The 115,343-nt window shown below is 51.2% G+C and carries 119 protein-coding genes, 1 tRNA gene, 1 other RNA gene, 1 pseudogene and 2 other annotated features (2 of these 124 running past the window's edge); of the genes and pseudogenes, 97 read left to right on the plus strand and 25 right to left on the minus strand.

The window, feature by feature from the left end; translation table 11 throughout:
• From JNE38_RS09875 to JNE38_RS09950, 16 genes are all read left to right on the plus strand, one after another.
• A protein-coding gene (locus JNE38_RS09875) for a peptidoglycan D,D-transpeptidase FtsI family protein (protein ID WP_203356395.1) crosses the window boundary here: on the plus strand, positions 1-529 show its end. It extends 1,904 nt beyond the left edge of the window; 529 of the gene's 2,433 nt are visible here — the last part of the coding sequence; its start codon lies off the left edge, out of view; the stop codon is at positions 527-529.
• Between the two features lie 77 nt (positions 530-606).
• Positions 607-1,302 (plus strand): septum site-determining protein MinC, encoded by a 696-nt coding sequence (gene minC, locus JNE38_RS09880; RefSeq protein ID WP_203357491.1) that lies wholly within the window; start codon positions 607-609, stop codon positions 1,300-1,302.
• A gap of 25 nt (positions 1,303-1,327) precedes the next feature.
• Complete coding sequence (gene minD, locus JNE38_RS09885; protein ID WP_203356396.1) at positions 1,328-2,122, plus strand: septum site-determining protein MinD; 795 nt, start codon at positions 1,328-1,330, stop codon at positions 2,120-2,122.
• A 56-nt stretch (positions 2,123-2,178) separates the two neighbouring features.
• On the plus strand, positions 2,179-3,309 hold the full coding sequence (locus JNE38_RS09890; RefSeq protein WP_203356397.1) for an FtsW/RodA/SpoVE family cell cycle protein: 1,131 nt from the start codon (positions 2,179-2,181) through the stop codon (positions 3,307-3,309).
• Between the two features lie 233 nt (positions 3,310-3,542).
• Positions 3,543-3,743 (plus strand): cold-shock protein, encoded by a 201-nt coding sequence (locus tag JNE38_RS09895; RefSeq protein ID WP_005832370.1) that lies wholly within the window; start codon positions 3,543-3,545, stop codon positions 3,741-3,743.
• 151 nt (positions 3,744-3,894) lie between these two features.
• Positions 3,895-4,683: a M23 family metallopeptidase gene (locus tag JNE38_RS09900; RefSeq protein WP_203356398.1), complete on the plus strand. Its 789-nt coding sequence runs from the start codon at positions 3,895-3,897 to the stop codon at positions 4,681-4,683.
• Positions 4,676-5,509, plus strand: coding sequence for a M50 family metallopeptidase (locus tag JNE38_RS09905; protein WP_203356399.1), 834 nt, complete (start codon positions 4,676-4,678; stop codon positions 5,507-5,509). Before JNE38_RS09900 ends, JNE38_RS09905 begins: the two co-directional genes overlap by 8 nt.
• Positions 5,510-5,645: 136 nt before the next feature.
• The gene (locus JNE38_RS09910) at positions 5,646-7,124 is read left to right on the plus strand and encodes an Rne/Rng family ribonuclease (protein WP_203356400.1); all 1,479 of its coding nucleotides are present in this window, start codon (positions 5,646-5,648) and stop codon (positions 7,122-7,124) included.
• A gap of 61 nt (positions 7,125-7,185) precedes the next feature.
• Positions 7,186-7,263: a sequence feature (ribosomal protein L21 leader region), on the plus strand.
• Positions 7,264-7,273: 10 nt separating this feature from the next.
• Complete coding sequence (gene rplU / locus JNE38_RS09915; protein ID WP_203356401.1) at positions 7,274-7,585, plus strand: 50S ribosomal protein L21; 312 nt, start codon at positions 7,274-7,276, stop codon at positions 7,583-7,585.
• Positions 7,586-7,600: 15 nt separating this feature from the next.
• Positions 7,601-7,954, plus strand: a complete 354-nt coding sequence (locus JNE38_RS09920; RefSeq protein ID WP_203356402.1) for a ribosomal-processing cysteine protease Prp — start codon at positions 7,601-7,603, stop codon at positions 7,952-7,954.
• A 1-nt stretch (position 7,955) separates the two neighbouring features.
• Complete coding sequence (rpmA, locus tag JNE38_RS09925) at positions 7,956-8,255, plus strand: 50S ribosomal protein L27 (protein WP_055743112.1); 300 nt, start codon at positions 7,956-7,958, stop codon at positions 8,253-8,255.
• A gap of 212 nt (positions 8,256-8,467) precedes the next feature.
• Positions 8,468-9,049, plus strand: a complete 582-nt coding sequence (locus JNE38_RS09930) for a Spo0B C-terminal domain-containing protein (RefSeq protein WP_203356403.1) — start codon at positions 8,468-8,470, stop codon at positions 9,047-9,049.
• Between the two features lie 17 nt (positions 9,050-9,066).
• Positions 9,067-10,344: a GTPase ObgE gene (obgE, locus tag JNE38_RS09935; RefSeq protein ID WP_203356404.1), complete on the plus strand. Its 1,278-nt coding sequence runs from the start codon at positions 9,067-9,069 to the stop codon at positions 10,342-10,344.
• A gap of 9 nt (positions 10,345-10,353) precedes the next feature.
• On the plus strand, positions 10,354-11,019 hold the full coding sequence (locus JNE38_RS09940; RefSeq protein ID WP_203356405.1) for a PilZ domain-containing protein: 666 nt from the start codon (positions 10,354-10,356) through the stop codon (positions 11,017-11,019).
• Positions 11,020-11,304: 285 nt separating this feature from the next.
• Positions 11,305-11,745: a helical membrane plugin domain-containing protein gene (locus tag JNE38_RS09945; protein WP_203356406.1), complete on the plus strand. Its 441-nt coding sequence runs from the start codon at positions 11,305-11,307 to the stop codon at positions 11,743-11,745.
• A 38-nt stretch (positions 11,746-11,783) separates the two neighbouring features.
• A complete protein-coding gene (locus JNE38_RS09950; protein ID WP_203356407.1) occupies positions 11,784-12,962 on the plus strand; it encodes an NAD(P)/FAD-dependent oxidoreductase in 1,179 nt (392 codons plus the stop codon).
• 46 nt (positions 12,963-13,008) lie between these two features.
• Here the strand turns inward: JNE38_RS09950 and JNE38_RS09955 are convergent, their stop codons facing one another.
• Positions 13,009-13,161, minus strand: coding sequence for a hypothetical protein (locus tag JNE38_RS09955; RefSeq protein WP_203356408.1), 153 nt, complete (start codon positions 13,159-13,161; stop codon positions 13,009-13,011).
• Positions 13,162-13,346: 185 nt separating this feature from the next.
• Here JNE38_RS09955 and JNE38_RS09960 point away from each other — a divergent pair, with 185 nt between their 5' ends.
• The 7 genes from JNE38_RS09960 to JNE38_RS09990 all read left to right on the plus strand — a co-directional run bounded on the left by JNE38_RS09960 (position 13,347) and on the right by JNE38_RS09990 (position 20,840).
• Entirely contained in the window at positions 13,347-13,790 is a 444-nt protein-coding gene (locus JNE38_RS09960; RefSeq protein WP_203356409.1) for an ACT domain-containing protein, read from the plus strand.
• Positions 13,791-13,817: 27 nt separating this feature from the next.
• Positions 13,818-15,122, plus strand: coding sequence for a homoserine dehydrogenase (locus tag JNE38_RS09965; RefSeq protein ID WP_203356410.1), 1,305 nt, complete (start codon positions 13,818-13,820; stop codon positions 15,120-15,122).
• Positions 15,119-16,201, plus strand: coding sequence for a threonine synthase (thrC, locus tag JNE38_RS09970; protein ID WP_203356411.1), 1,083 nt, complete (start codon positions 15,119-15,121; stop codon positions 16,199-16,201). Before JNE38_RS09965 ends, thrC begins: the two co-directional genes overlap by 4 nt.
• Positions 16,198-17,127, plus strand: a complete 930-nt coding sequence (gene thrB, locus JNE38_RS09975; protein ID WP_203356412.1) for a homoserine kinase — start codon at positions 16,198-16,200, stop codon at positions 17,125-17,127. Before thrC ends, thrB begins: the two co-directional genes overlap by 4 nt.
• A 24-nt stretch (positions 17,128-17,151) precedes the next feature.
• Positions 17,152-18,015 (plus strand): prephenate dehydratase, encoded by an 864-nt coding sequence (pheA, locus tag JNE38_RS09980; RefSeq protein ID WP_203356413.1) that lies wholly within the window; start codon positions 17,152-17,154, stop codon positions 18,013-18,015.
• A 102-nt stretch (positions 18,016-18,117) separates the two neighbouring features.
• Positions 18,118-19,800, plus strand: a complete 1,683-nt coding sequence (gene safA / locus JNE38_RS09985) for a SafA/ExsA family spore coat assembly protein (RefSeq protein ID WP_203356414.1) — start codon at positions 18,118-18,120, stop codon at positions 19,798-19,800.
• Positions 19,801-19,811: 11 nt separating this feature from the next.
• Positions 19,812-20,840: a protein kinase family protein gene (locus tag JNE38_RS09990; RefSeq protein WP_203356415.1), complete on the plus strand. Its 1,029-nt coding sequence runs from the start codon at positions 19,812-19,814 to the stop codon at positions 20,838-20,840.
• A gap of 83 nt (positions 20,841-20,923) precedes the next feature.
• On the opposite strand, the gene JNE38_RS09995 is transcribed toward JNE38_RS09990, so the two are convergent.
• The gene (locus JNE38_RS09995) at positions 20,924-22,912 is read right to left on the minus strand and encodes a bifunctional 2',3'-cyclic-nucleotide 2'-phosphodiesterase/3'-nucleotidase (RefSeq protein ID WP_203356416.1); all 1,989 of its coding nucleotides are present in this window, start codon (positions 22,910-22,912) and stop codon (positions 20,924-20,926) included.
• A gap of 190 nt (positions 22,913-23,102) precedes the next feature.
• On the opposite strand from JNE38_RS09995, the gene JNE38_RS10000 reads away from it, so the two are divergent.
• The 3 genes from JNE38_RS10000 to JNE38_RS10010 all read left to right on the plus strand — a co-directional run bounded on the left by JNE38_RS10000 (position 23,103) and on the right by JNE38_RS10010 (position 25,308).
• Positions 23,103-23,672: a BofC C-terminal domain-containing protein gene (locus tag JNE38_RS10000; RefSeq protein ID WP_203356417.1), complete on the plus strand. Its 570-nt coding sequence runs from the start codon at positions 23,103-23,105 to the stop codon at positions 23,670-23,672.
• 81 nt (positions 23,673-23,753) lie between these two features.
• Complete coding sequence (locus JNE38_RS10005; protein ID WP_203356418.1) at positions 23,754-24,431, plus strand: helix-turn-helix domain-containing protein; 678 nt, start codon at positions 23,754-23,756, stop codon at positions 24,429-24,431.
• Positions 24,432-24,633: 202 nt separating this feature from the next.
• Positions 24,634-25,308: an IS3 family transposase gene (locus tag JNE38_RS10010; protein ID WP_275296716.1), complete on the plus strand. Its 675-nt coding sequence runs from the start codon at positions 24,634-24,636 to the stop codon at positions 25,306-25,308.
• A 61-nt stretch (positions 25,309-25,369) separates the two neighbouring features.
• Here the strand turns inward: JNE38_RS10010 and JNE38_RS10015 are convergent, their stop codons facing one another.
• Complete coding sequence (locus JNE38_RS10015) at positions 25,370-26,449, minus strand: hypothetical protein (protein WP_203357492.1); 1,080 nt, start codon at positions 26,447-26,449, stop codon at positions 25,370-25,372.
• Between the two features lie 138 nt (positions 26,450-26,587).
• Here JNE38_RS10015 and JNE38_RS10020 point away from each other — a divergent pair, with 138 nt between their 5' ends.
• The 9 genes from JNE38_RS10020 (at position 26,588) to yajC (ending at position 34,300) form a co-directional block, all read left to right on the plus strand.
• The gene (locus tag JNE38_RS10020) at positions 26,588-26,779 is read left to right on the plus strand and encodes a hypothetical protein (RefSeq protein ID WP_203356420.1); all 192 of its coding nucleotides are present in this window, start codon (positions 26,588-26,590) and stop codon (positions 26,777-26,779) included.
• A 196-nt stretch (positions 26,780-26,975) separates the two neighbouring features.
• The gene (gene ruvC, locus JNE38_RS10025; protein ID WP_203356421.1) at positions 26,976-27,476 is read left to right on the plus strand and encodes a crossover junction endodeoxyribonuclease RuvC; all 501 of its coding nucleotides are present in this window, start codon (positions 26,976-26,978) and stop codon (positions 27,474-27,476) included.
• Positions 27,473-28,090 (plus strand): Holliday junction branch migration protein RuvA, encoded by a 618-nt coding sequence (gene ruvA, locus JNE38_RS10030; RefSeq protein WP_203356422.1) that lies wholly within the window; start codon positions 27,473-27,475, stop codon positions 28,088-28,090. Before ruvC ends, ruvA begins: the two co-directional genes overlap by 4 nt.
• A 4-nt stretch (positions 28,091-28,094) precedes the next feature.
• A complete protein-coding gene (ruvB, locus tag JNE38_RS10035; protein WP_203356423.1) occupies positions 28,095-29,093 on the plus strand; it encodes a Holliday junction branch migration DNA helicase RuvB in 999 nt (332 codons plus the stop codon).
• A complete protein-coding gene (locus JNE38_RS10040) occupies positions 29,090-29,308 on the plus strand; it encodes a DUF2905 domain-containing protein (RefSeq protein WP_203356424.1) in 219 nt (72 codons plus the stop codon). Before ruvB ends, JNE38_RS10040 begins: the two co-directional genes overlap by 4 nt.
• Positions 29,309-29,528: 220 nt before the next feature.
• Positions 29,529-31,628, plus strand: a complete 2,100-nt coding sequence (locus JNE38_RS10045; protein ID WP_203356425.1) for a SpoIID/LytB domain-containing protein — start codon at positions 29,529-29,531, stop codon at positions 31,626-31,628.
• A 43-nt stretch (positions 31,629-31,671) separates the two neighbouring features.
• Positions 31,672-32,700 carry a tRNA preQ1(34) S-adenosylmethionine ribosyltransferase-isomerase QueA gene (queA, locus tag JNE38_RS10050; RefSeq protein ID WP_203356426.1) on the plus strand — a complete coding sequence of 343 codons (1,029 nt, stop codon included), beginning with the start codon at positions 31,672-31,674 and terminating at the stop codon, positions 32,698-32,700.
• Between the two features lie 118 nt (positions 32,701-32,818).
• Positions 32,819-33,949 carry a tRNA guanosine(34) transglycosylase Tgt gene (tgt, locus tag JNE38_RS10055; protein WP_203356427.1) on the plus strand — a complete coding sequence of 377 codons (1,131 nt, stop codon included), beginning with the start codon at positions 32,819-32,821 and terminating at the stop codon, positions 33,947-33,949.
• A gap of 15 nt (positions 33,950-33,964) precedes the next feature.
• Complete coding sequence (gene yajC / locus JNE38_RS10060) at positions 33,965-34,300, plus strand: preprotein translocase subunit YajC (protein ID WP_203356428.1); 336 nt, start codon at positions 33,965-33,967, stop codon at positions 34,298-34,300.
• A gap of 63 nt (positions 34,301-34,363) precedes the next feature.
• Here the strand turns inward: yajC and JNE38_RS10065 are convergent, their stop codons facing one another.
• A complete protein-coding gene (locus JNE38_RS10065; RefSeq protein WP_203356429.1) occupies positions 34,364-34,765 on the minus strand; it encodes a TIGR04086 family membrane protein in 402 nt (133 codons plus the stop codon).
• Positions 34,766-34,898: 133 nt separating this feature from the next.
• Here JNE38_RS10065 and corA point away from each other — a divergent pair, with 133 nt between their 5' ends.
• Positions 34,899-35,876: a magnesium/cobalt transporter CorA gene (gene corA / locus JNE38_RS10070; RefSeq protein ID WP_203356430.1), complete on the plus strand. Its 978-nt coding sequence runs from the start codon at positions 34,899-34,901 to the stop codon at positions 35,874-35,876.
• Positions 35,877-35,952: 76 nt separating this feature from the next.
• Positions 35,953-36,660: a DUF421 domain-containing protein gene (locus JNE38_RS10075; protein ID WP_428993718.1), complete on the plus strand. Its 708-nt coding sequence runs from the start codon at positions 35,953-35,955 to the stop codon at positions 36,658-36,660.
• Between the two features lie 3 nt (positions 36,661-36,663).
• Here JNE38_RS10075 and spoVB read toward each other — a convergent pair whose 3' ends face one another.
• Positions 36,664-38,250: a stage V sporulation protein B gene (gene spoVB / locus JNE38_RS10080; RefSeq protein ID WP_203356432.1), complete on the minus strand. Its 1,587-nt coding sequence runs from the start codon at positions 38,248-38,250 to the stop codon at positions 36,664-36,666.
• Between the two features lie 87 nt (positions 38,251-38,337).
• On the opposite strand from spoVB, the gene JNE38_RS10085 reads away from it, so the two are divergent.
• From JNE38_RS10085 to JNE38_RS10120, 8 genes are all read left to right on the plus strand, one after another.
• Positions 38,338-38,574, plus strand: a complete 237-nt coding sequence (locus JNE38_RS10085; RefSeq protein ID WP_203356433.1) for a post-transcriptional regulator — start codon at positions 38,338-38,340, stop codon at positions 38,572-38,574.
• Positions 38,575-38,753: 179 nt separating this feature from the next.
• A complete protein-coding gene (secD, locus tag JNE38_RS10090) occupies positions 38,754-39,992 on the plus strand; it encodes a protein translocase subunit SecD (protein ID WP_203356434.1) in 1,239 nt (412 codons plus the stop codon).
• Positions 39,982-40,893 carry a protein translocase subunit SecF gene (secF, locus tag JNE38_RS10095; RefSeq protein ID WP_203356435.1) on the plus strand — a complete coding sequence of 304 codons (912 nt, stop codon included), beginning with the start codon at positions 39,982-39,984 and terminating at the stop codon, positions 40,891-40,893. Before secD ends, secF begins: the two co-directional genes overlap by 11 nt.
• 158 nt (positions 40,894-41,051) lie before the next feature.
• Complete coding sequence (gene recJ / locus JNE38_RS10100; protein WP_203356436.1) at positions 41,052-43,406, plus strand: single-stranded-DNA-specific exonuclease RecJ; 2,355 nt, start codon at positions 41,052-41,054, stop codon at positions 43,404-43,406.
• Between the two features lie 12 nt (positions 43,407-43,418).
• A complete protein-coding gene (locus JNE38_RS10105) occupies positions 43,419-43,931 on the plus strand; it encodes an adenine phosphoribosyltransferase (protein WP_203356437.1) in 513 nt (170 codons plus the stop codon).
• 524 nt (positions 43,932-44,455) lie between these two features.
• Positions 44,456-46,627: a RelA/SpoT family protein gene (locus JNE38_RS10110; RefSeq protein ID WP_203356438.1), complete on the plus strand. Its 2,172-nt coding sequence runs from the start codon at positions 44,456-44,458 to the stop codon at positions 46,625-46,627.
• Between the two features lie 69 nt (positions 46,628-46,696).
• Positions 46,697-47,134 (plus strand): D-aminoacyl-tRNA deacylase, encoded by a 438-nt coding sequence (gene dtd / locus JNE38_RS10115; RefSeq protein ID WP_203356439.1) that lies wholly within the window; start codon positions 46,697-46,699, stop codon positions 47,132-47,134.
• Between the two features lie 21 nt (positions 47,135-47,155).
• Positions 47,156-47,707 (plus strand): short-chain dehydrogenase, encoded by a 552-nt coding sequence (locus JNE38_RS10120; protein WP_203356440.1) that lies wholly within the window; start codon positions 47,156-47,158, stop codon positions 47,705-47,707.
• 68 nt (positions 47,708-47,775) lie between these two features.
• Here JNE38_RS10120 and JNE38_RS10125 read toward each other — a convergent pair whose 3' ends face one another.
• Entirely contained in the window at positions 47,776-49,608 is a 1,833-nt protein-coding gene (locus JNE38_RS10125) for an N-acetylmuramoyl-L-alanine amidase family protein (RefSeq protein ID WP_203357493.1), read from the minus strand.
• Positions 49,609-49,840: 232 nt separating this feature from the next.
• Here JNE38_RS10125 and JNE38_RS10130 point away from each other — a divergent pair, with 232 nt between their 5' ends.
• From JNE38_RS10130 to JNE38_RS10160, 7 genes are all read left to right on the plus strand, one after another.
• Complete coding sequence (locus tag JNE38_RS10130; RefSeq protein ID WP_203356441.1) at positions 49,841-50,011, plus strand: hypothetical protein; 171 nt, start codon at positions 49,841-49,843, stop codon at positions 50,009-50,011.
• Between the two features lie 99 nt (positions 50,012-50,110).
• Positions 50,111-51,625, plus strand: a complete 1,515-nt coding sequence (locus tag JNE38_RS10135; RefSeq protein ID WP_203356442.1) for a coproporphyrinogen III oxidase — start codon at positions 50,111-50,113, stop codon at positions 51,623-51,625.
• Between the two features lie 90 nt (positions 51,626-51,715).
• Positions 51,716-51,967, plus strand: a binding site (T-box leader).
• A gap of 72 nt (positions 51,968-52,039) precedes the next feature.
• Positions 52,040-53,320, plus strand: coding sequence for a histidine--tRNA ligase (gene hisS, locus JNE38_RS10140; protein WP_203356443.1), 1,281 nt, complete (start codon positions 52,040-52,042; stop codon positions 53,318-53,320).
• Between the two features lie 22 nt (positions 53,321-53,342).
• Positions 53,343-55,133, plus strand: a complete 1,791-nt coding sequence (gene aspS / locus JNE38_RS10145) for an aspartate--tRNA ligase (RefSeq protein ID WP_203356444.1) — start codon at positions 53,343-53,345, stop codon at positions 55,131-55,133.
• 49 nt (positions 55,134-55,182) lie between these two features.
• A non-coding RNA gene (gene ssrS / locus JNE38_RS10150) (6S RNA) lies at positions 55,183-55,365 on the plus strand.
• Positions 55,366-55,433: 68 nt separating this feature from the next.
• Complete coding sequence (locus JNE38_RS10155) at positions 55,434-56,189, plus strand: tRNA threonylcarbamoyladenosine dehydratase (RefSeq protein ID WP_203356445.1); 756 nt, start codon at positions 55,434-55,436, stop codon at positions 56,187-56,189.
• Positions 56,190-56,195: 6 nt separating this feature from the next.
• Positions 56,196-57,557, plus strand: a complete 1,362-nt coding sequence (locus tag JNE38_RS10160) for an AAA family ATPase (RefSeq protein WP_203356446.1) — start codon at positions 56,196-56,198, stop codon at positions 57,555-57,557.
• Positions 57,558-57,572: 15 nt separating this feature from the next.
• Here JNE38_RS10160 and JNE38_RS10165 read toward each other — a convergent pair whose 3' ends face one another.
• Complete coding sequence (locus JNE38_RS10165) at positions 57,573-57,746, minus strand: hypothetical protein (protein WP_203356447.1); 174 nt, start codon at positions 57,744-57,746, stop codon at positions 57,573-57,575.
• A gap of 119 nt (positions 57,747-57,865) precedes the next feature.
• On the opposite strand from JNE38_RS10165, the gene cymR reads away from it, so the two are divergent.
• The 7 genes and pseudogenes from cymR (at position 57,866) to JNE38_RS10200 (ending at position 64,867) form a co-directional block, all read left to right on the plus strand.
• Complete coding sequence (gene cymR, locus JNE38_RS10170) at positions 57,866-58,285, plus strand: cysteine metabolism transcriptional regulator CymR (protein WP_203356448.1); 420 nt, start codon at positions 57,866-57,868, stop codon at positions 58,283-58,285.
• A gap of 81 nt (positions 58,286-58,366) precedes the next feature.
• Positions 58,367-59,509 carry a cysteine desulfurase family protein gene (locus JNE38_RS10175; RefSeq protein ID WP_203356449.1) on the plus strand — a complete coding sequence of 381 codons (1,143 nt, stop codon included), beginning with the start codon at positions 58,367-58,369 and terminating at the stop codon, positions 59,507-59,509.
• Between the two features lie 313 nt (positions 59,510-59,822).
• Positions 59,823-61,487, plus strand: coding sequence for a methyl-accepting chemotaxis protein (locus JNE38_RS10180; RefSeq protein WP_203356450.1), 1,665 nt, complete (start codon positions 59,823-59,825; stop codon positions 61,485-61,487).
• A gap of 97 nt (positions 61,488-61,584) precedes the next feature.
• A pseudogene (recD2, locus tag JNE38_RS10185) lies at positions 61,585-63,844 on the plus strand (SF1B family DNA helicase RecD2).
• A 74-nt stretch (positions 63,845-63,918) separates the two neighbouring features.
• Positions 63,919-64,407, plus strand: a complete 489-nt coding sequence (locus tag JNE38_RS10190) for a PRC-barrel domain-containing protein (RefSeq protein WP_203356451.1) — start codon at positions 63,919-63,921, stop codon at positions 64,405-64,407.
• 27 nt (positions 64,408-64,434) lie between these two features.
• Positions 64,435-64,641 (plus strand): hypothetical protein, encoded by a 207-nt coding sequence (locus tag JNE38_RS10195; protein ID WP_203357494.1) that lies wholly within the window; start codon positions 64,435-64,437, stop codon positions 64,639-64,641.
• 28 nt (positions 64,642-64,669) lie between these two features.
• Positions 64,670-64,867: a hypothetical protein gene (locus JNE38_RS10200; protein WP_238933607.1), complete on the plus strand. Its 198-nt coding sequence runs from the start codon at positions 64,670-64,672 to the stop codon at positions 64,865-64,867.
• Between the two features lie 134 nt (positions 64,868-65,001).
• On the opposite strand, the gene JNE38_RS10205 is transcribed toward JNE38_RS10200, so the two are convergent.
• Positions 65,002-65,688: a TerC family protein gene (locus JNE38_RS10205; RefSeq protein WP_203356452.1), complete on the minus strand. Its 687-nt coding sequence runs from the start codon at positions 65,686-65,688 to the stop codon at positions 65,002-65,004.
• A 370-nt stretch (positions 65,689-66,058) separates the two neighbouring features.
• Between JNE38_RS10205 and JNE38_RS10210 the strand changes: the two genes are divergently transcribed.
• From JNE38_RS10210 to JNE38_RS10275, 14 genes are all read left to right on the plus strand, one after another.
• A complete protein-coding gene (locus JNE38_RS10210; protein WP_203356453.1) occupies positions 66,059-67,123 on the plus strand; it encodes an AI-2E family transporter in 1,065 nt (354 codons plus the stop codon).
• A gap of 317 nt (positions 67,124-67,440) precedes the next feature.
• Positions 67,441-70,089 carry an alanine--tRNA ligase gene (gene alaS, locus JNE38_RS10215; protein WP_203356454.1) on the plus strand — a complete coding sequence of 883 codons (2,649 nt, stop codon included), beginning with the start codon at positions 67,441-67,443 and terminating at the stop codon, positions 70,087-70,089.
• 113 nt (positions 70,090-70,202) lie between these two features.
• Positions 70,203-70,463 (plus strand): IreB family regulatory phosphoprotein, encoded by a 261-nt coding sequence (locus JNE38_RS10220; protein WP_007727936.1) that lies wholly within the window; start codon positions 70,203-70,205, stop codon positions 70,461-70,463.
• A gap of 10 nt (positions 70,464-70,473) precedes the next feature.
• Complete coding sequence (gene ruvX / locus JNE38_RS10225; RefSeq protein ID WP_203356455.1) at positions 70,474-70,890, plus strand: Holliday junction resolvase RuvX; 417 nt, start codon at positions 70,474-70,476, stop codon at positions 70,888-70,890.
• 5 nt (positions 70,891-70,895) lie between these two features.
• Positions 70,896-71,186, plus strand: a complete 291-nt coding sequence (locus tag JNE38_RS10230) for a DUF1292 domain-containing protein (RefSeq protein ID WP_203356456.1) — start codon at positions 70,896-70,898, stop codon at positions 71,184-71,186.
• Between the two features lie 280 nt (positions 71,187-71,466).
• Entirely contained in the window at positions 71,467-73,035 is a 1,569-nt protein-coding gene (gene nikA, locus JNE38_RS10235) for a nickel ABC transporter substrate-binding protein (RefSeq protein ID WP_238933608.1), read from the plus strand.
• A 2-nt stretch (positions 73,036-73,037) separates the two neighbouring features.
• Complete coding sequence (gene nikB, locus JNE38_RS10240; protein WP_238933609.1) at positions 73,038-73,982, plus strand: nickel ABC transporter permease; 945 nt, start codon at positions 73,038-73,040, stop codon at positions 73,980-73,982.
• On the plus strand, positions 73,979-74,800 hold the full coding sequence (gene nikC, locus JNE38_RS10245) for a nickel transporter permease (RefSeq protein WP_203356457.1): 822 nt from the start codon (positions 73,979-73,981) through the stop codon (positions 74,798-74,800). Before nikB ends, nikC begins: the two co-directional genes overlap by 4 nt.
• Before the next feature lie 18 nt (positions 74,801-74,818).
• Positions 74,819-75,736, plus strand: a complete 918-nt coding sequence (locus JNE38_RS10250) for an ATP-binding cassette domain-containing protein (protein WP_203356458.1) — start codon at positions 74,819-74,821, stop codon at positions 75,734-75,736.
• Positions 75,714-76,493, plus strand: a complete 780-nt coding sequence (locus tag JNE38_RS10255) for an ABC transporter ATP-binding protein (protein ID WP_203356459.1) — start codon at positions 75,714-75,716, stop codon at positions 76,491-76,493. Before JNE38_RS10250 ends, JNE38_RS10255 begins: the two co-directional genes overlap by 23 nt.
• A 115-nt stretch (positions 76,494-76,608) precedes the next feature.
• Entirely contained in the window at positions 76,609-77,709 is a 1,101-nt protein-coding gene (mltG, locus tag JNE38_RS10260; protein ID WP_238933610.1) for an endolytic transglycosylase MltG, read from the plus strand.
• A gap of 149 nt (positions 77,710-77,858) precedes the next feature.
• The gene (locus JNE38_RS10265; RefSeq protein WP_203356460.1) at positions 77,859-78,509 is read left to right on the plus strand and encodes an O-methyltransferase; all 651 of its coding nucleotides are present in this window, start codon (positions 77,859-77,861) and stop codon (positions 78,507-78,509) included.
• 55 nt (positions 78,510-78,564) lie between these two features.
• On the plus strand, positions 78,565-79,206 hold the full coding sequence (gene udk / locus JNE38_RS10270; protein ID WP_203356461.1) for a uridine kinase: 642 nt from the start codon (positions 78,565-78,567) through the stop codon (positions 79,204-79,206).
• 102 nt (positions 79,207-79,308) lie between these two features.
• Positions 79,309-81,138: a peptidoglycan D,D-transpeptidase FtsI family protein gene (locus JNE38_RS10275; RefSeq protein WP_203356462.1), complete on the plus strand. Its 1,830-nt coding sequence runs from the start codon at positions 79,309-79,311 to the stop codon at positions 81,136-81,138.
• Here JNE38_RS10275 and JNE38_RS10280 read toward each other — a convergent pair.
• Positions 81,050-81,541 carry a Mov34/MPN/PAD-1 family protein gene (locus tag JNE38_RS10280; protein WP_203356463.1) on the minus strand — a complete coding sequence of 164 codons (492 nt, stop codon included), beginning with the start codon at positions 81,539-81,541 and terminating at the stop codon, positions 81,050-81,052. The genes JNE38_RS10275 and JNE38_RS10280 overlap by 89 nt on opposite strands.
• Before the next feature lie 169 nt (positions 81,542-81,710).
• On the opposite strand from JNE38_RS10280, the gene JNE38_RS10285 reads away from it, so the two are divergent.
• Together JNE38_RS10285 and JNE38_RS10290 are read left to right on the plus strand one after the other, a co-directional pair.
• Positions 81,711-82,775 carry an HD-GYP domain-containing protein gene (locus JNE38_RS10285; RefSeq protein ID WP_203356464.1) on the plus strand — a complete coding sequence of 355 codons (1,065 nt, stop codon included), beginning with the start codon at positions 81,711-81,713 and terminating at the stop codon, positions 82,773-82,775.
• Positions 82,776-82,922: 147 nt separating this feature from the next.
• Positions 82,923-83,489: a GNAT family N-acetyltransferase gene (locus tag JNE38_RS10290; protein WP_203356465.1), complete on the plus strand. Its 567-nt coding sequence runs from the start codon at positions 82,923-82,925 to the stop codon at positions 83,487-83,489.
• Positions 83,490-83,533: 44 nt separating this feature from the next.
• Here the strand turns inward: JNE38_RS10290 and JNE38_RS30590 are convergent, their stop codons facing one another.
• The 3 genes from JNE38_RS30590 to JNE38_RS10305 form a co-directional block, all read right to left on the minus strand.
• Positions 83,534-83,749, minus strand: a complete 216-nt coding sequence (locus tag JNE38_RS30590; protein WP_238933611.1) for a hypothetical protein — start codon at positions 83,747-83,749, stop codon at positions 83,534-83,536.
• Between the two features lie 122 nt (positions 83,750-83,871).
• Positions 83,872-84,615, minus strand: a complete 744-nt coding sequence (locus JNE38_RS10300) for a PRC-barrel domain-containing protein (RefSeq protein WP_203356466.1) — start codon at positions 84,613-84,615, stop codon at positions 83,872-83,874.
• 12 nt (positions 84,616-84,627) lie between these two features.
• Positions 84,628-85,671 carry a tetratricopeptide repeat protein gene (locus JNE38_RS10305; protein WP_203356467.1) on the minus strand — a complete coding sequence of 348 codons (1,044 nt, stop codon included), beginning with the start codon at positions 85,669-85,671 and terminating at the stop codon, positions 84,628-84,630.
• A 453-nt stretch (positions 85,672-86,124) separates the two neighbouring features.
• On the opposite strand from JNE38_RS10305, the gene JNE38_RS10310 reads away from it, so the two are divergent.
• From JNE38_RS10310 to JNE38_RS10340, 7 genes are all read left to right on the plus strand, one after another.
• Positions 86,125-86,820 carry an SDR family oxidoreductase gene (locus JNE38_RS10310; RefSeq protein WP_238933612.1) on the plus strand — a complete coding sequence of 232 codons (696 nt, stop codon included), beginning with the start codon at positions 86,125-86,127 and terminating at the stop codon, positions 86,818-86,820.
• Between the two features lie 11 nt (positions 86,821-86,831).
• Positions 86,832-87,596, plus strand: a complete 765-nt coding sequence (locus JNE38_RS10315) for an SDR family NAD(P)-dependent oxidoreductase (protein WP_203356469.1) — start codon at positions 86,832-86,834, stop codon at positions 87,594-87,596.
• Positions 87,597-87,623: 27 nt separating this feature from the next.
• Positions 87,624-88,418, plus strand: coding sequence for a sugar phosphate isomerase/epimerase family protein (locus JNE38_RS10320; protein ID WP_203356470.1), 795 nt, complete (start codon positions 87,624-87,626; stop codon positions 88,416-88,418).
• Positions 88,419-88,615: 197 nt separating this feature from the next.
• Positions 88,616-89,326 carry an RNA polymerase sporulation sigma factor SigK gene (gene sigK, locus JNE38_RS10325; RefSeq protein ID WP_203356471.1) on the plus strand — a complete coding sequence of 237 codons (711 nt, stop codon included), beginning with the start codon at positions 88,616-88,618 and terminating at the stop codon, positions 89,324-89,326.
• A 159-nt stretch (positions 89,327-89,485) separates the two neighbouring features.
• Positions 89,486-89,911: a DMT family transporter gene (locus JNE38_RS10330; protein ID WP_203356472.1), complete on the plus strand. Its 426-nt coding sequence runs from the start codon at positions 89,486-89,488 to the stop codon at positions 89,909-89,911.
• Between the two features lie 43 nt (positions 89,912-89,954).
• Positions 89,955-90,683, plus strand: a complete 729-nt coding sequence (locus tag JNE38_RS10335) for a Crp/Fnr family transcriptional regulator (RefSeq protein ID WP_203356473.1) — start codon at positions 89,955-89,957, stop codon at positions 90,681-90,683.
• A 7-nt stretch (positions 90,684-90,690) separates the two neighbouring features.
• Positions 90,691-91,152, plus strand: a complete 462-nt coding sequence (locus tag JNE38_RS10340; RefSeq protein ID WP_203356474.1) for a DMT family transporter — start codon at positions 90,691-90,693, stop codon at positions 91,150-91,152.
• Between the two features lie 62 nt (positions 91,153-91,214).
• Here the strand turns inward: JNE38_RS10340 and JNE38_RS10345 are convergent, their stop codons facing one another.
• Positions 91,215-91,892: an MBL fold metallo-hydrolase gene (locus JNE38_RS10345; protein WP_203356475.1), complete on the minus strand. Its 678-nt coding sequence runs from the start codon at positions 91,890-91,892 to the stop codon at positions 91,215-91,217.
• Between the two features lie 167 nt (positions 91,893-92,059).
• On the opposite strand from JNE38_RS10345, the gene JNE38_RS10350 reads away from it, so the two are divergent.
• Together JNE38_RS10350 and JNE38_RS10355 are read left to right on the plus strand one after the other, a co-directional pair.
• On the plus strand, positions 92,060-92,824 hold the full coding sequence (locus JNE38_RS10350) for an SDR family oxidoreductase (protein ID WP_203356476.1): 765 nt from the start codon (positions 92,060-92,062) through the stop codon (positions 92,822-92,824).
• Between the two features lie 246 nt (positions 92,825-93,070).
• The gene (locus tag JNE38_RS10355; RefSeq protein WP_203356477.1) at positions 93,071-93,571 is read left to right on the plus strand and encodes a CarD family transcriptional regulator; all 501 of its coding nucleotides are present in this window, start codon (positions 93,071-93,073) and stop codon (positions 93,569-93,571) included.
• Between the two features lie 99 nt (positions 93,572-93,670).
• Here JNE38_RS10355 and JNE38_RS10360 read toward each other — a convergent pair whose 3' ends face one another.
• A complete protein-coding gene (locus tag JNE38_RS10360; RefSeq protein ID WP_203356478.1) occupies positions 93,671-94,633 on the minus strand; it encodes a GNAT family N-acetyltransferase in 963 nt (320 codons plus the stop codon).
• Positions 94,634-94,860: 227 nt separating this feature from the next.
• On the opposite strand from JNE38_RS10360, the gene ybaK reads away from it, so the two are divergent.
• Entirely contained in the window at positions 94,861-95,340 is a 480-nt protein-coding gene (ybaK, locus tag JNE38_RS10365; protein ID WP_203356479.1) for a Cys-tRNA(Pro) deacylase, read from the plus strand.
• Between the two features lie 257 nt (positions 95,341-95,597).
• On the opposite strand, the gene JNE38_RS10370 is transcribed toward ybaK, so the two are convergent.
• Entirely contained in the window at positions 95,598-96,653 is a 1,056-nt protein-coding gene (locus JNE38_RS10370) for a CapA family protein (protein ID WP_203356480.1), read from the minus strand.
• A gap of 157 nt (positions 96,654-96,810) precedes the next feature.
• On the opposite strand from JNE38_RS10370, the gene JNE38_RS10375 reads away from it, so the two are divergent.
• From JNE38_RS10375 to JNE38_RS10385, 3 genes are all read left to right on the plus strand, one after another.
• Complete coding sequence (locus JNE38_RS10375) at positions 96,811-97,995, plus strand: UDP-N-acetylmuramoyl-tripeptide--D-alanyl-D-alanine ligase (protein WP_203356481.1); 1,185 nt, start codon at positions 96,811-96,813, stop codon at positions 97,993-97,995.
• Positions 97,996-98,215: 220 nt separating this feature from the next.
• Positions 98,216-99,190, plus strand: a complete 975-nt coding sequence (locus tag JNE38_RS10380; RefSeq protein WP_203356482.1) for a C40 family peptidase — start codon at positions 98,216-98,218, stop codon at positions 99,188-99,190.
• 188 nt (positions 99,191-99,378) lie between these two features.
• Positions 99,379-99,714: a transporter gene (locus tag JNE38_RS10385; protein WP_203356483.1), complete on the plus strand. Its 336-nt coding sequence runs from the start codon at positions 99,379-99,381 to the stop codon at positions 99,712-99,714.
• Positions 99,715-99,786: 72 nt separating this feature from the next.
• Here JNE38_RS10385 and JNE38_RS10390 read toward each other — a convergent pair whose 3' ends face one another.
• The 6 genes from JNE38_RS10390 to JNE38_RS10415 form a co-directional block, all read right to left on the minus strand.
• Entirely contained in the window at positions 99,787-100,584 is a 798-nt protein-coding gene (locus tag JNE38_RS10390; protein WP_203356484.1) for a FixH family protein, read from the minus strand.
• A 2-nt stretch (positions 100,585-100,586) separates the two neighbouring features.
• Entirely contained in the window at positions 100,587-101,204 is a 618-nt protein-coding gene (locus JNE38_RS10395; RefSeq protein ID WP_238933613.1) for an SCO family protein, read from the minus strand.
• Positions 101,205-101,225: 21 nt separating this feature from the next.
• Positions 101,226-102,092 (minus strand): cytochrome c oxidase assembly factor CtaG, encoded by an 867-nt coding sequence (gene ctaG, locus JNE38_RS10400; protein ID WP_203357500.1) that lies wholly within the window; start codon positions 102,090-102,092, stop codon positions 101,226-101,228.
• Between the two features lie 176 nt (positions 102,093-102,268).
• A complete protein-coding gene (locus tag JNE38_RS10405) occupies positions 102,269-102,739 on the minus strand; it encodes a thioredoxin family protein (protein ID WP_203356485.1) in 471 nt (156 codons plus the stop codon).
• Positions 102,740-102,742: 3 nt separating this feature from the next.
• Positions 102,743-103,171, minus strand: a complete 429-nt coding sequence (locus JNE38_RS10410; RefSeq protein WP_203356486.1) for a disulfide oxidoreductase — start codon at positions 103,169-103,171, stop codon at positions 102,743-102,745.
• Positions 103,172-103,332: 161 nt separating this feature from the next.
• Positions 103,333-104,121 carry a metallophosphoesterase family protein gene (locus JNE38_RS10415; RefSeq protein ID WP_203356487.1) on the minus strand — a complete coding sequence of 263 codons (789 nt, stop codon included), beginning with the start codon at positions 104,119-104,121 and terminating at the stop codon, positions 103,333-103,335.
• Positions 104,122-104,208: 87 nt separating this feature from the next.
• Here JNE38_RS10415 and JNE38_RS10420 point away from each other — a divergent pair, with 87 nt between their 5' ends.
• Together JNE38_RS10420 and JNE38_RS10425 are read left to right on the plus strand one after the other, a co-directional pair.
• A complete protein-coding gene (locus tag JNE38_RS10420; RefSeq protein ID WP_203356488.1) occupies positions 104,209-104,940 on the plus strand; it encodes an NAD-dependent deacylase in 732 nt (243 codons plus the stop codon).
• A 50-nt stretch (positions 104,941-104,990) separates the two neighbouring features.
• Positions 104,991-105,065: transfer RNA gene (locus tag JNE38_RS10425), tRNA-Thr, on the plus strand.
• A 57-nt stretch (positions 105,066-105,122) separates the two neighbouring features.
• Here the strand turns inward: JNE38_RS10425 and JNE38_RS10430 are convergent.
• Positions 105,123-106,595, minus strand: a complete 1,473-nt coding sequence (locus JNE38_RS10430) for a hypothetical protein (protein WP_203356489.1) — start codon at positions 106,593-106,595, stop codon at positions 105,123-105,125.
• A 222-nt stretch (positions 106,596-106,817) separates the two neighbouring features.
• On the opposite strand from JNE38_RS10430, the gene JNE38_RS10435 reads away from it, so the two are divergent.
• The 3 genes from JNE38_RS10435 to JNE38_RS10445 all read left to right on the plus strand — a co-directional run bounded on the left by JNE38_RS10435 (position 106,818) and on the right by JNE38_RS10445 (position 109,697).
• Positions 106,818-108,731: an ABC-F family ATP-binding cassette domain-containing protein gene (locus tag JNE38_RS10435; protein ID WP_203356490.1), complete on the plus strand. Its 1,914-nt coding sequence runs from the start codon at positions 106,818-106,820 to the stop codon at positions 108,729-108,731.
• Positions 108,732-108,843: 112 nt separating this feature from the next.
• On the plus strand, positions 108,844-109,365 hold the full coding sequence (locus JNE38_RS10440) for a hypothetical protein (RefSeq protein WP_203356491.1): 522 nt from the start codon (positions 108,844-108,846) through the stop codon (positions 109,363-109,365).
• Positions 109,366-109,475: 110 nt separating this feature from the next.
• Entirely contained in the window at positions 109,476-109,697 is a 222-nt protein-coding gene (locus tag JNE38_RS10445; protein WP_203356492.1) for a hypothetical protein, read from the plus strand.
• Between the two features lie 59 nt (positions 109,698-109,756).
• Here JNE38_RS10445 and JNE38_RS10450 read toward each other — a convergent pair whose 3' ends face one another.
• The 3 genes from JNE38_RS10450 to JNE38_RS10460 all read right to left on the minus strand — a co-directional run bounded on the left by JNE38_RS10450 (position 109,757) and on the right by JNE38_RS10460 (position 111,341).
• Positions 109,757-110,119, minus strand: coding sequence for a L,D-transpeptidase (locus JNE38_RS10450; protein ID WP_428993698.1), 363 nt, complete (start codon positions 110,117-110,119; stop codon positions 109,757-109,759).
• An 85-nt stretch (positions 110,120-110,204) separates the two neighbouring features.
• Positions 110,205-110,450, minus strand: a complete 246-nt coding sequence (locus JNE38_RS10455) for a hypothetical protein (protein WP_203356494.1) — start codon at positions 110,448-110,450, stop codon at positions 110,205-110,207.
• Between the two features lie 189 nt (positions 110,451-110,639).
• Positions 110,640-111,341: a pirin family protein gene (locus JNE38_RS10460; RefSeq protein WP_203356495.1), complete on the minus strand. Its 702-nt coding sequence runs from the start codon at positions 111,339-111,341 to the stop codon at positions 110,640-110,642.
• A gap of 159 nt (positions 111,342-111,500) precedes the next feature.
• Here JNE38_RS10460 and JNE38_RS10465 point away from each other — a divergent pair, with 159 nt between their 5' ends.
• From JNE38_RS10465 to JNE38_RS10480, 4 genes are all read left to right on the plus strand, one after another.
• The gene (locus tag JNE38_RS10465; protein WP_203356496.1) at positions 111,501-112,259 is read left to right on the plus strand and encodes a DUF4931 domain-containing protein; all 759 of its coding nucleotides are present in this window, start codon (positions 111,501-111,503) and stop codon (positions 112,257-112,259) included.
• A gap of 14 nt (positions 112,260-112,273) precedes the next feature.
• Positions 112,274-113,134, plus strand: a complete 861-nt coding sequence (locus JNE38_RS10470) for a GNAT family N-acetyltransferase (protein WP_203356497.1) — start codon at positions 112,274-112,276, stop codon at positions 113,132-113,134.
• Positions 113,135-113,239: 105 nt separating this feature from the next.
• Positions 113,240-114,376: a virulence factor gene (locus JNE38_RS10475; protein ID WP_203356498.1), complete on the plus strand. Its 1,137-nt coding sequence runs from the start codon at positions 113,240-113,242 to the stop codon at positions 114,374-114,376.
• Positions 114,377-114,654: 278 nt separating this feature from the next.
• Positions 114,655-115,343 carry the 5' portion of a phytoene desaturase family protein gene (locus tag JNE38_RS10480; protein WP_203356499.1) on the plus strand. Its footprint extends 604 nt past the window's final position, so only the first 689 of its 1,293 coding nucleotides appear in the window; it begins with the start codon at positions 114,655-114,657; its stop codon lies off the right edge, out of view.

Here is a 115,343-nt window from a genome sequence, read left to right on the forward strand (position 1 = left end):
TGCGATGATCGGGCAGTACGACCTGTTCACTCCAATGCAGATCGGGCAGTACGTCTCGACGATTGCCAATGGAGGCTACCGGATTCGCCCGCATCTCGTCAAAGAAATTCGCCGTGGAACGACTGATCCGAAAAATCCAGGCCAGACATTGACGATTATTGAGCCGCAAGTTTTGAATCGGGTAAACATCGATCCGAAATACATCCAGGTCGTAAGAGAAGGGATGTTCTTGGTTACCCAGCCTGGGGGTACCGTCTCCCGCGCATTCAACGGCTTGCCGTATAAAGTGGCAGCCAAATCTGGTACGGCTCAGACCGGTCGCCGCGCAGAGAACGCGCTGGTCGTTGGATTTGCACCGTATGAGAATCCGCAAATCGTATTCGTCGTTGTAGCGCCGAACAGTTTGCGGGACGGAACCTCCAGTTCGGATGCCACCGGTCCGATCTCGAGACGTTTGCTGGAAGCGTATGACGAATTGAATCCAGGTGTCCTGCATCCAGCGTCTGTTTCTTCATCCACACCTAAGTAATCATGGTTTAACGGCGTTATGTGACCCGTTTCGGCAATTTTTTCAAGCAGAGCAGGAAAAAAGTTTCTGTGTGGCGAATGGTATCGGTCGAGGTGAAACAGGTGACGACTGTGAAAAGCAAGGTCACAATCAAAGGAACAAAAGAGGGGCTCGTCTTCTTCATGGATGATACCTGTTCCTTCGACGAACTGCTGGCCGATGTGCGTGAAAAAATAGAGCATAGCCATCAACAGATTTTGTCGGGGCCGCTGATTCGGGTATCGATTAAATTGGGAAAACGTTACTGCTCACCCGAGCAACAGGAGCAGTTGACTCAAATTATCCGGCAAAAGGGGAATCTGGTTATTCATACCGTTGAGGCGGATGTGATTACCCGTGAGGAAGCTTTTGCTGAACGCCTAAAGAGCCATTTTTCCGTCGTTGTGAACACGGTGCGCTCCGGACAAGTACTAGAGTACGATGGAGACTTGCTCCTTTTGGGGGATGTAAACCCGGGAGGAATCGTTCGCAGCACGGGTAATATCTACGTTTTGGGACACCTGCGAGGCTATGTTCATGCAGGTATTTCCGGAGATAGTCAGGTCATTATTGCCGCTGCCGTCATGAGTCCTACCCAGCTGCGGATTGCAGACGTGATCAGCAAGCCGGGGGAAGAATGGACCAATCATTCAGGTGGAACAGAGTTTGCCTACCTGGATGAAGGGACGATGCTGGTAGCCAAAATGAACTACTTGTCGCGGATTCGACCGGAACTGGGAGACAAGAAGGCTTAGGGTGGATTGAAGAGGAGGAACGGACGTGGGGATTGGAATTGTCGTAACTTCTGGTAAAGGCGGCGTGGGTAAGACGACCACTTCCGCGAATTTAGGAACGGCTCTTGCGCTATTAGGCCAAAAGGTGTGCATGGTAGACACTGACATCGGACTACGCAATCTTGATGTGGTCATGGGGCTGGAGAACCGGATCATTTATGATCTGGTCGATGTAGCTGAAGGTGCCTGCCGTCTGCCGCAAGCGCTAATCAAGGACAAGCGCTTTGAAAATCTGTCGCTGTTGCCGGCTGCCCAGACAAAGGACAAGTCTGCGGTGACCCCTGAGCAAATGGATGAGATCATCACGCAACTGAAGCGGGAATTTGATTACGTCATCATTGACTGCCCGGCGGGGATCGAGCAAGGCTTCCGGAACGCAGTGGCAGGGGCCGATCAGGCTATCGTCGTTACGACACCTGAAAAAGCAGCGGTCCGTGACGCGGACAGAATCATCGGACTTTTGGAGCGCGAAAAGGTGGGAATGCCCAAGCTGGTCATCAACCGCGTGCGCTCGCATATGGTGAAAAATGGTGATATGCTGGATGTCGAGGACATTCTGGATCTGCTTGCCATTGACCTGATTGGTGTTGTGCCTGATGATGATCATGTGATCAAATCAGCGAATCTAGGGGAGCCAGCCGTGATGAATCACGAGTCCCGCGCTTCCATTGCGTATCGCAATATTGCCCGTAGACTACTGGGCGAAGCAGTTCCCCTGCAGCCATTGGAAGAAAAGGCAGGGATGTTCCAAAAAATGCGCAAGTTTTTTGGCTTGAAATAGGTTAGGCATGGCTCCCGTCTGCAAAGGTGGGAGCCACGTTTTCTAGGAGGACGAGCATGGACCTGGAAAAACGACATTTGAAAACTGTCGACTGGACCATCATCATGATTCTGGTAGGTCTGGGGATATTCAGCTATCTGGGCATCTCCGGCTCTGCCGCAGGCGCGGATAAGGCACATCAGCAGGTCGTCTGGTATATCGTAGGGTTCATCGTGCTAGGCGGGACGCTGCTGTTTGATTATCGCCTGTTTTACAACATGTCGTATGTTTTGTATGTGATTGGTCTGATCCTGTTGATTGGGGTTTTCCAAACCAAGCCGATCAACAATACGACGAGCTGGTATGACCTCGGGCCGATTTTGCTGCAGCCGTCAGAACCGATGAAGCTGTTTACGATCTTGACCGTAGCACGGTTCATGGCAAAGCGGGCGGACGATCCGGATCGATTCTATTACTTTTATAAATTGATTCCGGTCGGCATGCTGGTAGGTGTGCCGTTGCTGTTGATTCTCATCCAGCCTGACTTGGGGACTGCGCTTGTATACACCGGGATGCTTGCGACGATGCTCATTGTCGGGGGGATTCGTCTGAAGCACGTGGTGTATGTAGCGGGAATGGTAGGCAGCTTTTTTGCCGGCATGACGCTCTTGTATCAGTACAAGCAGGACATTTTCTTCAAGATCATCAAGCCGTATCAATGGGACCGCGTCATTTTCTGGATGGACCCAGACCTCGAGGCGATGGGCCGGGGCTTTCAGCTCAAGCAAGCGCTTATCGCGATTGGGTCGGGCCAACTCTTTGGAAAAGGGATCGATACACCTACACAAGCGAGCTTTGGCTGGGTACCGGTCGGGGAGAGTGACTTTATTTTCACTGTCATTGCGGAAAAGCTAGGCTTTGTCGGTGCTGGACTGTTGATGATCCTGTTCTTCTTCTTGATTTACCGCATGATCCGCATCGCGATGGAAGCAAAAGATCCATTCGGCTCCTATGTCGTAGCGGGTGTTGTCGGGATGCTGACGTTCCAGATTTTCGAGAACATCGGCATGACGATCCAGCTGATGCCGATTACGGGGATTCCGCTTCCGTTCATCAGCTATGGCGGCAGCTCGCTTATCACCAACTTCCTCATCATAGGTGTGGTGCTGAATGTGGGCATGCGAAAGGACAAACTGCGATTTGACTAAAAGCGTGACAAATGAATAGCGGTGTGATAAAATCATCCTAAGTTAACCATTTTTACAAGTTATAGTGTTTGATGGATTGGTTATGGAGTCGTACCGGTTGAGTGTGACGAACCATTTGTCAATCTCAACAGTGTACGACTTTTTTCCTTGACGCAAAAAGCTTTTCTGTAAAAAACGGTTGACGCAACACTTTTTCGCCTCGTGGGGCGTAATGTTCAGGGAGGTTTTGTTTCATGCAACAAGGTATCGTAAAATGGTTCAATGCAGAAAAAGGATACGGTTTCATCCAAGTTGAGGGTGGAGACGACGTATTCGTACACTACAGCGCGATCCAGTCAGAAGGTTTCAAATCTCTGGACGAAGGTCAAAAAGTTGAGTTTGAAATCGTTCAAGGTAGCCGTGGACCACAAGCTGCTAGCGTAACTAAACTGTAAAATAATCTTCGGCAGATTCAAAGGCAGTCTCTCAATGGGGAGACTGTCTTTTTTGCGTTTCGATCGGGAGACGACCTGATGGGACTTGCGTCATAAAGCAGGTAGACAAGTCATAGGATGTTACAAAGGCTTGGCCTGCGGAGGGATGAGGATGTTTCGTGAATTGGATCGAGTAAAGGAAAGAAGACGGGAGCGACTGGAGCGGATTCGCATGCAGCCGCGCGATAGTTTTTCACCTTTTGTGGATGACTGGAAAGACCCCATCGAACCTACAGCAGAGCCATTTGGCATCTCTTCGCTCAGGGATGAGGATCCCGTCAATCCGCGCCACACGCATGAAACATGGGGAATCCAGATCCTTGTGTCGATCCTGTTGGTTGGCGTATCGTACTTGCTGTTCCAGACCTCTTTGATTCCCGTAACATGGAAGGACTCGGCGCGCGAGGTGATGACTCGGGATTTCAATTTTGCAGGTGTGGCCGATTGGTACGAAGCCCGATTTGGTTCATTACCGACTCTATTGCCGTCTCTTCACGGTCCTAATGCTGTTCCTGCTGCAGGGACGACAACCAAGGAAGCCGCAGTCTGGAAGCTGCCTGCTAGCTGGAAGGTAGTCAAGACGTTTGAACCAGAAAGGAGCGCCAAAGTCGTGCTAAATACCGGTATGGAGGACCCGGTGACGATCGGGGAGACGGGGTGGGTCACTTACATAGGTGACAAACCTGGGTATGGCACGACTGTGGTTGTTCGGTTGACAAAAGGACGTGAAGTCTGGTTCGGGAATATGGAGCGGGTTACGGTGGTCAAGGACGACGTCGTACAAGCGGGACAGGAGATCGGCATTGCGCGTGCGGTGAACAATTCATCCCGACACCTTTACCTGGGGGTTAAGTCGGGGGATCAATTTGTGAATCCGCTGGATGTGATTCCGTTTGAGTAGGGGATGGTTCGGCTTTCGCATTCGGATTCACCTGCTGTTCTGGGCGGTGATTGGCCTGTCTGTGATGACAGGCCATTTTTTGGAGGTTCTGACCCTGTTCATCATTGTCCTGATCCACGAGATGGGGCATGTGGCAATGGCCAGAGAGCTGGGGTGGACGGTGACCGAGGTGCAGCTTCTGCCGTTTGGGGGAGTGGCCACCATGGAGGATGCGTATGCGACAGACCCGCTGGATGAAATCGTTGTTGCCCTGGCAGGTCCCTTTTTAAATGTCGTGATGATGGCCGTCTCTTATTTGTTCTGGTACACCGGAATATGGACGGAGGAGTGGGCGTACTTTTTCCTGATCAGCAACTTGACGATCGCCTTGTTCAATTTGCTGCCCATTTGGCCTCTCGATGGCGGCAGAATTGTACAAGCGATCCTGTGCTGGTTTTTGCCGTACCGCCAAGCAGCGATGCTCTCTCTCACTGGCAGTACCCTCTTGGCAGGCCTCATGGTCGGTTTGTCCGCTTGGGAGCTGAAGATCAACGTGCTGGTGATCGGCGTGTACCTCCTGTCTGTAAACATTCAGGCGTTTCTGCGCTTTCCGTATCAGTTCTTTCGCTTTTTGATGGAAAAATATGTTCGGCAGCCTGACGAATATTCGGTTCAGGCAGTTAGCGTCGGGCCGCAAGAGACGGTTTTGGAGGTCTCGCACAAGCTGCGGCGTGGCTGTTCGCACCTGTTTTACGTCCAGGGATCCGGACTGCTTGCGGAGGAACAGCTATTGCATGCCTTGCTGTTTGAACAAAAACACGATGCACAGGTAGGCCAGCTGGTCTGAGCCGTGCAGCTTCCATCACGATTCCCTCCTTCCTGTGGTTCTCTTTTCTTTTCCGGGTACGTGTGATAGGATTACTTCTTATGAGTCCGGAAATCCTTATTTCGGAGAACTTGTACGGGTATTGGGGAGTGATCGAGTGAGACAGGTAGCGATCAGTGGGAGCGGAGGAAAGCTGCGCGCAGCATGGCTCCAGGAAGGACGCTTGCGCGAGTACCGAACCGAAAGCGAGGGAACGGAAGTACACGCGGGAGATTTCTTCTCCGGCAGAGTTGCGGACGTCCTGCCTGGGATTCAGTCTGCTTTCGTAGACATTGGCAGCGGTCAGAATGCGTACCTGTATGTGGATGACGCGGTGCCGAGAAGCGGCGCTGCGGGAAAGCCGAACATCAGCGAGCGGGTTCAGGTCGGGGAAAAAGTCATTGTACAAGTAAGCAAAGAAGCAACGGAGATGAAAGCGCCAAAAGTGACCACACGCGTCAGTCTGCAGGGCAGATACCTTGTCTATCTCCCGCTGGAAGCTGGGGTGTCTGTCTCGCGAAAGATCACGGACGGAACCGTCAGGCAGCACCTCATCGAGACGCTCACGGCTTGGCTTTCACCAGGGGAGGGTGCGATCGTCAGGACGGAAGCGGCGGATGCAGCACAGGGCAGACTCTCTGAGGAGCTCGCTTATTTGAAAAAGCGGTGGAAAGATACTCAGGCCCGGGCAGAGAAGCTTCCTCATCCGGGCTTTGTCAGTCGTGACCTGACGATGCTGGAATCCGTCATCCGGGACTTGCTAGCGCAGGGTGTAGAGGAAGTGCTGGTGGAGCATGGCCCTACCTTTCAAGCGGCAAAGGAAGTCATGCAGATCTTCGCTGGCGAAGGTATGGACAAGCTTCGGTTGTATCAGGGAACGGAGCCTTTGTTTGCCCATCTGGGGATCGAGGCCCAGCTTCAGTACGCGCTGCAGCGGCAAGTCCCGTTAAAGAGCGGCGGACACTTGGTCATCGATCGCACAGAAGCCATGACAGTGATTGACGTCAACACCGGCGCTTTCACAGGGAAGGGCGGTCAGCAAAGGGAGCAGGCGATCACACAGGCGAATCTGGAAGCGGCGGCGGAGATTGCCCTGCAGCTTAGGCTGCGAGATATCGGCGGCATCATCATCATCGATTTCATTGATATGAAGGAAGCGGCAAACAAAGAGCGGGTTTTGGCTGCGTTGAAGCGAGAGCTCGCACGTGACCCAGTGCCGTCCACCGTGCTCGGGATTACGGCTCTCGGTCTCGTCGAAATGACACGCAAACGGGTGCGGGCAAGCCTGGCAGAGAGACTGACAGAACCGTGCGATGCGTGTGATGGCTGCGGCAGAGTGTGGTCAGTGGACGAGCTGCAGCATCAGCTATGGCAGGAGGTATCATCCCTGGCAAAAGGGCAGGAGGCAGAAGCCGTGCTGCTGGAGCTGCCAGAGCGACTCTATCGCGTCATGAGCGAGATGGACGGCGATCAGCTCAAAAAGTGGCCCGCGAGACTGTTCCTGCGTTCCTCATCGGAGCGAGGAGCGGATCAATACCGGATATTGTATGCCGGTCGCCAGGAAGAGGCGGCGCGCTTGTACGGAAAACAATCGTAAATAACTTGACTGGGCGAACGATGCTGTGTTAATCTATGCTTTGTCATGCAGATATGCCTCGTGCATACTGTAACCGCACGAAACAGGTACATAAGTCGCCGTTCGCGGCGCACCTGCAGGGGCGAGTCTGAGTATAGGAGGTGCACACAGTGTACGCAATTATCGAAACCGGTGGAAAGCAATACAAAGTTGAAGAGGGTTCTGTTCTCTTCATCGAGAAACTGGCTGGCAACGAAGGTGAAGCTGTTACTTTTGACCAAGTTCTGCTCGTGAGCAAGGACGGCAAAGTAACTGCAGGAGCTCCTACAGTTGCTGGTGCTACGGTAACTGGTAAAGTAGAAAAACACGGTAAACAAGCTAAAATTATCGTGTACAAATACAAAGCCAAGAAAAACTACCGTCGCAAACAAGGTCATCGTCAACCATTCACTAAAGTTGTGATTGAAAAAATCAACGCTTAATTTTGGTGGAATGCGATGATTTCCGTAAAAGTGCAAAGAAATGAGCAAAATGAGATTGAAGCCATTACCGTTTCGGGACATGCCAATGCAGGAAGGCATGGTTCAGACATCGTCTGCTCCGCCGTTTCCGCAGTCAGCATGGGGACGATTAATGCCGCAGATCTTTTGCTCAATAGTGATCCGGATGTTCAGCTCGCAGAAAAGGACGGAGGCTTCCTGAAATGGAATGTCCGACCTGTTGATGACCAGCTCGCTTCTGAAAAGCAGCAGCTTTTGGCTGAGAGCATGGTTGTCTCTCTGCTCATGATCGCTGAATCATACGGAAAATACGTTACGGTTCATGATACAAAATGGCAAGGAGGTGTCTGACATGAACTTTCGTTTTCCTGTAGACCTACAGTTCTTCGCTTCGAAGAAAGGGGTAGGTTCCACAAAGAACGGTCGCGATTCCATTTCCAAACGTCTGGGAGTGAAACGTGGTGACGGTCAATTCGTTACAGCTGGTAACATCCTCGTTCGCCAACGCGGTACGAAGATTTACCCAGGTGCTAACGTAATGAAGGGCGGAGACGACACTCTGTTTGCAACTGCAGACGGCGTTGTTCGTTTCAAACGTCTGGGCCGCGATCGCAAACAAGTTGTGATCGAACCAGTAGCTTCTGAAGCGTAAATAGCGGAATGAAGAAAACCCAGCCTTGTTGCTGGGTTTTCTTTTGCTTTCAAGCGTTTTTTGTTTGCAAACCGTGTCAATGATGAATAATAGAAATGGTTAAAAGCTAGGCGTGTGAAAAGCTGTGTTTGCATCCAAGTTTTCTAATTTCTAGTGATTCTTTTGTGGTACAATAGGACAGAAAAGAAATCTTATCGACTTGGGTGAATGTGATGAGGGACGAGCGGAGGCTGTTTACACATCAGACTGACCAGCTGCTTACCGTACTGAACCGGCAGCGGCATGACTGGTTGAACCACGTTCAGGTTCTGCTCGGCTATTTGCATATGAACCGTACTGAACAGGGAGAAGCGCACTTGAAACGCATTGCGGAGATGGCTATGCAGGAAAGCATGATCGCCCGCTTGAACAGCTCTCTGTTGTCTGTTTTCTTCTTGACATTTAATGCGCTGAATAAGGAAATGCTGCTGGAAGTGGAAGTGTGTAATCAGGTGGATCTCACGGACATGGCACTGGATGAGCAGCAGTTGTTTCAGCTGATGTCAGAGATATTATGCACAGTGAACGATCACGTAGACCCGGATGGCTACGAGCCCGCAAGCATGCAGCTTTCCTTGGCAGCGGACGAACGTGGCGTTCATTTTCGCTTTGACCTGGCCGGGAAGTTATGTGCATCCGGATTGGAAGAACTGGAAAAACTGATACGTAAAAGTGAGCAGAGTACGGTGGAAGTCACCGAGTGGATACATACGGAAGAAGAATGGATCTTGGCCTTGCTGATTCCATTCGCGTAAACGAAAGAGGTGACACCATGTTTGTCGATCAGGTAAAGATTTATGTGAAAGGCGGGGACGGTGGTAACGGAGCCGTCTCCTTTCGTCGGGAGAAGTACGTCCCGTTAGGAGGACCAGCCGGTGGCGATGGCGGACGCGGCGGAGATGTCGTGTTCGTGGTGGATGAAGGGTTGCGCACACTGGTAGATTTCCGCTACCAAAAGCACTTCAAGGCACCGCGTGGCGAGCATGGCCGCAACAAAGGCCAGCACGGTGCTGGATCCGAAGACATGTTTGTGCGTGTGCCCCCGGGAACGACGGTCATTGATGATGATACCAAGGAAGTGATCGCCGACTTGGTGGAGCACGGTCAGCAGGCTGTCATCGCAAAAGGAGGACGCGGCGGAAGAGGAAACATGCGCTTTGCCAATGCATCCAACCCAGCTCCGCACATCTCCGAAAATGGAGAGCCTGGACAGGAGCGCTACATTCTGATGGAGCTGAAGCTGATTGCCGATGTAGGGCTGGTAGGCTATCCGAGCGTAGGGAAATCAACCCTTCTCTCCAGTGTGAGTGCTGCCAAGCCGAAAATTGCGCCGTATCACTTTACAACCATTACACCGAATCTCGGTGTCGTGGCGGTGGGGGAAGACAGCTTCGTCATGGCGGACTTGCCGGGATTGATCGAAGGAGCTCATGAAGGAGTCGGACTGGGACACCAGTTTTTGCGTCACGTCGAGCGCACACGTCTGATCGTGCACGTGATTGACATGGCGGGTGTGGATGGACGAGATCCGTACGAGGATTACCTGCAAATCAACCGCGAGCTCAAGCTGTACAACTTGAAGCTGGAGGAACGCCCGCAAATCGTGGTGGCCAACAAAATGGACGTACCGGAAGCGCATGAGAATCTGGCGCGCTTCAAAGAAAAAGTGCCAGGCGTCACCGTCTACGAAATATCTGCTGCGACCCGAGAAGGCGTGCAGGAATTGATGTACGCCATTTCCGATCTGCTCGCGACCATTCCGGACAAGCCAGCTGTGGAAGAAGTGGCAGAAGTGGAAGAGCGTGTCGTGTTCAAAGCAGAAAAAGAACCGGATCCATTTGAGATTACGCGCGACAACGAAGTGTTCGTGATCAGCGGCGACAAGATTGAAAAGCTGGTGCGCATGACCAACCTGAACAGCTACGATGCGGCACAGCGATTTGCCAAGATCATGCGCAGCATGGGAGTGGACGAAGCCCTTCGCAGACACGGCGCCCGTGATGGCGACACTGTTCGCATCGGTAAGCTTGAGTTTGATTTCGTGGAGTGACTTTAGACCATGACTGACGTTCCATCTCTTACTCCTTTTTTGACGGATAAACGGCTCCAGCGTGGCGCTGTATTGCCCATGATGATCTCCAAGCAAGTGAAGACTCCCGTTCAAGTGATGGTGGAACATGTCAAAAGTGGATACCTTGTCGTTTCCACCGAGGTAAAGGCAGAGACACGGACCGAACTGATTGGCTCGACCGTTCGCATCAGATGGGAGACGGAATCGGCGATCAACACCATTGATCTGGAAGTGGTCCAGGAGCAGATGCTGTGGCCGATCAAGCTATTGGGACTGATCCCGATCGCAATCGGCGTAGAGATTGCATCAAGTGCGAAGCGGGGCATTCTTCCTCCTGATACGATGATCAAAGTGCCCTATAAAGTGATGGGGGCACGTCCGATCGAAGAAAAGGGAGAGGCTGTCCTGCTCAAATTTTCGCCTACCCGGCTCATGCTCGGCACAGAGGGCTACGTTTCAAAAGGCGACTTTCTGCATCTGTCCTTTGTGATTCCTCATCAAAATGTTGAGGTCGTTGGGATGGCCAAAGTCGTCGAAAAGACCTTCCAAGACACACAGGCTGTCTTGGAATTGATATTCACGGATATTCACGACAAGCATCATCAACAGATCAAGGATTACTATAAAAAGCTGTCGACTGCCGCTTCTTCCTGAGAAGCGGTTTTTTTCCTTTGCTGTTCACACGAAGAAGGTATATAGTATAGGCATAGAGCTCTTTATCGTGCCTGTTCCAATGTGGAGATTTTGAGAACGATGATCCTGGATCAACTTGTGAAAAATTGCACGTTGATGTTTCCATCCGTTTGCATACTGCACTTTGTGAAAAATATAACAAATAGGTTAGACTATCGGATACAGGGTGAATATCGGCCGTCACTCGGATGAACAGGCAACGAGAAAATCAGGCCTCTATTCCAATGCAAAGGAGGACGTTTTCCTATGTCACAAACAACCACGCAACAAGCTGAAGCAGCAAACACAGCGACTTTGGCACCCGAGCAAATGGATGTGCTCGATCAGTTGATGAAACCGGAAATTCAAGAATCGTTAACTGTATTGGTGGCAAATCTGCCCAAGCTGGCAGAAATGACAACCATCTTGACCAAGACGTACGATCTGGTCCAAACAGTAGCAAATGATCATGTCCTGATTGAAGACCTCAAGGGCGGAATGGAAGAGTTCGTAAAACCGATCCAAGATAAAGCCAAAGGAATCGCACAAGCTGCAATCGAAGCCAACGATCGTTCGCATGTTGAAACGTCGACTATTGGTTTGTTTGGCATGCTCAAAATGCTGAAGGATCCGCAAGTGCAAAAAACCTTGCGTTTCGCTCAAGCATTCCTGGAAGTTTTGGCTGAGCGCCAGCAAGATAAACGCTAATCACACATAACGAACGACAAGGACGGGAGGACCAACGCATGGCGAAGCATATTTTGATTTTGGGCGGCGGTTACGGCGGACTCTTGAGCGCACTGACTGCCCGTAAATACATGACAGCTGAAGAAGCTGTAATCACGGTTGTAAACCGTTTTCCTTCTCACCAAATCATCACCGAACTGCACCGTTTGGCAGTAGGGAACCTGTCTGAACAAAACGTAGCTCTTCCTCTGGAAAGACTGCTGCGTGGAAAAGACATCAACCTCGTCATCGACACCGTAGAAAAAATTGGCCTGGATTCCCAGCGCGTTACATTGGCTAGCGGCGAGTCCATCAAATACGATGCGCTGGTCGTTGCACTGGGCAGCGAAACCGCATTCTTCGGTATCCCAGGGCTGCAGGAGCACAGCTTCACGCTGAAATCCGTGAATGAAGCAAACCGTCTCCGCGCACACATCGAAGAGCGCATTGTAGCTTACAAAGCAAGCAAAAACAAAGCAGATGCTACTTTTGTCGTTGGCGGCGGCGGTCTGACTGGTATCGAATTGGTCGGGGAATTTGCTGACATGCTGCCAAACCTGTGCCACAAGCACGGGGTAGATTTCGCAGATGTTTCGATGTACTGCGTAGAAGCAGGCCCTTCCATTTTGGCTGGTTTTGCTCCTGAACTGGTTGAGCGTGCGAAAACAAGCCTGGAAAAACGCGGTGTAACCTTCCTGACAGGCGTGCCTGTAACCGAAATGAAGGAGACCACTGTATTCCTGAAGGATGGCAACACCATCGAGACCAAAACCATGGTTTGGACAGGTGGGGTACAAGGAAACCACGTAGTAGCTGAATCCGGTATCGAAGTGAACCGTGGACGCGCGACGGTGACCGAGTTCCTGCAATCCACTTCCCACCCGGAAGTGTTCCTCGCAGGTGACAGCGCAGTGGTGATGGGCCCAGAAGGTCGTCCATACCCTCCAACTGCTCAGCTGGCATGGCAAATGGGCGAAGTGGTTGGTTACAATCTCTTTGCTCATTTCAACGGCTCCAAAATGGAAACCTTCGTACCTGTATTCTCCGGTACACTGGGCAGCCTGGGACGCAAAGATGCGATCGGTACCATCGGTGCCAGCCAAATCAAGCTGAAAGGCACGCCTGCATCCTTGATGAAAGAAGCAAGTAACATTCGTTACCTGTCTCACATCAACGGACTGTCTTCTTTGGCTTATTAATTCAATCATAGGAAAACCCGGGATATCATTCCCGGGTTTTTTGCGTTCATCCGTTTCCGCTCGGGTCCTCCACGACATGTGGAGATTGCGCCATTTTTTTCCCTCTGGTCTCAGCGCCGAATTGGTCTAGGTCGCTTGGTTTTCCTGGAGGGTGGTTGTTGCGGCGTTCGGACTTATCGCTTTTTCCTCTTCCAGCCATGTGATCGTCACCTCCTGTGGTGAATCGTTTCTAGTCTTTACGTAGTGGGACAATGTCATGTAAGCACAAGTGAACTGAATATGTTCCATGAAAAAATTTGGTGAACAAGGATTGTCACGGTAAAGCGAAAAGGTTATAATGTCCTCTATGAAGAAACAACTGTTTTTCTCAGGAGGACACAACGGATGAAACGGGAAGAAAAGTTTTACTTGATTCGATCCGACATCCTGCCCGAATCAATCGTGAAGACGATTGAAGCCAAAAAAATGCTGGAGTCCGGCGAAGTGGATACGGTGAATGAAGCGGTCGATCGAGTGGGGTTGAGCAGAAGTGCTTTTTATAAATACAAAGATGGCATTTTTCCATTCAACTCCATGATGAGTGAAACCATCATGACAATCACCTTTGCCCTGGAGCATACGTCCGGTTATCTTTCCAGAGTACTGATGTATATGGCAGAGCAGGGCGGAAACGTGTTGACCATCAATCAAACCATTCCGTTGCAAGGAATCGCTTCGATCTCCATGTCAGTCGATATGGCGCATACGAAAGTATCCAGTACGGAATTTTTAGATGGCTTGCAGCAAATACCCGGCGTGCGCAGAGCGATGATCGTGGGTCGGGGCTAGAGGGAGAATAGGGTAGGAGGAGATTACATGGAGAAGCAAATCATCAAGCTGGGGTTAATGGGATTCGGAACAGTGGGTACGGGTGTCGTCCGCCTTGTCCAGGCACATCAGGAAGACCTGCAAAAACAGACCGGCCTTGGCATTGAAATTACCAAAATCCTCGTTCAGGATGCCGAGAAGTCTCGCAACATCGGATCGATGGAAGGCAAGCTGACTACGGATCCGGCTGAGCTGCTGGAAGATCCGGAGATTGAAGTGATCGTGGAAGTCATCGGGGGCATTCATCCAGCGAAGGATTTCATTCTGGGTGCATTGGAGCGGGGCAAGCATGTCGTCACCGCCAATAAAGATCTGATGGCCTTGCATGGTGCGGAAATCTTGAATAAAGCTCAGGAAAAAGGCTGTGACGTGTTCTACGAAGCGAGCGTAGCCGGGGGGATCCCGATCCTTCGTGCGCTGGTCGAAGGGTTCTCCTCTGATCGCATCACGAAAATGATGGGAATCGTCAACGGCACGACCAACTATATTTTGAGCAAAATGAGTCAGGAAGGCGCGGAATACGCAGACGTCCTGAAGGAAGCGCAGGCACTGGGCTATGCGGAAGCTAACCCAACATCGGATGTCGAAGGCTTCGATGCTGCACGGAAAATGGCCATTCTGGCTACGCTGGGCTTCCGTGTTCCGATGAAGCTGGAAGATGTCGATGTAAAAGGGATCAGCTCAGTGAGCAAGGAAGATATCGCGTACGGCAAACAGCTTGGATACGAAGTCAAGCTGCTGGGACTCGCCCGTCGCGATGATGAAGCAATCGAGGTCAGCGTACAGCCGACCTTGATTCCGAAGACACACCCGCTGGCGTCTGTGAATGGAGTGTTCAATGCGGTATACGTTCATGGGGAAGCGGTGGGTGAGACCATGTTCTACGGACCGGGTGCAGGGGAACTGCCGACAGCTACCGCAGTTGTCTCTGATTTGGTGACAGTCGTAAAAAACCGGAAGCTCGGTGTAAATGGCCGGGGAATGGTTGCTCCTTACAAAGAAAAGGTGCTGAAGGATGACAGTCAAAAATTGTCCAAATATTTCCTCCGTATTGTCGTAGCGGACAAACGCGGTGTACTGGCACAAATCACCCAGCTCTTGGCGGACAAAAACATCTCACTGGAGCAAGTGATCCAACAGCCATATAACACCAACGGAGAAGCGGAAATCATCATGATCACGCATATGTCTTCGAAGAGCGACATGGACAATGTCCTGTCCTATATGGAAAAAATGGATATCGTGACGAAAGTGAACAGCTGCTACCGTGTAGAAGGGGGAGACCAAAAATGAGTAACGACCGTCAAACAGGCATCCTAGCACGTTACCGGGAATTTCTCCCGGTAACAGACAAAACTCCTCTCGTCAGCCTGCACGAAGGGAATACGCCACTCATCCATGCGCCTAATCTTTCCAAGCAGCTAGGCCTAGAGCTTTATGTGAAATACGAAGGCCTGAATCCAACTGGTTCCTTTAAAGACCGTGGAATGGTGATGGCGGTTGCCAAAGCGGTGGAAGAAGGCAGCACGACGATCATGTGCGCTTCAACTGGAAACACCTCTGCTGCCGCAGCCGCTTATGCCGCACGCTGCGGATTGCGCTGCATCGTGTTGATCCCGAGCGGCAATATTGCATTGGGCAAGCTGGCCCAAGCCATCGCGTACGGAGCGGAAGTCATCGCCATCGACGGCAACTTTGACGAAGCCCTGAATATTGTTCGGGAAATAACGGCAAATGAGCCGATCACCCTGGTGAACTCAGTGAATCCATATCGGATTGAAGGCCAAAAGTCCGCCGCTTTCGAAGTGTGCGATGCCTTGGGCGATGCACCTGACATTCTGGCGATTCCCGTAGGAAATGCGGGCAATATCACAGCTTACTGGAAAGGCTTTAAAGAATACAAAGCTGCAGGCAAATCTTCCAGCCTGCCACGGATGTTTGGTTTTCAGGCGGCAGGAGCGGCTCCTCTGGTACATGGTGAGCCTGTCCCGCATCCAGAGACAGTCGCGACGGCGATCCGCATCGGCAACCCTGCCAGCAAGGATGGCGCGCTGAATGCGATCAGCGAGTCCAATGGATTGATTGACAGTGTAACGGATGAAGAAATTCTTCAAGCGTACCAATTGCTCGCAAAAAGCGAAGGCGTCTTCTGCGAGCCAGCTTCAGCCGCATCCTTGGCAGGGATCATCAAGAAAAAGGAGCAGGGCAAGCTGCCTAAAGGGGCGAAAGTCGCATGCGTACTGACCGGCAACGGTTTGAAGGACCCGAACATCGCGCTGGGGCTCGTGGGAGAAGAGCCGCGTTCGGTACCAGCTACTCGTGAGGCAGTCATGGCGCTGGTGAGCCAAAAAGGGAGTGAAGTGCGGTCATGAATGGAAACCTAGTTCGGGTCACCATTCCGGCCAGTACTGCGAATCTGGGTCCAGGGTTTGATGCTCTGGGCCTGGCTTTTCAGTTGTATTCGGTCGTTGAAATGCAGAAGAGCGAACAAACGACAATCGAGCTGGTCGGCAAGGAATTGCAAGGCACTCCTGCGGACAAAAGCAACTTGCTCTATCAAATCGCTGCGCAGCTTTTTGAAAAGGCGGGATTGCCTGTTCCTGAGCTGGCCATTCGTGCTTCCAGTGATGCACCGCTCACACGTGGACTCGGGAGCAGTGCTGCAGCGATCGTAGGTGCACTGGTCGCGGCCAACCAACTGGCCGGGGAGCCGTTCACGCGCGACCAGCTGTTTGAAATGGCGACGAGACTGGAGGGACACCCTGACAATGTGGGAGCGTCCATGTTCGGAGGGATCGTTGTGGCTACGATGCCGGAAATCGCAGACGCACCGATTCCATTCATTCGCCTCTCGCCGCCGGTTGGCCTGCAGGCGCTTGTGGTGATTCCCGAATTTCCGTTATCCACGGAAAAAGCGCGAAACGTCTTGCCGCAGGTGTACAGTAAGCAGGATGTTGTATATAATGTTGGTCATAGCAGTCTGCTTGTGGCCGCATTGGCACAAGGCAGGCTGGACCTGTTGGGACAAGCGATGGGGGATCGGCTGCATCAGCCGTACCGCGCAGAGCTTGTTCCTGGCCTGAAAGACATCCTGGATGGAGCGACAGCCCACGGAGCATTAGGTGCAGCGTTGAGTGGTGCCGGCCCGACGATCCTATGCTTCTTCTCTACGGAGGAGGAGAGAGAGCAGCTGCAAGAGTTCGTTGACAGGGTGATGAACGGGCACGGCATCTCGTACCGTGTAATGATACTGCAGCCGGACGAACATGGCGTACAGGTCGAAATCCATCAGACATAGAGCATAGTGGATAGGAGATAGGCCATGCAGAACAAACTTGCTTTTCTCGGACCACGTGGTACCTTTTCCGAAGAAGCGGCGCGCTCACTTCCCATCGAGATGCCGATCGATTATGTACCATACCCGAGCATTATTGAAGTATTAAACGCGGTGGCCAGGGACGAAGTGAAATACGGGATCGTTCCGATTGAAAATTCAATCGAAGGAACGGTCAATTCTACTTTGGACTGGTTGATCCATGAAGTAGATCTGCCTATCCTGGCTGAGCTGGCATTGCCGATCACACAAAACCTGCTGGTCGCGAAGCGGGGGAATTCCTTGCCGTTGTCCTCGATTACCCGTGTGATGTCCCATCCGCAAGCCATCGCGCAAAGCTTTCACTTTATCCGTGAACACCTGCCTCAGGCTATTGTGGAAAATGTGAACAGCACGGCATTGGCGGCACAAACGGTTAGCGAGCATCCGGACGAGGCATGGGCGGCAATCGGGACACGTCTCAACGCGGATATTTATCCACTGGAAGTGGCGCAGCCGCACATTCAGGACTTTTCGAACAACTACACCCGCTTTGTATTGGTAGGTCAGGAGCCTCTTCCATTGCCGGCATCTGATCGAGAGAAGACCACGATTCTCGTCACATTGCCAGAGGATTTTCCAGGGGCGCTCTATCAGGTGCTTGCCGCTTTTGCGTGGCGCAAGATCAACCTGTCGCGCATTGAATCCCGCCCGACCAAAAAAGCGTTGGGAAGTTACTTTTTCGTAATCGACATCGAACAAAAAATGGATGATGTATTGCTTCCAGGCGCTTTTGCCGAAATCGAAGCGATCGGCTGTCAGGTCCGTCAGCTGGGTACGTATCCGTTTTACATGCAAAAAGCCGGCTCCTAGAGCTGGCTTTTTTTCCTTTCATCCAAGAAAACAGGAACCTCAGGAGCAAAAAGCCCATGGGTGCATACCATGGTAGGGAGTTTCCGCGAGGGAGGAGAAATTGTGAGAATCCACGTAGTCCAAAAAGGCGACACCATGTGGAAGATCGCCAAGAGATATGGCGTCGATTACAAAGAGCTTTTACGCCTGAACAGTCAAATCAAGACTCCCGATACGATCTATCCAGGGGCAAGGATCAAGATTCCTGCAAAAGGTGTACCCGTTCGTCCCCAGCAAATTCGTCCTCAGCAGCCATCCAATGAATTGCCTCCTGTAAAAGAAAGGCCGATCATGGAAGAAGAGCAAGGACCTGAAGTTCCAGAGGAGATCGAGCGCAGGCCCATTGAGGAGGAAGAGGAAGAGGTACAAATCGAATCAGAAGTTGAGACACCCCAACTTCCAGCACCTACGGAACCACCCAGGGAGAAGCCGACGGTTCCCCCGACTCCGAGCGTCATGCCCGAGATGCTGACACCTGCATTGCCGCAACCCACTCGCCCGACTCCGAGCGTCATGCCTGAGATGCTGACACCTGCATTGCCGCAGCCCACTCGCCCCAATCCGATCAAGCCTATGGTGCCGAGCATGCCCAAAGAACCGATGAAACAGCCGATGCCGCCGATGCCGCCTCAGCCACTACCCTATCCGCAAGTGCAGCCGACACAGGTCAGCCCGTACATGTATCAACCAAACGTTCCTCAGCCGCTGCGTCCGCTGCGTCCTCCAGTCCAACCGCCGCAGGTCAGCCCGTATATGTATCAACAACCGAATGTACGACCGACAATGGCTCCGCTGCGTCCGCCCGTCCAACCGACACAGGTGAGCCCATATATGTATCAGTACCCGAATGTACCGCCGCCGATGGCTCCATTGCGTCCGCCTGTTCAACCGACACAGGTGAGTCCCTTTATGTATCAACCAAATATACCGCCAAGCCGTGTGAGCCCGCTGCAGCCGTCGTTTCCACCAAACTATTGCTGCCCGCCGTGTCCTCCTATGCAGGTACAGCCAACGAGACAGCCGCAGGTAAGTCCGGAGTCGACATCGAAGCAAAGGCCACAGGTAAGTCCGGAGTCGACATCAAAGCAAAGGCCGCAGGTAAGTCCGGAGTCGACATCGAAGCAAAGGCCGCAGGTAAGTCCGGAGTCGACGACGAAGCAAAGGCCGCAGGTGAGCCCGGAATCAACGACGAAGCGAAGACCGCAGGTGAGTCCGCAAACAACGGTAAGACCTCCAGCACCGATCATGCCGTTCAGTCCGATCAATCCGATCAGTCCGATCATGCCGTTTCCGCCTCGTCCCATGTTTCCGATCCCGCCATGTCCACCATTTCCTACGCCTTGGATGCGACCGATCTTTCCGCCATTTCCACCGATGCCGTTTACAAGGCCCAGTCAAGTGTTGCCACAGCAATTGATGCCGCGACCGTTTTTCCCGCAGCCGTTTTTGCCACGGCCTCTCGTACCGTTCTGCCCACCGCCACCGCCACCGCGTCCGATGCCATATCCAGTGCCGCCATATCCACAAATCCGTCCTGAGGTCGTAGAGGAATCGTCATGCTCATCGTCGTGCGAGTGTTCCCCTGAGAGTCCACAGCGAAATCCCTATCGCGGTTCTAAAAGAGACCGCGGACCAGTGAACCCGAACAACATGATGTTCCCACCTCCACCGCGGATGGCTTCCATGCCCGATACAGGGCTATGGCCGCATTGGGGCGACGGACACGAAGAATCCTCCTCCTACTAAGCGGTTTTCGTATGAATAAAGGGCTAATAGCATCACTTGAAAAAGCGTTTCGCTGTCAAATTCACGCCGTAAAGCCAAAGCGGAACGTGAATTTGCTGAAGACGGACCGGGGATACTGGATCATCAAGGGCTATAAGCAAATGGATAAAGCAGTGTGGGTCACCCAGCTTTCTGATGCATTGCGTGAAAAGGGCTTCCTCCATACCGTGCAATACGTGCCGGATGGAGGAGGTGCGAAAATATTTCCGTATGACGATCGGTATTATACGATCATGAAAATGATTGATGGACGTGAAGCGGACAATGCTTCCCTCTACGATGTGAAAAAGACAGCGGAAACGCTTGCTCATTTTCACGTTGCTGCACGAGGATTTCCTGTACCCCATCAATACGCTTTTGAAGGGAAGTCTACTCTCCTCGACAAATGGGAAAGCAGGCTTGAGCAATTTGAGCGAATCACATGGGGAATCGAACAGAATGGACCTCAATCGAAGCTGGAGCAGGTCATCCAGCAAATGTCGATGCCGATCATTCAGGACGGACAGCACTTGCTGCAGTCAGCCTACAAGCTGCCCCTGACACCCGAATTGTTCACAGCGATGGAGATAGGGACGCTGGCTCATCGAGATGTAGCGAGCCATAACTTTCTGGTGACGCCCCGAAGCAGCTGTTACTTGATTGATTTGGATACGGTTGGACATGATGTACAGCTGGTCGATTTGGTGCAGCTGATGTCTAGGATGCTGCTCCTTCAGGAATATCGCATGAGCTCCTTTATCGAAGCCATGGAGGCGTACAGCAAGGTCAATTATTTGAGTGACACCCAAATGTGGATGGTTCATCAGCTGCTGCGTTACCCGGATAACTTCTTGCGGGAAGTTACGGGATTGTACAGCAATCGCCCGGGCTACCATTTACGCGGAGTGCAGCAGCTGGTTCAGATGGAAGGGAAGCTTCTGCAAGAGCGTCAGGCTTTTCTGCGGGCAGGCGAGCAAATCTTCCAGCGTTCTCCGTGGGGGCAGTATCATTTCGTCGGATAAAGGGATCGATCGCGTGTATCGAGGCCCCATGAATCGATGTAAAAAAGAAGCTGACGGCTTTGGCCATCAGCTTCTTTGCATGTTTATTTTTTTGCTGGTTTGGAAAGGTCGATGCCGTATTTCGCAAAGCCTGTATCCAAAGTGGAGATGTATTTCAGGTTCGGCATTTTTTCGGCGTACGGCTTCGCGTCAGGAGAAGTTGTGAAGGTCACGTTCACTTTTGCGTTAACCGGAGCAAAAGACCAGTTTTGGTCTGCAGCTGGGTTGATCGATTTTTCGCTCAGGATGTAATCGATCACGACTTGACGGTTTTCGTCTGGAGAATCGATTACGATGTTTTTGCCGTCCAGTCCTGGGAAGTTTCCGCCGCCGCCTGCACGGTAGTTGTTCGTTACCACGATGAATTTGTCGTCCGCTTTTACTGGCTTGCCGTTGTACGCCAATTTTTTGATGCGGTTAGCTTTTTCGTCAACCAGCTTGCCATCGATCGCATATTTGGATGGCTGTGTAACGTCTACCTGGTAAGTTACGCCATCAATGACGTCGAAGTTGTAGGTTGGGAATGCTTCGTTTACCAATGGCTGCTCATCCGCTTTTTTCACATCGATCTGGTTGAATTGGCCAGCGGAGCGCTCGAGCCATTCTTGCAGCTGGGAACCGTTGATCAGTACGGCTTTCAGCGTGTTTGGATAGATGTACAAGTCAGACACGTTTTTGATTGCGATCGTGCCAGCAGGGATATTGGTGTAGTAGCTTGCGCCGTTACGACCGCCTGCTTTGAACGGTGCGCCTGCGGACAGGACTGGAATGCCGTCATACTCAGTGCCCTTGATGTTTTTCTCCACAAACCATTTTTGTGCATTTGTTACGATCTGGATGGACGGATCGTCTTGTACCAGTGCAAAGTAGCTGAAGATAGGGGAGCTGGTCGTACCTACTGCAGAACGTACCCACTCAACCGTATGGTCATGGTCTTCCTTCACGGCATCCAACACTTTTTGATCCGCATCAGCCAGGGAAGCTTTGTTAGCTTTGTCATAGATCGGAACTGCTTTGGAGGTGGAGTCTGCTACTTTCCACTTGCCGTTTTCTTGCGTCAGAGTAAGGTCGATTACACCCAGGTTATTGCCCCAGTATCCTGGCATAACAGCTGGTTTGCCGTTGATCATGCCTTTTGTACCGTCTACGCCTTCGATGTTTTCAAAGCCAGGGCCTGGGAATACGAGGTGAGAGTGGCCGAAGAGGATCGCATCGATGCCTTCGATTTTGCTCAGCTGGTAGCTCGCATTTTCCAGGTTGGCAGCTGTTTCAACAGGGCCGAGGCCGGAGTGAGCTACAGCCACGATGATGTCAGCGCCTTTTGCTTTCATTTCCGGTATGTACTTGTTTGCCGATTCGAGGATATCCTTGGCAACGACTTTTCCTTCCAGATTCGCTTTGTCCCATTGCATGATTTGCGGAGGGACGAAACCGATCACGCCGACTTTCAGGGACACTTCTTTACCGCTTTCATCTTTGAATGTACGGTCGAGGATTTGATAAGGGGTGAAGAGGTTTTTGTCGTTGTTTGGATCGTTGTCTTTGTCATCCACGTACACGTTGGAGTTGATATAAGGGAACTTGGCGCCCTTGATGCTGCGCTCCAAATGCTCCAATCCAAAGTTGAACTCGTGGTTACCGATGTTGCCCAGGTCGTAGTCCAAAAGATTCATGGCTTTGTACACAGGGTGAGTCTCGCCATCTTTGAGCGGGTCAATCTTGGCTACGTAGTCGCCCAGTGGGTTCCCTTGAAGCAGGTCGCCGTTGTCAATCAGGATGCTGTTTTTCGCTTCATCGCGGGCTTTCTTAATGAGAGTGGCCGTTTTGGCGAAACCGAATTCGTCAGTCGCTTTGTCTTGATAGTAGTCGTAGTTGACGATGTTGGTGTGAATGTCCGTGGTTTCCAGCAGGCGGAGTTTGAGGGTGGAAGTTGTTTGAGCGCTTACAGGAGTAAGGGAGAAAGTGAGTGCGCCTACAACCAGCGAAGTGCTGAGAAGACATGCAGCCAGCATTTTTTTGTTTGCTTTTTTCATGTTTTTGGATGACCTCCATAACTTTACAATAATTCCAAGCAAAAATAGTTTATCACTAGAATCATTGGATTGGTAGATATTCCTTGTGAATTTGTCGTAAATATACGAATCTTGAGAGTATCAGGTATGCGTGACCATTTTACTGGCAAGACTAGGAGAAAAAGGCTAGTAAAAGGGGTTCATTCGTATCATGAAGAAAAAATGGATGGTCTATACTTCGTGGGCCTTCGCCTTGGTGACAGGGCTCGTGGCGGGGATCCTCCTTTCACAGGGCAGTGGAAAGGAAGCGGGAGGACTGACTCAGCTCTTGGCTGGAGGAAAAAGATCCATGGAAGTTGCGGGAAGCTCCTATGAATTGGTGCTAGCACGCAGCTATTTGTGCGGCGTGAGGGATGAAGAACGCAAACCGGTGGCGATCAGCCATCTCGCTGATGCCATGGCAGATTACAAGGGCTGGGAGATTGTGACGGCAGATCACAGCAAGATGATCCTGATGAAGAGAGAGCAGGATATTTCTCCGGAATGCAAGGAGAATGGCCATTTCGGATTATCGGCTGACGGTATGCTCACACTCTTTCACGGCGTCCCTGCGGATCAGGAGGTCGTACAGACCTTCTACCGGATCAATACAGCCAAAATGGAAGCGAGCCTCCCAAAAGAGGAAGTGGAAAGCCTTAGGCGCGGCATCCGCGTGCGTGATCTGTCAGAGTATAACAGCGTCCTGTCGACCTATGGGGAATTTCAACTGAATGAAGAGTGAGAAGGCTGCCCGACATTGATATGCTCCCCTTTAAGTAGACAGGTGAAATAATGAAACCTGCTAATAAAGGGGAGCATTTTCATGTCTAAAGTACAATTTACTGCGTCAGAAAAACTGGCCATCCTTCTGGAGATCGATAGCGGTCAGATTGGTGTTATGGCTGCTGCTAAAACATACGGTAATAGCAAAACAACCGTAGTGAAATGGCGACGGCGATATGAGGTGTACGGATACAAAGGGTTAGAGATTCAATCTTACAATAGAACTTACTCGGTGGAGCTTAAGCTTCAAGCCGTTCAAGATTATCTAACCGGTCATTACTCCCAATATGAAATCATTGATAAATATAAAATCGCCAGCCGCACCCAACTCAAGAATTGGGTAGACAAGTATAATGGTCATAGCAGCTTAAAATCGTATAACGAAGGAGCAAAAGCTATGACGAAAGGTCGGGCTACAACATGGCAGGAGCGAATTGACATCGTTCACTACTGTCTTGCACATAAACATGACTATCAGGAGACGGCGAGCCAGTATCAAGTGTCTTATCAACAAGTATACCAATGGGTCAAGAAATATGAGGATGGCGGGCTAGATGCCCTACAGGATCGTCGTGGTCGGAAGAAGCCTGTTGAAGAGCTAACTGAAACAGAGCAGGAAAAGATGGCGATGAAAAAGTTGGAGTATGAAAATGAGCGGCTTCGAGCGGAGATTGCTTTCTTAAAAAAGTTACAGGAATTCCAAAGGAGGCGAGTTTAAGGCAGCACCGACAGGTGCATGTTTATTTAGCAATCCAGTCCATTCAGCAGGAAGGAGAGTTTAGTCTACAGCTACTATGCGAAACTGCAGGGGTTCCACGGTCAAGTTATTACAAATGGCGTAACCACAAGCCTAGTTTGCGTGAACTGGAAAACCGACAACTGATTCAGGCTATGCTTTTACTCCATGAGCAGGTTGGGGAATCTACGGGTATAGACGATTGACACTTCATTTACGCCGACAAACCAAACTGCGAATTAACCACAAACGGATGAAACGCCTAATGAAGATGGCCGGTGACCAATCGGTTATTCGTAGAAAGAGAAAGAAATATGCACGATCAACTCCTCAACATATTGCCGAGAATTTGTTAAACCGTGAGTTTCATGCAGCAGCACCAAACGAAAAAAAGTGGGTAACGGATGTTACGGAATTCAAATACGGCAGTGGAAAGAAGGCCTATTTAAGCGCAATTCTGGATTTACATGACAACACGGTTGTCTCGTACGCTTTCGGTCATTCCAACAACAATGCCCTAGTAATTCGAACGGTGAAATCGGCCCTGCAAACGGTACGGGTAAACAAGCCTATGCTCCACAGTGATCGGGGTTTCCAGTATACCTCTTCGAGGTTTAAAAGATTGTTTGGGCACGAAGTGGTCCAGAGCATGTCCCGAGTTGGCAGGTGTATCGATAATGGTCCCATGGAAGCTTTCTGGGGAACACTGAAATGCGAGAAATATTATTTGAATACATACAGTACCTTTGAGGAACTTGAAAAAGACATTAAGGACTACATTTATTTCTACAATAACGAACGATTACAAGCAAAATTAGACGGCCTCAGTCCCATGGAATTCAGGACCAAGGCCGCTTAACCGGTTTTTATTATTTGTAATGTCTACTTGACGGGGTGCAGTTCACATCGGGCAGCCTGATTTATTTGATTGCAATATCCACGATCCGCCACCGCTCCCACGGAGCAGAGCGGAGGAGGAGAAAATGCCATGTGCCAGCTCGTGATCCTCCTGAGCGCAGATGGTATTCGACCCGTACAGGTACGGATACCATCAGTGGATGGGAAGAGTCCGAGACGGCGATATGATCCGGCTTTTTCACAGAATCAACCAATCTCAGCTCATCTGGCATAGTCGAACCGTCTGTCGTCATTCGCAGCGTATGCTCGTCATGCTCATGGAGGGACGTGAGAAAATAGCCCACCAGTTTTTCAGGACTCGCCTCCATGATGGTTTGCGGCAGAGTACCCGCTGCCTTCAGGATCATCAGGCTGTGACTCGGATCCGGTTCCGTGCGACGGTGAGTGGAGCTGCCGCTAAAGTGAATGCAAAAGTGCCCGGGAAAGTCGTTGCCGCGGATGGCGCCCGCACCGTGGGGCATTCCATGCATGGAAGCTGCATAGTAGATGCCGTCGACCTCGACGAGGATCGCGCGTCGCTTCCAGCTCCATTTTCCTTGGTAAATATGCTTCATGATGTGGGTGTCGCTGCGTGTGAGCGGCTGGACATCTGCGTGCCGGCTGCCGGCTCTGCGCTGAATGTGAAAGCGCTCCCCTGTCTCCAGATCGATCACGGTCGCATATTTCATACGGCCAAAGGAGTGCCTGACTTTTTCCCAAGGAATGGCTTTTCCGTAATGAGCTTGTTCGACCGTCTGAACCAGAGCATCCACTTTCGATTTCAGCTGCTCTGACAAGAGGAATCGCCGTGCTTTCTTATAGTCAAACAGGCGCCCGTGATAATCGTAGATAAGGTTGCGGTTTTTCACCTTGATGCGGGCGCGTATCCAATCCGGCGAAAATGAAGCAGGGATGGTAGGAGTGCGGATCAGCTCGCGAGCAATCTCCGAGGTATTTTGAAAAACGAGCGTCGAGACAAAAGGCGAATCTGGGGAAACCGATACAGAGATGACGAGATCGTTTGCTTGGCTCGCGTAAGCAGCGTGGGGAATCGAAAGACAACAGGCCAACAGCCATGCACTATGGATCAAAAGCAGCTTCACAAGTCGCAAATGAGTCACCTCCATTACGATAGTGTCTCCACCATACAAAACAAATGACGAGCAAATCTTGCCATCATAACACGGATGACGATCCGCCATACTGTTGTCATACGGTGACCTAAGGAGGAGTCTTTTAGCATGTCTTCGATGCCTAGAGGTAGCTACAAAGACCAGTTCCACCAGCGTTTGTACGTTCAATTGAATCAGGGACACAACAAGCTAGACTACCGACGAATCAATATGATTCAGGAGCAGATGCAGAATGGCGTCGACGATTACGCCCATATGCAGCATGATGTGTCAGATTTGCAAGGACTGAACAAACACTAGCATGGCCACCGTATGCCCGCTCCCATTTAGGGGGCGGGTTTCTTCTTGTGGAGATGGAAATGCACGTTCGCTTTTCGGTCGCTTTGTGATACAGTAGAGAGTAGGATCTTTGCATTACAGATAAGAATTTTACGATTCTTGTCCAAGGCTCCGCCAAGAGCTTGGCGCAGCCAGTTTTCTAAACGGAGAGTGGGCCATGCGCATCTTAGGAATCGACCCCGGCATTGCAATCGTCGGCTTTGGGGTGATAGATAAACAAGGGAGCCAGCTTCGTCCCGTACAATACGGAAGCATTCAGACGGAGGCAGGCTTGCCGGTTCCCCTTCGTCTCAAGCAGATTTTTGAATCCATGCAGAGCCTGATCAGCACGTATCAGCCGGATGAAATGTCAGTGGAGAAACTGTTCTTCAACAAAAACGTGACCACAGCATTTACGGTTGGGCAGGCGCGCGGTGTCATTATACTTGCTGCGGAGCTTGCCGGTGTCCCTGTATACGAGTACACCCCCATGCAGGTCAAGCAAGCGGTGACCGGTTACGGGGGAGCGGAGAAAAAACAGATCCAGGAAATGACGAAGCTGCTTTTGCGGCTAAAGGAAGTGCCCAAGCCTGACGATGTGGCGGATGCGCTGGGGATTGCCATTACGCACGCTCAGTTCCGCGCGTTCATTTCCATATCGGAAGGAGTTCAGAAATGATTGATTTTGTCGAAGGTACGCTGTGTTACCTGGATTCAGAATACATAGTGGTAGAAACGGGTGGAATTGGCTACCGCCTGTTTTGTCCAAACCCGTACCAGTATGTTCGTTACGAGGGAAATCGGACGAAGCTGTATACCCATCACCATGTGCGGGAGGACGCAATTCTTCTGTACGGATTCGGCACTCGCGACGAACGGGACCTGTTCCGCAAGATCCTCGATGTCAATGGGATCGGGCCCAAAGGTGCTTTGGCGATCCTCGCAGCTGCTACGCCAGAGCAAATCGTCATGGCCGTACAACAGGAAAACGTTACGTACTTGACGAAATTTCCCGGTATCGGGAAGAAGACAGCGCAGCGCATGATTCTGGACTTGAAGGATAAATTGGTAGGCTATACCCCATCTGCGATCTTGACTGTCGCTGCGGGTGATTTGACAGCAGGAGAAGCGGCTGTATCGGCATTAAACGAAGCCTTGGATGCGTTGACTGCGCTCGGCTATTCGGACGGTGAATTGCAGAAAATCAGAAATGCCCTGTCCGAAAAGTCAAAAGAGGGCGATGGTGTAGAAAAGCTCATCAAGCAAGGGCTCGCTTTGCTCATGAGGGGGTAGGACTTTGGATCAGCGAATTATAACAACGCAGATGGATTGGGAAGAAGACGCGGCGGAGCTGAGCCTCCGTCCTCGCTATTTAAACGAATACATCGGTCAGCAGCACGTAAAGGAAAACCTCAAAATTTTCATTGAAGCTGCCAAGATGCGAAAAGAATCGCTGGACCACGTGCTTCTGTACGGGCCGCCGGGTCTGGGGAAGACGACGCTTTCTCAGATCATTGCCAATGAGCTGGGAGTCAACATCCGCACGACGTCCGGTCCGGCTATTGAGCGACCGGGAGATTTGGCAGCGATCCTCACCAATTTGCAAGAAGGGGATGTCCTGTTTATCGACGAGATTCACAGGCTGAACCGCAGCGTAGAGGAAGTTCTTTACCCGGCGATGGAGGATTTTGCGCTGGATATCATTATCGGGAAGGGCCCGAGCGCGCGCAGTGTGCGGCTGGATTTGCCACCTTTTACCCTGGTGGGTGCAACGACCCGTGCAGGCATGCTTTCAGCGCCGTTGCGAGATCGATTTGGCGTGGTTAACCGATTGGAGTTTTACACGGTTCCCGAGCTGGCATTCATTGTTTCGCGTGCTTCGGATATTCTACAAGTAGTGATTCGGGAAGGGGGAGCCGAAGAGATTGCCAAGCGTTCCAGAGGCACCCCGCGCGTCGCGAATCGTTTGTTAAAGCGCGTCCGAGACTTCGCACAGGTGAAGGGGGAAGGCGTGATTACGACGGAGATTGCCAAAGAAGCGCTGGAACGGCTGCAGGTGGACGCGTGCGGGCTGGATCACATCGATCACAAGCTGCTTTTGGCCATCATCGAACGATTCGATGGAGGTCCTGTAGGCCTGGATACGATTGCCGCGACGATCGGTGAAGAGTCGCAAACGATCGAAGACGTCTGCGAGCCGTATTTGATGCAGATCGGCTTTATGCAGCGAACCCCCCGTGGCCGGGTCCTGACACCCAGTGCGTACCAACACTTTGGTCGGGAGATGAAAGAGTGAATCCGATTGCGAAGCTGCTGATTATCGGTGGAGCTGTGTTGATTGTGATTGGCCTCTTGTGGCAAGTCGGCGGCCGCTTTTTGCCGCTGGGCCGCATGCCGGGTGACATTGTAGTCGAGAAAGAAAACGTAAAGTTCTACTTTCCCGTGGTCACCTGCATCATCATCAGCATTGTATTGTCCCTCGCTACTTATCTGTTTCGTCTGTTTAAATGAAAGAGCAAAAGCCATTGGGAGTGTTCCCGATGGCTTTTTTTCTGACTGCTGATTTTACCTTTATTTTCATCATGCAGCGGTTCGTTGTATTTTGTCGAATGAGGCAGACAAATCCGACAGGGCCCAAATTGTGAAAAAAGGGAGGAGAACGCAGAAGGTTTGTCGAAAAACATGGGAGTTCATGCCAATTTTCGACGAAACCTAAAGGAAGGGAAGGACGATGGACGACATGTGGAAGAAATGGATGGGAAAAGTCCTTTCGGCGGGTCTGATATCAGCTGCACTTCTCGGAGGGTACACCCCTGCTGAGGCGGCAAGCAAGAATATCCGGGTGGCTCTCTTTGTGGATACAGGACAGGGGTACCGCGGTGTGGTGCCAGCTGTAACGCTAACGACTGAAAAAGGAATGGATGTGACGCTGGTAGGACCGGAAGGCAAAGCAAAGCTACCGAACCTCGGCGGTGATGAGGCTCGTTACCGGGTGGATGAATATCATCTGGTCGTGGCGGAATCCAGCGACTGGAATCGCGCGCAGCAAGTGGCTCAGCAGATGAGCCAGCGCAAGTACGAAGGTAGCATTCAGGTCGTGAAACGGGCCGGCCAAACGATCTACCAAGTAGTGAGCGGGACGTACGGAACCTATCAGGCAGCTGCGAATCAGGCAAAAGCAGTTAGCCAAGCTACCGGTCAGGCACCGGTAGTAAAAGGTCCTCTGCGGCTTGAGGCGGGGCGATTCAACAGCTTGAAGGAAGCCCAGGATTGGCAAGCAATCTTCGAGGCATCAGGGATATCTGCCTATCCCGTTTTGGTGGGAGACAAGAGCAAGGCGACTTTTGCGGTATGGATTGGGGATGAGGTGAGCCAGGACGCTCTCTCAGCACTGGCAAGAAAAGCTTCAGCGGAGGTTCCAGGTTTTTCGTACAAGCAGCCTGCTACCCAGGCATATGTCGTGCTGAAACAGGACGCGTACGGCTCCAAAAGTGATACAATATGGAAGTACGTATTCTCGCCAAACGTGAAACTGACTGTCGAGCCGAAAAAAGCCGGATCCGTAGCGTTGATCGGCGTCGTGGAGCGGGACAAGCGCACCTATCGCGGGGAAATGGAGCTGTCCGAGTACAAAGGGAATTTGACCTTGGTCAATGAATTGTCCATGGAAGAGTACTTGTACGGCGTGGTCAGTTCGGAAATGGCTCCAGGCTGGCCGATCGAGGCACTCAAGACCCAGGCGGTTCTCGCCCGCACCCGTGCGGTAGGGACAGGGAATAAGTACGGGATCGCAAACTTGTCGGATACCGTCTACGAACAGGCTTATTACGGGTATACAAAGGAGTCAAAGGATATTCGGGAAGCGGTAGATGAAACGGAAGGCGAAGTCATCTACTACAAAGGAAAGATTGCCGAGTCTTTGTTTTATTCCAATGCTGGGGGGATGACCGCGGATGGAACAGAAGTGTGGGGAAATCCGGTTCCGTACCTGCGGCCCGTCATGAGCGAGGATACCGAACCGTTAGAAAAGGCGAAGATCTGGTATCTCGTTTCACTTGCTGATGGCACGCTCGGGTACATTCGGAGTGATCTGGTGAAAGTGACCGGCGGGACAAATCCAGTGGGATTGCGAATGGCGGTCGTCAGCACCAACAGCACAAACCTGCGTTCCGGCCCGAGCACGGCATATCATCGCGTGCTCTCTACGCTGCCGACAGGAGCCGAGGTTACGATCGTGTCCGAAGAGGCAGAGGAAAACGCGTATTCCTGGACGAGGGGGCCATACACACCGGCAGAGGTAGCCGGGATGATTAACGCTGTGCAGGCAAAGGGCAATGCACAGCGTGTTCCAACCAATCTCAAAAGCCTCCAGGTGACGGAGCGGGGACCGTCCGGCCGCGTTCAGGAAATGGAAGCAAACGGTATCAAAATTGCCGCAAGTTCACCGGATGCGCATCGTTCTATTTTTCAGCAAGGAGCCAGTACCTTGCGCAGCACCAAGTTTGATGTGGAGGAAATGGGGACATTCACCATTTTGGGAGCGGGAGGCAAGCGTACGACGTACCCTGCCGGAAGCGGCAATGTACAGGCGCTCAGCGCTGACGGTTACGGTTCTGTATCGGCGAATGGCTACAACGACCAGTTTCTGATTTATCGGGGAACTGATGATTGGCGTGTGGCCAGCAAGACTCAGCAGTTTCTCTTCAGAGGGACAGGCTTCGGTCATGGACTCGGCGTCTCTCAGTACGGAGCAAAAGCAATGGCAGAGAGCGGGTATGACTACAAGGAGATCTTGCAACACTACTACCAAGATGTGACAATCGAAGAGTGACGTCGAGGAAGCACATGAATTGTCATAAAAGGAGCAACGACTCGTGGATGTGCAACAATTTGATTTTGATTTGCCGGAGCATTTGATTGCCCAGCACCCCCTGGAGGAGCGCACCTCTTCCAGACTGCTGGTCCTTCGCAAAGAAACAGGGGACATCCTGCATCAACGATTTACGGATTTGATCGATCATCTTGTCCCGGGTGATGTCCTAGTGATGAATGACAGCCGGGTACTGCCTGCACGGCTGATTGGAGAAAAAGCAGAAACAGGTGCCAAGATCGAGGTTCTTTTGCTAAAATCACTCGGCGATGACCGCTGGGAAACACTCGTGAAGCCAGGGAAGCGGATGAAGCCTGGAACAGAGGTAGTCTTTGGCAACGGGCTTTTGCGCTGCACATGCCTCGATGTGACGGATACAGGCGGTCGGATCATCCAGTTTCATTACGAAGGCATTTTTTACGAAATCTTGGACCAGCTCGGCTCCATGCCGCTTCCGCCGTATATTCATGAACAGCTGGATGACCAGGAGCGCTACCAGACCGTCTACTCCCGCGAGCGTGGATCGGCAGCTGCTCCAACGGCAGGCCTTCATTTTACGAAGCCTTACTTGGAGCAGATTGCAGCAAAAGGTGTCCAGCTCGCCTATGTGACCTTGCACGTAGGACTGGGGACGTTTCGACCGGTATCAGCCGATACGATCGAAGAACACGTCATGCATTCCGAGTATTACGAGATTCCCGAAGAGACGGTGGAAATCGTCAACCGTGCCAAGGCAGAGGGCAGGCGTGTGATCGCCGTCGGTACGACTTCCTGCCGAACGCTGGAAACGGTGGGAAAAGCGCATGGAGGTAAGCTGGCTGCGACTTCCGGCTGGACGGATATTTTCATCTATCCAGGCTATTCGTTCTCCATTCTCGATGGATTGCTGACGAATTTCCACCTCCCTAAATCGACCTTGGTCATGCTGGTGAGTGCATTGGCGGGGAAAGAGAATGTCCTCCGAGCCTACAAGACGGCGGTCGAGGAAGAATACCGTTTCTTCAGTTTCGGCGATGCGATGCTGATTTTGTAGCTAATTTGTGGATATTCGCATTCGTTTATATATCCGCTAGGTCATGTGGGTTTACTTCATTGTGAGATTTTTTTATAATAGGAAAGACTTACATACATAGCTTGAGGAGTGCAAAGAGTTGGCTGTACGCTACGAACTAATCAAAACTTGCAAGCAAACCGGTGCACGTCTCGGCAAACTCCATACGCCGCATGGGACGATCGACACCCCTGTCTTTATGCCCGTCGGTACCCAGGCAACGGTAAAAACGATGAGCCCTGAAGAACTCAAGGCGATGGGTGCCGGCATTATTCTCAGCAATACGTACCATTTGTTCCTTCGCCCAGGACATGAGATTGTTCGAGAGGCGGGCGGACTGCATGGATTCATGAACTGGGACCGCGCGATTCTAACAGATTCTGGTGGATTTCAGGTCTTCAGTTTGAGCAATTTGCGCAAAATAACGGAAGAGGGAGTTTCCTTTCGTTCCCATCTGAATGGCGAAAAGCTGTTTATCGGTCCGGAAGAGGCCACACAGATTCAGAATGCGCTCGGTGCCGATATTTTCATGGCATTTGATGAATGCGCTCCTTACCCGGCTGAGTACGATTACGTGCAAAAATCGATGGAGCGAACCACTCGCTGGGCCGAGCGATGCTTGAAGGCGCATACACGCCCGAATGAACAAGCGCTGTTTGGAATCGTTCAAGGTGGAATGTACCATGACCTGCGCGCGCAGAGTGCAAAAGATCTGGTTTCCATGGATTTTCCTGGCTACGCGATCGGTGGATTGAGCGTTGGAGAGCCTTTCTCCCTGATGTACGAAGTGTTGGAAAGCACCGTTCCGCTCCTTCCGACGAACAAGCCTCGTTATTTGATGGGAGTGGGATCGCCTGACGCTCTGATCGACGGAGCGATCCGCGGCATCGACATGTTCGACTGTGTGCTTCCTACACGTATCGCCCGCAATGGGACATGCATGACAAGCCAGGGCAGACTGGTGATTCGCAATGCGAAGTACGCCCGTGATTTTACGCCGCTCGATCCAAATTGCGATTGCTACACCTGCAAGAATTACACCCGTGCTTACATCCGACACCTGGTCAAGTCGGAGGAAACCTTTGGCATTCGGCTTACGACGTACCACAACCTGCACTTCCTCGTGAAGCTCATGGAAAACGTGCGCCAGGCTATTGCTGAAGACCGTTTGCAAGATTTCCGCGACCAGTTTTTCGCTCAATATGGATTGGGTGAAGATAGATCTTTTTAATCGAGGGGGATTTACATGGATAGCTTAACTAATTTTTTACCGATCATCATCATGTTTGCGATTTTCTACTTCTTGCTGATCCGTCCGCAGCAAAAGAAGGCAAAAACACGTAACGCCATGTTAGCCGCAGTGAAAAAAGGCGACAAGATCGTTACCATTGGCGGCATGCACGGAACGATTCAAGAACTGACAGATGACACCGTTACGCTGCGCGTAGCTCACAATGTGAATGTTACGTTTGACCGCGGTGCCATCAACAGTGTCGTTTCCGCTAGCAATGCGGCTCCTGCAAAGACTGAGCCAGTGAAAACAGAAGCGAAAGCCGAAGAAGCAAGCGAAGAAGCGAAATAATAAAAGGAAAAAGCAGGTGGGGCAGCCCGCCTGCTTTTTTCTTTGGTTTCGGATCCAGCCAGCTTATCGTCTCGGCTTGATCCCTTTTGGCTTGTGGCTGGTGTTGATGGAATTGACTCCGAGGATGCCGCCAAGTCCTGCCAATGCAAAGGCACCGACTAGAAAGAGGAGGGTTCCCCATTGCATGGGTGCATCAAAGCCGAGGAAGCCGATGAGCAGGACGAGAATGAAATAGGTGAGCCCCGTAAGTCCGCCATAGTACCAGCCCTTGCCACCGCAACGCCGCCCTGTCACATAACCGCCAATCAATAGTCCGATGATGTTGATGACGTACGTAAAATAGGGCAGGGAGCTTTCACGCAGATTGGTAAAGCTAAGTAGAAAGGTAGCGAGCAGCGCTCCGATCAAGACGAGACCGAGCGTATACAAAAGACCTGTTAGTACAGAGGTGGAAGCACTCCGCACGGTATTTACCCCCTCACTGGTCAACTGTTTGTACCATCTATATGAAAGGCTTGGCTGACGTATTCATCTTCGCGTTGAACATTGAAAGGAATTTTCGTATGATGGATGAGGAACAAGACGGGGGTGAAGAAAGATGATTAAAACGTACTTTTATAACCACTCAGAACAGAAGATGTTTCATGACGTTGATCTCGCTACCAAAGACCAATGGCTGAAATCTCCCGAGGATTTGCTCTGGATTGATCTGTATGATGTGGGAAACAATGAACTTCCCTATATTGCCAAGATCTTCGACTTTCACCCGCTGGCAATTGAGGACTGCCTGCACGTCAGTCCGCGTGCTAAGGTAGACAAGTACGACGACTACTATTTCTTCGTCTTTCACGCCCTGCGTTATAACGAAGAGAGCGACGATGAAATTACGACGGTAGAACTGAACGTGTTTCTCGGTCCGAACTACATCGTCACGATTCACAAATCACCAATGAATACCATCGGGAGAATCGCGGCCATGTGCCACCGCAACATTTCGTACCTGAATCGGGGCCCGGATTACCTGCTGTACGCCATCGTGGATGGTATTACGGATGAATACTTCCCGATTATCGACCGAATCAGCGTGCGGATTGACGAGCTGGAGGACGAGATTTACGAGCATCAGATGGAAGAAATTACGGAAGAATTCCTGGCGCTGAAGCGAACGATTATTTTGATTCGTCGAGTGATTATGCCGCAAAAACGAATCTTCGCCAATGTAAATGGCCGTTACTCGTTCGATATATCCGAGGAAAACGTTCCGTTCTACAGTGATTTGACAGACCACTTGGAGAGGATTTCCGACTCGACGGAGACTTTCCGCGATCTGGTAAACGGTGCGCTGGATACGTACTACACCATTATCAGTGCGAAAACGACGGAAACGATGCGTGTGCTCACGATCATTTCCACCATTATCCTGCCCCTGACCTTCATCACCGGTTTATTTGGAATGAATACCTTTGCGTGGCTGGGTGAAGAAGCGGAGAAGTACATGCTCATCATCGCGCTTGTCATCATGTTGGCCATGACTTTTGCGATGCTCCATATATTCCGCAAGCGCAAGTGGCTGTAATTGGCGCTTATAGTTGCCCCCTCGCTGAACAAGACTAGTAGCAAATGTTCAGTGGGGGGCGCAAGAAGTGGAAGATATGACAACTGCATTGCTACGCACCCTGTTTTCGTATTTTTTTCTGCTGGTGATGCTGCGATTGATGGGGAAACGGGAGCTGGGCAAGCTTTCCGTTTTTGATGTAGTCATTTCCATCATGCTGGCGGAAATGGCTGTTCTGGCGATCGAGGAGATCGACAAACCGGCGAGCCTGTTTTACATACCGATGATGCTCATTGGGGTTTTGGAGATCGCAATGGCGTATATCTCCTTGAAAAGCAAAAAAGTCCGAGACGTGGTAGACGGCTCGGCAGACATCATTATTGAAAATGGTGAGATCAGGGAAGGCGCGATGCGGAGAAATCGCCTAAACATGGATGATCTGATGGTGCATCTGCGTCAAAAGAACGTCAAGAACATAGCGGATGTAGAATTCGCTCTGTTGGAGCCGACAGGACAGATGAGCGTTTTTTTAAAAGCGCGCAAGGATCCGGTCACTCGAGAGGACTTGGGCATATCCGAGCATGAATCATCTGGCCCTGTTTCCTACAAGGGTCTGCCCATCCCGCTAATCCTCGACGGCAAAGTCCGGATGGAAGCTCTCAATAAAATCGGGCAAAATGAGCTTTGGCTCAAACGGGAAATTCGCAAGTACGGAATAAAAGATATTCGAGAGGTATCGTTCTGCAGCATTGACGAGCGCGGAATCATTTACCTGGATAAGAAAGACAAACAGCCGCTGCAGTAATCCTCAGCGGCGTGGAAAAAAGATTGCCAATTGTTCGCCGATCCATGGGATGCGGCGAACGTCTTGTTTGCCCAGAACGCGCATCGCGACCAGCAAGACGACGTACAGCACCGTGCTGACCATCGTGCAGACGAGCAAGAGCTGTCCGATGGATGTATCCATGAACCAATGCTTTGCCATGTAGGAGCCAGCGTAACCCATGGCGATCATGGCGGCCCCGATCTTGCCAAATTCGCGAATGTCGATGGTGAAGCCGATCTTTTTGATGAGGCTGGCAAAATGGAGCAGAGTGACCAGCGTGATTCCGATGTTGAGTGCAATCACGGTCCCATGGATGCCAAAGGCGGGTTGAGCCGTAAACAGAAACATGGCTGCTGTTTTCACGATCGCACCAATGAGGGTGTTGCGAAAGACGACCTGAGCGTAATCCAGTCCTTGCAAGGCTGCAGCGAGTGGCGCCTGAAAAAAGAGGAAGACAGAAAAAGGCGCCATCTCTTTTAACAGAAGTCCGACCTCATGAAATTGGTTTCCGTAGATCAATCCGCACAGCGGTTCAGCAAAAATGGTCAGCAATACCGTGCAGGGTGCTCCTATTACGAGTGTGATCCGCATCGACTGATAGATGCGACGATGCACGAGGGGAGCATTATTTTGATAGGCGGCTTCCGCGACGGCAGGAACGAGGGAAATCGACAAGGAATAGGTAAGGAATGTCGGAAACATCAAAAGCGGTACGGCCATTCCTGCGAACTGCCCGTACAAGCCCGTAGCGGTCGATGTGGTGAATCCGGCGATGACGAGGGCAAGCGGGACGAGCATCGGCTCCAGGACATAGGCGATGGAGCCGATCATTCGGCTCATGGTCACCGGCAGCGCCACGTGAATCAATTGGCGCAGGCTCGCTTTGCTCGCGGACACCGCTTGAAGAAATGGCTTTTCCAAAAGCAGGGATGCTGTATGCTTGCTTCCTTTTCGATATTGCCACAAGATGTACAAGAGTCCGGCCGCTTCTCCGAAAATGATGCTGCCTACTGCCCCTGCCGTCGCGTACTCGATGCCGGCTGGCAAAAAGGTGATCGTCATCACGACGACCAAGGCCATTCTGACCATTTGCTCCACCAGCTGCGAGATGGCCGTCGGAATCATGTTCTGTTTGCCTTGGAAGTACCCCCGCAGCACCAGGGAAATGCTGGAGATGGGAATGACGGGAATGGCTGCGAGCATGACGATGTGAGCGCGCGGGTCCGCAAACAAACTGCTGGCGATCAAGTGAGAGAATAGCAGAAGAATGGAGCACAAGATCAGGCTGATCCCACCCGCAACAGACAGTGCCAATACGAGAAACCGGCGAGTCAATCGTGGGTTTTTGGCCGCTTCCGTTTCCGCGACCTGCTTTGCGATCGCGACAGGCAATCCGAATGTGGTCAAGGTGATCAGGAAGTACAAGAGGGGCACGACCATCTGGTAGAGACCCATCCCTTCTGCGCCGATGATACGGGAGAGCACGATTCTGTGGGCAAATCCGAATACTTTTGTCACGCCGCCTGCGATGATGAGGATGACCGTCCCGTAAAAGAATGACTGTCTCATGGAGGGCTCCTTTGCAAGGAAATTCACTTAATACAGAATATGGACGTGCCACAGTCGGCATGACTACTTTGGGGAGGGAATAAAAAGATGGACCAAGCGGAAAAAGATGGTTGGTTTCGGCATGTTTCAAGTATTTGCCAGAGCAAAGCGGAAGAATTTGCCTTGCTCGGCTATGAAAATGTGACGGCAAAAGATATTTGGGAGTGTGTCAGCCATGCGTACAAGGAGATCCCGCCGATGCACCGCCTGGTCAATGATGTCCTGTCCCTGAAGCCCAACAAGTACATGAATTACCTCATGATCCAAATGTATCGAAATTCATGATGAAACTTCCTCGCCGCACATTCGTATGAAAGAAAATGTGCAAGCAAGCGCAAGGGGTTGGTTACCATGGTTCACTTTTCCAGCAATAATTGACACGTTTTTTCATACTTCGCTATAATGGGCATACTGGTTTCTCGTCAAGGGACGGGACCCTGTTACGAAAGAGGGGTATTACTGCGATGATAAAATGGGGAAGATTCCTCCTGTTCCTGGTTGTTGTAGCCTTACTCGGCACGTTGGTAGCAACGACGACCACGCAGGTGGCAGGTAAGATCACACTCGGTCTGGACCTTCAAGGTGGTTTTGAAATTTTGTATGAAGTAGAACCGCTTGAAGCTGGACACAAAGTTGATATTGATTTGCTCAAATCAACTGCACACATGATTGAGAGGCGGATTAACATTGGTGGCGTGGTAGAGCCCGTTATCGATACAGAATTGCCGAACCGTATTCGTGTGAAAATCGCTTCGCAATCCGCCGACCAGGACAAGCTTCGCGAACTGATCGGGAAACCCGCTGTATTGACTTTCCGTGACGAGGCTGGAAAAACGATACTGCGCGGCAGCGATTTGGCTCCGAATGGCGCAGCAGTCGGCTACGATGACTTGAAACGTCCTTTGGTAACCGTGAAATTCTCTGATGCGAAAAAATTGGAAGATGTAACGCGTGCGAATCTACATAAACGCATGGCGATTTATCTGGATGAAAACTTGCAAACGAACCCGACCATTCAATCGGTCATCACGGGCGGCAGTGCGCAAATCACGGGGGATTACACTCGGGAATCCGCTCAGGAGCTGGCTGACCTGCTGAACTCCGGTGCGATGCCTGCCAAGCTGATTGAGAAACAGGTAACTTCTGTGGGCGCTTCCCTGGGTGCGCTTGCTCTGCAAAAAACGATTTATGCGGGATACATCGGGGCGGCCTTGATCTTCTTGTTCATGCTGTTCGTGTACCGCATGCCAGGTATGATTGCGAACATTACACTGGCTGGATTTACGTATTTCTGTCTGGTCGTACTTGATTGGATGGACGCAACGCTGACATTGCCGGGGATCGCAGGTTTCATTCTCTCGATCGGTATTGCCGTGGACGCGAACATCATTACGTACGAGCGCATTCAGGAAGAAATTCGTTCCGGAAAAACGATCCTTTCGGCATTCCGTGCCGGTGAACGTCGTTCCTTGATCACCATTTTGGACGCACATATCACAACATTGATTGCGACTGGCGTGCTGTTCTACTTTGGGACGAGCTCCATCCAAGGATTCGCCGTTGTCCTCGCCATGACGATCGTCGTAAGTATCATTACCAACGTGTTCGGATCTCGATTCCTCCTCTGGCTGGTTATCCGCTCCAACATGTTTAAAAAGCCGTTCTGGTTCGGAGTAAAGGAGAGTGAGATCGGTGAGCTTTAATAATCACGACACGGTCGTTCGATTTGATATCGTAAAAAACCGCCGGAAGTTTTTTATCGGATCTTCCGCGATTATCATCATTGGCTTGCTGTTCATCCTGATCCAAGGTCTGCATCTGGGCGTAGACTTCAAAGCGGGTACACGCCTTGACCTCTATATTGGGAAAGAATTCAAGCCTGCAGAAGTAGAGGCAATCATCAAGGAGAAAATTCCGGATGTGGCGTTCTCTCCAGTAACGACGTACGGTACGTACCAGGCCTTCACTCGTTTTGATAAAACGGTCTCATCCGACACGCTGATGGTAGTGGAGCAGTCGTTGAAAGCGAAATACGGGGACCAGGTAAACAAGCAAGTATCCACGGTAGACCCGAGTATTGCTCAAGAGATGGTGAAAAAAGCGGCAATCGCTGTAGCGGTCGCTTCCATCGGGATTGTCATCTACATCGCGATACGTTTTCAGTGGCTCTTCGGGGTTGCGACAGTTGCTGGTCTGCTGCATGACGTTTTTATCCCGATCGCGATTTTCTCCATTTTGGGGCTTGAGGTCGATCTGACCTTCATCGCAGCGCTTTTGACGATTCTCGGTTACTCCATTAATGACAAAATCGTTATTTTTGACCGGATCCGTGAAAATCTCAGAACCATGAAATCCAGGAGCATTGAAGATCTGGAGCATCTCGTAAACGTATCCCTTTGGCAGACCATGCGCCGCTCCGTTTACACGGTAGCGACCGTATTCTTCACCGTATTGGCAATTGCATTGCTGGGTAGCGAGAGCATCCGCAATTTCTCTTTGGCCCTGTTGTTCGGTCTGGTAAGCGGTACCTATTCTTCGATCTTTATTGCTGCTCAAATTTGGGTGAATTTAAAAGAACGGAATATGCTGAAGAAGAAAGCATAAGCCTAACGCAGTTTCTTCTCATAACAGCCTGTTCAAAAATGCCGCGGGGAAGCTCCCCGCGGTTTTCTACTTCATGAGCATAGGTCCCCCCTTATTTTACGCAGTTGTCAGTCTCACGCTCCATCCTCTATAATGAATGAGGATTGGAGGTGGGCTCATTGTTGAAAGCGAAATCACGCTGGCAACTGGCAGCTTACGATGAACAATTGGCAGCGTCCATTGCTGCTGAGTGTGGGTTGACTCCGCTTGTTTCCAAGCTGTTGGTGATTCGCGGTCTTGATTCACCACAGAAGGCTCGAGACTTTCTTCACGCAGGTCCCCAGCTGTTCCATGACCCATTCTTGCTGCATGGCATGGAGGAGAGCGTACATCGCATCAGGCAAGCCATCGAGAAGAGAGAACCGATCTGTATTTACGGAGATTACGATGCGGATGGAGTCAGTTCGACATCGTTAATGGTACATTTGTTGCGACAATTGGGCGCGGTATTTGATTACTACATCCCCAACCGATTTACAGAAGGGTATGGGTTACATAAAGACGCACTCTCTCAACTTCACCAGAGCGGTTACAAGCTGATCATTACTGTCGATACCGGGATCAGTGCGGTAGAGCAGGTAGAATTTGCGAACCAACTGGGTCTTGAGGTCATCGTAACCGACCACCACGAACCTCCGGCTGTCATCCCGGAGGCATTTGCTGTGATTAATCCGAAAAAGCCGGGCTGTTCGTACCCGTTTGATATGCTGGCGGGTGTAGGTGTGGCTTTCAAGCTCGGGCATGCGCTTCTGGGAGAAGCTCCCTTGCATCTCGCCGATCTGGCAGCATTGGGAACTATCGCCGACCTCGTTCCGCTGGTAGACGAAAACCGTATCTTGGCGAGAGCAGGTTTAAAACGCTTGAACCAGACTCGAAATGTCGGACTGCAGGCGCTCGTCCGCGTGTGTGGACTAGCCGATACCGAGCTGTCAGCCGGCCATGTCGGATTTGCACTCGGACCGCGGTTGAATGCTAGCGGAAGGCTGGAGACAGCAGAATCGGCAGTCAAGCTGTTGACGACAGAAGACCCCGCCGAAGCGGAGCAATGCGCCCAAGCTTTGGACGACCTGAATCGTGAGAGACAAGAGCTCGTGCAGACGATGACCGAAGAAGCGATTCAGATGGTGCATGAGCATTTTCCGCCTGACGATCATAAGGTACTGGTGGTAGCTAAGGAAGGCTGGAACGTCGGAGTCGTGGGGATTGTCGCCTCTCGCCTGGTGGAGACTTTCTATCGGCCTACCATTGTACTCGGGATCGATCCCGTCAAAGGTACAGCCAAGGGTTCTGCACGCAGCATTGCTGGTTATGATATGTATGAGGCGCTGACGGCTTGCAAGGAATGGCTGCCGCACTTTGGCGGACATACGATGGCAGCAGGCATGACATTGCCTACGGAAAACCTCGACCCGCTGCGTCAGCGCTTAAATGAGCTGGCCAAAGAGTGGCTGACCCCTGAAGACTTTACACCGCTGACCAAGGTGGATGTATCCATGGACATACAGGAAGTCAGTCTGGATGCCGCTGAGCAGCTCGAACAGCTGGCCCCGTACGGAATGGGGAACCCTACACCGCTTGTCCTGCTCGAAGACGTGGAAACCAGCGGGATGCGCACCATTGGTCGAGATGACAATCACTTGAAGTGCTCCTTGCAAAAAGCGGGGACGACCGTTGACGCCATAGGCTTCAACTGGGCCCATGTCACGAAAAAGGTAACGCCCAAAGCGAAGTTCCGCGTGCTTGGCGAGCTATCCGTCAACGAATGGAACGGGAATCGCAAACCGCAGTTGACCATACGTGATCTGGCGGTGCCTCATCAGCAAGTGTTTGACTGGAGGGGAAGCCGAGATAAATGGGACAAATGGCTTTTGCTAGCGGCAGAGCCGAATTCCCGCACGATCTTGTTTCGGGAAGAAAGTTACGAGTCGCTGAGCTCAAAGGCTACGGCTGAGCAGGTGCAGTCCATCGTTTTGGTAGGGGTCGCTCCTTTCAAGGAGACAGCTTCCACGCTGCAAAATGTGGTTCTGTACGACATGCCCAAGAGCCGTGCCCAATTGAAGGAGATCTTGGCCGAGGTAAGTCAGGCAGAACGCATCTACTGCCTGTTTGGTGACCCTGATCTGGGAATGGAAAAGCTATCTTGCCCTGGGCGTGAGCACTTCAAGCAATTGTACCAATTTCTTTTGCAAGTGCCTGTGGTCCCGCAGATTCATTTGGATGCACTGGCTAAAAAGCTGAAGTGGAAGCGCAATCTGCTAGACGGCATGATCGCCATCTTCATGGAGCTCGGGTTTCTGGCAGAAGAGCCAGGACAGTACCGACTGCAAAATCCCGAGGGAAAACGTCCTCTGGAGAGCTCCATGCTTTACCAGGCTTGGAAGGAAGAATCCGAGCTGGCAACGGACTTGCTGCTGTCATCTTCAGATGAATTGATTCGAACGCTTCATCAGTTGGTGGAACCTGCCACCTTATAGGAGGAATTATTCATGGATTTCAAACAATACATTCGCGTCATTCCTGATTTCCCGCAGCCTGGGATTCGCTTCAAAGACATCACGACGCTGCTCAAAGACGGTCCAGCATACCGCGCTGCGATCGAGGAGCTGGCTGTTTTTGCTCGTGAAGTTCAGGCAGACGTCATCGCAGGACCGGAAGCACGCGGGTTTGTCGTAGGTGCGCCACTGTCTTATGAAATGAGCATCGGGTTTGTACCGATCCGCAAGTCTGGCAAGCTGCCATACGAATCCATCAAAGCAGACTACGACCTCGAATACGGAAAGGATGCTCTCGCCGTGCACGTCGATGCGATTGTGCCTGGGCAACGTGTGCTGATCGCGGACGACCTGCTTGCGACGGGTGGGACCATCGAGACTACGATCAACCTGATTGAACAACTGGGAGGAAAAGTCGTGGGAGCAGCGTTCTTCATCGAGCTGTCTTACCTGGATGGACGCAAAAAAATCGGAGACATCCCAGTGAAATCCTTGGTGCAATATTAATAACGTAGCAACCTGAAAACGGGCCGAACGCCCGTTTTTTGCTTATTTCCTAGACTGTTCATACTTTACAGGGGAAATCAGCTTTACAATACGAACGACTTACAAGATAATAGTATGAAATAGACATGATTATCTTTTTCCATCCTAACGCAGAACGATTTTGTGAACCGGCTTCGCAGGTCTTTTTTTTACTATCAGAAAGTGAGACGGCTTCGCCTACGGCAAGGCAAGCTCGGTTTTCTCATATACTATCGTTTTTCTGTCGTTCTTTCTCTGGCAGGCTGATAGGAAAGTCCATGCAAAGGCTTCGACCGGCTCCTTCGTAAGAACTTCAATCAGAAGCTTTTTTTACCGTATAGGAATTCGTCAGTCGAACACACTCATGAATTCAGGAGCACATGACGAAGTACCTCAGCGCCCGCTTCATGCGTTGCTGCGGTATAACTTTCCGCGTAAGCGCGGTCGCCCAACTTTGAGCAAACCTCAGTCGAGGCTTTGTTATGAGAGGATAAGGGAAGGGAACTATGATTACCGGCATTGATGAGGTAGTAAAAAAAGCTAGCACGTATTTATCCGAGACGGATTTAGATCTGATTACACGCGCGTATCAGTTGGCTGATCAAGCACACGAGGGCCAGGTGAGAAAATCCGGTGTTCCGTACATCATGCACCCGATCGCCGTAGCGGGCATTCTCGCTAACCTGCACATGGATGCAGTCACGATCGCAGCGGGCTTTTTGCACGATGTCGTAGAAGACACCGAGATCACACTTGATTACCTTCGGGAGCAGTTTGGACCGGATGTGGCCCTCTTGGTTGACGGCGTGACGAAGCTGGAAAAAATTAAATACAAATCCAAAGAAGAGCAGCTCGCGGAAAACCACCGCAAGATGCTGATTGCTATGGCTCAGGATATCCGGGTCATCATGATCAAGCTGGCTGACCGTTTGCACAACATGCGAACTTTGCGGCACATGTCAGAAGAAAAGCAGCGGGAAATTTCCGATGAGACGCTGGAGATTTTCGCACCACTGGCTCACCGCTTGGGGATCGCGTCTGTCAAATGGGAGCTGGAAGACACATCCCTTCGCTACTTGAATCCCCAACAGTACTACCGGATCGTCAATCTGATGCAGAAGAAGCGGGTAGAGCGCGAAGCCTATCTGAACGAAGCCTCTGATACGATCCGCGAGAAATTGGGCGAGCTGAATATCGAGGCGGAGATCTCCGGCAGACCGAAGCACATCTACAGCATCTACAAGAAGATGACGAAGCAAAACAAGCAGTTCAACGAGATTTACGACCTGCTTGCCCTGCGCATCATCGTGAATGACATCCGCGACTGCTATGCGGTCCTGGGGATTGTCCATACCTTGTGGAAGCCGATGCCGGGACGCTTCAAAGACTATATTGCAATGCCGAAAACCAACATGTACCAGTCCTTGCATACGACGGTGATCGGACCAAAAGGCGAACCGCTGGAAGTGCAAATCCGCACGTGGGATATGCATCAGACGGCAGAGATCGGGATCGCGGCTCACTGGGCCTACAAAGAGGGCAAAAATGTCGTGCAAGGCTCGTTCGCCGAGAAGCTGGGCAATCTGCGTGAGATGATCGAAGGCGGCTCTGAAGAAGCGCCAAACGCTCAGGAATTCATGGAAAGCCTCAAGCAAGACCTGTTCTCGGATACGGTATTCGTTTTCACACCAAAAGGCGATGTCGTAGAGCTCCCGAAAGGCTCCGTGCCGCTCGACTTCTCCTACCGGATTCACTCCGCTGTCGGAAATCGAACGATCGGTGCGAAAGTGAACGGCAAGATCGTGCCGCTCGACTATGCGATGAAGACCGGAGATATCATTGAAATTCTGACCTCCAAGCATTCGTACGGACCGAGCCAGGATTGGCTCAAGATGGCGAAGTCCGCGCATGCCCGCAACAAAATCAAGCAATGGTTCAAGAAAGAGAAGCGCGAAGAAAACGTCGCAAAAGGGCAGCAGATGGTGGAAGCTGAGGTCAAGGCCCGCAGCTTTGACATCAAGGAAGCGATGACGGAGGCAAACCTGAAGGAAGCAGCGGCGCGGTTCAACTTCCAGGGGGCCGAGGACATGTTCGCAGCGGTCGGCTACGGTGGAATCACCGCTTCGCAAATCGTGACTCGTCTGGTCGACAAGCTGCGTCGGGAGCGGGAAGAGCAGAATCCAGTCATCCCTGAATACAAGCCGAATCCCGCCCAGCATGCTGGAAAGAGCGAATCCGGGGTCAAAGTACGCGGTGTAGACAACCTGTTGGTACGTATATCCCGCTGCTGTACGCCGGTCCCAGGTGACCAGATCATCGGGTTCATCACGAGAGGCCGCGGTGTTTCCGTGCATAGGCTCGACTGCCCGAATGTGCTGACAGATGAATGCACGGAACGACTGATCGACGTCGAATGGGACACCGATTTCAAGCACAACTTCAATGTGGAGATCGAAATCACGGGCAATGATCGCAGCGGCCTCCTGAACGACGTGCTTCAAGTCGTTGCAGAGACCAAAACGAACATCGCTGCTGTGAGTGGAAAGGCGGACAAAAACCGTGTCGCAACCATTCACATGACGATTTCCATCAGCAATGTGGATCATCTGCAAAAGGTTGTGGAGCGCATCAAGCGCATCAAGGATATTTATTCGGTTCGCCGGATTTTGAGCACCTAGTCCTTCGTGGATTGGGTGTTCTTCTTTACATAAATGTGTCAGCAGCGAAGAGAAAGGAATGGACGAGAGATGAGAGTAGTCGTGCAGCGCACCCGGGAAGCGAGTGTAACAGTAGCAGGAGAAGTAGTGGGACAGATCGAGCACGGCTTGATGCTGCTCGTGGGAATTACACACGAGGATGGCGAAAAGGAAGTGGAATTCGTCGCCGATAAAATAGCCAACCTGCGCATCTTTGAAGACGAGGAAGGGAAAATGAATCACTCCGTATTGGAGACAGGCGGTCAGATCCTTTCTGTCTCTCAATTCACGCTGTACGGCGATTGTCGCAAAGGGAGAAGACCCAATTTCATGGCGGCGGCGAGACCAGAGCACGCAGAGCCTTTGTATGAGCTCTTCAACAAAAAGCTGCGGGAAAAAGGGCTGCAAGTGGAGACGGGACGCTTTGGCGCGATGATGGATGTCCGCCTGCTCAACGACGGGCCTGTTACACTGATTGTAGAATCGTAATGGAGACAGGGGGGCGTACGTATGGGGCGTGAAGCGCTGGTAGTAGGCGGCAGTGGAATGCTTGCTGATGCGACCATCTGGCTGGCCCGTGAAGGCTACCATGTGAGCGTGGTTGGGCGGGATCGAGGCAGGCTGGAACGAGTCGCAAATGATTCGTCCACACCTGATCGGTTTACCCTTCTGGACTTGGACTACCAAGACTCCACAGCGCTTTTGCAGGCGATGGCGAGGCTTCAATCCGATCGAGGTGAGATGGATCTGGTTGTGGCGTGGATCCACCAGACGGCTCCGGAGGCGTTGTCGATCATCCAGCGGGCATTTTCCGGGCAGGAAAAGGCGTGGCGCTTGTATCATGTTTGCGGGAGTCGAGCATGGATCGATCCTCCCACAGTGCAGGAGGTCCCTTCATGCCTGTATCGCCGCATCATCCTCGGTTTTGTGCCGGGAGAGCCTGCATCCCGTTGGCTGACAAATGATGAGATCGCAGGAGGAGTCGTACAGGCGATCAAAGCTGATCGTCCGCAGTCTATCGTGGGGAGCGTGGAGCCGTGGGAGAAACGGCCCGGCTACTGATGCATATCGTAGGCAAGAAAAAAGAACGCGGGAGCTTTTGTCCTGCGTTCTTTTTGTTATATGAGCGCTTAGCTGCCTTGCGTGTTTTGCGAGGAGAAGAACTGGATGATCCCTTTGTATAGGCCTTCCGCGGCCAAATCCTGCTGTTTTTCGGAGCGGACGCGAACCTCCTCGTTGTAGTTGGAGAGGAAGCCGATCTCTGCCAAAATGGAAGTCACGGGATTTTCACGCAAGACGAAGTAATCTCCAAAGCGGGATTGCAGGTCTTTGTAGTTTGTGGCTTTGACCAGCTCATTTTGAACCAGGGAGGCCAGCTTGCTGGAGTTGCCTTGGTTGTAGTAGAAAACGATCGAGCCGTTTGTGGCGGTATTGGGATGCGTGTTGTGATGGACACTGACGAATATATCGGCTTTGTTTACGATGGCGACATCCACACGTTGCTGCAAAGTCAGCTTGCGATCGTCCGGCCTGGTCATGATGACTTTTGCCCCAGCCGCTTCGAGCTTGTTGCGCAGCAAAAGAGCCACTTGCAGGTTGACCGTCTTTTCCAAAGTGGAAAAGCTCAAGCCTGTTGCGCCATTGTCGTTGCCGCCATGGCCTGCGTCCACGACGATGACCTTTCCGGCCAATTCATTGGAACGGATCACGGCAGGCGTGCCACTGGCGGAAACGAGCCATCCTGCGATGTATCCGCTAGTACCGTTGCCCAGGGTCACTTGGAACCAATCTCCTGCTTTGTTTGTGATCGCAAACTTTTCTCCGGTCTGCGCGAGCGAGATGACATCATGCTCAGTACCTGGGCCGGAGCGAATATTCGTATCAGGATTGATGATGGTGACGTAAGGTCCGCTCGGTGTAGGATAAGTCGGTTGGGAGACCGTGACGAGCCAACCTGCGACCCATCCCGTTTTGCCATCTGGAGCCTGTACGCGGTACCATTCGCCTTGTTTTTCCATGATGGTCAGCGTGGTGCCAATTGCCAAGGTCCCGAGAATTCCACTGGAAGTGTTGGCCCCGCTGCGCAAATTGAGTCCGTCCGTATTCACTCTGGCTGTTTGTTTGGCAGCAGATGGCTGTCCGGTTGGCCCAGGAGTGACGACGGGTGGCTGTGCAGGAGTACCTGAGGTGTCCGCGGCCTCTCCAGCACCGGTAGTCGGAAGGGAAGGCATCGAGCCTTCATCTGTGGAAAACCAGGCGTTTACCCCATCGTATTGAAATTGAATCCAGCCGTTCTGCTGCTTGATGACCGTGACATTTTCTCCCGCGTGCAGCTGTCCGATTGCTGGCGTACTGGCATCGGGCGTGGCATACACGTAGGGGGCAAATTCCAGAGTGAGGCTGGCCCCTTGCACGGCACCCGGCTTTGCAGGTGTGCCTCCGTCTGCTTGTGTGACGGGCGGAGTGGTTGGAGTAGGGGGAGGTGCTGCAGGATTTGCCTGTCCACCGCTCGTGGTCTCCTTGACCAACCAGGAAGCCACCCAGCCTTTTGTCTGACCAGAGAGCTGAATCTGTATCCATTGCCCATTTTTTTGCACGATAGGGTAGCGCGTTCCCGGATTGATCGTCTGTACGACGGCATATGTCTGGCCGGGACCTGAGCGCACATTGAGTCCATCGGTTGTGCTCTCGATCTGGGGTGCAGGTGCAGCCGTCTGCTGGGCTGTGACTAGCCAGTTGGCCACCCAACCTGTTTTGCCATCCGGCAGTTTTACTTGTATCCAGTCATTTTTCGTGGCGACGACTGGCAATGCCGTTTTCATAGGGAGTGTAGTGATGATGGTATCCTGAAGGCTTGGACCTGAACGGACGTTGAGCTTGTCCACAGAAACCTGAACAGAACCGGCGGCCCAAGCTGTTGTGAGTGGGAGAGAAACGGCGCATGCGATAGTCAGGAGCGACATCAGGAACTTTTGACGAAACACTTGTGTGACATCCTTTCCAGCTGATTGATGTTTGTCAATCTTCTTTTTCTTGCCTCTTTTTGGCAAAGTTTTTTTGCAAAGGTATCTTTTTCGCCTCGTATCCTGCTTTTTCCTGCATCTTCCGACAAACTTCTTCACGGTTTTCGAGGGTTGTTTTTCCCGCTTGGCGGCAATAATAGGGGAAGAACATTGCAACCAGGAGGAATACGGCGTGAGACAGTCAGACAAGGAAACATTCGCCCAGGACCTGAACCGAAAACTGTTTTCCGTCGATTTTCACGATTTTTTGGAAAAAGAGTCGACGCTCAATGACGTGGAAATGTCGAGGGAGTTCAACATCAGCGTGAGAGATGTCCAGCATTTGCGCAGAAAACGGAAGTAATGGACAGGATTGCTTGTAGGTGTTGCCGCTCGGATGGTTGACCTGCTTACTTCCGGTCAGCTAAGATGTAGAGTGGCATACTGAAGGGCAGGTGTAGCTATGATTGAGATTACGTGCGTGGGACACGCATTTGAGCGGGAGCTTTCCCTGATTCTCGCTTTGTTTTATGAAGACCCGCAGCTCGCGTTCACGAGCCAGTGGACAGATGAGCCGGGCTTAAAGCTCAGACTCACCCTGACGCTGCGTGAAGACGGCGTGCTGGCGACAGGAGAATTATTTGACGGTACTCGTCAAATCCATCACCAGGTCAATCGCAGCTATGTGTCCCGCGAAGAAAAAGCGATGCGCAAAACGGCGAAGCAAGCTCTTTGCTATGCTTTGCTGTTAATACTGGAAGAATATACAGGAATGGAGCAAGGCTGGGGGATCTTGACAGGCATCCGCCCGACGAAGCTGCTGCACCAGATGAATGTGGCCGGAATCGGGAAAGCCGAGGCGCATCAGCGATTGCAAGAAGATGTGATCCTGCGCCCGTACAAGCTGCAGCTCCTCCAGAATATCGTGGATCGGCAACTGCAGGTCGTACCGGATCTGTACCAGATCGACCAGGAGCTGTCCGTGTACATCGGGATTCCATTCTGCCCGACGAAATGCGCGTATTGCACGTTCCCTGCCTATGCGATTCGCAGCCATACGGCATCGGTCAATCCGTTTCTCGAGGGACTCCACTACGAAATGGAGCAGCTCGGAAAATGGCTTACGGACAACGATCAGCGGATCACTTCGATCTACTTTGGCGGAGGGACGCCGACGAGCATTACGGCCGACGACATGGATCAGCTGTTCCAGACGATGCACCGCTCTTTTCCGCACATGGATAAGGTCAGGGAGCTGACGGTAGAGGCTGGAAGACCGGATACGATCACCCGGGAGAAGCTGGATGTCATGAAGCGCTGGGAAGTGGACCGGATCAGCATCAATCCGCAATCGTTCACGCAGGAGACGCTGAATGCAATCGGCAGACATCACACCGTCGAAGAAACGATCGAGAAGTACCACCTCGCCATGGAGATGGGCCTCACCAATATCAACATGGACTTGATCATCGGCCTGCCTAACGAAGGTGTGGCCGAGCTCGCACACAGTCTGCAGGAAGTGGAAAAGCTCATGCCAGCTTCCCTGACGGTCCATACGTTGTCGTTCAAGCGTGCATCGGAAATGACGCAAAACAAGGAACGCTACAAAGTGGCAAGCCGCGAAGAAATCAGTGAAATGATGGAAATGGCGTCGAGTTGGACTGCGGCAAACGGATACGACCCATACTACCTGTACCGTCAGAAAAACATTCTGGGGAATCTGGAGAATGTCGGCTACTCCAAGCCAGGTCAGGAGAGCATCTACAACATCATGATCATGGAAGAGGTCCAGACCATTCTCGGCCTCGGCTGTGGAGCGGTATCCAAGCTGATGGCGCCGGGAAGCGGCAAGCTGACACGCTGGCCGAACCCAAAGGATCCCAAGACGTACAACGATACGTATCGGGTACTGGTAGAGAACAAGCTTCGTGATCTGGACGACATATATTTCGGAAAAGCCACTTCTCTGGCACAATAATTGCTTTGTAAAAAAACTTTTATAATAGCGCCTGTTGACTCCGAGTAAGCAGGTTTGCTATGATTCACAATAAGCTTTTGAAACAGGAATATGGATCTGATGACGGGAACAAGTATCCAAGAGACGATATTCAGAGAGAGAGTGCCGTGGCTGAGAGTGCTCTCATAGACGACTTGGTGAATGACATCCCCGAAGACCGCAGTGAACGGCAGAAGCTGCATTGGCTTCCTCAGTAACTGACAGGCGTCCGCCGGCGTTATCGGCTTTATGAAGAGGAGTGACTCAACGGTCGCTCAATCAGGGTGGCACCACGGGAGTTAAAACCAGTCTCTCGTCCCTGACCTGTAGTTTGCGCTACAGGTCAGGCGGCGAGGGGCTTTTTTATTTTCTTAATCATAATGGGGGTTCAGACGAATGACGCGCATTCAAATTCCTCGCGGTACGCAGGACATCATGCCCGGTACCGTAGAGCTGTGGCACTACGTGGAGGCCAAAGCCCGCGATTTGTGCCGACGCTCCAATTATCAGGAAATCCGCACTCCGCTGTTTGAGAGCACTGAGCTGTTCCAGCGCGGCGTAGGCGAGACCACCGACATCGTGGAAAAAGAGATGTACAGTGTGGCGAATCCACGCAGCACGGATGCCCTCACACTGCGTCCAGAGGGGACGGCCGGGGTCGTTCGCTCCTATGTGGAGAACAAATTGTACGGCTCACCGAATCAACCGACGAAGCTGTACTACCTGGGGCCGATGTTCCGGCATGAGCGCCCACAGGCAGGCCGTTACCGTCAATTTGTTCAGTTTGGTGCAGAAGCGATCGGGTCCAGTGACCCGGCGATTGACGCGGAAGTGATCGGCCTTGCGATTCGTCTGTATCAGGAGCTGGGCTTGACTGGACTCAGCGTCGAGCTGAACAGCGTAGGCACGCTGGAAGACCGCGCTCATCACCGCGAGCATCTGCTGGCTCATCTGAATGGCGTGCGGACTGAGCTGTGCGAGGATTGCCAATCCCGGATCGATCGAAATCCGCTGCGCGTGCTCGACTGCAAAAACGAGAAGTGCAAGTCTCTGACCAAAGATGCGCCATCGATTCTCGACTACTTGAGCGAAGAGTCGGCTGCACATTTTGAAGCCGTGAAAGGCTACCTGACCGCGCTGGATATCCCGTACCACGTGAATCCACGTCTGGTTCGCGGGCTGGATTACTACACCCTGACCGCGTTTGAGATCAAGATGGCAGAGATCGGTGCGGTAGAGACCTTGTGCGGCGGCGGCCGCTACAACGGGCTGGTGGCAGAGCTCGGCGGCGATGATATGCCGGGTATCGGCTTTGCACTCAGCATCGAGCGATTGCTGCTGGCGCTGGAAAAACAAGGCGTGCAGCTGCCGATCAGTGGTGGGATCGATTGCTTCGTAGTCGTACAATCGCCAGAGGCAAAAACACAGGCATTCGTCCTCGTGGATCAATTGCGTCGGGCGGGAATTGCGGCTGAGCTCGATTACCTCGATCGCAAAATGAAGGCACAGCTGAAGCAAGCCGATCGCCTGTCTGCTCGTTTTACCGCGATCATCGGTGAGACGGAGCTGGCAAACGGCACTGTCGTATTGAAAGAGATGGCAACAGGCGAACAGCAAGAGGTCAAACGAGATGAGCTCGTGACCGCGCTGAGCGCAAAATTACAACCTACAATCTAGGAATTGAGTGGAGGATATCAAAATGGCATGGCAATATCGCACCGTACATTGCGGAGAAGTAACAAAAGAACACGTCGGACAGGAAATCGTCCTGAATGGATGGGTACAAAAGCGTCGTGACCTCGGCGGAGTTATTTTCATCGACTTCCGTGACCGTACCGGCATCGTGCAAATCGTGTTCAATCCAGAGCACCACAAGGGTGCTTGGGAGCTCGCCGATAAAGTTCGCAGCGAATACGTACTGGTCGTAAAAGGAACGGTTGTAAACCGCGCGCCGGAAGCGATCAACCCGAAATTGCAGACAGGAGAAGTGGAAGTGCACATCTCCGACATTCAAATTCTCAACGAAGCGAAAACGCCTCCGTTCCAAATCGAGGATGAAATCGATGTAGATGAGCAAGTGCGCCTGAAATACCGCTACCTGGACCTGCGCCGTCCGGAAATGCAGCGCTCCCTGATTCTGCGCAGCAAAGCAGCGAAGGCATTCCGCGACTACCTCGACAACAACGGCTTTGTGGAAGTAGAAACCCCCATGCTGACAAAGAGCACGCCAGAGGGCGCCCGCGATTACTTGGTGCCATCCCGTGTGCATCCAGGCGAGTTCTATGCATTGCCGCAATCACCACAGCTGTTCAAGCAGCTGCTGATGGTGTCCGGTCTGGAACGCTACTATCAGATCGTTCGTTGCTTCCGTGACGAAGACCTGCGCGCTGACCGTCAGCCGGAATTCACCCAGGTGGACATTGAGACATCTTTCCTCTCTATGGAAGAAATCCTGCCCATGATGGAAAAGATGGTCGCACACGTTTTCAAAGAAACGCTCGGTATTGACATCCCGACTCCGTTCCCGCGCCTCACATACGCAGATGCAATGGGACGCTACGGCTCCGACAAGCCAGACGTTCGCTTCGGCATGGAGCTGACCGATGTATCCGACCTGGTAGCGAGCAGTGATTTCAAAGTATTCGCCAGCGTAGTAGCGGGTGGCGGTCAAGTAAAAGCGATCAACGCGAAAGGCTGCGGTCACTATTCCCGCAAAGAGGCTGACGACCTGCAAAAATTCGCAAACCGCTATGGTGCGAAAGGCCTGGCGTACATCGGCTTCCAAGGCGGAGAGGTGAAAGGTCCAATCGCGAAGTTCTTTAAAGAAGAGGAAATCGCTGAACTGAAAAAACGCCTGTCCGCTGAAGATGGCGACTTGCTTCTGTTCGTGGCAGACAAACCAAAAGTGGTTGCGGATGCTCTGGGTGCCCTTCGCTCCAAGCTGGGTGCGGAGCTCGGCCTGATCGACCACAGCAAATTCGCGTTCCTGTGGGTCGTAGACTTCCCACTGGTTGAATGGGATGAAGAGGCGAAGCGCTACGTGGCTCTGCACCATCCGTTCACTCGTCCAAAAGACGAAGACCTGCACCTGTTCGACACGGATCCAGGTCAAATCCGTGCACAAGCGTACGACATGGTGCTCAACGGCTACGAGCTCGGCGGCGGTTCCATGCGGATCTTCAAGCGTGACGTGCAAGAAAAAATGTTCAAAGCGCTCGGCTTTACACCAGAAGAAGCCCGCGAGCAATTCGGCTTCCTCCTCGATGCGTTTGAATACGGCACACCACCGCATGGCGGTATCGCACTCGGTCTGGACCGCTTGATCATGCTGCTGGCAGGACGCACCAACCTGCGCGAAGTGATTGCGTTCCCGAAAACAGCGAGTGCAACCGACCTGATGGTAAACGCACCAGATGTGGTAGCTCCAAGACAGCTGTCTGACCTGCACATCGCGACAACCGTTGAAGAGGAAGAAAAGGTAGAAGCGTAAGCGACTTGCACAACCGCATTGCGATTTGATACAGTGGTAATACTAAAATGAAGCCCTGCGATGTACGTGAAATCCGATAGTTTTGAGCCACAAAGTTTTTTTAGGGAGTTTACCGTCCGCAACTGTAAAGGCATGCCTCCGTTTGAGTGGACGTCTGTAACAGTTGGGCAAGACACCCACCTGCGATGAGCAGGTTCAAAACTAAGGAGCTGAACGGCATAATGGGGCTCCTTTTTTCGCTGGAATCCTACTTTTCCGATTGACTATAACTTCGCTTATGAAATGAAAGGTGACAAGACGATGCTTCATCAATTTTCCCGCTGTGAATTGGCCTTTGGTCCCGAAGGTTTGGAAAAAATGAAAAACAGCCGCGTTGCGGTATTAGGTATAGGCGGAGTGGGGTCTTTTACCGTAGAAGCCCTGGCTCGGACAGGCGTAGGCAAATTGGTAATGGTGGACAAGGATGTCGTGGACATTACCAACATCAACCGCCAGATTCATGCTACACTGAATACAGTCGGGCAGAAGAAAGCCGAACTGATGAAGGAACGGATCGCTTCCATCAATCCGGAGTGCGAGGTCGTTACCTTGAACATGTTCTTTACGGAAGAGACGGCAAGTGAGTTCTTTGCACATGAAGTAGACTACATCGTGGATGCCATGGACACCATGTCCGCCAAGCTGTACTTGATCAAGGAAGCAAAGCGACGCAACATTCCCATTATCTCCAGCATGGGAGCGGCGAACAAAATGGATCCGACCCGTTTCGAGGTAGCGGATATTTCGCAGACCAGCTACGATCCGATCGCCAAGGTGATTCGCCGTGAGCTGCGCAAGGCAGGAATCTACAAGGGAGTGAAAGTGGTTTATTCCCGTGAGATTCCGGTGACCGTACGCTCAGACGTGCGCGAGCAAATCGTTTCCAATCCGAATTCTCCGATTAGCAAAGTGCGGCAGCCTCCAGCAAGCAACGCCTTTGTTCCGTCTGTTGCCGGTTTGATTCTGGCAAGTGTCGTTGTGCGTGACTTGTTGGATTGGCAGCCAGCAAAAGGATAGTGAACTATGGACGATCTGTTTACGTTTGCCTATGACCAGCAGGGTGGAGGCAAACAAAAGCCGTTGGCTGCCCGGATGCGCCCCAAGTCTATTGATGAGGTGATCGGGCAGTCCCACATACTCGCGCCCGGAAAGCTGCTGCGGCGCGCCATCGAAGCCGATCAGGTCTCGTCGCTGATATTTTACGGCCCGCCGGGAACCGGGAAGACAACCTTGGCAAAAGTCATTGCGGGGTCGACGCGGTCCCATTTTTCCGAATTGAATGCAGTCACTGCTGGCGTGGCTGATATTCGGAAAGTGGTGGAGGCAGCCAAGGAGAGGCTCGTGATGGACAACCAGCGGACAACGTTGTTTGTAGACGAGATCCATCGCTTCAATAAATCTCAGCAAGACGCACTGCTGCCTTATGTAGAAGAGGGAACGATCATTTTGATCGGGGCGACCACTGAGAATCCTTTTTTTGAGGTGAATCCGGCCCTGCTGTCGCGTTCGCAAATCTTCTCCCTGCAGTCTTTGACCCATGAAGAGCTGCAGCAGGTGGTGGATCGTGCACTGAAGGACGCCGAGAATGGCTTGGGGGAGCTGTCCGTTTCTCTGACACCGGAGGCGGCCGAGCATCTGATCCATTACGCAGAAGGGGACGCCAGGCGATTGCTGAATGCATTGGAGCTGGCTGTCACCACGACTCCGTCGGATAAGGACGGGCGTGTGGTGATTACATTGGATGTAGCGGTTGAGTCCATTCAGCGGCGAGCTGTTCGCTACGATAAAAGCGGGGACAACCATTACGATACGATATCGGCGTTCATCAAATCCATTCGGGGCTCGGACCCGGATGCGGCTCTGTATTGGCTGGCACGCATGATCGATGCAGGGGAAGACCCGCGCTTTATATCGCGCAGGCTGGTCATCTCTGCATCCGAGGACATCGGCAATGCAGACCCCCAGGCGATCGCTGTCGCGACAGCTTGCTTTCAGGCTGTTGAACTGGTCGGGATGCCGGAGGGGAGGATTCCTTTGGCACAAGCCACGACCTACCTCGCGACTGCACCGAAGAGCAACGCTGCCTACAACGGAATAAACGCGGCTTTGGAACGCATTCGTACCGATGGGCACAAACCGGTTCCGATTCACCTGCGCGACGCTGCCTACAAGGGAGCGGCCAAGCTGGGACACGGAAAGGGCTATCAGTATCCACATGATTACCCATATGGGTACGTACCCCAGCAATACTTGCCGGATGGTGTCCATTATTCCTTTTACCAGCCCAAGGATCATGGTTATGAGCGGCATATCCGAAAGTTTCAGGAAGAGCGGAAAAAACTGGATCATCGCGGATTGCCTCCACAAAAAAACTCCCCCGAGTAAGGGGGAATTCAGTCGTCAGGTACGGACGTCGCCGCCTGGCTTGTTAGGCAAATCGCCATTTTCATTCGGCTGCTTGCTATTCTCACTGGCACCGAAACGAGCTTTGTGGGCAATGGTTCCCGCCGGTTGATCGTACAAGGTTTGGGACGGGTGATTGCGTCCCCGTTCAGAGCGTTTATTCGTCGCCATGATACTTCACCCCCTGGATGCTAGTGTGTCCCGTCACAGCGAAGTCATGTAGGCTGCCAGAAATGGGTTTGCATCCATGCATGAGGGGATAAGCAGATTAGAAAGAGGAGAGTTGCTACATGAAGATTTCAACGAAAGGACGTTACGGGCTGACCATCATGATGGAGCTCGCAAACCGTAACGGAGAAGGGCCGACTTCACTGCGGAGCATCGCCCAGCGTCATGACCTGTCTGAGCATTATTTGGAGCAGCTGATCGCACCTTTGCGCAATGCTGGCCTGGTAAAGAGCATTCGCGGTGCATATGGCGGATACGTATTGGCAAAACAACCCGAGGAAATATCAGCGGGCGACGTGATTCGCGTATTGGAAGGGCCAATCAGCCCTGTCGAATTCGCAGAAGAAGAAGATCCGGCAAAACGCTATCTGTGGCTCAGAATCCGCGACAGCATTTCTGCCGTTCTCGATTCTACCTCCCTGCAAGATTTAATCAGCTTCGAGGACGATGGCCGTTCCGACAACTATATGTTTTACATTTGACGGACGTCAAGTGCTCAAACATTTGACGAACGTCAAATCACTAATTGGTAGGCGCTACCAAGTATGTAGAAGGTGACATCCGTGTCTGACATGATGTATTTTGATCACGCAGCCACGACTCCCGTGCATCACAGGGTCGTGGAAGCGATGACCCCGTATTTGACGCAAGTATTTGGCAATCCCTCCAGTGTGCATGGTTTTGGGCGAGAGGCGCGCAAGGCATTGGAGGCGGCGAGAGACCAGATCGCCGCTTTCATGGATGCGGATCCGCAATCGCTCATTTTTACCGGAAGCGGAACGGAAGCTGACAATTTGGCGATCATCGGCGGTGCGATGGCCCAAAAAGAGCGCGGTCGTCATGTCATTACCTCGCAGGTGGAGCATCACGCGGTTCTGCATGCATGCGAATACCTGGAGCAAGCCGGCTTTGAAGTGACATACCTGCCTGTAGATGAGACCGGTTCTGTGCGTTTGGCAGATTTGAAGGAAGCGATTCGCCCAGATACGGTCCTCGTTTCCATCATGTACGGAAACAACGAAGTCGGCACGATCCAACCGATTGAAGAGATCGGCGCGTTTTTGCGCGAAAAAGGGATCATCTTCCACACCGATGCGGTTCAGGCGTTTGGGGTGCTGCCCGTACGCGTGAGACAGCTGCCAGTGGATATGCTGTCTGTCTCTGCTCACAAGATCAATGGCCCTAAAGGGGTAGGCGCTTTGTACGTAGCCAAAAAGGTGCCGCTATCACCGATCATGCACGGGGGCTCCCAAGAGAGGAAGCGACGTGCAGGCACAGAAAACCTCGCCGGGATCGTTGGATTTGCCGAAGCGACAAGAGTTACTTCAGAGGAAATGGATGATCGTGTCTCCAAGTACAGACGGATGAAAGAAGAGATGGAGGCTGTCTGGAAGGAAGCGGGCATCGCTTATCAGATCAATGGACACCCTGAAAGAGTGTTACCTCATGTCTTTAATGTCAGCTTTATCGGTGTACATACCGAAACCATGCTGATGAATCTGGACCTGGTCCGTATAGCTGCATCCAGTGGTTCGGCTTGTACATCGGGTTCACTCGAGCTGTCTCACGTCCTCACCGCCATGAATCTGGATGAAAGCATCGCGACATCTGCGATTCGTTTCAGCTTTGGCATCACCAATACGATCGAAGAAGCGAAGAAGGCCGCTCAAGCTGTGGCAAGCATTGTGAAGCGCCTGGTGAAATGAGCGTAGTTTACTCAGTGAGAACAGAAGACTGTTGAAAATAAACCGTTTGGGAGAATCCAGAGCCCAAGCGGTTTTTTGCGTCAAAAGGTAGGTAAACAGCCACTTCCAAAAGGGGGGAGGGATGCTCCCACGTCGACCACTACGATCACTGGATAAGCAAAAGCAAAAAACCAGCGAGTGTACTCGTTGGTTTTTTCACTTTTGTGAAAGAACGACCTCGCGAATTGTGGTTGATTATGGAAAATGATACACTTGTATGCAGCTGCATGTGACAATAGAACTATTGCTTCAGCCTCAAAAAGGAGAGGGATTTATGTTCATCAAGGGTATCTCCATTCGTTTTAAACTCGTTATCACCATACTGATCATCACGATGGTCCCGTTGATGACAGTCGGCTATTTGCAGTTTGAAAATGCCCGCAAGGCCGTCTATGAGCTTACCGTGACCGATTTGCAATACATAACGGACATGAAGACAAGAGAGCTGGCTCCATACACACAGGACGCCTCCGTGTTTGAAGGAAACAAACAGAAAATTAGTGAAATCATCGGCGAAGTGGCAGAGAGATATTACAAGCCGAATGGGATGAACGGCTATGCCTACATTATCGATGCGCAAGGCGTTGCGATCGTCCATCCAGATCCCTCAGTCCAAAACACCTCGCTCGCGCAAGAAGAGTTCACCAAAGAGATCTTGGCGAAAAAGAAAGGATGGCTGGAATACGATTTTCAGGGAGCGACCAAGCTCACCGTCTTTGAGGAGCTTCCCAACGGTTGGATCTTGGTCATCGGAAGTTTCCAGAATGATTTGCTAAAAACAATTGAGAGCAGCCGCATGCTCATGTTTTTGCTCAATCTGGCCAGTGCCATCATTGCTTTGGTTGTGGGAATTTTTATCGTCAACAAACTGGTCCGTCCGCTAAAAGAACTGGTAGCCGTCATGAAGGAAGCAGAGTCGGGTAATTTGACTGGTGTCGTGCAGGTGAGATCCCGCGATGAAATCGGTGCTCTGTCCGCCATGTACAATGAAATGATGGGTGGCTTCCGCAGAATGCTGCAGGAGGTGCAGCACGTCTCCCAGCAGGTGGCGGCTTCCTCTGAAGAGCTGACGGCAAGTGCCTCCGAAAGCGCACGAGCCTCCGAGCAAATTTCTGCGGCGTCTTCGGAAATCGCCAGCGGATCCGATCAGCAAAAACGAGCTGTGCTGGATACCACTCATTTTCTGCACCGAATCGGAAACGATATTGGAGAGATCGCCGAGTCGACCGATCATGTCAGCACCGATGCGAGCCAAGCGTTTCAGCTGGCCAAAGGTGGAGAGGGCAAGCTGAAAAAACTGGTGGAGGAAATGGATCAGATCACGAGCCATGTACGCCAAACGGAGCAGGTCATAAGGGAGCTCGGGCTGCAATCGGAAAAAATCATGGGAATCATCACGATCATTCGCCAGATATCCGATCAGACCAATCTGCTCGCACTGAATGCCGCGATTGAAGCCGCACGGGCCGGCGAGCAAGGACGGAGCTTTGCTGTAGTCGCACAGGAAGTACGCAAGCTGGCGGAACAATCCGGACAGGCAGCTGAAGAAATCGCGAGCTTGATTCATACGACGCATCAGGAAATACGGGATGCTGTCACCGCGATGGAAGCGACTACCGAGGCCGTACAGGAAGGCAGAGGAGGCGTCGCGTCCGCAGGTGAAAGCTTCCAGCAAATCCTGATTGCCGTGCAGGATGTAAGCAATCAGGTAAATCGGATGAATGAAGCCGCGAGGGCCATTCATCACGATACGGAGAAGCTGGTAGGAAACGCTGACCATATCGCCAGCTTGGCCGATACAGCAGCGCGCGATACGCAGGAAGTGGCGGCCGCCTCTGAGGAGCAGACAGCGACGACAGAGGAGATGACTGCGGCGGCCGAGACCTTGGCGGAAATGGCGGAACGGTTGTCAGAACAGGTAAAACGATTTACAATCTAACAAGAGTTGAAGGTAGAATCCACTTTGTTCGAAAGTGGATTTTTTCCTTCCCAAGGGTGTTTCTCTCGGGAATGAGCTGGGTAAGGAGGAGTAAGGGATGGACGAACAGCAGACAATCTCCTTGTTTGCCGAGACATACATACGCGGATTTCTCGCACAAGAAATTTTTTACAATGAAGAAACGTGGTACGGAGTGATTCGTCTTAAAATTGAAGAGACAACCGAAAACTTCAAGGATTCGGAGGTAATCATCGTCGGCAACTTTCCGCGACCTCATCCGGATGAGCTCTATACCTTTTACGGAGAGTGGAAGACGCATGCCCGCTTTGGCCAGCAATACGTAGCCAGACGCTACGAGCGGGAGACTCCGAAGACGCTCGCGGGTGTGGAGCGTTATTTGGCGAGCGGACTCTTTCAAGGAATCGGGAAGAAGATGGCAAAAAGAATCGTGGAACAGCTGGGGATCGATGCTCTGTCCATCATTGCCGATTATCCGGAACGCTTGGCAGAGGTGCAGGGGATCTCTGAATCACGTGCCAAGATTATTTATGAATCTGTCATCGAGCACCGCTCCCTGGAGAGTGCGATGGTCTTTCTGTACGATTTTGGCATCGGCGTCAACATGGCGCTGCGCATTTACCAGACGTATAAGCTGGAAACCATGACCGTGCTCAAGGAAGAGCCCTACCGTCTCATTGAAGATGTGCAAGGGATCGGTTTCAAACGCGCGGATGATATCGCGCGGTCAACGGGAATCGCCGCGTCATCCGAAGAACGGGTAAAAGCAGCTGCCTTGTTCACTTTGCAGGAGGCTTCGTATTCGGAAGGGCATGTGTATCTTCCGGTGGACGAGCTTTGCGAAAAAACGATGAGATTATTAGACGAGTGTGGCGGCCATGCCTTTGCCGCCGAAGAGATCACTTTGGCGGTAGAAGGGTTGTTCGTCGCAAGCAAAATCGCATGGGAAGACGATCGGGCGTACCTGCCCTCCTTGTTTTTCGCAGAGCTGGGCTTGGCGAAACGGCTCCGTCATTTTTCGAGCAGGGATCAGTTCGCATCATTTCCTGCTTCGGAGTTTTATCGAGCCATCGGGGCTGTCGAGGATGAGTTGGCCATCACCTATGCACAGACGCAGCGGGACGCCATTGAACAGGCCGTCACGTCAGGGCTGATGCTGCTTACCGGTGGTCCGGGTACGGGGAAGACGACGGTCATCAGAGGGATCTGTCGCGTGTTTTCGCAGCTGCACGGCTTGTCTCTGGATTTGAAAAAATACGGCGAAGACAATCCGTTTCCCATCGTGCTGGTTGCACCCACTGGTCGCGCGGCCAAACGGATGACCGAGACGACCGGGCTACCGGCAATGACGATTCATCGTTTGCTTGGCTACAAAGGGGAGAGCTTTGAGCACGATGCGGAACATCCGATCAAAGGTCGCCTCTTGATCATCGATGAGATGTCGATGGTCGATATTTGGCTGGCCAATCAGCTGTTCAGGGCGATACCCGACGAGATGCAGGTCATCATGGTGGGGGATCCGGATCAGCTGCCGTCTGTCGGTCCAGGAAACGTGCTGCAGGATATGATTCGCTCCGGCCTCTTGCCCTTGGTGCAGCTGACAGAAATCTACCGGCAAGCAGAAGAGTCCACGATTATCCGCTTGGCGCACGACGTGAGAAAAGGGAATGTACCTTTGGACTTGCTGAAAACCACTCCGGATCGGCGATTTTTCACAAGTTCGCCACAAGATGTACCGGAAGCAGTGAAACAAATTTGCTCCGGGGCCGTAAAAAAAGGATATACGGCAAAAGATGTACAAGTTCTGGCCCCATTTATAAAGGAAATGCCGGCGTAAACCGGCTGAACGAAGAGCTGCAGGAGCTGTTTAATCCAAAGACTCCCAGAAGCGGCAAGTGACGTTTGGAGAAACGGCATTCCGCACGGGTGACAAAGTCCTGCAGCTGGTGAACAATGCCGAAGAACAGGTGTTCAACGGTGATATGGGTGAGATTGTTGCGATTTTTTTCCCAAACGAAAACGCAGAGAACGAAGAGATGCTGGTCGTATCCTTTGACGGCCGGGAAGTGACGTACAAGCGCTCGGCGTATCATCAGCTGACGCTGGCGTACTGTTGCTCCGTCCATAAGTCACAAGGAAGCGAATTTCCGATTGTAGTGATGCCGTTTGTCAAAAGCTATTACCGGATGCTCCGGCGCAAGCTGGTTTACACAGGAATTACCCGGAGCAAATCTTTCCTCATCATGTGCGGCGAGCCAGACGCGTTTCGCGCAGCCGTGGAGACGGATGAAGAAGGAGTTCGGTACAGCTACCTGGAAGAGCGGCTTCGGCAAGGATGAGTTTGGAACCTTTTGCGTCGAATGACCCCCATCGAATCGCCAGATACTAATAGGGCGGAAGGGGGATGTCCCACATGCGCAAGGCAATGGATGTAGTTGGCTTGCCCGTCGTTTGCCTGCAAACAGGAGAGACGATCGGTACCGCCCGTGACATTCTTTGTGACTCCACTTGGCATGTACGAGGAGTCTTGCTGAGCGAACAGGGCTGGTTCCATTCAGGTACCTACATTCCTGCCGAACGGATTCATGCGGTAGGTGAGTCCTGCCTTACCGTATCGGGTAAAGACGCAATCACGCCCTTGCCTCATCTCGCCGGTCTGCAACCTGTCGGCTTCGTGACGGGAAAGACAAAGTTAAAAGGAAAAGCGGTCATTACCGCTTCTGGAGAACTCCTGGGCAGATTGGAAGACGTTTACTTTTCTGCGAACTGGGAGAAACTTGTAGGGTACGAACTGTCCAATGGCTGGATTGCGGATGTCACGGAGGGGCGAAAACGCCTGCCAGCACCGTATTCCGTCATCGTCGGGGAAGAAAACCTGATCGTGCCGGACTTTTGTTCGTAGCCAGGCGTGAAAGGGAGGTTTTGCGTGATGCGTGTCATTTGCCCGAACTGCAGTTCCAAAGATGTAGGGAAGATTGGTACCAATCAGTACTACTGCTGGAATTGCTTTATAGAGATGAGTGTTGCAGGGGAACAGATCGCTTCTGTCTACCAAGTAGAGGAAGATGGATCGCTGCATTCGCTCAATGATCTGTTTATCGAGGATCAAACGGTTACTGCTCAATTGAATATGTAGCTCACTTGAGCGACCAAAACTACTGGAGGTGGCACGCTTGATCGTAAGAAGCCTGTTGCGCATCCTAGCAACTAGTGGAATCGTGGCCGTCGTCGGATATCTGATGTCTCCACGTCGTCGTCGCAGTCGATTTTCCTTATTCATGAATCGATTGCCCTTCTCCATGCGAGACATGCAGCGCATGATGAAAACAGGTCGAAAGCTGATGCGTGCCGTCGCTCGTTAGTTTGGAAATTTTATCTGGAAAGCTGACGCCTGTCATTTTGGCGTCAGCTTTTTTGCAATAAAAAACACCTCCTGCAAAGATCCGCTCTGCAAGAGGTGTTTGGCGTTTTTATCGGAATGGGCAAGCTTTCAAGCTTATGATTGTTCCGCCAGTCGTTTTTGCTTCTGACTTTTCATGCGACCTGTCAACAGGACACCAACCACGACTGCAACGATGAACACCCATTTTACCCAAGGGTATTGTGCAAAGAATGGCGCCAGGAATTTTTCCGAAGTAACCATGCTGGCTGCCGTGTAAGCCAGGACAGCGGAACCGATGTAGATGACGACCGGATAGCGCTCCATGACCTTCAGAATCATCGTGCTTCCCCATACCATGATCGGCACGCTAATGATCAAGCCGATGATGACCAGCAGGAAGTCACCGTGTGCAGCACCTGCGACAGCGATTACGTTATCGAGACCCATGACGGTGTCAGCAACGATAATCGTCCAGATCGCAGCGCCGAGGCTGCCGCTGGCTTTCATGTTCTCATGATTGTCTTCTTGGACCAGCAGCTTCAGGGAGATCCATACCAGGATCAATCCACCGACGAGCAGCAGACCAGGGATTTTCAACAACCAAACAACGGCCAAGGTAGCCAGAGCGCGTATGACAATTGCGCCGACCGTTCCCCAGATGATCGCTTTCTTTTGCTGATTCGCTGGGAGATTTCGCGCCGCCATCCCGATGACAATCGCATTGTCGCCGGCTAGCACCAAGTCAATGACGACGATGGCTAGTAGTGCGGACCAAAATTCAGGGGTAAACAATAGTTCCATGTCTCTCTTCCTCCTCGTCCTTGGAAAGTAAAAATCCTCCGGCCGTTTTCTTGATACCTCCTATAGTCTGTTATAAAGGGGGAAAAAGAAAACGACCTTTCCCTGGACAGGCAAAGGTCGTGAAACATACAAAAAAAGACCTTTACCTGTTAGGCAAAGGTCTTGCTTACAACATAAGGAACATGTTGCCAACATAGCCGGGGATTTCTCCCGTAATGACGACTATGTTGCGTAAAAGCTACTCCCCTTTGGAGATATCCACTTGTATTATCATACTACTTCGAGGATTTTGATGTGTCAATAGGGTACATGTTTTTTTTGCGGAAAAGGCACCCTAGTAGATACGGAAGACGAAGGGAGGTCTGTCAGCGTGGATGAACTTCGGCGCAGTCGCCTGTTTGCTGCGGCCATTTGGCTCACCATTCTGTTGATCATTGGCAATCTGCTATGGCTGCTCCGACCTGTCTTGTCCGAGCTGTTTCATTTGCTGGAGGAAGTCCTGGTGCCTGTTGTGGTTGGACTGATTATCGCCTACCTGCTTCATCCGATCGTGCAGGTGTTGGAGCGTCGTCGGATGCCGCGGCTCATGGCTGTTTTGCTCATTTACGGCTCTTTTGTTCTCATCATAGCGATTGCGGTCGTGAATGCCATCCCGATTTTTACCAAGCAGCTGGTAGAGCTCTCAGATGATTTGCCGAGGCTCTCGGAGTGGTATTACAAATGGATGAGCGAATGGGAAGCCCATAAATACTTTTTGCCGGATAGCATTTCGCATGGCGTGGATCGGGTGATTATCCAGTCGCATGAGAACGTCTCCCACACCGTTACCCAACTCGTGAACAACGCCCGCAATTCAGTCGGGAAAGTGCTTGCGTACGCCGTCGTGCCGTTCATCGCCTTCTATTTATTGAAGGACATGAAAGAGCTGCATGAAGCGGGGATGTCGTTCGTCCCGCGAGCGTACCGCAAACAAGTGCTATCGGTGCTGCGAGATATCAATGAATCGCTCGGAAATTACATACATGGACAAATGATGGTGGCCATCATCGTCGGAGTGTTTGCCTACATCGGCTACTGGCTGATTGGCATGCCCTATCCATTTGTCCTCGCTTCCTTTGTCTGTCTGACGAACATCATCCCGTACATTGGCCCTCTGATCGGGGCGGGACCGGCTGTCATTGTCGCATTGACCATTTCGACAAAAATGCTTTTGTTCGTACTCGCCGTCAACGTCGTCATTCAGGTAGTAGAAGGAAACATCCTATCCCCGAATATTGTCGGGCGTTCCCTTCATTTGCATCCGCTGCTCATCATCATGGCTTTGCTCGCTGGGGAAGCGATCGGGGGGATTATCGGGCTGATTGTGGCGGTCCCGCTGCTCGCCGTATGCAAAGTCATTATCAGCCGAGTGGCGCTCATGATGCATGAAAGTTGACAGTGATCGCCAAAAAAATTTATAATACGAACAAAGCAATACAGGTTTGGATCAATGAGGGAACGAGTATGTTGCAGCCCTTCTACAGAGAGGACGCTCCACGGTTGAGAGAGCGGCCAGAAGAAGTGCGACAGAAGGCTACTCCTAAGACCGGGCAAAAACCGGCGGCTTGGCACCGTTAAAGGCCGTAAAGCGACAGGCATTGGCTTTGGTTTAACGCATCAAGGGCCTGTAAGCAGGGTGGTACCGCGAGAAAAACAGTTCTCGTCCCTGAGGGGATGGGGGCTTTTTTTATTTTTCATTAGAGGAGAATGTAAATGAAGAAACTGACAGGCAATCAAATCCGCCGCATGTTCTTGGACTTCTTTGTTGAAAAAGGACATCGTATTGAGCCAAGCGCTCCCTTGGTTCCCATCGACGATCCATCGCTGCTGTGGATCAACAGTGGCGTAGCGACCCTCAAGAAGTACTTTGACGGCCGCATCATTCCAGACAACCCGCGCATCACCAACTCGCAAAAATCCATTCGTACCAACGATATCGAAAACGTAGGCCGCACTGCTCGCCACCATACGTTCTTTGAGATGCTGGGGAACTTCTCCATCGGCGACTATTTCAAAGAGGAAGCCATTGAGTGGGCATGGGAATTCTTGACCAGTCCAAAATGGATCGGCTTTGATCCAGAGCTGCTCTCCGTCACGATTCACCCGGAAGACGAAGAAGCATATGAGTACTGGAACAAAAAAATCGGCGTTCCTGCTGAGCGCATCGTGAAGCTGGAAGGCAACTTCTGGGACATCGGGGAAGGTCCGAGCGGTCCGAACACGGAAATCTTCTACGATCGCGGCGAAGCATTCGGAAACGATCCGAATGATCCTGAGCTGTACCCTGGCGGCGAAAATGAACGCTATCTGGAAGTGTGGAACCTGGTGTTCTCCCAGTTCAACCACAATCCGGACGGCACCTACACGCCATTGCCGAAGAAAAACATCGATACCGGGATGGGTCTCGAGCGCATGGCTTCGATCATCCAAGGCGTGGACAACAACTTCGAAACAGACCTGTTGTTCCCGCTGATCGAAGAAACGAGCAAAATCTCCGGTGTGGCATACAAAACAAGCCCTGAGATGGACGTCGCGCTGAAAGTGATCGCAGACCACGCACGTACGGTGGCCTTTGCCATCGGGGACGGTGCATTGCCTTCCAACGAAGGTCGCGGCTATGTCATCCGTCGCTTGCTGCGTCGCGCTGTGCGCATGGGGAAAAAGTTGGGCGTGGAAAAGCCGTTCCTCTACAGCCTGACTGAAACAGTGGGCACAATGATGGGCGAATTCTACCCAGAAGTGGTGCAAAAACGCGAATTCATCGAAAAAGTCATTCGTGCGGAAGAAGAGCGCTTCCACGAGACTTTGAACGATGGATTGGCTATCCTCTCCGAAATGGTGAAGAATGCCAAAGCGGAAGGCAAAGCACAGCTTTCCGGTCAAGACGTGTTCAAAATGTACGATACGTACGGATTCCCGGTTGACCTGACAGAAGACTTTGCGGACGAGCAAGGATTGACTGTAGATCGCGATGGCTTCGATCAAGCGATGGAAGAACAGCGTGAACGCGCGCGCGCAGCTCGTCAGGATGTGGACAGCATGCAGATTCAGGGCGGTCCATTGTCCGAGCTGACGGTTACGAGCGAATTTGTTGGTTATACTGAATTGGTAGCAACAGGTAAAGTGGAAGCGATCATTTTCGACAACCAACTGACAGACGAGGCAGAAGAAGGACAGACGGTTCAAGTCGTCCTGAGCCGGACACCGTTCTATGCAGAGAGCGGCGGACAGATCAACGACGAAGGCTATCTGATTTCGGATTCCGTGAAAGCACGTGTAACGGACGTTCAAAAAGGTCCAAAGGGCCAAAACGTTCATTCCGTTACCGTGGAAGCCGGTACCTTGCGCAAAGGCGACGAAGTGCGTGCAGAGGTAAACCGTGAAGCGCGTCTGGCCATCACGAAAAACCATACCGCAACACACCTCTTGCACCAGGCGCTGAAGGATGTGCTGGGTACGCACGTCAATCAGGCGGGGTCTCTGGTAGCTCCTGAAAGACTTCGCTTTGACTTCACGCACATCAGTGCGATTACAGCAGAAGAGCTGGAGCGCATCGAAGCGATCGTCAACGAAAAAGTGTGGGAGAACCTCACTGTGGAGATCGCAAACAAAGCACTGGCTGAAGCAAAAGCAATGGGCGCAATGGCGTTGTTCGGCGAAAAATACGGCGATATCGTACGCGTCGTAAAAGTAGGCGACTACAGCTTGGAGCTGTGCGGCGGCTGCCATGTGAACAACACCGCGGAAATCGGTCTGTTCAAGCTGGTGAGCGAGAGCGGTATCGGTGCAGGTACCAGACGTATCGAGGCGGTTACCGGCCGTGGCGCATATCAGTTCCTGAACCAGCAATTTGCTACGCTGAAAGAAGTGGCCAACGCATTGAAGGCTCCCGTGATTGCAGAAGCTCCAGCTCGTGTGGAAGGCCTGCAACAGCAATTGAAAGAAGCTCAGCGTGAGAACGAATCGTTGCGTGCCAAATTGGGCAACATCGAAGCGGCTTCCCTGACGGATCAATTGCAGCAAGTGGATGGCATGAATGTACTGGCTGCTCGTGTATCCGCAGTCGATATGGATAATCTGCGCGGCATGGTGGACGAGCTGAAAAACAAGCTGGGCTCGGCTGTCATCGTTCTGGGTGCTGTAGATGGTGACAAGGTGAACCTCGTAGCCGGGGTGACCAAAGACCTGATGGACCAGGGCATCCACGCGGGTAAGATCATTAAAGAGGTGGCGTCTCGTTGCGGCGGCGGCGGTGGCGGTCGTCCTGATATGGCGCAGGCTGGCGGTAAAGATCCGTCCAAGCTGCAGGAAGCGTTGGATGCAGTGGCCGAGTTCGTAAAGAGTCAAGCAGTGACGAAATAAGTGACAGCGGGACGAAAAAATTGCGAAATCGACAAGGAGTAGGGTCGACCCAAGTCGAATAAGTATGGTAGCAAGTAGGGTCAGAAGTCTCAAATGAAATCGAGGTGTTGATTGTGAGTTCGTTGGATAATACCATGAAATTCACGGTGCCAAAGGAAGCGAATGCGGCGGATGTGCAAGAGACATTAACAGAGGTGTACAAAGCCCTGCAGGAAAAAGGGTACAACCCGATCACCCAGATCGTCGGTTACTTGCTTTCTGGCGACCCGGCGTTTATCCCACGCCACAACAACGCGCGCAGCCTAATTGGCAAATTGGAACGGGACAAAATCATAGAAGAGTTGGTGACCGTTTACTTGTCAGAGCGCAAGTAAGCCTGCCTATATGACGAGAGTACTGGGATTGGATGTTGGCGATAAAACGATAGGAGTTGCGGTCAGCGACGAGCTCGGTTGGACTGCCCAAGGGGTAGAAACAATCAAGAGACAGTCCAAGGAAAAGGATTTTGCTCGCTTGCACGAGTTGATTGCACAATATCAGGTCGGCGCAATTGTTGTTGGTCTGCCAAAAAACATGAATGGGACGATCGGCCCGCGGGCGGAGATGTGCCAGGCATTTGGCAGACTGCTTGAGGAACGCACCTCTCTTCCTGTCCACATGTGGGACGAACGACTGACGACGATGGCAGCGGAGCGCATGTTGATCTCCGCTGACGTCAGCCGTCAGAAACGCAAGACGGTAATAGACAAAATGGCGGCCACATTGATCCTGCAAGGATTTTTGGACGCGAAATCGAGGTGACCACAATGAGTGAAGAGATGATTGAGGAGTTTGAAGTGGGCGATGTGATTGCCCTTACGGAAGAAGGTACCGATGAGCCTCGCGACTTCCGGATCATGTACATTTTTGACATTGAAGATCGCAGCTATCTGGTGCTGGTACCAGTGGATCAGGAAGAAGAAGAAGAGTATGAAGTTCACTTCCTGCGCTACGACGGTACAGACATGCTCCAGCCAATCGAAGACGACGAAGAGTGGGAGCAAGTAGAAGCCACTTTCGAAACGCTGATTGCGGATTTGGAGAAAGACGGTATTTAAGAGATTGGGAAGTAGAAAAGAGGGCTTTATGCCCTCTTTTTTTTGTGCATTAAATCGTAATGATTATGATTTGTATTGACTTTTCCATCATTCTCCTTTAGTCTAAGTTTTGTCATCAAATAAGAATGATTACGCTTTGTGCGCCGGGAAATGAATCATAAGAAGGAGAAGGGGGGAAGGAACGCTTATGGTACATACTTCATCCGCGGTCGAAAACACACATGGAAAGGACATTGACAAAACCATGAATGCTTGGATGCGTAGAAAAAGGGGGAAATGGATGTCCCTCTTTACCCTACTCTTTGCAGTCTCCTTTGCGTTGGCAGGATGCTCTCAGAGTCAAGAAGGTGGCGGTACCAATGGTCTAGTCAGGGAGCAAAAGTCAGAGGCGAGCGGTGAGGGAGACAGAAAGAAAGTAACCATCATGATGAATTTCAAAAGCGGAAGCCTGGATCCGAGCAACAGTTATACGCCTCTAAGAGCGGGGGTCGTGGAAACCTTGGTGCGGTTGGATGAGAAGCTGGTGATCAAACCGTGGCTTGCGAGCAAATGGGAGGCAATCAATGACCATACCTGGGCTTTTACCATTCGTGATGGGGTGACTTTTCAAGATGGGACCAAACTGGATGCAGGGGCAGTCAAAGCTTCCCTGGAACGGGCTGTGTCCGCAAGCAAACCACTTTCAGCAGCTTTGAAATTATCATCGATGGAGGCGAACGGCCAGGAGCTGAAAATAGTGACAACCGAGCCTCACCCGGCATTGCCGTCTGAATTGGTGAGTCCGTATGCGTCCATCATCAGTGTGGAAGCGGAAAAAAAGATGGGAACGAAAGTATTTAACGATGGGCCGGTCGGAACAGGACCGTTTCAGGTGAAACAATTTACCCCCAATATAGCCATCTCTTTGCAACGATACGAAGGGTACTGGAACGGGAAGGCGAAGGTGGAGGAAATTGATTTCAAGTTCAACGAGGATGGAAATGTGAGGGCGCTTGCTTTGCAATCAAAAGAAGCGGACATTGTCTACCAAGTTCCGGCGGAAACGGTCGAGGCGATCCGACAAGACAGTTCGCTTACTGTAGATTCGGTACCGAGCTTGCGGGTTCATTACTTGCTCTACAATCAGCAAAAGCCGCTCGTTCAAGACGTCAAAATCAGGAGAGCGTTTGATCTTTTGCTGGATAGGGAAAGCGTAGCCAAGGACATCATGCTCGGGCATGCAAAGCCCGCTAACGGGCCATTTCATACCAGCCTGCCATTCGGAAGCGAGGACGCGATTCAATCGCTGCATGCAATGGAAGCCAAGAAGCTGCTGGAAGAAGCCGGTTATCAAGCGGGAGCGGACGGCAAGCTGTCCAAAAACGGAACCCCGCTCGTGTTGCAGCTGCTTACCTACAAAGGCAGGCCGGAATTGCCACTAATCGCCCAAATCCTGCAGTCGGAGGCGGCGAAAATCGGGGTCGATATGGACGTCAAGATGGTAGAAAACATTGATACATACTTGCGTGAAAACAAGGATTGGGATCTGGTGACGTACAGTAACGTAAGTGCTCCACGTGGCGACGGGGGATTCTATCTTAATTCGGCATTTGTTTCGGGTGGTGCGTTAAATCCGAGCAATTTGAGCTCTGACAAAGTGAATGAAGTCATTGCGCGTTTAAACGCTACCTCACATGTAACGAAACGTGTCCAGCTTACAAAAGAGGCAGTGGTTGCTATCAATGATGAAGTACTGCAATCCTTTGTCGTGTATCCCAATAACATCGTCGGAAGAAATAAACGAGTAACGGACTGGAAGCCTGGCGCGGATGATTACTATATCGTAACCAACAGGATGGATGTGAAGTAGCTGTGTTTGCCTTGATCAAAGCACGCCTGCTGCAACTCATTTTGGTCCTGTTCTTGTTATCTTTGCTAACTTTTGCGTTGATGAAGCTGGCTCCTGGAGACCCTGTGCTGGCTATGCTCCAATTTGATGAAATGCATGTCACGCAGGCAGACGAAGAAATGCTTCACAAAGAGCTTGGCTTTGATCAGCCTATGCTGGTGCAGTATGGACGATGGGTATTCGGTATCCTGAGGCTCGACTTCGGAGAATCGTACATCAAAGGAAAGCCCGTCCTTGATGAGCTGATGGACCGATTGCCGCTTACGATTCTGCTCACCTTCGGAGGGCTGGTGGTTATGACGATGATTGCCCTGCCTCTAGGGCTGTTGGCTGCCAAATATCCAAATAAATGGCCAGATCATGCTGGACGTATCATTGCGTTGATCGGAGCTTCGATCCCCAGTTTTTGGATGGGGTTATTGCTAATCTATACGTTTGCATGGAAGCTTAGCTGGCTCCCTACGATGGGTAAAGGTGGCGTAGAGACGCTTATCCTGCCTTCTCTAACCCTCGGTTTTGCGATGGCTGCCGTCTATGCCCGAATGCTGCGAGCGGGTCTAATCGAGAGCCTTTCTCAGGAGTACATACGCGCGGCGAGGGCGAGAGGTATTGCGGAATGGCGGATATTCTTGCGCCATGCATTGAGGGCAGCTCTTCTGCCCGTCCTAACGGTTTTCGGTATGAGCATGGGGAGTCTGCTGGCAGGCTCCGTCGTAGTTGAGACTCTTTTTTCATGGCCGGGAGTTGGAAGCATGGTGGTCGAAGCCATCTTTCAAAGAGATTATCCAGTCGTTCAGGGATACATCCTGATGACAGGTGTTTTTGTGGTCATTGTGAATTTGCTGGTCGATATCGCTTATGGCTGGCTGGATCCGCGAATTCGTCTGGGAAGGAGCGAACGAGAATGAGCATCAGGAGAAAACAGGACTCGATGATGATGTACGGGCTCTGTTTGATGGGGCTCATTGTTCTGGTGACATTGATTGGACCGTACCTGGTTCAGAATGATCCGCATATTGCGCGGATGGATGAGCGGCTACTGCCCCCCAGCTGGAATTATCCGCTCGGGACAGATCATCTGGGGCGTTGTCTTTTTTCCAGACTGGTGGAGGGTGCCCAAATTACTCTCGGAATATCCATGCTCGTGATCGTAACTGTAGCGGTGATCGGTGTACCTCTAGGTTTGATTTCCGGGTATGTAGGCGGTCGGTTGGATGCCGTAATGATGAGACTGGTGGACGGGGTAGGAGCATTGCCAGAGTTCATCCTGGCCATTGCGATCGCTGGCTTTCTGGGGCCAACCCTGCTAAACATGATGCTGTCGATCTTGCTCGTCAAGTGGATCGGTTATGCCCGGGTCGTTAGGAGCATTGTCTTGTCTGAAAAGGAAAAGGAATACGTTCTGGCAGCACGTGTAGCAGGCAGCAGTACGTGGACGATTCTTTGGAGACATTTGCTGCCTCAGATCATGTCCCCTGTGATTGTGCTAGCAGCTTTGGATGTGGGAAAGATCATTTTGACCATTTCTTCTCTGTCCTATTTAGGGTTGGGAGCACAACCGCCAGCTCCGGAGTGGGGAGCCATGCTGAACGACGGCCGTCCTTATTTTCAAACGGTTCCTACCTTGATGCTTTATCCGGGTATCGCGATCATGGTAGTTGTCATTTCTTGTAACTTGATTGGAGAAGGCCTGCGAGATCGTTTGGACGTCCGAAATCGATTTTGAGCAGAAGAGGGGAGCTGCATGAAGCTAGACGTACTAGGAGAATCCGGATCACTGGATTCGGTCATAGAAGTTTGTGATCTGCATATGAAAGCGAGTAATGGGCACAGCTTTCAAACCATTCTCACAAGCGTTAGTTTTGCGATACAGCGAGGGGAGACGCTGGCCCTGGTTGGAGAAAGCGGGAGTGGAAAAAGTATGACAGCAAATGCGGTTTTAGGCCTGCTGCCGAGGTCTATTCACGTGAGCAAGGGCCGCATAATCTTTGAAGGGCACGACATCCTATCTGTGCCGGATAAAAAAAGGCGGGCCTTGCTCGGAAAAGAGATCGGCTTCGTCTTTCAAGACTATCAAAGCAGTTTTACCCCCTTCTTGAAAATAGGGGATCAACTGATAGAGACGTTGCGGACTCATCAAACCGTATCGAAAAATGAGTCGAAGAAGAGCGCGATGGAATGGCTCACGCAGGTTGGATTGCCCGCTGAACGTGTTTACGACAGCTATCCCTTTCAATTGAGCGGAGGGCAAATGCAGCGCACGGCGCTTGCTGCAGCAATGATGCTCCAGCCAAAACTTTTGATTGCGGATGAGGTAACCACGGCTCTTGATGTATGGAGCGGGGAGGTGGTGCTCGATTTGCTTGTCAAACTACAGCGCCAAACAGGCTGTGCTGTTCTCATGATTTCCCATGATTTGAGGCAGGTACTGAAGCGAGCGGATCGAGTTGCGGTGATGAAAGATGGCAAAATCCTTGAACAGCAAACCGCCCAGATGATCCAAAAACACCCGGAGCATCCGTATACTCAAATGCTGCTTGACGCGAAACCACCTTTGCCAGAAGTCCATTTTGCGAGTAACCAGCGAATCGAATCGGGCTACAGCCCATGCGAAAGTTTTGATCGGAGGAGGAGGAAAGGTGGAAAAGCTGGTATCTGTTGAGGGAGTATGCAAATCGTATGGAAAGCGGGCAAATGGTGTCAGCGCATTGCAAGATGTAACTTTTCATATACTCGCGGGAGAATGCGTGGGGGTCGTAGGGGAGAGCGGGAGCGGAAAAAGTACCTTGTCCCGCATTGTTCTCGGACTGGAAAAGCCCGATCAAGGAAAAGTCTTCTGTATGGGCACCTCTCTTTTTGAAAAGGAAGGGTGCGCTATGCGGGAGCTTCGGCAGCATATCCAAGTGGTATTCCAGGACCCGACCTCGTCTCTCAATCAGCGCATCCCCATATGGCGCTCAGTCTTGGAACCGCTGGATAATTTTCCTCTTGTGGTTCCTCCGATTTTGGCAGACGTGCGTCACTCGCGAAGAGAAACGGCGCAAAAGTTGTTGGAAATCGTAGGGCTGGAAGAGCAGCATTTGGATCGATACCCGCACGAACTGAGCGGAGGACAGAGGCAGCGTGTTGCGATTGCCCGCGGAATCAGCCTTGGCCCCAGACTGCTGATCTGTGATGAGCCTACCTCCAGCCTCGATGTCTATATGCAAGCGCAAATCCTGCGATTGTTACAAGAATTAAAGGAGAAGCTGGGGATGTCTTACCTATTCATCTCCCACGATTTGGCTGCAGTGCGCATGCTGAGCGACCGTATGATGATCATCCAGAATGGACGGATCGTCGACCAGTTTGAAAGCAGGGATCTGTATTCTCCTCAAAGACATCCATATACACAGCAACTCATTGCAGTGGTCAGTTAGAGGCATAAAAATGTGGGGCATTTCGCCAGAATTTGCTACAGAGTGACAAGGTAGACAACCCTCCTGTATAATGGTTAGGATCGAGAGTAGAGACCCTAAAGGGAGGATTTCGAACTTGAAACCCATGTCAGTGAAGCCTGATCGTCAGGCGGATCGACCAGCTGCGATGCGCCGCAGACGAGGCGGAGGATTTTTCCGCTTGATCATCGCGCTCTTTTTGCTGATGGTTGTGGCTGTAGGGGGAACAGCCTTGTACGCCTATCAGCAGTTGCAGCCGGTCGAAGGTGAACAAGCCGCCAAAAACGTAACGATCCCGTCAGGATCCTCCGTGCGAGAAATCGGACGATTGCTGGAGGAAGCGGGATTAATCCGAAATGCAGATCTGTTCAGCAACTATGTGAAGTATAAAGGGGTGGGCCCTGCCCTCAAAGCCGGGGAATACCAGTTTACAACCGGACAAACCATTGATGCTTTGCTGCAGAATATGACCGAAGGCAAAACGATTGTCAGCGCAAAGCGGTTTACCATACCAGAAGGCTGGAACATCGAGCAAATCGCCGACCATTTGGACAAAGAAGGCATCGTAACGAAGGCGGACTTTTTGAAGGAAGTGGATCAAGGAGCATTCCCGGAATATCCCTTTGTCGCTCAAATTCCTGCCAGCAAAGAACGGAAGCACCGCCTGGAAGGTTACTTGTTCCCGGAAACGTACGAGGTGAAAAAAGATGCGACAGCACATGAAGTCGTTTCACGGATGCTGGCCCAGTTCCAAAAGGAATGGCAGCCCCAGTGGACCAACGAGCTGAAGCAGCAAAAGCTGACGCTGGATCAGGCCGTCAATCTCGCATCGATCATCGAGCGAGAAGTGACAGTTGACAAGGAAAGGCCGATCGTAGCAGGCGTTTACTACAATCGGATCCGGGACAAATGGCCATTGCAAGCGGACGCCACCGTGCAGTTTGTCTTGGGCAAGCAGCGTGACCGCTTGACTTATGAGGATCTGAAAGTGAATAGTCCGTACAATACGTACACGAATCCGGGACTGCCGCCAGGGCCCATTGCCAATCCGGGACGGGCATCTCTCGAGGCCGTCGTGAAGCCAGCCAAGCACGACTACTTTTTCTATGTCACGAAAAAAGACGGAACTTCGGAGCATTACTTCTCTCGTACACTGGAGGAGCACAACGCGAATAATGCAAAAAGCAGAGGAAACTAACCAGGTTTCCTCTGTTTTTATGAACGGATCTCTCAGCCGAGTTTTTGCGAAAAAGGAAGAAATCGTCGTATGGATAGCGGCATCTTAAAGAAGTTTTTCTTTTAGAGGTATGCTATAATAATTCGGTTGCAAGATAGAGGAGTGAAAAGATGATTACCAATCCGGCCATAGATGACTACGTGTCGGGACTGGTTCCCGAGCGTTCTAAGCTGCTTGCACGCCTGGAGCAGGAAGCGGCAGTTGAAAACATTCCGATCGTTCAGCTTCCCTCCGCACAAGTCATGCGAATGCTGCTTTTGCTGCATCAGCCAAAATCCATTCTCGAAGTAGGAACTGCGATTGGCTATTCTACCATCTGGCTGGCTGAGGCTGCGCCAGAAGCGCGTATCGTCACCATGGACATCGATGAGGAACGATTGGGACGAGCGCGGACCAATATCGCAGAAGCAGGCGTTTCCGAACGCGTGGAGATCCTGCTGCGAGATGCCACATTAGGGCTGCCAGATACGTATCAATTTGACTGCTTGTTTATTGATGCGGCCAAAGGCCAATATCGGGCTTTCCTCGATCTGTATCTTCCTTTGCTGCGTGACGGAGGATTGGTGATTAGCGATAATGTGTTGTTCCGGGGATTGGTCGCGACACCGGACGAAGCTAGCAAGCGCCAACGACCGATGATTGAAAAGCTGCACGCCTACAATACGCTTTTGATGGAACATCCGCAGCTGGAGACGACCATGATTCCGGTAGGAGACGGACTTGCAGTCAGCCTGAAAAAGAAGAAGCAAGACACAATATGATCACAATCCGAGGTAGAGATTGCCTGGATGCCAAATAGGGAAGGGGATATGAGGCATGCGCAACCCCGTGTTGATTGGGGTAGCTGGAGGCAGTGGATCTGGCAAGACAACCGTCGCCAGAGAATTGTTTCGCCAGTTTCAAAATGATAGTGTAACGATGATCGAGCAGGACTCCTACTACAAGAATCAAGACCACCTGGAAATGGAAGAACGGTACTTGACCAACTACGATCATCCCTTGGCTTTTGACAATGACCTGATGCTTTCCCACCTGCAGGATTTGCTGCAAGGCAAGGCCATTGAAAAGCCCATTTACGATTTCAAAGAACATACGAGAAAAAAAGAAACCATTCGGATCGACCCAAAGGATGTCATTATCCTGGAAGGGATGCTGATTTTGGAGGATGAACGGATTCGGGATCTGATGGATATCAAAGTGTTTGTGGATACGGATGCAGATGTTCGGATTGTGCGCCGAATCGCCCGCGATATTGAAGAACGGGGGCGTTCGCTGGATTCTGTGGTCAATCAGTACTTAAATGTCGTGCGGCCGATGCACCTGCAATTTATCGAGCCGACGAAACGATATGCCGACGTGATCATTCCAGAAGGCGGATACAACCTCGTCGCGCTTGATCTGCTGTCTACCAAAATCAGCAACATCCTGCGCCATAGGCAGCAGCTGGCCAATAAGTAAGTCTCCGTGCACGCCGCATATGTCGGCGTGTTTTTTCATGCGCTCGTTTCCCTCCCTTTGAAACGGGCAATACTGGATAAAAAAGCCAGGGAGGGAAATTCGATGCAACTGGAACGGCGGTTGAAACGGCGGCACTTTCTGGTCTTGCTCGGAATGACGCTGATCTGGATCGGATTGATCGCGCGGCTGTGGTGGATCCAGCTGGGAGCCCCTCATCGCTTTACCAAACGCGGAATTGACTTGGTCAAGAATTCTGTCAAGCAACGACAGCAGAGTATCGTGCTCCACAGCGGGCGTGGGGATATACGTGATCACAACGGGTACGCCTTTACAGGTGAAGAGCATCGGGCGCTGATTCTCTTTCCATTGGCGCGAGGAAGTCTGGAGGGGACCGATGGATTGACCAAAGTGGCGCAGGTCGTTTCCCAACCGACAGAACGCTTGACAGACATCATGGAAAAAGCAAAGGCCCCTTTGTTTTTGAGGGATGAAAATGGCCGTCTCGTCGCGCTCTCCGAGAGCCAGGCAGAACAAATCAATGCCCTATCGATCCCCGGGATTGTTGCGTTAGCCATGACAGAGAGGTACCGGCAGGAAGAGGTTGCCAAACATGTCATCGGCTTTATCAATCAGAATCCGGCATTGGTGGAGTCACTGTATCCGGATGAGTGGAAGACGGGAAAGATGAATGCGGACAGCATGATCGGAGCCTCAGGTCTGGAACGCAGCTTTGATCGTTTCTTGCAGGGCGTGGAACCATCTATCCTGTCCTACTACGTAGATGGGCAAGGAAAGCCGCTGCGTGGGCTGGACATTCGTTACTCGAAACAGAATAACGAGTACTATCCACTCTCCCTCACGACTACACTCGATGTAAGCATCCAGCGCAGAATGGAGCGTATCGCCGATGAGGTAGGGCTGACAAAAGGGAGCATGGTGGTATTGGATGCCCAAACTGGCGATATTCGCGCGATTGTGAGTCGACCCAAGTACGATCAGACCAAAGTGGACGGGAAGACAGACGACTGGAAAAATCGAGCCGTGAAGCAGCTGCCGCCTGGTTCCATCTTTAAAACCGTGGTAGCTGCCGCAGCTTTGGCGGAAGGGATCGTCTCCCCTACGGAACGCTTTACGTGTACGGGCGATTATGGAAAGTACCATTTTTCTTGCTGGAAAAAAGATGGCCACGGCAGTGTGACCATGGAGGAAGCGTATGCTCAATCTTGCAATATCGCTTTTGCACAGATTGCCAATCGAGTAGGCGGGGAAAAGCTGGAGGAATATGCACGGAGATTGGGCTTGTCTGAGCTGGCTGGGCATGTCACCTCTCACCTGTTTAAGCTGGATGGCTTCAAGCAGGTGGATGGGGAGGAGCGTGGAGCCATCTTCGCAAAAAGTGTATCCCGAAAGGACGAAGGCGTCCTGATCCAGACAGCAATCGGTCAGCGGGATGTACGGATGACCCCCCTGCAAGCGGCAAATATGGTCGTAGCCATCTTGCGAGGAGGCCAGCCGACACAGGTCCGTCTCGTCAAAGAAATTAGTTACCGCAACGGCCAAGCCTTTCATCAGTTTCCCCTGCAGACTCTTCCTGTTCAAGGAATTGATTACGTCACGGCGAGCAAGCTGCGTAAGATGATGCGGAAGGTGGTCACAGATGGTACGGGGCAAGCGGTGAGCGGCGCTTCCTGGGAGGCTGCCGGAAAGACCGGGACCGCACAGACAGGGGACGACAGCCAATCGCTGAACCACCTTTGGTTTATCGGCTATGCGCCGTATGATCAACCACAATATGCAATCTGCGTCGTTGCAGAAAATCAGCCGAGCTGGGGCAGAAATCAGGCTACGGAGCTGTTTCGCCGCGTGGTTGATGAACTTGCCGATCAAACAGTTCAATCTTCCCGACCTCACGCAGGGAATTCCCCAGAATGAAGCCTCTTGCCTGCACTTGGTTTTGCCTTCCCAAGCCGACAATCAGCATGAGCGGCGAGGAAGATGCATATATGGACTGCGTAGCTTTTTCCAGGATGGTCTTCTTGTCGCCTTTACTGGGAGAAAGCCGCTTGATCGTATGACTATGCCAATCTCCAAGGTATTGCCATTGGCGGGTTTTGCTTAATTTACGAACGAGCTTGTTCAGATGGCCGTCGTCAAAATAGACAGACTTAGGCAGTTGTATAGCTTTGGGGCCAGGCTCGCTCGCATAGGTTACGACCCATCGATTATTATCCATGGGATAGCCCATCATCACCCCTCCGGTTTCGACCGAGGGGTCTTTTCTTACAGCTGTCTCGATCTGCTTCCAAGCTTTCGGAGTGATGTACAGAATCGTCATATGACGGATGTCCCTCCTTGAATCACCTATCACTACGCCTTTTAGCATATGTAATGAGTCCGCAGAACGTCCCCCATGGGAATAAAGTTTGGAATTTTCTCAAAAAATAGATTGTCACTGGCATCCTTCCTTTCTATAATTTAGAAAAAGAGTGTGAAAGGTTGATCCTATGTCTTTGGCCCCAGTAGACAATTCGCTAGTAGGAAAAACAATAGCCGTAGATCTCTATACGGAAAATGGGATCCTGCTTCTGCCTCAAGAAACGATTCTTACATCTGCTCATGTTCAGCTCCTGCAAAAACAGCGCATCAGAGAAGTGGAAGTGCGCCAGGTCCTCTCGGAGGGGACTGGGGAGCACATCACAAGCCAACTCTTGGAACTGGACGCGGATGAAGAGACGATTGCGGCCTACGTTCAAGCGCTGGACAAGACCCGCTCCGTATTTGATCAGGTCAGCCAAAGTGGGGCTTCACACTTGGAAAAGTTTTCGGAAATTTTTAGCGAAGTAGCGGAGCAATCCATGAAGCAGCTGGGATTGTTTCGTTCCCTATATGTGCTGGAAGGGGCAGACAGCTACACCTATCGCCACTCGCTGAACGTCGGCATTCTCTGTTCCCTGATCGCTCGCCTGATGAAATGGAGTGAAGATCGGATCGCCTTTATGGGGACGGCAGGGTTTCTCCATGATTTGGGGAAAATGCGCGTACCCAAGGAAATATTGCTCAAGCCAGGCAAGCTGACAGATGAAGAATTTGCGGAAATGCAGAAGCATACGGTCTACGGCTATCAAATGATCATGGAGATGGAGGGCGGCTCGGAGCTGCTCGCTCAATGTGCCCTGATGCATCACGAGAGGCTGGACGGAACGGGGTACCCGCAGAAACGGATCGGCAATGAGATCCCTGTCGAATGTCAGGTGCTGGCAGTCGCTGATATGTTTGATGCAATCTGCTCAGACCGCGTATACAAGGAGAGGACGTCCCCCTTTGAGGCGGCCCAGCTCCTGTGGAAGGAAGCGTGCGGCGGCAAGCTGAACATTGAGATCGTCTCCCAGTTTGTGAGGTATATTGCGCTGCTGTATGTGGGGGCACGTGCTCGCTTAAGCAACGGGGAAGAAGTGGAAGTCATTTTGATTCATCCGGATGAGCCGATGCGTCCTTTGGTACGCAGAAGCAGTGAATTCTTGGATTTGCGCTATGAACGCCAACTGACCATCGAGAAAATGATTGGGTGAAGAAGGGAACCGCTCCAAATTGGGAGCGGTTTCATTATTATGGTTCTGTGACAGTTGTCCTGTGCGTCTCGACCTGTGAAGAAGGATGTGACAAAATAGAGAGTGAACGCTAGAAGGAAGCTACCGTGACTAAAGGAGGATACGAGCATGATTCGCAGAGCAACCCCTACGGATGCAGACTTTGCAGCGCCGCTCATCTATGAAGCCATTGGAGATATTGCTCACTCACTTACAGGGGCGACAGAGCCAAATGAGGTCATTCGGGTCATGAGCCAATTTTTCGCCCAGACAGGCAATCGGCTTAGCTACGAGAATGCTGTAATCGCCATGGATAAGGACAAGCCCGTTGGTTTAGCGCTGTTTTACCACGGCAGCCAGACACAGAGGCTGGATCGTCCTTTTGAAGAGCATGTAAAACGTGTAACCGGCGAAACACCACATATTGTGAAAGAGGCGCGTGACGATGAATTTTATCTGGATACCGTCGTAGTGAGCGGGGATTCCAGAGGAAAAGGCATCGGCAAAGCTCTGTTGAATGCTTTTGAAGAGGAAAGTGAACGCAGAGGACATGAAAAAATCGCCTTGCTGGTGGATGAAGATAACCAGCGTGCGCGCAAGCTGTATGAATCCATCGGGTATCGGCAGGACGGTACGATCATGGTGAGCGGTCATCTGTACAGCCATATGGTCAAAAGCGTAATGGTACCTGTATAAGGAAAGAACCGCTTCCAAAAGGGATAATTCCCCGGGGAGCGGTTTTATTGTTTTGGTAGATTTCTCTCTTTTTCTAATGCTTCTATTCGCTTTTCCAGCGTTTCCATGCTTTTCTTCCATTGATTGCGGCTGCTCTTTCTTCTGCTCATTTCCACAACGAGCAGAATCGGCACCAGCAGCATGCCAGCAAGCAAGGTGAAGATGAGCATTTGAGTAATCATTGTGCCCCACTCAAGCGACACAGCACCAAAATCCAGCATATCGGGCCTCCCATCTTCCTTTTCATTATTTTACCAAATATATACAAATGGAAAAAGACCTCGTTTGCCAATTGCCGATAGCCGAACGAGGTCGTTTCGTATGCAGGAGGTAGCACCCTGTTTTATTCTGCAGCCTTTAGAGCCAGCTCCAATGCCTTGTTGCTGCCCATTGCTTTTGCCTGATTCACGAGCTGCGCGGTAATCTCTGAGCCTTCTGCTGCTAGGAGCTCTCCAGCTGGATCGTACAAGCTCGCGGACAAGGTTTTGCCGATCAATTCTTCCAGGTCCAGGTCATCTACCGCAGAGGAGACGGGCTCTTGCGTGACGGCAGCCTCTCCGACTGAGGCAGGTTCAATCCCGCTCATTGCCTGACGGAAAAACTCGTCGGACACGAGTGGCTGCTCCCCTTCGTCGGAGATGACAGTGATTTCCTTGCCGAAAGTTATGACCGATGCTTCTGGCAACACGAAAGGAGTGTCTGGCTGGTCCAACATGCAACCCAAGATCTTTCCGGTTGCAGGATCAAAGTAGTACTCCGCAATCTGCCCCAGATGATGACCCTTGCGCGAGATGATACGGGTTCCTTTGATTTGAATATTCTTGCTCAACAGCTCGTTGGCAATCGGAATGTCAGCCAAGTCAATGACGGCATTTTCAGAATCAATGGTGACGGCGTAATCGCCGAGACCTTCCACTAACTTGAATGGTACGGCTTTGATACCGAAATCCCATTGGTCATTTTGGACGACGATGAATTCGATGCTGCGCTGCTCAGGGTTGATGACAAAGCTCTTAACCTTTCCGATTTCTTTTCCTGCCAAGATGCTGATGATAGGTTTGCCCAAGACTTCTTTGGTCTGTTTCATGACGTTGCTCCTCTAGTGAAATGGAATGGCTGTAGAACGGTCATTGCTGCCTGCAAGTAAGGTGCGAAAATGTGTGACGACTTTATCGTGAATAGCGGGTGGAACGAGCGACCAAGACAAGTTCCGTTTATTTTCGAGCTGCAGCTCCTGGATTAATGCTTCAAGATAGGAGATGTGCTTGCTGAAGTCTTCCCGTTTTTTCCGGGAAAGCGCAGGGTTATCGCTCAATACTTTCTCCATGACGGAGATGCTCTCTTCATATAACCCCATTTCGTTCAATACTTGAACCAGTTGCTTGCTCAATATGTAAGTGGCCGTTATCGGGGGATTGTACCGCAGAGCCTCTCGCAAGGATTGATACGCACGCAAATAATCGCTATGCTGCAAGGCAATCTCCGCCTCTGCCGACAGGGCTTGGATTCGAGTGCGGTTCTCCGGCAAAAGTTCCGTTTCAGCCTTGGCAGGTGGAGAATCTGCAGGTAGGTGCGCCTGCAGCGATACGGTATCCTCCTGAGCATCCAGGTCATGGAGCGGAGTAACAGCAGGGACCTGCCCATCTTCGGTTTGTATTGCAAGATCATCGTTGGCTATTTCCTCAGGAATGCCTGTGCTGCTCGCTTCGGAAGTGGCCTCCGTGTCTGCCGGCACCTCAAGATGCACGCCAGGAAGCTCTGCCTCATTTGAAGCGGTGATGTGGATTGGCTGTTGTTCTTCACGCTGCTGCCAAATAGGCGCTGCGACCTCTTCTGCAGTCGGCGTGATCAGCAAGGGCTGCTCAGACCTCAGTGCGATTTCAAACTGCTGTTCGATTTCCAGATCCTCCTGTTTTTGCAGGAAGATGACGGAGATCGCGACACCCGCAAAAACAAGAATGGCGAGGCTGATTGTCCATCCGATCCCGATGCTGGAGGCACTGGAGTACCCGACCAAGCCGGCACTGGCAAAGGCAAGGATCAAAATGAGCACGCTCCGCAGCTTGTGAAACAGGATACGAGTATAAAAGAAGATCAGGACGAGCAAAAGGGCTGCCAGGCCGATTATTTCGGAAGCAATCATAAGAATCACCCTGCACAAGTTTGATAGGGATACTCAGAAGTATAAGGACAACAAGGCTGTGTTCACTCTATAGGCATCCCATCCTGTCTCGAAAGCTGTTGAAAGGTCTTTCTTACCATTATCGGCATTCGCATATGTACACGATATGGGAAAGAGGGCTTAGTTTTGTTAGGGGGAAAAGGCTTCTTTGATGCTTTTGGATTAAGGATGGATAAATGTCCTTCTTGAACGAGTTGTTCTGGTACATACGATTACCGGAATAAATACTATTGTTTGAATAAAGGGAATCGTTTAGTATAATAGTAAATATTTCCTGGAACTTTAGTCCTATTTCCAGAAGGGGGGAATACGATATTAAAGAGAAGATCGGTATAAATAAGTGTACTTATTCGCTCAAAGCTAAAAAAATTAATAATGTGCAAACAAATTTCGGGATGGAGACTAATAAATGATATGAATGATAAAGTTGTTCTGATAACAGGAGGGGCAAGAGGGATAGGAAACACAGTTGCGAAATTTCTGGCAAAAGAAGGAGCAACTGTTTGGATAACATCTCGACAAGCTCAACAACCACATCTCATTTCCAAAATATCATCTGGTGAGATTGGGGAAGTAAGATTAGATGTAACTGATGAGAAGAATGTCCAAGCCGTCTTCGAGAGAATGGATACTCTTTATGGGAAATTAGATGTGTTAATAAATAATGCTGGAATTAGCGTTTTCAAACCAATTGAGGAAACTACATTAAAGGAATGGGATGATGCTTTTTTAACGAACATGTCAGGATTATTTTTGTGTAGCAAAGAGGCTTTTAAGCTTATGAAAGGAAGAGGTGGACGCATTATAAATATCGGGAGCGTCTCTGGCTATATTCCTATTAAAGAAAACGGAGCTTACGGAGCTTCAAAGTACGCCGTACGAGGCTTTTCTAAGATATGTAATGAAGAATGGAAAGAACAAAATGTAAGAGTATCAATCATAAACGCTGGAGCTGTCTACACGGGTATGTGGAATGAACGTGAAGGATTTAATCCTTCTGATATGCTGCAACCAGAAGATATTGCAGAAGCAGTGGTAGATATTGTGAGAAAACCAATTCATGTACGAATTGATGAAATAAAAATATTGCCTTCTAAAGGTGTTTTATAAGGGAGTTAATAATGGAAAAAATTGCAATCGTTACTGGAGCTGGACGCGGGATTGGAGCTGCAACTGCAAACTTTCTCGCTGCAGAAGGGATTTCTGTTGGTGTACTCGATGTAAATTTGGAAAATGCTCAACGAATTTCTAATAATATCCTTAACAGTGGGGGTAACTCAATTGCTATTAAATGTGATGTCGGAAATGTAGAACATGTTGAGAATGCGATTAAAACGATTGAAAATGAATTTGGAGTCCCTACAATATTGGTGAATAATGCTGGAGTAGGTGGTCCTTTTCATCGGATTGATCAGGTTACAGACGAAGAATGGGAATGGATAATGAATACGAATTTGAAAAGCATTTTCTATTTTTGCCGTAGACTACTCCCTAAAATGAAGAATTTAGAATTTGGAAGAATTATTAATGTTGCTTCAATCCAAGGTTTGCTGGGCTCTGCTCATTCTTCTACCTATGTAGCGTCAAAGCATGCCATGGTTGGTTATACAAAAACAATTGCTGCTGAATGGGGGCAGTATGGTATTACAGCAAATGCAATCTGTCCAGGTTATGTTGATACTGCTCTTGGTGTGCAAACAGATAAAATAAATGATTACATGGACCGAGTTCTTCAAAAAAGCCCGGTAAAGAGAGTAGCCATGCCTGAGGAAGTTGCCTCATTAATTGTGCATCTTGTTGGTCCACATAGTGGATACATAAATGGTGCCTCTTATACAATTGATGGAGGTATCTCAGCACACGTCGGAATAACAAGTGATATATAAATTTTTTTAGTTGGGAGGGATAAATTAATGAAGTTGTCCTGCCAAGAACATTTAGTGCCCGGTAGTTCTTTAAAAGAAAAGGTAGACTGGCTCGAGCAAAAGCAGTTTGCTGGAATTGAATTATGGGGTTTTGGACTAAAGGATAGGTTAAAGGAAATTAGCCGTGTAATCCATTCAACTACAATTAATATCAGTGCCGTTTGTGCCGGTTACGAAGGGGATTTATTTTCCGAAAATTATGACGAGCGAAAAGGTACGATCAATAGTATTAAGGAATTAATATTGCATTGCGCAGAAATTAATTCGCCTGGTTTGATTGTCGTGCCCTCATTTGGGACTTCAAAAACATTAGGAGTATTACATCCTAGAACTATTATTCGGGACAGTGATGTCGAAGAATTTGGAGAAATATTGGGCGAAATTGGAGATTATGCAGAATGTAACAATCTAAAAATATATGTTGAGCCAATTAATCGGTATGAATCCTTTCTATTTAACAAGATATCTCAAATAGCTAAGGCGTGTATGCATGCCAGCTCTTCAGCTTTATCTATTTTAGTGGACACTTTTCATACGAACATTGAAGAACAAAATGTCGTAGAAGAACTAAAAAAATATAGTGATCTAATTGGATATGTACATTTATCTGACTCTAACCGATTAATTCCTGGATTTGGGCATATCGATTTTAAAACCATAGTGGATTCATTAAACAGTAATGGATATCGAGGATATTTGTCTTTTGAATGTTTTTTAAACAATTCTGATGAACTAACAATGGCGAGAAGTTATTTACTTGAACTAGAACAAAAATTAGTGTAGGTAACCAGTATGCAATGAAGTCAGTGATGGGCAATTGGTTCTACGTTGACTTTGTTGAAATCAGAGGACAAGCCCTAGGTTGCCAGTGGGGCTTGTTTTTTCATTTTTGTGGTAGTGGGAAATGTCGTACATGCACATATGGGCTGCCGCCCACATAAGCATAGGAGTAAGCTATCCCAGACGTGGAGGTGGCAGCCATGTCCAGCATTTTTGCGGCACTTTCGTTGGTTTTCAAGGAACTTTTGATGTTCGTGGCGTATGTCAAGAACAACGCTTTTCCCCAACCGCTCCCTGACACGGAGGAAGAAAAGTACTTACGACTAATGGCAAAAGGCGATCCGTACGCTCGCAACAAGCTGATCGAGCATAATCTGCGGCTGGTCGCCCACATTGTCAAAAAGTTCGAGAACACCGGTGAAGACAGTGAAGACCTCATCTCCATCGGCACCATCGGCCTGATCAAGGCGATCGAGAGCTATCAGGTGGAGAAAGGCACCAAGCTGGCTACGTACGCAGCGCGTTGTATTGAAAATGAAATCCTCATGCATCTTCGCAGCTTGAAGAAGACCAAGAAAGACGTCTCGCTGCACGACCCGATCGGAACCGACAAGGAAGGGAATGAAATCACCCTGATTGACGTTCTCGGGACGGAAACGGACGAAGTGGTGGACGCGGTGCAGCTCAAGCTGGAGTCCAACAAGATTTATCAGCACATCCATATCCTCGATGATCGGGAAAAAGAAGTGATCATCGGCAGGTTTGGCCTGGATCAGGACAAAGAGAAGACACAGCGGGAAATTGCACGTGAGTTGGGCATCTCCCGTTCGTACGTGTCAAGGATCGAGAAGCGGGCTTTGATGAAGCTGTTCAATGAGTTTTATCGGACGAAGCAGACACAGAATCGGTAGGGTGAAAAGGAAATCAGAGGTTGTCGGTGAGGAACCGCAAGTTCGGCACGATGGTAACGTGCCCGACTTGCGGTTTTTTGCATCCTGAGGACATATGTCCTTCCTCCCTTTCGGAAACTATCCTTTAATAAAGGAAAAACGAGTGGAGGGAACAGCATCGTGAAAGGAAGTATCTTTGCCGTAGCAGGTGGGGCATTTCTCACCCTGCAAGGAGTTGCAAACGCGCGTATCAGTCAGAGCATAGGCACTTGGCAGACGGCTACGATTACCCAGCTTACCGGGTTCGTGGCGGCGCTCCTGATCTTGCTGCTCGTCCGGGATGGCAGCTGGAGCGGCTTTCGCCAGGTAAAGCCGTGGTATTTGGCAGGAGGAGCCTTCGCTGCCCTCATTATTTTTAGCAATATCACGGCGATGAAGCAAGTAGGCGTGACACTGACTGTATCTGCCCTGCTCATCTCCCAGCTGTGCCTGACTTTTGTGATCGACAGCAACGGGTGGTTTGGCGTGATGAAGAAAAAGATGCGGCTGCCACAGTTTATCGGCATCGCGATGATGATCGCAGGCGTAGTCATACTAAAGCTATAATACAAGTAGGCTATGGACGGCGTAGGTAGAGGGGAACGATGTCATGAAAGAAGTGTTGGATCGGAAGCTGCTGCAGCATTATTTGCAAGAGCATCAATTGCAAGCGGTATTTAACGAGCGAATCAAGCCGCATGTCGGCTTATACAGCTTTGAGCAAGGAGAGCTCATCTGCTCGCAAGGAGAAGTCCCGCAAAATTTGTACGTACTGTTAAAAGGAAAGCTGAAGGTGTACACCACTTCGGAGGAAGGAAAAACGCTGATTCTTTCCTTCAAGACTCCACTCGAGCTGATCGGGGACATCGAGTACGTCCGAGGAACGGATATCGTCAATACCGTGGAGGCGGTCTCTCCCGTTTTGATGCTGGGCGTCGGACATCGTTGGCTGCACAAATACGGAAAAAGCGATCCGCAGCTGCTCCAGTTTCTCCTGGATCATATTACGCGGAAGTTTTACGTCAAGTCGTCCTCGATGAGCTTCAATCTGATGTATCCGGTGGAAGTGCGCTTGGCCAGTTACTTGCTCTCCGTATCTTTTGACGATACGGATACAGAGCTGACAGGCAGATTGGACACAACGAGCATGATGGACGCGGCCAATCTTCTCGGGACCAGCTACCGTCATCTGAATCGGGTGCTTCGGCAGTTTTGCGCAGAGGGCCTGATTGAGCGGAGTAAAGGGTTGGTCCTGGTGAAGGACGTAGAAGGATTGCGAAAGCTGGCACGTCACAATATTTACGAAATGCAGCCAGGATCATTCAGCGAAAAGGAGTAGAGCAATCATGGTTTTGGGGATGGTATTGGCACTGATAGCGGGCTCGTTTATCAGTTTGCAAAATATATTCAACAGCAAGGTGAATGAGCGGGTAGGATCTTGGGCTACGACCACACTCGTCCTGGGCATGGGCTTTTTGGCCTCCTTGACGATGGGGCTGGTCTTTGAGGGGGGAGGAATCTTTGCCCTTTCGCAAATGCAGCCCTGGTTCTGGTTCAGTGGATTGATCGGGGTGGGAGTCGTGACATGTATTGTGCAGGCAGTCCGTCGACTTGGCCCTACGTTTGCCATTTCAATCGTTCTGACATCACAGCTCGGGTTTGCCCTCCTGTGGGATTCTCTGGGGTGGCTGGGACTCAAACAGGTTCCATTTACGCTCCATCATTTGCTGGGTGTACTCGTGATCGTGGGCGGCATCCTGCTCTTCAAACTAGGCGGCGCAGAGAAAGTCTCGGAAGGTATGTCTTGAATCGAGCAGCAGTAATGAAAAAACCAGTACTCACACATGGTGCGAGACTGGTTTTTGCGTTTTTAGACGGGTGTGGTCTCAACGATTTCGGCAAGACGCTCTTTGATCCCGCCCGTGCAGACGCCCCCGTGATAGGCAATGACGGTCTCGATATCCAAATCGATTAGCTTGGCGATGGATTGCAGAGCCTTTTCTTTGTCAGGGGTAAAAGCTGGATTGAAAGGCATGAGCACACCGTCCTGCGCCGTCAGGGCATCACCCGAGATGAGCGTTTTGCTCGGGATATGGTACAACGAAATGTGGTCAGGTGTATGACCGGGAGTAAAAATCACTTGGATGCCGCCACAGTACGGAAGAACATCGCCATCTTGCACGATGTGATTGACTCTGACAGGGGGAGCCATCGCTCCGCTTTTGATCAGAGGCAGCTCTCCCGCGATATATGGAACAGCCACTTCATGGGCAATCACCTCGAGATTTCCCTCGAACGCATCGACTAGCTCCGGCAGGCTGCCGATATGATCGCGGTCCTGATGGGTAATGATGACCCTTTTTAGGTTTTGAAAAGGAATGGATTCTTGCTCGATCACCGATTGGATGAGCTTGAGCTGTCCAGGAATGCCCGTATCTACGAGAATGGCCTCGTCACCGTCCCACAAGAGTGCGGTATGGACAACGAACTGACCACCTTCCACGTTCATCTCGAGCTTAATGACCTTGAGTCCTGCATTTGTGTTCATCACTGCCACCTCCACTAGTTCATCATGTACCGAGCAAGTATTCCCCATTGGGTCCGGAAAATCCTTTTCTCCTCGGCAGTTTCCAGGGAATGGGAGAGCAACATTTCAAAATTCTCTTCATGTTAAAACTAACATGTAAGGAAGATCGAACACGAGGAGATGGAAAAATGACAAACTTGGCAGGAAAGATCGCGCTCGTCACAGGAGCGAGCAGAGGGATAGGACGTGGAATTGCTTTGCGTCTGGCAACGGATGGGGCGATCGTAGCCGTTCATTATGGAAAGAAGCGAGAAGCAGCCGATGGGGTTGTCCGGGAGATCCAAGAGCGCGGGGGGAGTGCCTTTGCAATTGGTGCGGATTTGCTCACCGTGCCAGGCATCCTCGGTTTGTTCGAGGAGTTGGATCGAGCGCTTGTGGAGCGTACAGGAAAAGCGCAGATCGATATTTTGGTGAACAACGCGGGGATTGGTCAGAGTGCCACCATTGAGGAGACGACCGAAGAATCTTTTGATGAAGTGATGAATCTCCATGTCAAAGCGCCCGTTTTTCTCATTCAGCAAGCATTGCCGCGGATGAGAGAGGAGGGAAGGATCATCAATATTTCCTCCGCTGTGACGAGGATTGCCTTTCCCAATTTGTTTGGCTACAGCATTTCAAAGGGCGCAATCAACACGTTGACCTATAACCTGGCGAAGCACCTCGGGCCCCGTCAAATCACAGTTAATGCCATCATGCCGGGGATCATAGACACGGATATGAATGCGGGGACTTTGCAAAACCCAGAGGGACAGCAATTCGCAGCGAGCCTGTCAACCTTTGGGCGTTGGGGGCAACCGGCAGACGTCGCCGATATTGCCGCTTTCCTTGCGTCAGCGGACAGCCGGTGGGTAACGGGACAGTTGATCGATGCGAGTGGAGGCTCCCATCTGTAAGGAAATCAAAACCAGCCAGTCTACAGCACGTCCATTCGTGCCTGTAACTGGCTTTTTTCATTCAGAAAAGAATGTATATGATTCTTATAGGCACGTACCTTTTTTCCAACCAGGGGAAACTATGTACTTTTAGTAAAATTATGCAGTGAAAAATATTGACTGCAAATAAATTCTTGTGATAATATAAATATTTTTATTCCTGAAGTGTGTTATAATGAATGAGTTGGAAGTAAAGGAGGTGGACGTATGTTTCAAGTTGGAGACAAGATTTTTTATCCTATGCATGGTGCTGGCATCATTGAGGCTATGGAGGAAAAAGAGTTTCTCGGGGAAAAACATCTGTATTTTGTGTTGCATATGTTGCTGAAAGAACTCGACATCATGGTTCCTGTTGAAAAGATGTCCGCTTTGGGAATTCGCGCGATCGTAGACGGACAAACACTGGAACACGTTTTTGCTGTCTTCCACGCGGGGGAACCAGACCTGTCGCAGAATTCAGCCCAACGGATGAAAGTGAACACAGAAAAGTTGAAGAGCGGCAATATTTATCAAGGGGCAGAAGTGGTCCGCGATTTGCAATTGATCAGCCGAAACAAGGTGCTGGGAACGAGCGATCGGATCATGCTGGACAATGCGATGCTGAACTTGATCAGTGAGATCGAGCTTGTATGCAATCTGGATCGTGACGAGGCGACAGAGCTGTTGAGACGGATGGTATCCGAAGAGACAGTCAATGCGGCTCCCTAACAGACAGAGCAAATCATCAGGACACCGATGATGTTTATCCTTAGATGAATAAACAAAAGCAGGGTGTGATTGCACAGGCAATCGCACCCTTTTTGCATGCTAGAGAAGGAGGGAAGAACGATATTCGCTGCGCTCGGCAAACTGATGGAAGCCAGCTCGCAGAAAGGCTTTTGCCATGGGGTGGTTGCATAGATCGGTGTCGGCGCGTATGAACTTTTCACCTGCTTGAACGAGTGTGGAAACTCCTCGGTTCAACAGCTGATCGACATAGCCGCGCCCTCGGAAGTCGGGCAGCACCCCGATGTACCCAATCGTTGCAAAAGTGGGACTTTTTGTAGGGAGGATGAATCCGATGACCCTCTCGTCTGGCGCATAGGCAAGTTCCCACCAGTCTGGTTCATAAGACATGCTTTGTAAACCTTGAAAGATCTCTCGCGCCTGGGCGAGGGGACCATGCTCAGCGCGTTCCTTCGCAATCAGGCGATCCAAGGTAGACGTGGACCCCCGCATGATCGCATCCAGAAAGGCATCTTCCCCGACCTCCGTCAAGCTGCGGTATACGATACCAGCGTCTGGTGCCGGCATCAGGGCGAAAGGAGCGATGCCGTTCTCGGAATTCCATTCAAAACGAGAGGTTTCCCGCTGTAATTCAAATCCGAGCTTGCTCAAAATGTGTTTGCGCTCTTTGCGATTTTCCTGCCATTGAGGAGCAGCAGCGGGTGAGTCCAAAACGTATCCGAGTTGCGTGACCCCCGTTTCTCTGCAGGTCAAAAGCAGGCGCTGCCACAGAAGATCAGCCAGCTGTGAGCAATGCGCATCATCCCACGGAAGATCAAGCAAAAAGATATCCAATGGGCTTGCTTTTCCAGGCAGCGTCCAAAAAGCTACACGGCCAATCCCTGTGCCTTCCTTTTCCAAAACAAAGCACCAATCAGGACGCATGGCCCCTTTTTCAAACATTTGTTCAAGGTAAGCGCGAATTGACGATTGTCGATGGACCGGGGTGGATATGGCCGAGAACATGTCGAGCTCATGAGGAAAAATGGGACGAATCGTGTACATAAAAGGCACTCTCCTTTTTTAACGTGCGTGGGTAAAACAGCATGAGAGTCCCCCCTTTCCGGATAAAGTAACTCATAAATGTAATTTTGCTAGTTACATCACCATTTTATAGAGAAAAATTCTTCCAGTCAATCTCCATTTTTCCCGTTACAATAAGGGGAGAATAATGAAGACAGGAAAGTAAAGGACTGGCAAGTTGAAAAAAGAGAGAAGCAGAGGAGACGAAAATGAAGCAAGGGAAAACGAACGCGATGCGCATCCTGGACAAGGAAAAGATCGACTACGGGATGCTGTCGTATTCAGCAGACGATGGCAAAATAGACGGCGTGTCCGTCGCCCAAAAAATCGGCAGAGAAAAAGGTGTGGTTTACAAAACATTGATTTCTCAAGGGGCGAGCAAGGCGTACTACGTCTTCGTCATACCTGTCGAAGCTGAGCTTGACCTAAAAAAAGCTGCGAAAGCGGTTAGCGAAAAGAAAGTAGAGATGATTCCCGTCAAAGATATCACTACTGTGTCGGGATACATTCGCGGAGGGTGTTCGCCGATTGGCATGAAAAAATGGTACCCCACCGTCATCGAAGAAAGTGCTCAGACCCTGGACACCATTATCGTCAGCGGCGGGAAAATCGGCGTGCAAATTGAATTATCCATTGCAGATCTGGCAAAAGCGACGAGGGCTTCTTTTGCAGAGATCACAATGGAGTGAGGAGCCCATCTTACCAGCAGGCAATTTGCAGCCGTTTGGATTCGGACAGATAAGTTAGAAAACTTGGCTGCGCCAAGCTTTTGCACCCAAAGGGTACAGGTCTCGCATTAGTACCCAAAGGGCACAAGTCTCGCCTTCTCACTTTGATCGAGGTCTCGCTATGTTGCACTTATACTGGATAAGAATCTTATAAATTCTTATCTGTACAAAAAAGGAGCGTGCCTCAATCACGCTCCTTTCGCTGTTATTGAGAACGATTACACGAAGCGCCTCCCGATAACCTGTGTCGCGCGATTCCAGAGCTGCTGCAATCGCCTGCGTCCACGTAGCGCCAGATGCTTATCTGGCCTTCTCAAATAGGCCCGCATCGGCATGACGCGGAATTTGGCGCGCCCGCCCGAAAAATAGCGCTGAGAATAGGTAGGAACGATCCGGATATCGGTAAGGCTCGTTTGGCCCTGGGGATCCTTTTCCACAGCAAATTGCAATATCGCCCCACATTGGGACTGATCAAACGACAGCATTTTTTCCGACGTGAAATTTCCTAATGAATAAGCGACCAATGTGCGCTTTTTCCTGCCATCGGCTGTCGTGATGATGGGTGTGACGACTGGCTGCAGCACGTGCGGATGCGCACCTAGAATGACGTCCGCCCCTCGTTCCAATAGATTTTGCGCCAGGATGCGTTGCCTCTGAGTAGGCGTGAAGCGGAACTCTACGCCAAAGTGCAGGCAGAGGATCAGCAAATCGACCTCTGGACGCAAGCGTGAGAGGTCCTGCTCGATGACAGACGGATCCAGCAGATTGACGATCCACGGTGATTCCACGGGTACCTGCTGCTTGTTGGTACCGTACGTATACGCCAGTATGCCGATTCGTATGCCGTTTACCTCACGGATCAGAAAGGTCGAGGCTTCTTCGGCCGTGCGATACGTCCCGGTATGAGCGATCTGGTGCTGATCCAGCACGTCTAGCGTACGGAGCAGACCTTGTGGCCCCCCATCCAGACAGTGATTGTTGACGGTCGTGAGGACATCGAACCCCGCCTGCCGCAGGTCGCGAGCCAGCTCATCCGGGCAGTTGAACCTCGGATAGCCTGTGCGGGCTGACCCGATTTGGTAGGGCTGTGTCCTGCCGCTAAACGTTGTCTCCAAGTTGCCGATGGTCAAATCAGCACGCTGCAAGAGGGGAGTCACAGGTGCGAACATCTCAGCAAACGAGTAGCTCTGGGTTCCTAGTATTTTCGCGGACTCGACCTGTTCCCTCCACATCAGAATGTCGCCTACTGCGGCGATTGTAGCTCTGCGATTCATAGGCCTCACCTCTCTTTTTCTACCTTATTCGGGGCGAGGTCCGCTTGTTTTGGATGATAGCGGAACGTTTTCATAGATAAAGGTCCATACAGGCTCTATGTGTTCCTCATACAATATCCAAGCTGATGGTGAGGACTCGCAGAGGAGGGGGTATCCAATGAAGGGTTTCGGGAAAAGGATCGCCAAAACGAAGGCGAAAGCACAGCCTATGAAGACACTCATTCTCCAAAAGCCCGTGATCGCGGTGACAGGCAGTGCCGGGAAGACGACGACAAAGGAATTGATATCTTCCATTCTGGGCAGGCGCTGGAACATTTACAAATCGATGCATAACAAAAACTTCTTAGGGAATACGCGGGCGCATGCCAGGCGCATCTCGGATGAGCATCAAGCTGTCGTCCTCGAATACGGGATTTTGGGAAGCGGTCACATAAAAAAGCACTGTGAAATGATACAGCCATCAATCGGTGTCATCACGAATATCGGTACGGCACACATAGGTAATTTCGGGGGCAAAATGAGCGGAATCGCGATGGCAAAATCAGAGCTGATCCGCTGCATGAAACGGACGGGGACCGTCTTTCTCAATCAAGATTGCCCTTACTCGCGCCAAATGACGATGCAGCCGTATGTAGGCTCATTTTCCGGCAAATTTGTTACGATTGGAATCGAGGAAGACGCAGACTACCGAGCAACGGACATCCATGTCGAAGATCGGGGAATTCGTTTCTCCTGTTTCATCGGAGAAAGACTAGAGGAATTTTACCTTCCGATATTGGGAGAGCACAATATCAGCAATGCCTTGTTTGCCATTGCCGTGACTCATTCGTTGGGATTTTCCGTGGAAACGATTCGGGAAGGTCTGAACGCATTTCACCCACAAAGAAAAAGGCTTACACGCTACCGTCTGGATGACAATGTACAGGTTCTTGATGATACCTACAGCTCGAACCCAGATGCTGCCAAGGCAGCGATCGACGTGCTTTGTCAGGTAGGAAGCGGGACGAAAGTTGCGGTTCTCGCCAGTATGCTGGAGATGGGAAATTACGAGATTCAGGCACATGAAGAAGTGGGTCGATACGTAAGTCAAAGGGAAGTCGATTACCTGTACACGCTGGGAGCGAGCGCTCGCCACATTGCGCGTGCAGCCATTCGTTCCGGTTTTCCAGCCAACCGAGTCATTCATTGCCACACGAAAAGCAGACTGCATCAGCTGCTTTCGGAGCGGATCAGACCCGATACCTCTTTCCTCGTAAAAGGCTCTCATCGATTGAAAATGGGGGATACGGTTTTGTTTTTGCGCAAGGAAATGGTAAGGGGCCGTCGGAAAAGAAAGGCATAGACTCGCTGTGCCCAGGAGCGCTTGTCCGCTAGGAGGACAAGCGCTTTTTAACTGGCACCATCCCAACTAGAATCCAAGAAACGAGCTAGGGCTTTGGACATCCGCCTATGTAATCAAATCCTCTATTGGAAAGATTTACAGCCTACTAGGTCCGCCGATTTTCCCGTAAACTGGTTCCGTACCCAATCCGTTGGGAAAGACACAGCCAGGAGGAGAACGAATGACGAAACGAGATTGGTTGCAAAAATCGACTGTCGCCGTCATGTTGAGTGCATCCTTGCTCATGTTCACGGAAGGTGGACATGCTGCAGCAGCGCAGACTGTGGATTCGCAATCTTCTGCCAAGTCAGCAGAGGTAATCAACATCGCCAAGACGTTAATCGGGAAAGATTACAAATACGGCGCTACAGGACCTAGTTCCTTTGGGTCGGCCGGCTTGGCAACGTACATATTCAAACAAGTGGGAATCAATGTGGACGATACGATCGCGGAGCTGTACAAAGCAGGCGAAAAGGTGTCGGAAGATAATAAGCAAGCAGGCGACCTGCTGTTCTTCTCTTCGACTGGTTCGGGAGCACCGAGCTTCATGGGAATTTACATCGGCAATGACCAGTACATCTATGCGTCTCAGGGCGAAGATGCCGTGGTTCTGAAAAAGGTCAGCGATTATACGAAGAAGCTGGTAGGCATACGCCGAGTGCTGCAAGATACAGGAACGACTCCTGATCCAGGAACGACGAATCCTGAAACATCGAATATCGGAGACAAAGTCATCGAAGCCGGAAAGAAATACTTGGGGACGCCGTATGAATACGGATCGACCCGATCGAACAAAAAGACGATGGATTGCTCCGAATTCACCATGTGGGCCTATAGGGATGGAGCCGGCATCAATATGGGCACTGGCGGAACGAAAGCACAGGCTAACTATGTCAAGAGTCACGGTTCGTACACGACTGACATCAACAAGCTGAAAAAAGGCGATCTGGTCTTCTTCATGAGCTACAAAGGCTGGAGGGAGTCGGATTATAAAAACATTGACGTATCCAAGCAGAGCATGACCCATGTCGGAATCTACATGGGAGATGGCAAGCTGCTCCATACATTCTCCAAAGAGTCGGGCGGCGTCAAAATGACCGATTTCAAGGGTACGCACTGGGAATACCGCTTTATCATGGGTGGACGCCCGTATTAAGGTGAAAACGAGAAAAGGGACAGCGCGAGTGCGTTGTCCCTTTTCCCATTTTACAGGGCTTTTTGCATACGTGATAATGGCACAGAAGACAGGAGCGGAAAAAATAGGTGAATGACGGGCGGCAAACGCACATGCCATATCCGCACTTGCTGCATTTCCTATAGGGAGACTTGTAGGAGGTGAACGTCATGTCATATGGTTTTCCGCCACCACCGCCGCCCGGAGGTTATCCAGGATCATCCGGGGCACCCGGAGGATTCCCGCCGCCGCCGCCAGGACCGCCGCCTAGCAGGACGCCGAGCTCGCCAGGACAGCATGGATACGGGGGCACACGACGCATTGACGCAGGAAGCTTCTATCCTTGCTTATACCGCTATTCCTATGTCTGGCTGAGAAATGGCAATTCGTTCTGGTTCTACCCCGTTTACATCAGCCGTAACTCCGTTTCAGGCTACCGCTGGAGGCGGGATCACTGGCAATATTACGGAACCGAGCTGAACAGGATTGCCTATTTTACATGCTAAGGAATAAGGAAAAAGGCGCATGTCCCAAGTGAGAGTGGGGATGCGCCTTTTGGCTTTCTCAATCATTCCCTATTATTGAACCGACAATGGGAAGCTCTTGTGATCGTGGACGTCCCCTTTCTCGACGTGCACGTTGACGGTGTAGCTGCCAGCGGTAGGGAGAGCAGCATCTGCGCTGTACTGTCCTGGCTGCGTTTCCGTCGCGTCAACAAAAGTATGCTTTTCTTCGTTCCCTTGCCAGAATTCAAATTTCACCGTGGCCTGTGAAAAGCTCTGGTTCTCTCTCATCAAATGGACGGTAAAGATCGCGGAATCTGCCGCCTTGACTGATTCCGGCGGCATGAAGTGAAAGTCAATCTTGCTTGCTGGGTGATCGGCACTGGCAGAATCACCGCTGCTCCCATGGTCATGCGCTGCAGGGGTCTGTGTGTGACCGGGATGTCCGGTGCCTCCCGTGCCCGTATCGCTAGCCTGCTGGCCGTCTCCAACGGTAAAGGCTACTTTCTGCATGTTATGAAAGTCGCGAGCAGTCACGTGGTAGTAAACATAGTAGGAGCCCGGCTCCCCGATCGATTGCACGGCGGTGTAGACACCATCTGCCTGAAGGGTAGCCGGAATCGTCACATGCTGTTCCTGGCCGTCCTTCCACCATTCAAATTTGACTTCCTTGGCATCGTCGACGGGACTGCCGTTCTGTGTGACTTTGACAGAAAACGTGATGGTCTCCCCTTTTGCTGGATTTGCAGGCAGCATGGAAAAAGCCGCATCGATCGGTTCGGAAGAGGGTAGTGCCGCTTCCTGGTTGTCCTTGCCGCAGGCGGTCGCCAGCAAGCAGAGAAGACATAGTAAGGGAAATACATAGCGTTTCATCTTTACAATCCTTCCTTTTTCAGGTTCATCAGCTGCAGATAAATGTCATCGGGATCAAAATCATCTCCCATGCCAAACTTGCGAATGACTTCGTTGCTTGAATTGACCAAATAAGTGCTGGTGGTGTGTGAAATAAATCCGTCTTCTGTCTTGCTGGCAATGAAGCCAAGCGAGCTGGTGACGTTCTGGAGGGAGCTCTCATCCCCTCGCAGGATGGACCAGCCCTGTGCATCGATACCAAGCTGCTTGGCATATTTGCGCAGTACTGCAGGTGTATCATGTTGGGGGTCGATTGTGATCGTCAAAAATTCCACCCCATTGCCCATCAGCTGGGCTTCCTTCAGCCGTTTTTGCAGCTGGACCATTTTCACGGTTGTCGTCGGACATACATCAGGACAGCGCGTATAGATCAGCTCCACCAGGCGAACATTGCCAGGCCTAGGTGAGAGGGCGTACCTCTCTCCATCCAGCGTCTCCAGGAAAAGAGAGGGCAGTGTCGCTTTGACGCTTTGCGAACCGCCCCAAAACCAGGAGGCAACTAACGCCACGAGCACGAGGGCCGGTAAATAGAGGAGCAGCCGTCTGAGTCGCATCGCGGCGACGGGTGTCATGGGCATCATTTTGGCCTCCTTTGTGCTTGTTTACTGAGGGAGCAGTTGATCATCCGGCTGATCCTTTTCTTTTCGATACCACGAGGCGAATATGTAAGCCAATACGGAGCCGTAGGTTAATTCCTGCATCAGCTTCATGATAATACCACCTAACCGCTGATCGTCAAGAGCTTGCAGCGGGACCGCGAACATCGACTTGTCGATGGGTGCCGCGAAGAAGGGGGCACAGAGCATCGTAGGGCCATTCACATAGGTTTCGTACAGCGGGTTGGCGGAGAAGATGATCAAGGCGCAGGCTGGAGTAATCAGAACACCGTTCGCAAAGATATACGCCAGCTTTTGCAGCTCTGTCAGCCGGTGAATTTCGGGTAACGGTGCGATGACTGGCATCCACATGAGCAGGGAGCTAAAAAGCAACAGCAGGTGAATCAAATTGTGCATCGCAAGCTGATTCATGGCCATGTCCAAAATGACAGGCATGTGATAAAACGAAAACAAGGCGTTAAACAAGAGAACCGCAGGGATAGGGTGGCTGAGTGTACGAAGGGCAGCGCGGGACCACTTTCTCTCTAGGAGCGGACGCAATAGCCAGGCAGGCGTTCCGCCGAGCAAAAGCAAAGGCATGACCAGATAAAGCAGGGATTGCTGGAGCATGTGAGCACTAAACAAAAAGTGTCCCGCGACGTTCAGCGGACTTCCCATTCCAAAGTAAAAGAGCAGGAGGCCAGCCACGACCATGCATTTCTTGCCCGGTGTGACGGGAGCAGCATGGGCGAAGGTATGGCGAAGCGGGCCGATCAGCGTAAAATAGGCAATCCCCAAGACGAGAGTCAAGGCCATCAGCTCCGGGTTCCATGTCGCCCGAAAGCCAAAAGTGGTAGTCAAATAGGTGATCATCCTGAACAAACCCCGATATTCCAAGATCTTCCCCATTCATCATTATAGGCAAAGGAAGGGAAAAGCCTAATGACTCATTCGGGCTATTTCTTCCAAAAGATCACCGGGTGTTCACATAAATGTCATCTTCCCGAATAAACAGCCCCCGGTCTAGGAACGGGAGGCTGGAGGCAATTTTATGATTTTTTCTGTTCTTCCAACCATTGCTTCCACTCGTTTGCTTCATGTCCGCCTACCAGACGAGCTACTTCTTGTCCCCCTTTGTAATGAACCAAGGTAGGGGTGTACTCGATTTGGAAGTCATCCCAGCTGGAGTTGAATTCCAGGAGGTTGTGCTTTTTCATGTCGATCTTCATGTCTCGCACGATCGGCACCAAAACAGGAGTAGTGGCTTGGCAGTGTTCGCACAGCGGGCTGTAATAGTAGACGAACAAATCTTCTTTGTTGTTCAGGCGGGTTTTTAATTCGTCAGGCATGATCAGGTTATCATACAGCGGATCCTTAAGCTGCTCGAGCGTCGCTGGATTGAGATTGGCTTTGCCATACGGGTTGCCTGCCGCTTGCTGGCGGTTGGAAATGTCGGAGTAGACGATGGCTCCGATCAACAGGGCCGCTACCAGGATGGAGAAAAAAATGATTTTTTTCATGGATTATTGCTCCTTTCCATTTTTCAAGATGAAGATTTGCAGCACGATGATCAAGGAAAAAGCGATCAGTGCCAGAAACGGAATCGTAATAAAGCCAAGCCAGTTGATGTAATCGGAATTGCAAGGTACGATCCCGCAGGCATTCCCGAGCTCATGCAGGGCCGGGACTTTTTGGATCAAATAATGATAGAGGGAAATCAGCCCGCCTATTACGGAAAGGATCAACGTGTAAAAAGACATCTTGTAATCTTTTTTCGCGGAAGCCACTCCCAGCAAAATGACCAGTGGGTACATCAAAATCCGCTGGTACCAGCACAGGTCACACGGTATGTATTTCAGCACTTCTGAAAAAAAGAGACTGCCGGCTGTGGCAATCAGGGCGACTCCCCAGGAAGCAAACATGGCTTGTTCCATGGCTTGTGCACGCTTCATAAAAACACCTCGTCCTCATCTTAGCATAGTACGATTGGGAATTGATTTGAAAAACTTAGGTGAGCGTACGGGCTTGTCCGCAAGAGGTATGCCCGATTCCACTACCCATTGTAGTGTAAAAGCGGACAAGAGACAATATATCATTTGGACAAACTGCCGTTTCACCCGTTTACCTGCACGATTGGGTAAGGATGGACGTCACGGATCGGGACGAAAATCGACTGTAGGGAAGGCCACTCCACCAGCATGACGCCTCGTCGGTACGCGGCTCCTCCGTCAATCCCGACAAGGTTTTGCCTGATCCAAGGTCCCGTTCCGTGATAACCCGGGAGCTTGGGAACCGGGGTGTGACCAAAGACAATGGGGCGTTCTCCTTGATAACCCAAGAAAAACGGCTCCCTAATCCACAGAAGATCCTCAGGATTTTGCTCGGCCAACGGGATACCGGGTCTGATTCCCGCATGCACCAGCAGAACAGCAGGAGCCCCGGAGCGTTCATCGGCAGGAAGCTCTAGATAAAGGGGGAGAGATTGCAGGGCAGGCAGCAAAAACGGATATTGGGCAAGAATGACTTGGCGCGCCTCTTCCTGGATGTCTGGGGCAGGGAGTCCTCCCACAAACGCTCGCCGCAAGGGGCGGCTGCCTAAAAACGAGCGAACGGTCGCATCGCCTCCATTGAAGCGCAAATAGTTCTCGGCATTTCCTCTTCCGGTGAGCCAGTCTTCAAACATTTGCTCGTGGTTTCCTTTGATCAGAAAAACCTGCTGAGGGTACTGCTGCCTCAGTTCCATCAGACCAAGCAGCACCTCTTTTGACTGCGGGCCACGGTCGATCATGTCACCGATGACGTATAAATGATCATTTTTCATGGGGGAAAAGGAAGCTTCCTGAAGCGCCTTTTGGAATGCCTGATTTTGACCGTGTATATCCGAAACGAAGTAAGTCGCCATATTCGAGACAACCTCCTACATGTACAAAATGCATCGTCTACTATTACAATATGAGAAACAGGGAAACGGGTGAAGGAGAGGGATGGCATGGATCGGTTAGGGGAGCTTGCGAAGTGGATCAGAGAGGCTAGCTCTTGCGTCGTCTTTTCAGGGGCGGGGATGTCGACGGAGAGCGGACTGCCTGATTTCCGTTCGCAGACAGGCTTATGGAGCGGGCAGGATCCGACCAAGCTGGCGAGCACGCAAGCGATGTACCATAATCGGCGATCGTTTGTCGACTTTTATCGGATGCGTATCGAGGGCTTGCTCGCGTGTCAGCCGCATGCTGGGCATGAGGTGTTGGCAGCTTGGGAGACGCGTGGATGGATTCGGGGGATGATTACCCAGAATGTCGATGGGTTTCATCAGCGAGCAGGAAGTCAATCGGTAGCAGAGCTGCATGGCACACTCACCACAGTCCGCTGCCTGCGGTGCGGTCGCGAATACCCGAGTGCCAGGTATTTGCCGGAAGAGGGAACCATCTGTGAGTGTGGGGGATTTTTGCGACCATCCGTTGTCTTGTTCGGGGAATCGCTCCCCTATGCGGCACTCGAGCTTGCCGAGGAGTGGACGAGGGATGCGGACTTGTTTATCGTCTTAGGATCGTCCTTGCTGGTCAGCCCTGCCAACCTATTTCCGCAGCGGGCAAAGGAACAGGGCGCGAAATTGGTGATCATCAATCGTGACCCTACTCCCCTGGATCGCTATGCAGACCTCGTGATATCCGACAAACCCATTGGGGCCGTGCTCCGGCAAACCGAAAAAATCATGCGATCGTAGCACTTGAAAATTGGCGATAAGTTTACTACAATATTTTCTGTAATCGCCATGCTAGCGTAGCACAGGGGTAGTGCAGCTGATTCGTAATCAGCAGGTCGGGGGTTCAAATCCCTTCGCTAGCACCATCACATACAAGTAAAAGCCAGGGGGACTGTCCCTCTGGCTTTGTTTTATTCTGTCTCTTATTTATAGCTGGAAACGGTACCCGAAATCGCATCGACGTAGTGACTCTGCGCTGAAATGGACGCCACATAGGCCAATATCGCGTGATCGTCCTCTGGGTCCGCAAAGACGTAGTTCAGCTTGGGTTCGAGGGCCTTCACCCATTGTTTCTTCGCTTCCTCAGCGGATATGAAGGCTGGAATGGCTTCGGCAGACGGTGCGGCAAACGCTCGCGTGCTCACGTTCGTCACGGTATTTCCAAGCAAGTCCATGGTGAGGACAACGATCGGTTTGGTCGTACGAACACCGTTCACGCTCGGATAGAGACTCAAGCGGTATGCCGTTTCATGTTGCGTAAAAGTGGACTCGCGGAGCATGTAGTCCCCTTCGTTCAAAGGAATGTACTGCTCGATAAAGCTGAGTGCCTGTTTCTTCGCGTCCGCTACTGAGGAAGGCGAAGCTTCGCTGCCCCGACCCCTGTTCTTCTCTCTGATTGTCTGCAGCTCACCGGTTTTTTCGTTGACCCGAATTTCGAACGACCCGTTTTTGTCACTTGCGGTGTGGATCGTAATGGGCGTTTCGTTCGGATGGCTTTCTCTAGAAGTAGAGACCGCTACTTGATCTGCTTGCAAGCCCAGAAAGGTTTTCGCCATTTCTTTGGCGCGATTGGCTGAGACGGCTGCCAGTTCTTTTTTGGCAGTTCCTACGGTAAAAGAAGTGTTCACAGATTGGACGGAATTCAAAAAGGCTTTGCCCGTTTTGGCATCAATGGAAGGATACGGCATGGCTACATATTGATACTGCCCCTGTTCATCGTCGTAAGCGAGCTCCAGCTTGAGCTGATCGCTGAAAGCCTGCTTTGCCTTTTCTGTAGAAAGGACGTCTGCTTTCGAAGGGAGAAGCCGCTCGTCGATGTAGGAATCCAGTCGATGGAAAGAGATGACATGGCCTGCTTCATCGACGATGATTCGGCCCACAGGCTTTTGGACAGGAATGTCTTTCACGATCGGATAGATCGACACCTCAGCCTTTGAATGAAACGTAATCGTGGCTTGTGAGGAGACGTCATAATTCTCACCGATCACGGATTGGGCAAAGTCCTGCGCTTCACTCACCGCGCCTTCGAGATCAGCCGTTTTGTTTGTGGGCTGCTTGGCCCAGTAAGCCGTCATCTGCGTCAGCTTTTGGTCCTTTTTGGAAAACAACAGAGTCACGGACGTCGGGATGCTGCCCGAGCTCGAAGCGTCTGCGGTATTGGTCATGGTAACCCTCCACCCCCCTGATGTGGAGCTTTGGAATGAAATCGTTTCATCACTCAACCCGAAGAATTCAAGCGTATTCTCTACCGTTTTTTTGACGCTGTGAGGAGCGGTTTTGAGCGCCTCCTCGTAGCTGGTTGTGGTGAGAGCGGCAGCATGGGGCAATGCGGCAGGGGAGGCAGCCAATAGGCAGGTGCAGAGCAAGACGCCCACGGAATTGCGAAAAGATTTCACTTTGATCTCTCCTTTAGCGGAATGAAAAAGTCGGAACAAGTCTGCAATATCCTAATATTACCATAATGACGCTTAAAATCCATTTGTTTCCAGTAGTTCCGTGTGGCGAAATACCCGACTACAATTTCGTGAGTTCCTCCCTAGAGCTTCCTTGCAAAACATGTTACCATCGGATATAGCATTCATTTGCATCAGGCAAATAGAAAAGTACAGGTGACTACCATGCAAATCTTATCCGTAGAGAACCTCTCCAAAAGCTATGGAGAGAAAGTATTGTTTGATAACATCTCTTTTCATATTGCAGAGCAGCAGCGAATTGGTCTGATCGGCGTGAATGGCACGGGAAAGTCCTCCCTGCTGAAAATCGTGGCGGGGCTCGATACGCCAGATAGCGGAAAGCTCGTTCACGCCAATCGTTTTCATGCCGAATACTTGCCGCAAAATCCTAGCTTTGACGAAGATTCGTCCGTTTTGGACCAGGTATTTTACGGGGACTCTCCATTGATCCAGCTTTTGCGTGAATACGAAGGCGCATTGGCGGACCTGCAGACTGCGCCGGACGATGAGAAAAAGCAACAACGCGTATTTTCGCTGCAAAGCAAGATGGATGCAGCCGACGCGTGGGAGAGCAGTACGCAGGCAAAAATGATTTTGACGCAGCTGGGCCTGCACGATTTCACGCAAAAAGTGAGCGAGTTATCAGGAGGGCAGCGAAAGCGGGTCGCGATGGCCCGGGCGCTGATTCAGCCGGCAGACCTGCTGATTCTGGACGAGCCGACGAACCATATCGACAATGAAACCGTAGAATGGCTGGAGGAGTATCTGTCCCGGTATAAAGGGGCACTCCTGCTCGTTACCCACGACCGCTATTTCCTGGATCGTGTGACCAACAGGACGTTTGAGCTGGATAAAGGCAAGCTGTACAGCTACGAGGGCAACTATGCGACGTTTCTGGAGAAGAAGGCAGAGCGCGAAGAAAACGAGGCGGCAGCAGAGAGCAAGCGGCAAAATCTGTTGCGCAGGGAGCTCGCATGGCTTCGACGCGGGGCAAAGGCTCGCACCACCAAGCAAAAGGCCCGCGTCCAGCGTGCTGAGGAACTGCGTGATCGCGTCGTAGAAGGTCAGGCAGCTAAGATGGACATGGCGCTCGGGGCAAGCCGTTTGGGCAAAAAAGTCATCGAGATAGAAAGTGTTAGCAAATCGTACGGTGACCGCACACTCATTTCAGATTTCAGCTATATCGTCTTGCCGGGAGATCGAGTGGGGATCATCGGGCCAAACGGCAGCGGAAAATCCACGCTGCTCAACATGCTGGCGGGAAGGCTGCAGCCTGATTCTGGCACGATTGATGTAGGACAGACCGTAAAGATCGCCTACTACACGCAGGACAGCGTCGAGATGAATGAAAAGCTGCGCGTGATTGAGTATGTAAAAGAAGCCGCGGAAGTCATCCAGACCAGCAGCGGAGAAATGATCACAGCCTCGCAAATGCTGGAGCGATTTCTCTTTTCTCCGCACATGCAGTATACGCCGATTTCCAAGCTGTCTGGCGGGGAGCGCCGCCGCCTTTATTTGCTGCGTACGCTGATGGGCGAGCCGAATGTTCTCTTTTTGGATGAGCCGACCAACGACCTGGACATCCAGACCCTCAGTATTTTGGAAGACTACCTGGAGCATTTCCCAGGGGCAGTCATCACGGTTTCCCATGACCGCTATTTCCTGGACCGGACTGTCGATCATTTGTTTGCCTTCGAGGGCCAAGGGAAAATACGCCATTTTACCGGCAATTATTCCGAGTATCTGGATGAACGCCGACTTGAAAAGACCGTGCTGCCGCCTGCTGCAGCGGAAGCGAAAGACAAGAGTGAGAACAGCAATGCCAACCGCGGGAACAATCGCACGAAAAAGCTGTCCTACAAGGATCAAAAGGAATGGGATGAGATTGAGGGCAAAATCGCGGCATTGGAAGAGCGCAGCGTCAAGCTGAAGGCAGAGATTGCTGCTTCAGGCAGCGACTACGGGAAAGTCGAGAAGCTGTACGCCGAAGAACAGCAGGTCGCATCCCAGCTGGAAGCTGCCGTCGAACGTTGGGCGGAGCTGTCGGCTATGATCGAAGAATTGGAACAAGGAAAGTGATGTCGGTACCCCCAAGCGAGAGGAAAGCTCTCCTTTGGGGTTTTTGTACGGATTCTTGGCATTGCTGGTACAAAAAATTGGCACTATACTAACTCCATGGGAGCGTGATGGAATGGGTATAGTGATGAATCGGGAGAAGTTTGAAAAGATGGAGACAGAGGAGCTCGGGCGGGCTTGCATCGAGCCGATCCTGCATCCGTTGAGGGGAAAGGACCCATCTGTAAAAGCACAGGCGTATGAACGACTGACGCCGGGGCAACGGGCCTTATTCATGTTTCACGTCTTGCATGATCACGCATGTCCATCTGCAGGGGAGTTTGCTGGCTGGCTAGCTTATACGCAGCAGGAATTCTCGTACTGGATAGGCATTGTGGCCGGTCTTCGGTTTTACGAACAGCAAGAGCTTCTCGCGATCCTGGAAGGTACCATCCTTGTTTTGGAAGAAAGAAATCGAAGACTGGGCAAGTCGATGGCTGAATTTACCGTCCTGGACATGGATGACGATCGCAAGCTCAGGGAACAGATCACTTCCTTCTATGTAGAGTATCAACGCCAAGTTCCTCATACTCTCCGAGACATCGGCCAGTACATCCGTCGCCATCCGAACGAATTTGTGAGCTGGGAGCCCCAATAATTCCCTCCCGCTGTGCCAATCTCTGTGTATCTAGCCAGTAATTGTGGCTGTGAAATGGCAGTGGCCTTCTGTAGACTGAAGTAGATTACTTAGTAGAGGAGTCGCTGTCGTTGCCTGCCTACAAGTTAGACCCTGAATGGGTAATGTCTTATCTGGCCCAGCAAGAAGAGAAGCTCGCAGTAGAGCTTCAACCGGAACGAAAAGACGTAGTGATGAACAAGATAAGGGAACTGACTTTGTCTATCATGTACAAACAAGCTAGAAGATATCTGGTGTATTTCGAATCAGGTGAAGATGAAGTCGTAGGAACAGAAAGATCTCGTCTCATGTGAGAAAGACCCGCCTCAGGAAAAAGGAGGCGGGTCTTTGCTTTTCATTCCTTCTTGATCACCTACCGGGCTCTGATTCGGACAGGCGTGCCGATGGAAACAAGGCTGGCCAAGGTATTTACGTCCTGGTTGTACATGCGGATGCAGCCATGGGATACATACTGGCCGATGGAGGAAGGATTGTTGGTGCCGTGTATGCCATAATGGGGCTTGCTCAATCCGAGCCAATAGGTGCCGAAAACACTCAAGGGACCGCCCGGGTAGGAATCAGGGTAAGGTACTTTATTCACGATCGTAAAATCACCGTGTGGAGTGGAGGTTGCGATTTTGCCCAGTGCGACCGGAAAGGAGCGGACCAGCTTGGAGCCATCAAAAAGATCCAGTCGCAGGTCTGCGATGGAAATGCGGATGTTGTATGCCGGCAATAGCGTCACCTCTCATGGATGATCGGGATCACGTTCTACCCTATCCTATGTGAGCGGGGCGGAGCCGTACCTGTGCTGCAAGAGTTCAACGCGCTCCGAAATCGTAGGAATACTGGTCGGGATAACGCAGGCCGTCTCGATAAAATAGCGTTCTCACCCAAGCGTACATGCGCAGGGGGATAGAGGGAAAGACGATGGCAAGCTGGCCTTTTTCCAATATGGGCAAGTCCAAGGGGGATTGAATTTCGTAAGGAACGCCTTCCTGATCGAGCTGCAGTTTGTACTTGTGCGCCTCGCTCCAGCTGACCGGATAATAAAAAGATCTTTCCATGTCATCCAACACCTTTCCGAGCTTCACTATTACCATTGTATGCGATCCCGTTGAGATAAAAAAACGGTATCGAAGAGGAGCGACCGCACAATAGAGGGAAGTTTAACCAAAGCGTTCTTCACTTAAAATTCTAACACGTTAAAAAAGGAAAACGCAGCCTATTGGAAAAATAGGCTGCGCGAAGGTGCGTCAGGGCAGATCAATCAGCATGAAGTAAGCGCTGCTGCTCGCGGTGATAGCGAGACTGGTTGTCGAAGTGATGCGGGCTGCGTCTCTTGTTTCCAAGGTGGCTTCCGAATTGACCGAAAGCTCCCCTTCCATGACGAAAAGGTACGTCCGTCTCTTCTCGCTTTGTTGAAAGTGGATGGTCTCCCCGGCATCCAGGCGGGAAAGGTACAGCGTCAGATCTTGATGGATCTTTGCGATTTCTTCGCCGCCCACAGGCGATACGACGGGGAGCAGCTGATTTCGCAGCTTCGCAGGGTCGTATGCCTTTTGCTCGTAGGAAGGAACAAGTCCGTATTGGGCTGGCTCAAACCACAGCTGGAGGAACTTTACTTCTTCAGTAGCTGACGGATTCATTTCCGAATGGATGATGCCCGTACCTGCGCTCATTCTCTGGACCTCGCCCGGTTGAACGACTTCCTGCCGTCCCGTGCTGTCCTGATGCCCGAGCTGTCCTTGGAGCACGATCGAGACGATCTCCATTTCGCGGTGGGGATGGGAGCCAAAGCCCATCTGCGGTGCTACGGTGTCGTCATTGAAAACACGCAAGGGCCCAAAGCCCATATTGTCAGGATCATAATAGTCAGCGAAGGAAAAACTGAAATTGCTTTTCAACCAGCCGTGATCTGCCGAATAACGGGATCCGGCTTTACGTACGTCAATCATGTGAGACCTCCTCTATGTCTGGGATCTATCAGCTATCGTAACGCTTTCGCTTACTTTTGTGAAGGACATTACATAAAAATAGTAGAATGAAAAACGAAATGATTTTCTCCCGAATTCCGTGTAAAGTGGAAGTAGGTGGCAATTAGGAGGGACACTCGGATGACGCAGACTCATCTGCACTTTAACATGCATATTGGCAGAAAAAAACCGGAAAGCGTGATTAACCGGGAAACCGCTTGTCCGTTTTGCGACACGAACAGTCTCACGGATGTGCTGGAACAACGCGGGCCCATGATCTGGCTGATGAACAAATTTCCCGTTTTGCAGGATACCTATCAGACCGTATTGATTGAGTCGGATGAGTGTGAAGGTGACTGGTCCACCTATACCAAGGAACATGTGCACGAGCTGCTCGCTTTTGGAGTGGAAAAATGGCTGGAGCTGGAGAACAGCGGGGCCTATCAATCGGTGCTGTTTTTCAAGAATCACGGCCCTTATTCTGGAGGCAGCATACGCCATCCACATATGCAAATTGTTGGCTTGCATGAGTACGATTATCACAGACAAGTAAAGGAAAGTGATTTTGAAGGCATCCTGATCGACCGCGGACGGGGAGTGGAGTGTACGCTGTCGACGCATCCGCGGGCGGGATTTTTCGAATACAATGTGATCTTATCGGATTGGGAAGGATTGCCGAGAATGGCGGAATATCTGCAAATCCTGGCGCACTGGATTCTCAATCATGTCAATCGTCGCTGCCAGAGCTACAATTTCTTCTTTTATCGGATGGGAGAAAAGCTGATCGCTAAGGTCGTTCCTCGCTTTGTGACATCTCCTTTGTACATTGGTTATTCAATTCCGCAGGTAGCGAACAATCTGGAGGAAATGGTTGCCGAAATCAAACGGCACTATTTTTAGGGGGCATGGAACGAATGGGATATGAGGTACAGGGTAAAAGCAAGCTGTCGGTGGAAGAATTGGCTGCAGTCAAGGAACTGGTGAACGTGTGCAATGAGCATGATGGAATCGATCTCAAAGTGAATCCCGACATGCTGGCCAATCGGTCCGGAGAGCAGACGGAGGATTTCTTGTGCTACGAGGATGGAAAGCTGGTCGGATTCCTGGGGCTGTACGTTTTCCATGGGGAAGAAGCGGAAGTGAGCGGGATGGTTCATCCGCAGTACCGCAGGAAGGGGATCTTCCGGGCGATGCAATCCCGTGCAGCAGAAGAATGCGGCAAAAGAAAGATACCGAACCAACTGTTCATCGTGCAGCGTGAGTCATTGACTGGCAAAGCATGCATGGAACAGCTTGGATCGACGTACAAGTTTTCGGAATATTGGATGGATCTTGAAGGGCAAAAAAACCAGCTTCCTGTGATCAGCATCCAAATGCGGGAGGCGGGAGCGGAAGATCTGGAGACGCTGATCTGGCTGAACGTGCACGGCTTTCAAATGGAGGAAGACCGTGCGCGGGAGATGAGCGAGAGAATCGAATCGGAGCCGAACCGGATTACCTATTTGATCGCCGCGGGCGGCCAAGACGTCGGGAAAATCAGTGTCCTGTTCAGTGAAGGGAAAGGGTTCATTTTCGGATTCTGCGTTCATCCTGACCAACAAGGGAAAGGCTACGGCCGACAAGCATTGGCGCACACCATCGAATTGATCCGGGAGAAAGGCTTTGAGCAGATGTCTCTGGAAGTTGCCTGTGAAAACAGCAATGCGCTGGGACTGTACGAATCGTGCGGCTTTGTCGTCAAATCAGCCAACGATTACTACACGCTGAAGCTGTAGGCAGGCAAACTGCACTCCTGTGCATGTCAGATTGGATATGTGATCGGAATCCGTGCTACGATAAAGAGGATCAACACAGGAGTGCGGAAAAAGGAGTGACTGAGCATGAAACTGTTGTCCATCGAACCTACGCCGAGCCCAAACGTGATGAAGCTGGGTGTGGACGAGCGTCTGCCGGATGGTGTCCAACATGTCTATACAAAAGAGAGCGCAGCCAAACTGCCTGAAATGATCGGGCAGCTGCTGGCGATTGAGGGTGTTACATCGATCTTTCATACGGCAGACTTTTTGGCGTTGGAGCGAAAATCAAATGCAGACTGGCAGCGGATTTTGACCCAAGCGCGCGAGATCCTTCAGGCAGGAGAAGGAATGGCGGTGCCGGTTCTGACAGCGGCAGAGGGAGGAGCTTTTGGCGAGGCGCAAGTCTTCATTCAAATGTTCCGGGAAGTGCCGATGCAAGTGAAAGTCACGATGGGGAGCGAGCAAATCCGCGCAGCTTTGCCTGAGCGTTTCGGCCAGGCGGCGATGCGGGCAGGCTCTGCCTCACCCAACCTGATCATGGAGCGCAAGTGGGTGGAGCATGGGGTCCGCTACGGTGATTTGCGGGAGATCGGGGAAGAAGTGGCGCAGGAAATCGTGGCCTCCTATCCGGAAGAACGAGTGGAAGAGCTAGTGGAGCGTGCGCTGCAGCTCGGGGAGGGCGAAGCGCCAGCACCGGTCGTTCGTGAAAAGAAAGTGGTCACACTGGACATGCTGGATGATCCGGACTGGCAAAACCGCTATGCTGCATTGGATCGAATGGAGCCGACGGAGGAAGATTTGCCGGTGCTGGAAAAAGCCCTCGGGGATGCCAAGCCGTCGATCCGCAGGCTGGCGGTCGTCTATTTGGGGATGGTGGGAGGCGATGCTGTCTTCCCGCTGCTGTTCCGAGCGCTCAAGGACGATTCCGTATCCGTCCGACGCACGGCTGGCGACACGCTTTCAGATCTGGGTGATCCTCGGGCGACTGCCGCGATGTGTGAGGCGCTGGGGGACCGCAACAAGCTGGTGCGCTGGCGTGCAGCACGCTTCCTTTTTGAAGTAGGGGATGAATCCGCTCTGCCTGCGCTGCGCGAGGCTCAGCACGATCCGGAGTTCGAGGTGAGCCTGCAGGTGCAGATGGCTGTAGAGCGCATCGAGAGCGGGGAAGCGGCCAGCGGGACTGTCTGGCAGCAAATGACCAGGAGAAATGAGCAGAAATAGGCAAGCTGATGCAGGGGCGATTGGGTCCCTGCATTTTTATTTCCTTTCTAGGGTCCTGCAAGATCCTCATAGTCTGGATATACCTGAAACGCGGGGGCATACTGCTTGGAGGGACGAGCGGCTCATAGCATGCAGTGCATAAGGAAATTAATGGTATCGACCAGTATAAAAATAGACACAGTTCAATAATAGTTGACTTCCAAGTGATCCATCCATTATCCTAGGAGAGGGTTTAGACTAGGTTATCAACATTGAGAGTAGCGTAGGGGAGATTGTGTATGACAACCAATCACTATGACGTTGTTATTGTAGGCGGAGGACTTGCTGGCCTCTCCAGTGCCGCCTATCTTTCGTCGAAAGGCAAAAAAGTAGCAGTATTGGAGCGCGGACAATTAGGTGGTCGCGCCGTAACGTTGAAGATTAAAGGATTCAATTTCAACTTCGGGGCTCATGCGATTTATGCCAGGGACAGCTCCGTTTTGAGAACGTTTGAAAAAGAACTGGACCTTCACATTGATTGGCAAGACTTTAATCCGACCAAAGCCAAGTACGATATCGGGAACGACTTGACAGCGGTTCCAGCCAACGTTCAAGGGCTGTTTCAAACCAAGCTGCTCAAAGGCTTGGACAAAGTATTGTTTACGTTTGAAATCTTGAAAACGATGCTGAGAATGGAAACCGGGCATCCACACATGTCCATTCAAAAATGGATGGAAAAGAAAAATGTGAATGAGGAAGTCAAAGAAATGATGCTGACACTGGCATCTTCCAACTTCTTTACTCGTGAGCCGGAAAAAATTCCATCGGACGTATTCTTCTCTTACTACAGCCGTCTGTTTAAGACGAACAAACCGGTTTCGTATATCGGCGGAGGCTGGCAAGCGTTGATTAACGAATTTGTACGCGTCATCGAGGCGAACAATGGCGTCATTCTGACGAAAACAAAAGTAGAGAAGTTCCACGTAGA

Origin of the sequence: Brevibacillus choshinensis, from assembly GCF_016811915.1 — a bacterium.
GTDB lineage: Bacteria > Bacillota > Bacilli > Brevibacillales > Brevibacillaceae > Brevibacillus > Brevibacillus choshinensis_A.

Coding starts and splice junctions, on each gene's coding strand:
- JNE38_RS09890 (WP_203356397.1), top strand. CDS start 2,179: ATGGACCTGGAAAAACGACATTTGAAAACTGTCGACTGGACCATCATC.
- JNE38_RS10335 (WP_203356473.1), top strand. CDS start 89,955: ATGAAAGAAGTGTTGGATCGGAAGCTGCTGCAGCATTATTTGCAAGAG.
- JNE38_RS10160 (WP_203356446.1), top strand. CDS start 56,196: ATGGACGATCTGTTTACGTTTGCCTATGACCAGCAGGGTGGAGGCAAA.
- JNE38_RS10290 (WP_203356465.1), top strand. CDS start 82,923: ATGATTCGCAGAGCAACCCCTACGGATGCAGACTTTGCAGCGCCGCTC.
- JNE38_RS10045 (WP_203356425.1), top strand. CDS start 29,529: ATGGACGACATGTGGAAGAAATGGATGGGAAAAGTCCTTTCGGCGGGT.
- JNE38_RS10380 (WP_203356482.1), top strand. CDS start 98,216: ATGACGAAACGAGATTGGTTGCAAAAATCGACTGTCGCCGTCATGTTG.
- JNE38_RS10410 (WP_203356486.1), bottom strand. CDS start 103,171: ATGAAGCGTGCACAAGCCATGGAACAAGCCATGTTTGCTTCCTGGGGA.
- JNE38_RS09900 (WP_203356398.1), top strand. CDS start 3,895: ATGTTTCGTGAATTGGATCGAGTAAAGGAAAGAAGACGGGAGCGACTG.
- JNE38_RS10285 (WP_203356464.1), top strand. CDS start 81,711: ATGTCTTTGGCCCCAGTAGACAATTCGCTAGTAGGAAAAACAATAGCC.
- JNE38_RS10315 (WP_203356469.1), top strand. CDS start 86,832: ATGGAAAAAATTGCAATCGTTACTGGAGCTGGACGCGGGATTGGAGCT.
- JNE38_RS10460 (WP_203356495.1), bottom strand. CDS start 111,341: ATGATTGACGTACGTAAAGCCGGATCCCGTTATTCGGCAGATCACGGC.
- dtd (WP_203356439.1), top strand. CDS start 46,697: ATGAGAGTAGTCGTGCAGCGCACCCGGGAAGCGAGTGTAACAGTAGCA.
- JNE38_RS10310 (WP_238933612.1), top strand. CDS start 86,125: ATGAATGATAAAGTTGTTCTGATAACAGGAGGGGCAAGAGGGATAGGA.
- ruvC (WP_203356421.1), top strand. CDS start 26,976: ATGCGCATCTTAGGAATCGACCCCGGCATTGCAATCGTCGGCTTTGGG.
- JNE38_RS10265 (WP_203356460.1), top strand. CDS start 77,859: ATGATTACCAATCCGGCCATAGATGACTACGTGTCGGGACTGGTTCCC.
- sigK (WP_203356471.1), top strand. CDS start 88,616: ATGTCCAGCATTTTTGCGGCACTTTCGTTGGTTTTCAAGGAACTTTTG.
- JNE38_RS10155 (WP_203356445.1), top strand. CDS start 55,434: ATGCTTCATCAATTTTCCCGCTGTGAATTGGCCTTTGGTCCCGAAGGT.
- JNE38_RS30590 (WP_238933611.1), bottom strand. CDS start 83,749: ATGCTGGATTTTGGTGCTGTGTCGCTTGAGTGGGGCACAATGATTACT.
- JNE38_RS10205 (WP_203356452.1), bottom strand. CDS start 65,688: ATGGAACTATTGTTTACCCCTGAATTTTGGTCCGCACTACTAGCCATC.
- JNE38_RS10385 (WP_203356483.1), top strand. CDS start 99,379: ATGTCATATGGTTTTCCGCCACCACCGCCGCCCGGAGGTTATCCAGGA.
- JNE38_RS10395 (WP_238933613.1), bottom strand. CDS start 101,204: ATGATGCCCATGACACCCGTCGCCGCGATGCGACTCAGACGGCTGCTC.
- JNE38_RS10180 (WP_203356450.1), top strand. CDS start 59,823: ATGTTCATCAAGGGTATCTCCATTCGTTTTAAACTCGTTATCACCATA.
- obgE (WP_203356404.1), top strand. CDS start 9,067: ATGTTTGTCGATCAGGTAAAGATTTATGTGAAAGGCGGGGACGGTGGT.
- JNE38_RS10320 (WP_203356470.1), top strand. CDS start 87,624: ATGAAGTTGTCCTGCCAAGAACATTTAGTGCCCGGTAGTTCTTTAAAA.
- JNE38_RS10005 (WP_203356418.1), top strand. CDS start 23,754: ATGTCTAAAGTACAATTTACTGCGTCAGAAAAACTGGCCATCCTTCTG.
- JNE38_RS09965 (WP_203356410.1), top strand. CDS start 13,818: ATGGAGAAGCAAATCATCAAGCTGGGGTTAATGGGATTCGGAACAGTG.
- secD (WP_203356434.1), top strand. CDS start 38,754: ATGATAAAATGGGGAAGATTCCTCCTGTTCCTGGTTGTTGTAGCCTTA.
- thrB (WP_203356412.1), top strand. CDS start 16,198: ATGAATGGAAACCTAGTTCGGGTCACCATTCCGGCCAGTACTGCGAAT.
- nikC (WP_203356457.1), top strand. CDS start 73,979: ATGAGCATCAGGAGAAAACAGGACTCGATGATGATGTACGGGCTCTGT.
- ybaK (WP_203356479.1), top strand. CDS start 94,861: ATGAAGCAAGGGAAAACGAACGCGATGCGCATCCTGGACAAGGAAAAG.
- pheA (WP_203356413.1), top strand. CDS start 17,152: ATGCAGAACAAACTTGCTTTTCTCGGACCACGTGGTACCTTTTCCGAA.
- JNE38_RS10020 (WP_203356420.1), top strand. CDS start 26,588: ATGTCTTCGATGCCTAGAGGTAGCTACAAAGACCAGTTCCACCAGCGT.
- JNE38_RS10415 (WP_203356487.1), bottom strand. CDS start 104,121: ATGGCGACTTACTTCGTTTCGGATATACACGGTCAAAATCAGGCATTC.
- JNE38_RS10105 (WP_203356437.1), top strand. CDS start 43,419: ATGGATTTCAAACAATACATTCGCGTCATTCCTGATTTCCCGCAGCCT.
- corA (WP_203356430.1), top strand. CDS start 34,899: ATGATTAAAACGTACTTTTATAACCACTCAGAACAGAAGATGTTTCAT.
- ruvX (WP_203356455.1), top strand. CDS start 70,474: ATGACGAGAGTACTGGGATTGGATGTTGGCGATAAAACGATAGGAGTT.
- JNE38_RS10440 (WP_203356491.1), top strand. CDS start 108,844: ATGGGTATAGTGATGAATCGGGAGAAGTTTGAAAAGATGGAGACAGAG.
- rpmA (WP_055743112.1), top strand. CDS start 7,956: ATGAACTTTCGTTTTCCTGTAGACCTACAGTTCTTCGCTTCGAAGAAA.
- thrC (WP_203356411.1), top strand. CDS start 15,119: ATGAGTAACGACCGTCAAACAGGCATCCTAGCACGTTACCGGGAATTT.
- JNE38_RS09945 (WP_203356406.1), top strand. CDS start 11,305: ATGTCACAAACAACCACGCAACAAGCTGAAGCAGCAAACACAGCGACT.
- JNE38_RS10465 (WP_203356496.1), top strand. CDS start 111,501: ATGACGCAGACTCATCTGCACTTTAACATGCATATTGGCAGAAAAAAA.
- JNE38_RS10340 (WP_203356474.1), top strand. CDS start 90,691: ATGGTTTTGGGGATGGTATTGGCACTGATAGCGGGCTCGTTTATCAGT.
- JNE38_RS09940 (WP_203356405.1), top strand. CDS start 10,354: ATGACTGACGTTCCATCTCTTACTCCTTTTTTGACGGATAAACGGCTC.
- JNE38_RS10120 (WP_203356440.1), top strand. CDS start 47,156: ATGGGGCGTGAAGCGCTGGTAGTAGGCGGCAGTGGAATGCTTGCTGAT.
- JNE38_RS09950 (WP_203356407.1), top strand. CDS start 11,784: ATGGCGAAGCATATTTTGATTTTGGGCGGCGGTTACGGCGGACTCTTG.
- alaS (WP_203356454.1), top strand. CDS start 67,441: ATGAAGAAACTGACAGGCAATCAAATCCGCCGCATGTTCTTGGACTTC.
- ruvA (WP_203356422.1), top strand. CDS start 27,473: ATGATTGATTTTGTCGAAGGTACGCTGTGTTACCTGGATTCAGAATAC.
- JNE38_RS09930 (WP_203356403.1), top strand. CDS start 8,468: ATGAGGGACGAGCGGAGGCTGTTTACACATCAGACTGACCAGCTGCTT.
- JNE38_RS10370 (WP_203356480.1), bottom strand. CDS start 96,653: ATGAATCGCAGAGCTACAATCGCCGCAGTAGGCGACATTCTGATGTGG.
- JNE38_RS10085 (WP_203356433.1), top strand. CDS start 38,338: ATGGACCAAGCGGAAAAAGATGGTTGGTTTCGGCATGTTTCAAGTATT.
- JNE38_RS10000 (WP_203356417.1), top strand. CDS start 23,103: ATGAAGAAAAAATGGATGGTCTATACTTCGTGGGCCTTCGCCTTGGTG.
- JNE38_RS09895 (WP_005832370.1), top strand. CDS start 3,543: ATGCAACAAGGTATCGTAAAATGGTTCAATGCAGAAAAAGGATACGGT.
- JNE38_RS10355 (WP_203356477.1), top strand. CDS start 93,071: ATGTTTCAAGTTGGAGACAAGATTTTTTATCCTATGCATGGTGCTGGC.
- udk (WP_203356461.1), top strand. CDS start 78,565: ATGCGCAACCCCGTGTTGATTGGGGTAGCTGGAGGCAGTGGATCTGGC.
- nikA (WP_238933608.1), top strand. CDS start 71,467: ATGTCCCTCTTTACCCTACTCTTTGCAGTCTCCTTTGCGTTGGCAGGA.
- JNE38_RS10420 (WP_203356488.1), top strand. CDS start 104,209: ATGGATCGGTTAGGGGAGCTTGCGAAGTGGATCAGAGAGGCTAGCTCT.
- hisS (WP_203356443.1), top strand. CDS start 52,040: ATGACGCGCATTCAAATTCCTCGCGGTACGCAGGACATCATGCCCGGT.
- spoVB (WP_203356432.1), bottom strand. CDS start 38,250: ATGAGACAGTCATTCTTTTACGGGACGGTCATCCTCATCATCGCAGGC.
- JNE38_RS10190 (WP_203356451.1), top strand. CDS start 63,919: ATGCGCAAGGCAATGGATGTAGTTGGCTTGCCCGTCGTTTGCCTGCAA.
- JNE38_RS10230 (WP_203356456.1), top strand. CDS start 70,896: ATGAGTGAAGAGATGATTGAGGAGTTTGAAGTGGGCGATGTGATTGCC.
- JNE38_RS09990 (WP_203356415.1), top strand. CDS start 19,812: ATGAATAAAGGGCTAATAGCATCACTTGAAAAAGCGTTTCGCTGTCAA.
- JNE38_RS10435 (WP_203356490.1), top strand. CDS start 106,818: ATGCAAATCTTATCCGTAGAGAACCTCTCCAAAAGCTATGGAGAGAAA.
- JNE38_RS10375 (WP_203356481.1), top strand. CDS start 96,811: ATGAAGGGTTTCGGGAAAAGGATCGCCAAAACGAAGGCGAAAGCACAG.
- JNE38_RS09995 (WP_203356416.1), bottom strand. CDS start 22,912: ATGAAAAAAGCAAACAAAAAAATGCTGGCTGCATGTCTTCTCAGCACT.
- JNE38_RS10110 (WP_203356438.1), top strand. CDS start 44,456: ATGATTACCGGCATTGATGAGGTAGTAAAAAAAGCTAGCACGTATTTA.
- JNE38_RS09955 (WP_203356408.1), bottom strand. CDS start 13,161: ATGGCTGGAAGAGGAAAAAGCGATAAGTCCGAACGCCGCAACAACCAC.
- JNE38_RS10390 (WP_203356484.1), bottom strand. CDS start 100,584: ATGAAACGCTATGTATTTCCCTTACTATGTCTTCTCTGCTTGCTGGCG.
- JNE38_RS10405 (WP_203356485.1), bottom strand. CDS start 102,739: ATGAAAAAAATCATTTTTTTCTCCATCCTGGTAGCGGCCCTGTTGATC.
- JNE38_RS10195 (WP_203357494.1), top strand. CDS start 64,435: ATGCGTGTCATTTGCCCGAACTGCAGTTCCAAAGATGTAGGGAAGATT.
- JNE38_RS10125 (WP_203357493.1), bottom strand. CDS start 49,608: ATGTCGCTCCTGACTATCGCATGCGCCGTTTCTCTCCCACTCACAACA.
- JNE38_RS10305 (WP_203356467.1), bottom strand. CDS start 85,671: ATGATTGCTTCCGAAATAATCGGCCTGGCAGCCCTTTTGCTCGTCCTG.
- JNE38_RS10300 (WP_203356466.1), bottom strand. CDS start 84,615: ATGAAACAGACCAAAGAAGTCTTGGGCAAACCTATCATCAGCATCTTG.
- yajC (WP_203356428.1), top strand. CDS start 33,965: ATGGATAGCTTAACTAATTTTTTACCGATCATCATCATGTTTGCGATT.
- JNE38_RS10470 (WP_203356497.1), top strand. CDS start 112,274: ATGGGATATGAGGTACAGGGTAAAAGCAAGCTGTCGGTGGAAGAATTG.
- ctaG (WP_203357500.1), bottom strand. CDS start 102,092: ATGATCACCTATTTGACTACCACTTTTGGCTTTCGGGCGACATGGAAC.
- JNE38_RS10350 (WP_203356476.1), top strand. CDS start 92,060: ATGACAAACTTGGCAGGAAAGATCGCGCTCGTCACAGGAGCGAGCAGA.
- aspS (WP_203356444.1), top strand. CDS start 53,343: ATGGCATGGCAATATCGCACCGTACATTGCGGAGAAGTAACAAAAGAA.
- JNE38_RS10250 (WP_203356458.1), top strand. CDS start 74,819: ATGAAGCTAGACGTACTAGGAGAATCCGGATCACTGGATTCGGTCATA.
- JNE38_RS10135 (WP_203356442.1), top strand. CDS start 50,111: ATGATTGAGATTACGTGCGTGGGACACGCATTTGAGCGGGAGCTTTCC.
- JNE38_RS10165 (WP_203356447.1), bottom strand. CDS start 57,746: ATGGCGACGAATAAACGCTCTGAACGGGGACGCAATCACCCGTCCCAA.
- minC (WP_203357491.1), top strand. CDS start 607: ATGGTATCGGTCGAGGTGAAACAGGTGACGACTGTGAAAAGCAAGGTC.
- JNE38_RS10275 (WP_203356462.1), top strand. CDS start 79,309: ATGCAACTGGAACGGCGGTTGAAACGGCGGCACTTTCTGGTCTTGCTC.
- JNE38_RS09960 (WP_203356409.1), top strand. CDS start 13,347: ATGAAACGGGAAGAAAAGTTTTACTTGATTCGATCCGACATCCTGCCC.
- JNE38_RS09920 (WP_203356402.1), top strand. CDS start 7,601: ATGATTTCCGTAAAAGTGCAAAGAAATGAGCAAAATGAGATTGAAGCC.
- JNE38_RS10280 (WP_203356463.1), bottom strand. CDS start 81,541: ATGACGATTCTGTACATCACTCCGAAAGCTTGGAAGCAGATCGAGACA.
- JNE38_RS10360 (WP_203356478.1), bottom strand. CDS start 94,633: ATGTACACGATTCGTCCCATTTTTCCTCATGAGCTCGACATGTTCTCG.
- JNE38_RS10345 (WP_203356475.1), bottom strand. CDS start 91,892: ATGAACACAAATGCAGGACTCAAGGTCATTAAGCTCGAGATGAACGTG.
- JNE38_RS10475 (WP_203356498.1), top strand. CDS start 113,240: ATGAAACTGTTGTCCATCGAACCTACGCCGAGCCCAAACGTGATGAAG.
- JNE38_RS10455 (WP_203356494.1), bottom strand. CDS start 110,450: ATGGAAAGATCTTTTTATTATCCGGTCAGCTGGAGCGAGGCGCACAAG.
- cymR (WP_203356448.1), top strand. CDS start 57,866: ATGAAGATTTCAACGAAAGGACGTTACGGGCTGACCATCATGATGGAG.
- JNE38_RS10075 (WP_428993718.1), top strand. CDS start 35,953: ATGACAACTGCATTGCTACGCACCCTGTTTTCGTATTTTTTTCTGCTG.